General features: G+C 64.5%; 89 protein-coding genes, 2 tRNA genes and 2 pseudogenes (1 of these 93 running past the window's edge). 30 read left to right on the forward strand and 63 right to left on the reverse strand.

Annotation, left to right across the window (positions count from 1 at the left end; translation table 11 throughout):
- Positions 1-120: 120 nt before the first annotated feature.
- A complete protein-coding gene (locus LC092_RS13615; protein WP_224807217.1) occupies positions 121-1,599 on the reverse strand; it encodes an ATP-binding protein in 1,479 nt (492 codons plus the stop codon).
- A gap of 373 nt (positions 1,600-1,972) precedes the next feature.
- Here LC092_RS13615 and LC092_RS13620 point away from each other — a divergent pair, with 373 nt between their 5' ends.
- Positions 1,973-3,901 carry a methyl-accepting chemotaxis protein gene (locus LC092_RS13620; protein WP_224807230.1) on the forward strand — a complete coding sequence of 643 codons (1,929 nt, stop codon included), beginning with the start codon at positions 1,973-1,975 and terminating at the stop codon, positions 3,899-3,901.
- 175 nt (positions 3,902-4,076) lie between these two features.
- Entirely contained in the window at positions 4,077-4,643 is a 567-nt protein-coding gene (locus tag LC092_RS13625) for a rhodanese-like domain-containing protein (protein ID WP_224807232.1), read from the forward strand.
- A 69-nt stretch (positions 4,644-4,712) separates the two neighbouring features.
- Here the strand turns inward: LC092_RS13625 and LC092_RS13630 are convergent, their stop codons facing one another.
- The 6 genes from LC092_RS13630 to dctP all read right to left on the reverse strand — a co-directional run bounded on the left by LC092_RS13630 (position 4,713) and on the right by dctP (position 11,754).
- The gene (locus LC092_RS13630; RefSeq protein WP_224807234.1) at positions 4,713-5,429 is read right to left on the reverse strand and encodes a DUF4198 domain-containing protein; all 717 of its coding nucleotides are present in this window, start codon (positions 5,427-5,429) and stop codon (positions 4,713-4,715) included.
- 460 nt (positions 5,430-5,889) lie between these two features.
- Positions 5,890-7,413, reverse strand: coding sequence for a malonate--CoA ligase (locus LC092_RS13635; RefSeq protein ID WP_224807235.1), 1,524 nt, complete (start codon positions 7,411-7,413; stop codon positions 5,890-5,892).
- A complete protein-coding gene (locus LC092_RS13640) occupies positions 7,410-8,774 on the reverse strand; it encodes a malonyl-CoA decarboxylase (protein ID WP_224807236.1) in 1,365 nt (454 codons plus the stop codon). The genes LC092_RS13635 and LC092_RS13640 overlap by 4 nt, the downstream gene beginning before the upstream one ends.
- On the reverse strand, positions 8,771-10,087 hold the full coding sequence (locus tag LC092_RS13645; RefSeq protein WP_224807237.1) for a TRAP transporter large permease: 1,317 nt from the start codon (positions 10,085-10,087) through the stop codon (positions 8,771-8,773). The genes LC092_RS13640 and LC092_RS13645 overlap by 4 nt, the downstream gene beginning before the upstream one ends.
- Complete coding sequence (locus tag LC092_RS13650; protein WP_224807238.1) at positions 10,084-10,569, reverse strand: TRAP transporter small permease subunit; 486 nt, start codon at positions 10,567-10,569, stop codon at positions 10,084-10,086. Before LC092_RS13650 ends, LC092_RS13645 begins: the two co-directional genes overlap by 4 nt.
- A 180-nt stretch (positions 10,570-10,749) precedes the next feature.
- On the reverse strand, positions 10,750-11,754 hold the full coding sequence (gene dctP, locus LC092_RS13655) for a TRAP transporter substrate-binding protein DctP (RefSeq protein WP_412103581.1): 1,005 nt from the start codon (positions 11,752-11,754) through the stop codon (positions 10,750-10,752).
- 177 nt (positions 11,755-11,931) lie between these two features.
- Between dctP and LC092_RS13660 the strand changes: the two genes are divergently transcribed.
- Positions 11,932-12,633: a GntR family transcriptional regulator gene (locus tag LC092_RS13660; protein WP_224807239.1), complete on the forward strand. Its 702-nt coding sequence runs from the start codon at positions 11,932-11,934 to the stop codon at positions 12,631-12,633.
- Between the two features lie 18 nt (positions 12,634-12,651).
- Here the strand turns inward: LC092_RS13660 and LC092_RS13665 are convergent, their stop codons facing one another.
- The 5 genes from LC092_RS13665 to LC092_RS13685 all read right to left on the reverse strand — a co-directional run bounded on the left by LC092_RS13665 (position 12,652) and on the right by LC092_RS13685 (position 18,903).
- Positions 12,652-13,386 carry a L,D-transpeptidase gene (locus LC092_RS13665; RefSeq protein WP_224807240.1) on the reverse strand — a complete coding sequence of 245 codons (735 nt, stop codon included), beginning with the start codon at positions 13,384-13,386 and terminating at the stop codon, positions 12,652-12,654.
- Between the two features lie 81 nt (positions 13,387-13,467).
- Positions 13,468-15,093: an ABC transporter ATP-binding protein gene (locus LC092_RS13670; protein WP_224807241.1), complete on the reverse strand. Its 1,626-nt coding sequence runs from the start codon at positions 15,091-15,093 to the stop codon at positions 13,468-13,470.
- A 1-nt stretch (position 15,094) separates the two neighbouring features.
- The gene (locus LC092_RS13675) at positions 15,095-16,216 is read right to left on the reverse strand and encodes an ABC transporter permease subunit (protein ID WP_224807242.1); all 1,122 of its coding nucleotides are present in this window, start codon (positions 16,214-16,216) and stop codon (positions 15,095-15,097) included.
- Positions 16,217-16,219: 3 nt separating this feature from the next.
- Positions 16,220-17,143 carry an ABC transporter permease subunit gene (locus LC092_RS13680; protein WP_224807244.1) on the reverse strand — a complete coding sequence of 308 codons (924 nt, stop codon included), beginning with the start codon at positions 17,141-17,143 and terminating at the stop codon, positions 16,220-16,222.
- Positions 17,144-17,304: 161 nt separating this feature from the next.
- Positions 17,305-18,903, reverse strand: a complete 1,599-nt coding sequence (locus LC092_RS13685) for a peptide ABC transporter substrate-binding protein (RefSeq protein WP_224807246.1) — start codon at positions 18,901-18,903, stop codon at positions 17,305-17,307.
- A gap of 384 nt (positions 18,904-19,287) precedes the next feature.
- Between LC092_RS13685 and LC092_RS13690 the strand changes: the two genes are divergently transcribed.
- On the forward strand, positions 19,288-20,013 hold the full coding sequence (locus LC092_RS13690; RefSeq protein WP_224807248.1) for a FadR/GntR family transcriptional regulator: 726 nt from the start codon (positions 19,288-19,290) through the stop codon (positions 20,011-20,013).
- 76 nt (positions 20,014-20,089) lie between these two features.
- Positions 20,090-21,904 (forward strand): ABC-F family ATP-binding cassette domain-containing protein, encoded by a 1,815-nt coding sequence (locus LC092_RS13695; protein ID WP_224807255.1) that lies wholly within the window; start codon positions 20,090-20,092, stop codon positions 21,902-21,904.
- Between the two features lie 4 nt (positions 21,905-21,908).
- On the opposite strand, the gene LC092_RS21165 is transcribed toward LC092_RS13695, so the two are convergent.
- From LC092_RS21165 to LC092_RS13735, 9 genes are all read right to left on the reverse strand, one after another.
- Positions 21,909-22,034, reverse strand: a complete 126-nt coding sequence (locus tag LC092_RS21165) for a hypothetical protein (protein ID WP_263627143.1) — start codon at positions 22,032-22,034, stop codon at positions 21,909-21,911.
- Complete coding sequence (locus tag LC092_RS13700) at positions 22,031-22,261, reverse strand: hypothetical protein (RefSeq protein ID WP_224807257.1); 231 nt, start codon at positions 22,259-22,261, stop codon at positions 22,031-22,033. Before LC092_RS13700 ends, LC092_RS21165 begins: the two co-directional genes overlap by 4 nt.
- Complete coding sequence (locus tag LC092_RS13705) at positions 22,258-22,710, reverse strand: group III truncated hemoglobin (RefSeq protein WP_224807259.1); 453 nt, start codon at positions 22,708-22,710, stop codon at positions 22,258-22,260. Before LC092_RS13705 ends, LC092_RS13700 begins: the two co-directional genes overlap by 4 nt.
- Positions 22,707-23,147 (reverse strand): RrF2 family transcriptional regulator, encoded by a 441-nt coding sequence (locus LC092_RS13710; protein ID WP_224807261.1) that lies wholly within the window; start codon positions 23,145-23,147, stop codon positions 22,707-22,709. The genes LC092_RS13705 and LC092_RS13710 overlap by 4 nt, the downstream gene beginning before the upstream one ends.
- A gap of 91 nt (positions 23,148-23,238) precedes the next feature.
- The gene (locus LC092_RS13715) at positions 23,239-23,799 is read right to left on the reverse strand and encodes a GDYXXLXY domain-containing protein (RefSeq protein ID WP_224807263.1); all 561 of its coding nucleotides are present in this window, start codon (positions 23,797-23,799) and stop codon (positions 23,239-23,241) included.
- Entirely contained in the window at positions 23,796-25,139 is a 1,344-nt protein-coding gene (locus LC092_RS13720; RefSeq protein ID WP_224807265.1) for a DUF2157 domain-containing protein, read from the reverse strand. The genes LC092_RS13715 and LC092_RS13720 overlap by 4 nt, the downstream gene beginning before the upstream one ends.
- 129 nt (positions 25,140-25,268) lie before the next feature.
- Positions 25,269-26,771, reverse strand: a complete 1,503-nt coding sequence (locus tag LC092_RS13725) for an inorganic phosphate transporter (protein ID WP_224807266.1) — start codon at positions 26,769-26,771, stop codon at positions 25,269-25,271.
- Between the two features lie 87 nt (positions 26,772-26,858).
- The gene (locus tag LC092_RS13730) at positions 26,859-27,368 is read right to left on the reverse strand and encodes an NUDIX hydrolase (protein WP_224807269.1); all 510 of its coding nucleotides are present in this window, start codon (positions 27,366-27,368) and stop codon (positions 26,859-26,861) included.
- A gap of 179 nt (positions 27,369-27,547) precedes the next feature.
- Positions 27,548-29,182 (reverse strand): peptide chain release factor 3, encoded by a 1,635-nt coding sequence (locus LC092_RS13735; RefSeq protein WP_224807271.1) that lies wholly within the window; start codon positions 29,180-29,182, stop codon positions 27,548-27,550.
- A 188-nt stretch (positions 29,183-29,370) separates the two neighbouring features.
- Here LC092_RS13735 and LC092_RS13740 point away from each other — a divergent pair, with 188 nt between their 5' ends.
- Entirely contained in the window at positions 29,371-29,955 is a 585-nt protein-coding gene (locus tag LC092_RS13740) for a DUF2585 domain-containing protein (RefSeq protein WP_224807272.1), read from the forward strand.
- Positions 29,956-30,044: 89 nt separating this feature from the next.
- Positions 30,045-31,037 carry a hypothetical protein gene (locus LC092_RS13745; protein ID WP_224807275.1) on the forward strand — a complete coding sequence of 331 codons (993 nt, stop codon included), beginning with the start codon at positions 30,045-30,047 and terminating at the stop codon, positions 31,035-31,037.
- On the opposite strand, the gene LC092_RS13750 is transcribed toward LC092_RS13745, so the two are convergent.
- Both LC092_RS13750 and LC092_RS13755 read right to left on the reverse strand, forming a co-directional pair.
- A complete protein-coding gene (locus tag LC092_RS13750) occupies positions 30,964-32,790 on the reverse strand; it encodes a hypothetical protein (protein ID WP_224807277.1) in 1,827 nt (608 codons plus the stop codon). The two genes, LC092_RS13745 and LC092_RS13750, sit on opposite strands and share 74 nt — an antisense overlap.
- A 149-nt stretch (positions 32,791-32,939) precedes the next feature.
- Positions 32,940-33,740: a phytanoyl-CoA dioxygenase family protein gene (locus tag LC092_RS13755; protein ID WP_224807279.1), complete on the reverse strand. Its 801-nt coding sequence runs from the start codon at positions 33,738-33,740 to the stop codon at positions 32,940-32,942.
- A gap of 252 nt (positions 33,741-33,992) precedes the next feature.
- Here LC092_RS13755 and LC092_RS13760 point away from each other — a divergent pair, with 252 nt between their 5' ends.
- The 3 genes from LC092_RS13760 (at position 33,993) to LC092_RS13770 (ending at position 43,525) form a co-directional block, all read left to right on the forward strand.
- The gene (locus tag LC092_RS13760) at positions 33,993-34,547 is read left to right on the forward strand and encodes a hypothetical protein (RefSeq protein ID WP_224807281.1); all 555 of its coding nucleotides are present in this window, start codon (positions 33,993-33,995) and stop codon (positions 34,545-34,547) included.
- A 437-nt stretch (positions 34,548-34,984) separates the two neighbouring features.
- Positions 34,985-37,066 (forward strand): hypothetical protein, encoded by a 2,082-nt coding sequence (locus LC092_RS13765; RefSeq protein ID WP_224807283.1) that lies wholly within the window; start codon positions 34,985-34,987, stop codon positions 37,064-37,066.
- A gap of 42 nt (positions 37,067-37,108) precedes the next feature.
- Positions 37,109-43,525, forward strand: a complete 6,417-nt coding sequence (locus LC092_RS13770) for an SIR2 family protein (RefSeq protein WP_224807285.1) — start codon at positions 37,109-37,111, stop codon at positions 43,523-43,525.
- Between the two features lie 192 nt (positions 43,526-43,717).
- On the opposite strand, the gene LC092_RS13775 is transcribed toward LC092_RS13770, so the two are convergent.
- The 9 genes from LC092_RS13775 to infA all read right to left on the reverse strand — a co-directional run bounded on the left by LC092_RS13775 (position 43,718) and on the right by infA (position 51,954).
- Positions 43,718-43,793, reverse strand: a tRNA-Phe gene (locus LC092_RS13775).
- 221 nt (positions 43,794-44,014) lie between these two features.
- Positions 44,015-45,397: a tetratricopeptide repeat protein gene (locus LC092_RS13780; RefSeq protein ID WP_224807287.1), complete on the reverse strand. Its 1,383-nt coding sequence runs from the start codon at positions 45,395-45,397 to the stop codon at positions 44,015-44,017.
- 173 nt (positions 45,398-45,570) lie between these two features.
- Positions 45,571-47,184 (reverse strand): bifunctional metallophosphatase/5'-nucleotidase, encoded by a 1,614-nt coding sequence (locus LC092_RS13785; RefSeq protein WP_224807289.1) that lies wholly within the window; start codon positions 47,182-47,184, stop codon positions 45,571-45,573.
- Between the two features lie 150 nt (positions 47,185-47,334).
- Positions 47,335-48,171: a FecR domain-containing protein gene (locus LC092_RS13790; protein ID WP_224807291.1), complete on the reverse strand. Its 837-nt coding sequence runs from the start codon at positions 48,169-48,171 to the stop codon at positions 47,335-47,337.
- Between the two features lie 106 nt (positions 48,172-48,277).
- Positions 48,278-48,508 carry a DNA gyrase inhibitor YacG gene (gene yacG, locus LC092_RS13795; RefSeq protein WP_224807293.1) on the reverse strand — a complete coding sequence of 77 codons (231 nt, stop codon included), beginning with the start codon at positions 48,506-48,508 and terminating at the stop codon, positions 48,278-48,280.
- A 45-nt stretch (positions 48,509-48,553) separates the two neighbouring features.
- Positions 48,554-49,360, reverse strand: coding sequence for an SDR family NAD(P)-dependent oxidoreductase (locus LC092_RS13800; protein ID WP_224807294.1), 807 nt, complete (start codon positions 49,358-49,360; stop codon positions 48,554-48,556).
- Complete coding sequence (locus tag LC092_RS13805; protein WP_224807295.1) at positions 49,357-50,883, reverse strand: AMP-binding protein; 1,527 nt, start codon at positions 50,881-50,883, stop codon at positions 49,357-49,359. The genes LC092_RS13800 and LC092_RS13805 overlap by 4 nt, the downstream gene beginning before the upstream one ends.
- Positions 50,884-51,020: 137 nt before the next feature.
- Entirely contained in the window at positions 51,021-51,680 is a 660-nt protein-coding gene (locus LC092_RS13810) for a Maf-like protein (RefSeq protein WP_224807303.1), read from the reverse strand.
- A 55-nt stretch (positions 51,681-51,735) separates the two neighbouring features.
- Complete coding sequence (infA, locus tag LC092_RS13815) at positions 51,736-51,954, reverse strand: translation initiation factor IF-1 (protein ID WP_224807306.1); 219 nt, start codon at positions 51,952-51,954, stop codon at positions 51,736-51,738.
- Between the two features lie 238 nt (positions 51,955-52,192).
- On the opposite strand from infA, the gene LC092_RS13820 reads away from it, so the two are divergent.
- A complete protein-coding gene (locus tag LC092_RS13820; protein ID WP_224807307.1) occupies positions 52,193-52,852 on the forward strand; it encodes an imm11 family protein in 660 nt (219 codons plus the stop codon).
- Between the two features lie 39 nt (positions 52,853-52,891).
- Here the strand turns inward: LC092_RS13820 and LC092_RS13825 are convergent, their stop codons facing one another.
- From LC092_RS13825 to LC092_RS13840, 4 genes are all read right to left on the reverse strand, one after another.
- The gene (locus LC092_RS13825) at positions 52,892-53,326 is read right to left on the reverse strand and encodes a low molecular weight phosphatase family protein (protein ID WP_412103582.1); all 435 of its coding nucleotides are present in this window, start codon (positions 53,324-53,326) and stop codon (positions 52,892-52,894) included.
- A gap of 23 nt (positions 53,327-53,349) precedes the next feature.
- Positions 53,350-53,847 carry a UPF0262 family protein gene (locus LC092_RS13830; protein WP_224807311.1) on the reverse strand — a complete coding sequence of 166 codons (498 nt, stop codon included), beginning with the start codon at positions 53,845-53,847 and terminating at the stop codon, positions 53,350-53,352.
- A 106-nt stretch (positions 53,848-53,953) separates the two neighbouring features.
- Positions 53,954-55,249 (reverse strand): histidinol dehydrogenase, encoded by a 1,296-nt coding sequence (hisD, locus tag LC092_RS13835; RefSeq protein WP_224807313.1) that lies wholly within the window; start codon positions 55,247-55,249, stop codon positions 53,954-53,956.
- Between the two features lie 55 nt (positions 55,250-55,304).
- Positions 55,305-55,742: a DUF2948 family protein gene (locus tag LC092_RS13840; RefSeq protein WP_224807314.1), complete on the reverse strand. Its 438-nt coding sequence runs from the start codon at positions 55,740-55,742 to the stop codon at positions 55,305-55,307.
- A gap of 219 nt (positions 55,743-55,961) precedes the next feature.
- On the opposite strand from LC092_RS13840, the gene LC092_RS13845 reads away from it, so the two are divergent.
- The 6 genes from LC092_RS13845 to LC092_RS13870 all read left to right on the forward strand — a co-directional run bounded on the left by LC092_RS13845 (position 55,962) and on the right by LC092_RS13870 (position 65,380).
- Entirely contained in the window at positions 55,962-56,939 is a 978-nt protein-coding gene (locus tag LC092_RS13845; RefSeq protein ID WP_224807318.1) for an NAD(P)/FAD-dependent oxidoreductase, read from the forward strand.
- A 315-nt stretch (positions 56,940-57,254) separates the two neighbouring features.
- Positions 57,255-58,418 (forward strand): UDP-4-amino-4,6-dideoxy-N-acetyl-beta-L-altrosamine transaminase, encoded by a 1,164-nt coding sequence (pseC, locus tag LC092_RS13850; protein WP_224807326.1) that lies wholly within the window; start codon positions 57,255-57,257, stop codon positions 58,416-58,418.
- Positions 58,415-59,113: a pseudaminic acid cytidylyltransferase gene (gene pseF / locus LC092_RS13855; RefSeq protein WP_224807336.1), complete on the forward strand. Its 699-nt coding sequence runs from the start codon at positions 58,415-58,417 to the stop codon at positions 59,111-59,113. The genes pseC and pseF overlap by 4 nt, the downstream gene beginning before the upstream one ends.
- Positions 59,110-60,732 carry a UDP-2,4-diacetamido-2,4,6-trideoxy-beta-L-altropyranose hydrolase gene (gene pseG, locus LC092_RS13860; RefSeq protein WP_224807612.1) on the forward strand — a complete coding sequence of 541 codons (1,623 nt, stop codon included), beginning with the start codon at positions 59,110-59,112 and terminating at the stop codon, positions 60,730-60,732. Before pseF ends, pseG begins: the two co-directional genes overlap by 4 nt.
- Positions 60,733-60,734: 2 nt before the next feature.
- The gene (gene pseI / locus LC092_RS13865; RefSeq protein ID WP_224807344.1) at positions 60,735-61,790 is read left to right on the forward strand and encodes a pseudaminic acid synthase; all 1,056 of its coding nucleotides are present in this window, start codon (positions 60,735-60,737) and stop codon (positions 61,788-61,790) included.
- A gap of 47 nt (positions 61,791-61,837) precedes the next feature.
- Complete coding sequence (locus LC092_RS13870; protein WP_224807346.1) at positions 61,838-65,380, forward strand: hypothetical protein; 3,543 nt, start codon at positions 61,838-61,840, stop codon at positions 65,378-65,380.
- Between the two features lie 16 nt (positions 65,381-65,396).
- Here the strand turns inward: LC092_RS13870 and LC092_RS13875 are convergent, their stop codons facing one another.
- From LC092_RS13875 to LC092_RS13935, 13 genes are all read right to left on the reverse strand, one after another.
- Positions 65,397-66,488, reverse strand: a complete 1,092-nt coding sequence (locus tag LC092_RS13875) for a DUF2793 domain-containing protein (protein ID WP_224807348.1) — start codon at positions 66,486-66,488, stop codon at positions 65,397-65,399.
- Positions 66,489-66,608: 120 nt separating this feature from the next.
- Positions 66,609-67,604 (reverse strand): UDP-N-acetylglucosamine 4,6-dehydratase (inverting), encoded by a 996-nt coding sequence (gene pseB / locus LC092_RS13880; RefSeq protein WP_224807355.1) that lies wholly within the window; start codon positions 67,602-67,604, stop codon positions 66,609-66,611.
- Positions 67,605-67,918: 314 nt separating this feature from the next.
- Positions 67,919-68,575, reverse strand: coding sequence for an ABC transporter ATP-binding protein (locus LC092_RS13885; protein WP_224807356.1), 657 nt, complete (start codon positions 68,573-68,575; stop codon positions 67,919-67,921).
- 98 nt (positions 68,576-68,673) lie between these two features.
- A complete protein-coding gene (locus LC092_RS13890; protein ID WP_224807361.1) occupies positions 68,674-69,462 on the reverse strand; it encodes an ABC transporter permease in 789 nt (262 codons plus the stop codon).
- A gap of 125 nt (positions 69,463-69,587) precedes the next feature.
- A complete protein-coding gene (locus LC092_RS13895; RefSeq protein WP_224807363.1) occupies positions 69,588-70,901 on the reverse strand; it encodes a lipopolysaccharide biosynthesis protein in 1,314 nt (437 codons plus the stop codon).
- A gap of 200 nt (positions 70,902-71,101) precedes the next feature.
- The gene (locus tag LC092_RS13900) at positions 71,102-72,295 is read right to left on the reverse strand and encodes an AGE family epimerase/isomerase (protein ID WP_224807365.1); all 1,194 of its coding nucleotides are present in this window, start codon (positions 72,293-72,295) and stop codon (positions 71,102-71,104) included.
- Positions 72,296-72,457: 162 nt separating this feature from the next.
- On the reverse strand, positions 72,458-73,759 hold the full coding sequence (locus LC092_RS13905) for an NAD(P)/FAD-dependent oxidoreductase (RefSeq protein ID WP_224807367.1): 1,302 nt from the start codon (positions 73,757-73,759) through the stop codon (positions 72,458-72,460).
- 11 nt (positions 73,760-73,770) lie between these two features.
- Complete coding sequence (locus tag LC092_RS13910; protein WP_224807375.1) at positions 73,771-75,393, reverse strand: GMC family oxidoreductase; 1,623 nt, start codon at positions 75,391-75,393, stop codon at positions 73,771-73,773.
- Between the two features lie 7 nt (positions 75,394-75,400).
- Positions 75,401-76,258, reverse strand: a complete 858-nt coding sequence (locus LC092_RS13915) for an ABC transporter permease (RefSeq protein WP_224807377.1) — start codon at positions 76,256-76,258, stop codon at positions 75,401-75,403.
- 14 nt (positions 76,259-76,272) lie between these two features.
- Positions 76,273-77,142, reverse strand: coding sequence for an ABC transporter permease (locus LC092_RS13920; RefSeq protein WP_224807379.1), 870 nt, complete (start codon positions 77,140-77,142; stop codon positions 76,273-76,275).
- Entirely contained in the window at positions 77,142-78,257 is a 1,116-nt protein-coding gene (locus LC092_RS13925) for an ABC transporter ATP-binding protein (RefSeq protein ID WP_224807381.1), read from the reverse strand. The genes LC092_RS13920 and LC092_RS13925 overlap by 1 nt, the downstream gene beginning before the upstream one ends.
- 191 nt (positions 78,258-78,448) lie before the next feature.
- The gene (locus tag LC092_RS13930) at positions 78,449-79,525 is read right to left on the reverse strand and encodes an extracellular solute-binding protein (protein ID WP_224807383.1); all 1,077 of its coding nucleotides are present in this window, start codon (positions 79,523-79,525) and stop codon (positions 78,449-78,451) included.
- A gap of 116 nt (positions 79,526-79,641) precedes the next feature.
- Positions 79,642-81,132: a PLP-dependent aminotransferase family protein gene (locus LC092_RS13935; protein ID WP_224807385.1), complete on the reverse strand. Its 1,491-nt coding sequence runs from the start codon at positions 81,130-81,132 to the stop codon at positions 79,642-79,644.
- A gap of 131 nt (positions 81,133-81,263) precedes the next feature.
- Between LC092_RS13935 and LC092_RS13940 the strand changes: the two genes are divergently transcribed.
- The 8 genes from LC092_RS13940 (at position 81,264) to LC092_RS13975 (ending at position 93,117) form a co-directional block, all read left to right on the forward strand.
- Complete coding sequence (locus LC092_RS13940) at positions 81,264-82,370, forward strand: mandelate racemase/muconate lactonizing enzyme family protein (protein ID WP_224807386.1); 1,107 nt, start codon at positions 81,264-81,266, stop codon at positions 82,368-82,370.
- Positions 82,371-82,372: 2 nt separating this feature from the next.
- Positions 82,373-83,881, forward strand: a complete 1,509-nt coding sequence (locus LC092_RS13945) for an aldehyde dehydrogenase family protein (protein WP_224807388.1) — start codon at positions 82,373-82,375, stop codon at positions 83,879-83,881.
- Between the two features lie 310 nt (positions 83,882-84,191).
- The gene (locus LC092_RS13950; protein WP_224807389.1) at positions 84,192-85,463 is read left to right on the forward strand and encodes an ABC transporter substrate-binding protein; all 1,272 of its coding nucleotides are present in this window, start codon (positions 84,192-84,194) and stop codon (positions 85,461-85,463) included.
- Positions 85,460-87,448 (forward strand): ATP-binding protein, encoded by a 1,989-nt coding sequence (locus tag LC092_RS13955; protein ID WP_224807391.1) that lies wholly within the window; start codon positions 85,460-85,462, stop codon positions 87,446-87,448. Before LC092_RS13950 ends, LC092_RS13955 begins: the two co-directional genes overlap by 4 nt.
- Positions 87,441-88,724, forward strand: coding sequence for a sigma-54-dependent transcriptional regulator (locus LC092_RS13960; protein WP_224807393.1), 1,284 nt, complete (start codon positions 87,441-87,443; stop codon positions 88,722-88,724). Before LC092_RS13955 ends, LC092_RS13960 begins: the two co-directional genes overlap by 8 nt.
- 138 nt (positions 88,725-88,862) lie before the next feature.
- A complete protein-coding gene (locus tag LC092_RS13965) occupies positions 88,863-90,185 on the forward strand; it encodes an ABC transporter substrate-binding protein (RefSeq protein WP_224807395.1) in 1,323 nt (440 codons plus the stop codon).
- Between the two features lie 96 nt (positions 90,186-90,281).
- Positions 90,282-92,033 (forward strand): ABC transporter permease, encoded by a 1,752-nt coding sequence (locus tag LC092_RS13970; protein WP_224807397.1) that lies wholly within the window; start codon positions 90,282-90,284, stop codon positions 92,031-92,033.
- Positions 92,034-92,055: 22 nt separating this feature from the next.
- Positions 92,056-93,117, forward strand: a complete 1,062-nt coding sequence (locus LC092_RS13975; protein ID WP_224807399.1) for an ABC transporter ATP-binding protein — start codon at positions 92,056-92,058, stop codon at positions 93,115-93,117.
- 75 nt (positions 93,118-93,192) lie between these two features.
- On the opposite strand, the gene LC092_RS13980 is transcribed toward LC092_RS13975, so the two are convergent.
- The gene (locus tag LC092_RS13980; RefSeq protein ID WP_224807408.1) at positions 93,193-94,149 is read right to left on the reverse strand and encodes a Gfo/Idh/MocA family protein; all 957 of its coding nucleotides are present in this window, start codon (positions 94,147-94,149) and stop codon (positions 93,193-93,195) included.
- 222 nt (positions 94,150-94,371) lie between these two features.
- On the opposite strand from LC092_RS13980, the gene LC092_RS13985 reads away from it, so the two are divergent.
- The gene (locus tag LC092_RS13985) at positions 94,372-96,342 is read left to right on the forward strand and encodes an acetoacetate--CoA ligase (RefSeq protein WP_224807410.1); all 1,971 of its coding nucleotides are present in this window, start codon (positions 94,372-94,374) and stop codon (positions 96,340-96,342) included.
- Here the strand turns inward: LC092_RS13985 and LC092_RS13990 are convergent.
- The 6 genes from LC092_RS13990 to LC092_RS14015 form a co-directional block, all read right to left on the reverse strand.
- The gene (locus LC092_RS13990) at positions 96,339-96,797 is read right to left on the reverse strand and encodes a YaiI/YqxD family protein (protein ID WP_224807412.1); all 459 of its coding nucleotides are present in this window, start codon (positions 96,795-96,797) and stop codon (positions 96,339-96,341) included. The two genes, LC092_RS13985 and LC092_RS13990, sit on opposite strands and share 4 nt — an antisense overlap.
- Positions 96,798-96,956: 159 nt before the next feature.
- Positions 96,957-99,197 carry a TRAP transporter permease gene (locus LC092_RS13995; RefSeq protein ID WP_224807414.1) on the reverse strand — a complete coding sequence of 747 codons (2,241 nt, stop codon included), beginning with the start codon at positions 99,195-99,197 and terminating at the stop codon, positions 96,957-96,959.
- Positions 99,198-99,300: 103 nt separating this feature from the next.
- Positions 99,301-100,284 carry a TAXI family TRAP transporter solute-binding subunit gene (locus LC092_RS14000; RefSeq protein ID WP_224807425.1) on the reverse strand — a complete coding sequence of 328 codons (984 nt, stop codon included), beginning with the start codon at positions 100,282-100,284 and terminating at the stop codon, positions 99,301-99,303.
- A gap of 271 nt (positions 100,285-100,555) precedes the next feature.
- Positions 100,556-101,908: a sigma-54-dependent transcriptional regulator gene (locus tag LC092_RS14005; protein WP_224807427.1), complete on the reverse strand. Its 1,353-nt coding sequence runs from the start codon at positions 101,906-101,908 to the stop codon at positions 100,556-100,558.
- Complete coding sequence (locus LC092_RS14010) at positions 101,905-103,776, reverse strand: ATP-binding protein (RefSeq protein WP_224807429.1); 1,872 nt, start codon at positions 103,774-103,776, stop codon at positions 101,905-101,907. The genes LC092_RS14005 and LC092_RS14010 overlap by 4 nt, the downstream gene beginning before the upstream one ends.
- 203 nt (positions 103,777-103,979) lie before the next feature.
- The gene (locus LC092_RS14015) at positions 103,980-105,131 is read right to left on the reverse strand and encodes an iron-containing alcohol dehydrogenase (RefSeq protein ID WP_224807614.1); all 1,152 of its coding nucleotides are present in this window, start codon (positions 105,129-105,131) and stop codon (positions 103,980-103,982) included.
- A 293-nt stretch (positions 105,132-105,424) separates the two neighbouring features.
- On the opposite strand from LC092_RS14015, the pseudogene LC092_RS14020 reads away from it, so the two are divergent.
- A pseudogene (locus LC092_RS14020) lies at positions 105,425-106,103 on the forward strand (DDE-type integrase/transposase/recombinase); the annotation flags it as partial.
- 68 nt (positions 106,104-106,171) lie between these two features.
- Here LC092_RS14020 and LC092_RS14025 read toward each other — a convergent pair.
- Positions 106,172-106,246 (reverse strand) — tRNA-Thr (locus LC092_RS14025).
- A 458-nt stretch (positions 106,247-106,704) separates the two neighbouring features.
- Between LC092_RS14025 and LC092_RS14030 the strand changes: the two genes are divergently transcribed.
- Positions 106,705-106,953: a hypothetical protein gene (locus LC092_RS14030; RefSeq protein ID WP_224807431.1), complete on the forward strand. Its 249-nt coding sequence runs from the start codon at positions 106,705-106,707 to the stop codon at positions 106,951-106,953.
- A gap of 134 nt (positions 106,954-107,087) precedes the next feature.
- Here LC092_RS14030 and LC092_RS14035 read toward each other — a convergent pair whose 3' ends face one another.
- The gene (locus tag LC092_RS14035; protein WP_224807433.1) at positions 107,088-107,567 is read right to left on the reverse strand and encodes a protoglobin domain-containing protein; all 480 of its coding nucleotides are present in this window, start codon (positions 107,565-107,567) and stop codon (positions 107,088-107,090) included.
- A 141-nt stretch (positions 107,568-107,708) separates the two neighbouring features.
- Here LC092_RS14035 and LC092_RS14040 point away from each other — a divergent pair, with 141 nt between their 5' ends.
- The gene (locus LC092_RS14040) at positions 107,709-108,248 is read left to right on the forward strand and encodes an RrF2 family transcriptional regulator (protein WP_224807435.1); all 540 of its coding nucleotides are present in this window, start codon (positions 107,709-107,711) and stop codon (positions 108,246-108,248) included.
- A gap of 17 nt (positions 108,249-108,265) precedes the next feature.
- Here the strand turns inward: LC092_RS14040 and LC092_RS14045 are convergent, their stop codons facing one another.
- The 5 genes and pseudogenes from LC092_RS14045 to ccoG all read right to left on the reverse strand — a co-directional run bounded on the left by LC092_RS14045 (position 108,266) and on the right by ccoG (position 113,489).
- Positions 108,266-108,766 (reverse strand): response regulator, encoded by a 501-nt coding sequence (locus LC092_RS14045; protein WP_084650397.1) that lies wholly within the window; start codon positions 108,764-108,766, stop codon positions 108,266-108,268.
- Positions 108,767-108,917: 151 nt separating this feature from the next.
- Positions 108,918-109,064 (reverse strand): annotated as a pseudogene (gene ccoS, locus LC092_RS14050) (cbb3-type cytochrome oxidase assembly protein CcoS); the annotation flags it as partial.
- Positions 109,064-111,298: a heavy metal translocating P-type ATPase gene (locus LC092_RS14055; RefSeq protein ID WP_224807447.1), complete on the reverse strand. Its 2,235-nt coding sequence runs from the start codon at positions 111,296-111,298 to the stop codon at positions 109,064-109,066. The gene LC092_RS14055 and the pseudogene ccoS, both read right to left, overlap by 1 nt.
- 30 nt (positions 111,299-111,328) lie before the next feature.
- Complete coding sequence (locus LC092_RS14060; RefSeq protein WP_224807449.1) at positions 111,329-111,853, reverse strand: FixH family protein; 525 nt, start codon at positions 111,851-111,853, stop codon at positions 111,329-111,331.
- 178 nt (positions 111,854-112,031) lie between these two features.
- Positions 112,032-113,489 (reverse strand): cytochrome c oxidase accessory protein CcoG, encoded by a 1,458-nt coding sequence (ccoG, locus tag LC092_RS14065; RefSeq protein WP_224807460.1) that lies wholly within the window; start codon positions 113,487-113,489, stop codon positions 112,032-112,034.
- Positions 113,490-113,904: 415 nt separating this feature from the next.
- On the opposite strand from ccoG, the gene LC092_RS14070 reads away from it, so the two are divergent.
- On the forward strand, positions 113,905-115,343 hold the 5' portion of the coding sequence (locus LC092_RS14070) for a tyramine oxidase (RefSeq protein ID WP_224807462.1). It continues 562 nt past the right edge of the window; only the first 1,439 of its 2,001 coding nucleotides appear in the window; the start codon lies at positions 113,905-113,907; its stop codon lies off the right edge, out of view.

Consider the following 115,343-nt stretch of genomic DNA (forward strand, 5'->3'; position numbering starts at 1 on the left):
GCAAGCCCGAAACGCGGACCTCCCCAGATGGCTTGACTGGTTCAACCGGGCAAGACAACACTCCGCTCTCAACGGCCTGCCGCCCCTCCAAAGGGTGAATGACCTTCTGAGAAACCACATCTAGATCGCCGCGCGCGCCGGCTGAGCGGCCGTCTGGCAATCGAGATCCGTCAGGGTGACGATACGGTTTCCGCGCAGGTCGTTGACGCAGACGATAAAGCCCTGCTCCTCCATATGGGTGAGCAGCCAACGTGCACGCCCCTTGGAGCGGGTGCCATAGGCGGTGGCGATCTCGGCGTCGTCGGGACAGGGCCGGCCTTCCAGCGCGGATTTGGCAAGCAGCAGATAGACCCCGCGCATCTCCTCCGGCAGGCTTTGCGCGACGTTTTCGGCCGATGACCAAACTTGCGGATCGATCTCGCTGCCGTTGACCCCGGCGCGGGCCAGCGCGACCCGCTGGCGAAACGCCGCAAGATCGGGCGGACGGCCCGGAAGCCGCGCGATGCGGCAGCGCACCTGGAAATCCTGATAGAGTGCGGCAACCGGCTGGAACGCCGCCTCGCTGTCGTCGAGCAGCTCGGCGATCACCGCGTCCACGGCCTGCTCCCACGCCTCGCGGTCCATCGGTTCCGCTTCGACGGTTTCCCGCGCCGCGGCCTGCCGGTTCAACCGCTCCAGCACATCGGCTGCCGGGACCGGCTGCGCGACGACCGGCTTTTCGGCCGCGCGACGCTCCGATCCGCTGGCCGGCTGGAACAGAAGCTCCTGAAGCTCCTCCGGGCGCCCTTCGGGCAGGGGCGTCAGCTTGGGACCGCCGCCGCGCCCGACGGTTTCCACCGGACCGATGCGCACCGTCATCGGCCGGCGCGACACCGCCGGCCCCAGCGCCACGAAATGTCCGCGCTCGAGGTTGCGGAAGGCCTCTGCCTGACGCTTCTCCATGCCCAGCAGGTCGGCGGCGCGGGCCATGTCGATGTCGAGAAAGGTGCGGCCCATGAGAAAGTTGGAAGCTTCGGCTGCGACATTCTTGGCGAGTTTCGCCAGGCGCTGCGTGGCGATCACGCCGGCAAGCCCGCGCTTGCGGCCGCGACACATCAGGTTGGTCATCGCGCCGAGCGCGACGCGCCGCGCCTCTTCCCCGGTGTCGCCGGACGCGGAGGGTGCAAACAACTGCGCCTCGTCGACGACGACCAGGACCGGGTACCAGTGGTCGCGCTCCGCATCGAACAGCGCGTTCAAAAAGACGGCCGCCGCCTTCATCTGCCGGTCGGGCTCCAGTCCCTCCAGATTGAGGACGACGGAGACCCGATGCGCGCGCACCCTGGCCGCAATCACGGCAAGATCGCGCTCGCTGCCGGCAGCATCCACGACCACATGACCGAAGCGGTCGGACAGGGTCACGAAGTCGCCTTCGGGGTCGACCACCACCTGCTGCACCCAGGCAGCGCTTTGCTCCAGCAGCCGGCGCAACAGGTGCGACTTTCCAGATCCCGAGTTTCCCTGGACCAGAAGTCGGGTCGCGAGCAGCTCCTCCAGATCGAAACAGCAAGAGGTCGCGCCCCCGGCACTTACCTGGCCCATGTCAATGCTGACAGTCATGCGGATTGCTTGTCCCATTGCATAGGTAAGACCGTGCCCGGGCCATTGCGGCTGCGCAGCTGAGGCAGCACCGACGGGCGTCGCCGCGTCGGCCGGACGATCGTGTGATGGACGCAGTATCGGCGATTCGCGGGGCGGCACAAAGGAGGATCGCCGCCGTTGCGGAAGGTGGCCGCAAAAGGCCCGACAGGCAGCGCCTGGAGCGAAAGTCGACCCGTTTTCGGGCGCTTACGTATCGTCAATTAGGTGAATTTTCATGTTTTTGAAAAATGTAGTTGGGAAAACAACCCAAGGGTTTTTCATGACTGTGCAGCGCAAGACATCCCGATCCACCAGCACGAACCGCCGCTTGCCGGACGCCATTGCAGATTTCATGTGTGGCGACAGCCGCGACACCGTGGACACCCGCGCGGTCTGGGGCAATCTGAAACCGGCCATGGCGGATATCATGGACGGCTTTTACGAGAGTGTCCGCGCGACGCCGGAGATCGCGGGCAAGCTCGGCGACCCCGACAAGAGCATTCCGCATCTGAAGTCCGCCCAGATGAAACACTGGGACTATATCTTCACCCATGACCCGGACCTGGAGTTCGAAGCCAGGGCCGTGCGGATCGGCGAAGCGCATGTGCGCATCGAGCTGGAGGCACAGTGGTATCTGGCGTCTTACGGCCGCCTGCTGATCGAGGCGCTGCCCGCCCTGGTCAAGCGCTACCGGTTTGCGCCGGGCAAGCTCCCCGGCGCGCTGCAGGCCCTGGTCGGGCGCGTGTTTCTGGACATGATCATGTCCTATGACGCCTATGAGAACGGCGTCGTGCGCAAGCGGGGCGAGGAGCACCAGCGCGAGAACGAGCTCGCCAGCCTGCGCGGTCTCGCCAACACCGTCTCCGACATCAACGAGGTGGCGCTTGGCATGGCGACGCTGTCGCACAACACCCGCCGCGCCGCAAAGAACGGCCAGGCGATTTCCTCGGCGGCATCGGAGCTGGTTGCCTCGGTGGAACAGATCTCCCAGACCAGCGACGGCGCGGCGCATGAGGCGAATTCGACCAATGCGGCGGTAACGGCGGGCCTCGACGCCATGGCCGATGTGCTGCAGCGGATGGGCGATATCGCCGATGCCTCGCAGCAAAGCGCGGAAAACCTGGCCGACCTGCATCAGGCATCGGAGCAGATCGGCGAATTCCTCTCGGTGATCGAGAGCATCGCCAATCAGACCAACCTGCTCGCGCTCAATGCCACGATCGAGGCGGCGCGGGCCGGCGAGGCCGGAAAGGGATTTGCCGTCGTCGCCAACGAGGTCAAGAGCCTCGCCACCCAGGCGGCCAAGGCCACCGAGGACATTGCCCAGCGCATCGACGCGCTGAAGGCGGGCATGCTCACCACGCAGGATTCGATCTCCGTTTCGCGGAAGGCCGTCGACCGGGGTCAGGAAACCATCACCAGCGCCAACGAGCGCATGCAATCGGTCGGATCGCGGATCGCCGGCGTTTCAAGCCGCATGCAGGAAATCTCGGCCATCCTTCAGCAGCAGAAGGAAGCGAGCCAGGAAATCGCCCGCAGCATCACCGGTGTCGCCGACCTTGCGGTGGAAAACGAGACCCAGCTCAAGAACATGAGCGACGCGCTTCAGGCCAGCAACGACCGGTTCTCGAGCGACGCCAGAAACTGGTTCAACGCCGAGTCAAACCGCTCCTTGTGCGAGATGGCGAAGATCGACCACGTGATGTTCAAGAAGCGTGTCGTCGATACGATCATCGGTCATGACAAATGGTCCGCAGCCGATGTCCCCAACCATCACCAATGCCGCCTCGGCAAATGGTACGAGGCCATCGACAACGCGAATATCCGGGCGCATCCGGCCTACAAGGCGCTTGCCGCCCCGCACGCACGCGTTCACGCCGCAGCCCACGAGGCCTTGCAGGCACATGCCGATGGCGATACCGATACCGCCTCGGCGCGCCTGTCGGACCTGAACCTGGCAAGCCAGCAGGTCATCGATGCGCTGAACGATCTGTCGGACGCGCTGCAGAACGAGTTGAAGGACAGCGACAGGCGGCTGGAGTTGCGCAACAAGTCCCGTCAGGAAACCGCAAGGGTGGACATGGCCTCCGGTTCCAAATCCGTGACGATCACCGACGTGTCGCAAAGCGGGTTTGGCGTTTCCGGCCTGTCGAAAGCGGACGTCGGCAAGGCCGTCCGGTTGGTCTACAACGGCACGGAAGTCCTTGGAGAGGCCGTCTGGGCGGATGGCAACCGCGGCGGGATCCGTATCCTGCGCAAGGATCGCGGACCGCAAGGCTGACCGGCACGCAAGCGGTCATGCCCTGCGGAGCGCGCGACCGCGACGGGGCGCTTCCGGAAGCCGCAGCCGGACCTTGGCAGAAAAGCGGACTTGCCCTTTGCGCTCACATTCGAAATCATTAATATGTAATCGAATGTGAGCGCCGGTATCCGCCGGCCGGTCGGGAGGAATGAGCATGAATATCACCCCAGCGCTTGCCGGGATCGCCCTTTTGGCCCTATCCGGATTTGCCGTTCAGGCCGAAGAGGCGCTGAAGATCGGGCCGGATACGTCGTCCGTCACCATCCAGACGGAAGACGGCCCGGTGGAGATCACCCGTCACAGGAACGACACCCAGCTGATCGGTGGCGTGCTGCAGCCGATCATCCCGATGCCGGGCGTTCAGCCGGCCGGCGAGCTTGAGGTGCTGGAGGCGCTTCAGGACGACACGGCGCTGGTGGTCGACATGCGCACGATGGACTGGCGGGTGAAGTCGACGATCCCCGGCTCGATCCACATTCCCTACACCGAGGTCGCGATGCGCCTTGATGAACTGGGCTGCACCGGGGAAGCCGGCGCCTGGGACTGCAGCGATGCGCTGTCCGTCTTCGCCTTTTGCAATGGCCCGGCCTGCGGCCAAAGCCCGCTTGCCATCGCGGCCATGGTGCGCGAGGGCTTCCCGGCGGAAAAGATCCACTACTATCGTGGCGGCATGCAGGACTGGACGGTCCTCGGCCTGACCACGGTCGAGAACCTGTTCTAGGGGCGTGCGCCCAAAGCCTGAAACGGACCCTGCGGATCGCGGCCTCCCGGGCGGCGATCCGCGCTCCTCTCAGTGCGCGTGGCCGCGCCCGACCGTGAACGACAGCGTTGCAAAATGCTCGACGATGTCTGCGTCCGGGTCGTTCTCGAGCGGCACCGCATGGGACACCGCAATCACATTGAGCCCGTTGTTGCGGACAATGAGTACAGCCTCACCGGCCGCGTCGGTCGTTTCCGGTTTGTCTTCCGGCATATTGACGTAGTCGGCAATCAGCGCGACCCCGGCGAGCGGCCTACCCTTGTATAGAACGCGAAGGCGGAAAGGCGTCCCGGCGCTCAATACGCTCGGATTGCCCAAGGGCACGATCTGCAGATCCTGTTCGGGCAACTCCGGCAAATCGCCATGCAGGTGCCGGATCGCCAGAGCATGCTTGACGTAGCGGCCTGCCGTTTTCGCGCCATCCACCTCGCTCTTGGGCTTGTTCACCCATTTCCCGTCTGCGCCCTCGCTGTAAAAGCCATTGTCGAAATCGACGAGAACAATCGCGGGCTTGCCGGTCGTGGCAAGCAGCACGTGGGTTTCCCGATCCTCCACCTCGACCGACACAGGTTCGCCGTCCTCGCCGAGAGCCTGCACCTTGCTGATCTTGCCAGGGTCATAGGGGTCGTCGGACGCCCCATGACCATAGACGATCGCAAGCTCGCCCCGCCGCTCCGCAAGCCAGATGCCATGAGCCAGCGCGGCCTGAACCGACCCCAGCACCGCAAGCACGGCGATCACCGCCATAGAAACTCTCATTCGAACCTCACGTTTGTAATGTTATGACATAACATACTTAGTGCTCAGGACTGCAGGCTGTCAACGCCGCGCCGTGTCCGATCCCGCCCGACGCGTCACAGCGGCTGTGCAGACCGGCAGGAGCGGATTGCGGGTATTGGAAATCGCGACCGCGAAAGGCAAAACGCCCGCCGGGTTTGGCGGGCGAAGACGACTGACCAAGGGTGTGCATGCCGTCCCGCGTCATACCGGGCAAGCGCAAGCGCGACCCGGTATCGGAGAGCTAAAAACCTAATTTTTCAATGAGGTTCCCGCCGAGAAAACACGCCTCGCCGATCCCGGATCGCAGCTCTCGCTGCGTCCGGGACGACGTTTCTTCCGCGGCTTTGTCATAATCCCTCGCCCGCCGGATATGGCGGGCGTCGCGGTTTGCGAGACGCTCGGGGGTCGCGCCCTGAACGATCTGTCGTCAATTTGCGTCGAAGGTGTCCTTATACTGCTCGCGCAGCACGTTTTTCTGGATCTTGCCCATGGTGTTGCGCGGCAGTTCCGGCAGGACATAGACCTTCTTCGGCTGCTTGAACTTCGCCAGCGTGTCGGCGAGAGGAGCGACGATGCGCTGCGCATCGAGTGTCACGCCCGCATGGGGGGAGACGACGGCCACGACCCCTTCGCCGAAATCGGCGTGCGGCACACCGATCACCGCGCTTTCGGCGACGCCCTCGATCTCGTCGATGACCGCCTCGACCTCGGCCGGATAGACATTGAAGCCGCCGGTGATGATCAGGTCCTTGGCGCGGCCGACGATACTGACGTAGCCCCTGTCGTCGACCCGCCCCATGTCGCCGGTGATGAAAAAGCCGTCGGCGCGGAATTCCGACGCCGTCTTTTCCGGCATCTGCCAATAGCCCTTGAAGACATTCGGTCCACGCACCTCTATGACGCCGACCTCTCCTTCCGGCAGAACGCGTCCGCTTTCCGGGTCGGCAATGCGAAGCTCCACCCCCGGCAGCGGATAGCCCACCGTTCCCGGACGGCGCTCGCCGTCGTAAGGGTTGGAGGTGTTCATATTGGTCTCGGTCATGCCGTAGCGCTCGAGGATCGCGTGTCCCGTGCGGGCGCTGAAGGCCTTGTGAACCTCCGCCGACAGCGGCGCCGAGCCCGACACGAAGAGCCGCATGTGCGCGACAAGCTCGCGGGTGAAGGCGTCGGAGGACAGGAGACGCGAATAGAACGTCGGCACGCCCATCATCGTGGTCGCCTGCGGCATCAGCCGGAGCATTTCCTCAAGGTCGAATTTCGGCAGGAAGATCATCGACCCGCCGGCAAGAAGCGTGATGTTGCTCGCAACGAACAGGCCGTGCGTGTGGAAGATCGGCAAGGCGTGCAGCAGCACATCGTCGGAGGTGAAACGCCAGTAATCCACCAGAACGCGGGCGTTGGAGGCGAGATTCTCATGGCTCAGCATCGCCCCCTTGGAGCGGCCCGTGGTGCCCGATGTGTAGAGGATCGCGGCGAGGTCGTCGGCGCCGCGCGCGACATCCGTGAACTCCGCCGACGCCCCCTCCACGGCCGTCGAGAGGCTGCCCGAGCCGTCCGCCGCCAGGGTCAGCACATGGCTTTTCACCTTGTCCGCGATCTGCGCCAGCGCATTGAGCCGCCCCGGATCGCACACCAGCACCGACGGCTGGGCATCCGACACGAAATAGTCGACCTCGGCCGGCGTATAGGCCGTGTTGAGCGGCAGGAACACCGCGCCGGCCCGCACCGTGCCGAGATAGAGCATCAAGGCTTCGGCCGATTTTTCCACCTGCACCGCGACACGGTCGCCGGGTTTCACGCCCGAGGCGGACAGGACATTGGCATAAGCGGCCGAACGCGCGAGCATGTCGCCATAGGTGACGACGCGCCCGTCCGGCGTCTTGAGGAACGGCACTTCCTCGTCGCGGATCGCGGCTCGGATCTGGGAGAAAAGATGGTTTGTCTCGGTCATGCGACGGGGTCCGGTATCTGCTTTTTCTTGGTGTCGGGGACGGATTTCAAAAGACGGGACACGCTGCTCGCAGCGGCAACCGCACCGGTGGCCGCGAAGGCCTCATGGTTTTTCTCGATATCGCCGAGGCTGTAAAGGTAATTGACCATCACGCCATAGGACTGGCGTCGGCCGGAGAGCGACGGATTGGCGTTCCAGTTGATGCGCTCCAGACGGGCGCCATTGCCCAGGTGAAACCGGGCGACCGGGTCGAGCGGACGCGTGCCTTTCGCCTTCTCGCGCATCAGGTAATGGGCGCAGATCGCCTTGAGCGGCTCCTTGAGGTCTTCCGGCGGCTCCTCCTCGCCGACGCGCTCCAGCAGGTCCGCCTTGTCCGCGGAAAGAATGCCGGCGACCGGACTGTCGGTCACCCCGGCCGCCGCCTCCACATAAGCGCGCAGCCCCGGCACCGGCGACAGCGTAACGAAGGTCTTGAGATTGGGGAGGTCGCGGCGCAATTCCTCCACCACCTGCTTGATCAGGAAATTGCCGAAGGAAATGCCGCGCAGCCCCTTCTGGCAATTCGAGATGGAGTAGAACACGGCGGTGGTCGCCTCGCCCGCCGCCAGTTCCTGGCGTCCCTCCGCCAAAATCGGCGGAATGGCTTCGGGAATGTCCCGGGTCAGCGCCACCTCGACGAAAATCAGCGGATCATCCACCAGCGCCGGATGGAAGAAGGCGTAGAGACGCCGGTCCGGCAGGTCAATGCGGCGGCGCAGATCGTCCCAGTCGCTGATTTCATGCACCGCCTCATAGCGGATGATCCGCTCCAGGATCACGGCCGGCGTCGACCAGTCGATGCGCTGCATGACCAGGAAGCCGCGATTGAACCAGGACGAGAACAGATGCTGGAAATCCCGGTCGACCTCGCGCAGGTCCGGATCGTCGCGCAGGCAGGCGATCAGGTCCTTGCGCATGCTGACAAGCGCCGAGGTGCCGCCCGGCGCCAGATTCAGCCGGCGCACCAGTTCCTGCCGCCGGGGCTCGGTTGCCGCATGCAGCCCCTGCAGCAGGGGTTCGTCGTCGGGCGCCTCCAGCACCGCCTGCGCCGCCTTGGCAACGCGCTCGCGGTCGGCGCCGAAGCGGGCGTGAAGCTCGCGAAAGAAGGCAAGGCGCTCGTCCGGCGACAGCGTCGCGTAGCTCGTCAGCAGGTCGCGGGCAAGCGCCACGCCCGAGGCCTCGCCCCGGCCGGACAGAAGCGCCTCGCACAGGTCTCCCAGCGCCCGCCCGCTTGACACGCGCTCGCGGCGGCGGTCCAGCAAATGCCGTCCCTGCTCGGCAATCGATCCGAGCAAGTCGTTGAAAAAACTGCTGCTGCTCATCTACCAGGTCCCATCAACGTGTCGGGAAGCCAGAGCGCGATCTCGGGCATCAGGCAAAGCAGCACAATGCCCACGACCATGCATCCGACATAGGGCAACGACCCGCGCAAGATCTCACCGAGCGTGATGTTCGGCGCGATGCCGTTGATCACATACAAGTTGAGACCGACGGGCGGCGTTATCAACCCGATTTCCATGTTGATGGTGAGGACGACGGCGAACCAGTAGGGATCGAAGCCGGCCTGGATGATGATCGGCAGAAGGATGGGCGCGGTCATCAGGATGACGGCGACCGGCGGCAGAAAGAAGCCCGCGAACAGCAGGAACATGTTGATGATCGCCATCAGCACCCAGCGGTTCACGTCAAGCGCGGCGATCCATTCCGCGATGGTCTGGGTGATGAAGAGGGAGGACAGGGCGAAGGAAAAAAGCTCGGAGGCGCCGATGATCATCATGATCATCACGCTTTCCTTCAGCGTGTCGCGAAACAGCTGGCTGTAGAGCGCGAGTTTCCACAGCCGGTAGATCACCGCGACGAAGATCAGGCACATCACCGCGCCGACGCCGGCTGCTTCCGACGGCGTGGCGATGCCGCCGTAGAGCACGAACAGGATCCCGACGATGATGCCGAGAAACGGCAGGACCCGCGGCAGGATGGCGAAGCGCTCGCGCATCGAGAAGCGCCGGCCGAGCATGTCCAGGCCGATACCCCGCCGGCGGCAATCGTAGATCGTCCAGGCCATGAACAGCGCGGTCAGCATCGCGCCGGGTAGAAGGCCTGCCAGGAACAGGCGGCCGATCGAGGTTTCCGTGGCGATGCCGTAGACGATCATGGTGATCGACGGGGGAATGAGAATGCCGAGCGTTCCGCCGGCGGCGATGGACCCGGCCGCAATCTCGTTGGGATAGCCGCGCTTGGTCATTTCCGGGATGCCCATCTTGCCGATGGCCGCGCAGGTGGCCGGCGAGGAGCCGGAGAGGGCCGCGAAGATCGAACAGGCACCGAGGTTCGACAGCACCAGTCCGCCGGGCACGCGGTTCAGCCAGCGGTCGAGCGCCTCGTAGAGATCCTTGCCGGCCGGCGAGGAAGCAACCGCCGCCCCCATCAGGATGAACATCGGGATCGACACGAGGCCGAAGGAAGCCAGGCCGCCGAAGAAGGTTTCGCCGAGTATGCCGAGCGAGCCCCAACCGTCGGCCAGGATCAGCGCGGCGATGGAGACGAAACCGAGCGCGAAGGCGATCGGCATGCCGAGCGCCAGCAGAGCGAGAAGGACGGCGAGCACGCCCGCGCCCCAGACCATGGGCGTCATGAGGCGTCTCCATAAATCTTCATGATTTCAGCGATGTACTGCAGGACCAGCAGACCGATGCCGAGCGGAAGCGGCAACAGCGGGATCCAGAGCGGAATGCGCCAGACGGAATCCGTCGTCCAGTTGTAGGTCCAGGCTTCGTGAAAGTAGGTCCAGCCGGACCAGGCGAGCAGCGCGCAAAAGGCGATGCCGAACAGGCCGGCGACCGTCTGCATGGCACGGCGTACGGGCGGCGCGGCGCGCAGCTGCAGCAGATCGACGTTCACATGGCCCTTGTGCAGCAGGACATAGGGTGAGCCGAGGAAGGTCGCGGCCACCAGGGCATAGGTCACGAATTCCGTCTGCCAGATGGTCGAGCCATTCAGGAAATAGCGGATGAACACCATGTGGCAGACCACGACGGCGGCCGCGCCGGTGAGCACCATTGCCACGACACCGAGCACCCGCGACAGGGCGGATACCGCTGAAATATAAAGGAACATCACCTGTGCTTTCCCAGGTTTTCCGGCCAGCGGCGAAGCGTGACCGGTGGCGAACGCGCGTCAGACGCGCGGGCCGAACGTGACTGCGGGACACGCGCATCGCGGGCCAAAAGGCGCGATGCGGAAAGCGGTCCGCCCGCCGGCGTGCGCACTCGCACCGTCGGGCGGACCGTCGAAGGATCACTCGACGGCGAGTGCCTTGGCGATCAGTTCCTCGCCACCCGGGACGTTTTCGGAGAACATCTTGTAGGACGTCTCCTTGGCGATCGCGAGCCAGGCGTCATAGTTCTCGGGCGACATCTCCACGACCTCGACGCCGGCATTCTTGTAGGTCTCGATCAGCTTGGCATCGAGGCCCTTCGCCTCGCCGATGAAATAGTCCTCGGCCACCTTGCCGGCCGCCATCAGCGCATCCTGCTGTGCCTCGGAGAGCTTGTCCCAGCTGCGCTTGGACATGAGGATAGGCTCATACATGAACCACAACGCATTGGCGCCGGGCGCGGTCAGGCAGGTCGCCTGCTCGTAGATGCGATAGGAGACGAAGGATCCGGACGACGTGTTGGCCGCGTCGAGAACCCCGGTCTGCAGAGCCGTGTAGATCTCCGACGACGGCATGGAGGCGATCGAGGCCCCCGCCCCAACCAGCATCTGCTCGAAGGCCGGACCGGCGGCGCGCGTCACCTGCCCCTGCATCGTCTCCGGAGAGGTGATGCACTGTTTCTTCGACGCGAAGCCGCCGGCAAGCCAGGCGTCGGCGATCACCACCACGCCGGCGTCATTGATGATCGCCTTGATGTCCTGCATGAACGGGGAATCGTTGAGACGCGTCGCGCGGTCGTGATTGCGCACCAGACCCGGCATCAGGGTCGCGGAAAACTGCGGATGGCGCCCGGACGCGTAGTCCAGCGGGAACGCGGAGATGTCGAGCTGACCCTTGGTCATCGCGCCCCACTGCTCGCGCGCCTTGAACAGCGACTGGCCGGGATAGACCTTGATCTCGAGCCCGACGTCCGCCTTGGCGACCTCGCGGGCAAGGATCTGCACCATTTCATCGCGCACATCGCCCTTGCCGCCCGGCCACTGGTGCGACGCCTTGAGAACCACATCCGCCGCATGAGCGGCCGGCATGGCAATCGCCATCGCCGTCGTCAGGCCGAGCGCGGCCCTTGCAAGTGTCTTGAACATGTCTTCCTCCCAAACACCGCCGACACTCGGTGAGGCCGCCGGATCCCTTGTGATTGAACGCGACCGGACGCCAGCCTCCTCCGGGCCCGCCGCGCCATGGGTCAAAGCAATCACCGCGCTGCATCCAAGTCAACGCTTTTTGTATACAAGGCTGCGAGGCTTGAATATTATTGCGGCATGACCGACGTCGCGACACCGCCCCGATCCGCCCGACGAACAGCGAATGCCCTGCGCGAGGCGCTGGAAGACGACATTGCCGTCGGCCTGTATCCGCCAGGCACACGTCTGGACGAAGTTTCTCTGGCGAAACGGTTTTCCGTCTCGCGCACGCCGATCCGCGAAGCCCTGATCGAGCTCTCCGCCTCGGGTCTTGTCGAGATCCGCCCGCGCCGGGGCGCTTTCGTGCGCGAGATCGGCATTCCGCGCCTGATCGAGATGTTCGAGGTGATGGCGGAACTGGAGGCCATGTGCGCAAGGCTGGCCTCGCGGCGCATGGATGCAGCAGAGCGCGCGGCGCTCATGGAGGCGCACGAGCGCTGCAGCGACGCCGCAAAAGCCGGCGACCCGGATGCCTATTACATCGCGAACGAGGCGTTTCACGATGCGATCTATGCGGGAAGCGGCAACGGATTTCTGGCCGAGCAGGCCCGCGAGCTCAAGAACCGGCTGAAGCCCTACCGCCGGCTTCAGCTTCGCGTGCGCAACCGGGTGGGGAATTCACTGGCCGAGCATCAGGCGATCGTCGATGCGATCCAGGCCGGCAACGACGACGAGGCCGCCCGCGTGCTGCGCTCGCACATTCTTATTCAGGGCGAGCGCTTCAACGATTTCGTGGCGTCTCTTGCGGCGGCGGAAAAGACCCGCCGCGCGCAAGGGTAAGGGCGGGCGCAGAGCCCGTCAGCTGGTCTCCGGCGCCTTCGACAAGACGACGACCTTGGTGTGGGTCGGCACACGGTTGAAGAGATCCAGTATGTCCTGGTTCCACATGCGGATGCAGCCCGACGACACGCTGCGGCCGATGCTTTCCGGTTGCTTGGTCCCGTGGATGCGATAGAGCGTGTCGACGCTCCCCTGCCACAGGTCGAGCGCCCGGGCGCCGAGCGGATTGCGCGGGCCGCGCGGATAGCCGTCCTTCCAGTATTTTTCCAGCGCCGGGTTGCGCGCGATCATTTCCCGTGGAGGGCGCCAGATCGGCCAGACGCGCTTCACCCGCACCTTGGCATCGCCGCTCCAGGCAAAGCCCGCGCGGCCAACGCCGATGCCGTAACGCAGCGCCTTGCCGCCTGGCAGCGTCCAGTAGAGAAACTTGGAATAGGGATCGACGATGATCGTGCCCGGCCGCTCGCGGGTGTCGTAGTCGACCACCTGGCGCCAGTACTTCCGGTCGAAATTCTTGTAAGGAATCGCGGGGATCTTGAAGTCGTAATCGGTCGTCGCCGCATAGGCTGAGGCGTAGTCGAAATCCTCGCCCGGCAGGTCCGGCTGATTGTGCAGCCCGACCGTCGCGACCCCACCGCCGACGCCGCTCGACTGGCAGGCCGCCAGAACCAGCGGCGCACCGATCACGAACGACCGACGCGAAAGCAACGTGCCCGCATGGGGCTGCGTCTTGTCCGGTCCCTTAGACACCATGTCTTTCTCCAAACGTTCCAGGCTCCAACCGTGGATCTTGTACCCGATCGCGGGGCCGGATGCGAGCGCGCAAAATGCACCCTAGCCGGCAGCAACGGGCGCCAGCGCCGCCGCCATCAGCTCGCGCGTATAGGGATCGGCGGGCGCGGCAAAGACCGCCTCCGCCGGCCCGGCCTCAACCACGCGCCCGCCCTTCATCACGATGATCGTATCGGCCAGCGCCCGCACCACGGCGAGATCGTGGCTGATGAACAGATAGGTCAGGCCATGGTCGCGCTGGAGATCGCGCAACAGGTCGACGATCTGCTTCTGGATGGTGCGGTCCAGCGCCGACGTCGGTTCGTCGAGCACAACCAGGCGCGGTTTCAGCACCATCGTGCGCGCAATCGCGATGCGCTGGCGCTGCCCACCGGAGAACTCATGCGGGTAGCGGTTGCGCACCGACGGGTCGAGCGACACTTCCTCAAGGGCCGCACAGGCGCGAAGGTCGCGTTCGCGCCGCGACAGCGACGGCTCGTGCACGAGCAGCCCCTCGGTCACGATCTGTCCGACGGTCATGCGCGGGCTGAGCGATCCGAAAGGGTCCTGGAACACCAGTTGCATCTGCCGGCGAATGGAGCGCATCGCCGCCTTGTCGGCATTGGAGATGTCCCGTCCCTCGAACTGCACTCGCCCGGAATGGGGCAGCAGTTGCAGCAGCGCGCGTCCGAGCGTCGACTTGCCGGACCCGGATTCGCCGACAATGCCAAGCGTCTGCCCCTCGCGCACCGTCAGCGAGACATCGTCGACTGCCTTGAGGATCGTCGGCGGCTTCAGGAAGCCCTGCTGGATGCGGAAGGAGACACCGAGCTTTTGCACTCCGACGACGATCGGGCGGCTTTCGGGCACCGGGTCCTTGCGGCCCGACGGCTCCGCGTCGAGCAGCATGCGGGTGTAGGCTTCCCGCGGCGCGGCGAAGAGCGCATCGGTTGCCCCGGTTTCCACCACCTCGCCGTCCTTCATCACCACCACCCGGTCGGCGATGCGCCGAACGATGCCGAGGTCGTGGGTGATGAACACCACCGCAACGCCGGTGCGTTTCTGCAGGTCGGCGATGAGGTCGAGGATCTGCGCCTGGGTGGTGACGTCGAGCGCGGTCGTCGGTTCGTCCGCAATCAGCACGTCCGGGTCGTTGGCAAGCGCCATGGCGATCATCACGCGCTGGCGCTGGCCGCCGGACAGTTCATACGGATAGGCCCGCAGCTTGTCGGCCGGATCGGGAATGCGCACCAGCTCCAGAAGCTCCAGCGCCCGGGCCGAGGCCTGTTTCCAGGACAGGCCGCCATGTTCGACCAGCGGCTCGCTCAGTTGCCGCTCGATGGTGTAGAGCGGATCGAGCGAGGTCATCGGTTCCTGGAAGATCATGGTGATCTTCGCGCCGCGCACCGCGTTCAGCGCCTTCGGCCGCAAGGCCAGAAGGTTGCGGCCGCGATAGAGCACCTCGCCGGTGGCGCGGCCGTTGTCGGCCAGAAGCCCCATGGCCGCCATCATCGTCTGGCTCTTGCCGGAGCCGCTTTCGCCGACGACCGCAACCGTCTCGCCCTTGCGCACGGCGAGGTCGATGCCGCGAACCGCGCGCACCTCGCCGTCGTTGGTCGCGAAGCTGACCACCAGTCCGCGAATGTCCAGCACCAGTTCGCTGTCTTCTGTCGTCTTTGCCTGCGCCATCTCAGCGATCCTTCGGGTCGAGCGCATCGCGCAGGCCGTCGCCGATGAAATTCAGCGCAAACAGCGTTGTCGTCAGGAAAATCGCGGGAAACAGCAGCATCGTCGGATTGCCCTCGATGTCGCGCGCGCCTTCCGAGATCAGCACGCCCCAACTGGTCATCGGCTCCTGCACGCCAAGGCCCAGGAAGGACAGGAAGCTCTCCAACAGGATCACGCGCGGAACCAGCAGCGTCATATAGATCACCACCGGGCCGGTGAGGTTCGGAATGATGTGGCGGCGCAGGATGCCGACATTTTCCACGCCAAGCGCCTCGGCCGCCTGGATGAACTCCTGCCGCTTCAGGCTGAGCGTCTGCCCGCGCACGATCCGCGCCATGTCGAGCCATTCCACCGCGCCGACGGCGATGAACATCAGCACGAAGTTTCGCCCGAAAAAGACCACCAGCAGGATCACGAAGAAGATGAAGGGCAGCGAATACAGGATATCCACCACCCGCATCATCACCAGATCGACCCGCCCGCCGAGATAGCCGGACACCGCGCCATAGGTCACGCCGATCACGATGGCGACCACGGTCGCCAGCAAGCCGATGGTGAGCGAGATCCGCCCGGCGATCAGCGTGCGCGTCAGCAGGTCGCGACCGGTCGCATCGGTGCCGAAGAGGAAGGTGAACCGCTCGATATCGGCGACGATGACGCCGCTTTTTCCATCACCCGCCATCTCCTCCAGCCGGGCACCGGAGAAAATGTCCACCCGGTCGACGTAGCGCACGATGCGCGGATCGAGCTCGCGCGACGACGACACGGGAATGCGAACGCTTTCGCCGACGATCTCGACCGGCTCGCCGACATCGACACGCGCGCGCTTCAGCGCGTCGAGCGCGGCCGGGGCGATCGCCTCGGCCTTGGGATAGGGCGACAGGCTGGGCCCCACCTTCACATAGGAGCGATAGACCTGGTCATAGGCATGGCCGGTCAGATAGGGCCCCGCCAGACAGGCCAGCGCCATGAGGACCAGAAAGACGAGGCTCGCCATCGCCGCGCGATTGCGGCGCAGGCGGGCCAGCCCGTCCTGCCAGAGCGAGCGCCCCTCGACGGGCCTGGGCTGAACAACCGCTGTCATCGCCTACCCCAGCCGGACGCGCGGGTCGATCAGCGCATAGAGCAGATCGACCACCAGATTGAAGACAATGATGAAGATGGCGATCACGATCACCGTTCCCATCACCAGCGTGTAGTCGCGGTTGAGCGCGGCCTGGACGAAATAGCGGCCGACGCCGGGAATGCCGAAGATCGTCTCCACCACGACCGAGCCGGTCAGGAGCGCGGCCGCCGCCGGGCCGGCATAGGAGACCACCGGCAGGATCGCCGAGCGCAGCGCATGCACGACGACCACCGTCCAGGGCTTCAGCCCGTAGGCGCGCGCCGTTCGGATGTGGTGGGAGCGCATCGCCTCGATCATCGCGCCGCGCGTTAGCCGGGTGACGACGGCGATCTGCGGCAGGGCCAGCGTGACGATCGGAAGGATCTTGTAGGACCACGCCCCGTCGCCCCAGCCGCCGGCCGGGAGCCAACCGAGCCAGACGCCGAAGACCAGCGACAGCAACGGCGCGATCACGAAGGTGGGGATGGTGATGCCAAGCGTCGCCAGCCCGACGATGCCGTAGTCGGCCGGGCGGTTCTGGCGCAGCGCCGAGGCGATCCCGAGCAGCGTTCCGGCGACCAGCGCCAACACCAGCGCCCCCGCGCCGATCTGGATCGACACCGGCAGGCCGGAGGCGAAAAGCTCGGCCACCGAGAAATCCCGGTAGACGAAGCTCGGGCCGAAATCGCCGCGCGCGAGATTGCCGAGATAGTAGAGATACTGTTCCCACAAGGGCTTATCGAGGTGATAGATCCGGTTGAGGTTCTCCATCACCTTGGCTTCCAGCGGGCGTTCCAGATTGAACGGCCCGCCCGGCGCGACCCGGATCAGGAAGAAGGCACCGGTGACAATCAAAAAGAGCGTCGGGATCGCCGTCAGCAGACGGCGCGTCACATAACCGAACATGAAAAGCGGACTCCGCGTCCTTGTCGTCGAGTGATGCAAGACCGAGACAGGCTGCGCGACTTTGCGCGCTTATGCCAGCGCAAGCGCACCCTGCTCGATTGCGGCGAGCGGGAGAAATGCGGGAGGCGGACGACGGCCCGCCTCCCGCGTGAAACCTGCGCTCAGCCCTCGATCGAGATCAGACGCGTGGGATGCACGTTCTGGAGGTTGTCCTCCCAGCCCTTGAGCTTGGGCGAGACCAGCGAGTGCGAGGAGTAATAGAGGATCGGGATGAACGGCAGGTCGCGCATGAACATCGCTTCCGCCTCGCGCAGGATGTCGGCCCGCTTTTCCAGATCCGTCTCCGCCGCCGCCTTGTCCATCAGCGCGTCGTAGTCGGCATTCTTGTAGTTGGCATAATTGAAGCCGTCATTGTCGGATTCCACGAGGAACAGGAAGTTCTGCGGATCCGAATAGTCGCCGATCCAGCCGGCGCGGGCGATGTCGAAGTCGCCCTTGTCGCGCAGATGCGCATAGTGGCTGGCAAGGTCGCGGTTGATCATGGTGGTTTCCACCCCGATGGTCTTCCACATGTCGGCGATGGCGATTGCCGTGTTCTTGTGGTTCTCGGAGGTGTTGTACATGATCTCCAGCTTCAGCGGCTTGTCCGGGCCGAAGCCGGCTTCCTGCAGCAGTGCCAGCGCCTTGTCCTCGCGGTCGAGCATCGCCTCGCCCTTGTAGTCGGCATAGGCCGGCTCGCCGTAGTTGTTGATCCCCGGGGGCACCAGCGAATAGGCCGGGACCATGGTTCCGCCCCAGATTTCCTCGGCCACATACTCGCGGTCGACGGTCATCGACAGCGCCTGGCGGACGCGGACGTCATCGAACGGCGGCTTCGACATGTTCACGGCATAATAGTAGTTGCCGAGATAGGGCGGCGTGCGCACCTGGTCGCCGAACTTGGCGCGCAGATCCGCGATCTGGTCGGTCGGAAGATCGGAGCAGGAATGGATCTCGCCGGCCTCGAAGCGACGCACGCAGGAGGCCCGGTCCTCGATCGGATAGAAGATCACCTTGTCGATCGCGACGCTGTCGGCACCATGGTATTTCGCGTTCTTGACCGCCACGAGCTTGTCGTTGGGGGTGAATTCCGCGAGCGTGAAGGCGCCGTTGGAGACGAAGTTTTCCGGCTTCACGAAGTCCGAGCCATGCGCCTCGACGGTCGCCGGATGCACCGGCAAGCCGGTCTGGTGGGTCAGGAGCTCAAGGAAGAACGGGGTCGCCTGCTCCAGGGTGATCTCAAGGGTCTTGTCGTCGACCGCCTTGACGCCAAGCTCCGCCGGCGCGAGCTCGCCCTTGTTCACCTTCTCCGCGTTCTTGATCGGGTAGAGGATATTGGCGTATTTCGCGCCGGTCTCGGGCGTCATGATCCGCCGCAGCGAATAGACGAAATCGCCCGCCGTCACCGGGTCGCCGTTCGACCACATGGCGTCGCCGCGCAGGGTGAACGTATAGACGGTCCCGTCCTCGGACACCGTGTGGCTCTCGGCCACGCCCGGCACGACCTTGGCGTTGGCGTCATAGACCATCAGGCCTTCGTAGAGATCGCGCAGGATATGCGCCTCCGCCACCGTGGAGGTCTTGTGCTGGTCCAGCGTCTCGGGATTGCCGTCGTTGCCGCGGTGATACACGGTTTCGGCCATCGCCCCGAATGCCGTCCCGGCAACGAGGGCGCCCGCGAAAAGGCTCGCGCGCAGGCCCGCTCCAAAACTGATTGTCATATTTCTCTCCCAATCTTGTCACTCCGAATGCCATGCGGCACCTCTTGCTCGGGACCTGCGGGTCCGGATGCTCGGGGGCACAGGGAGTGGTTGTGGGCGAAGCTTTCCACCAATCGCCGTCAATGACAAGATACCGCAACGTCGGCTGTTCCCCATTGAAGAGAAAAAGCCGAGAACGTTCTGGCACCCCTAAGCGAATCGAAAAAATATCCCGGAAATCATTGCTTTGATGCCGTATATTTCCTTCTGCCGCACGTTGCGCCGGGTCGCGCCCGCGGCAGCGATCAGATGCCGCAGCGTGTTTTTCTTGATTTGCGCGCGGCGATGCCCGATGGCATGTGCGCAAATCATGCAGTCGCAATAGACAGGCTCGAGAAACGCCAGATGCAGGACGCAGCTTCTCCCTTGCGGGGCAACCTGAAATCCGCCGTTGCGGAGATCATCGCCCTTCGGATCCTGGACGGCTCCTATCCGCCCGGCAGCACCTTGCCGACGGAGGCCGACCTGCTGGCGGATCTTGGCGTCAGCCGGACCTGTCTGCGCGAAGCGCTGCAGACACTTGTCGGCAAGGGCCTGATTTCCTCGCGCCCGAAGCACGGCACCAGCGTGCGCCCCGAGGTCGACTGGAATTTCCTCGACGGGCAGATGCTGGCCTGGCGCGCGAAGGTCGTGCCGCAGCACCAGATTCTCGCGGAACTCGTCGGCATTCGCGACCTCGTCGAGCCGGAAGCTGCGGCGCTTGCCGCGCGCCATGCGGATGACGAGGCCATCGCCGCGATGCGCGAGGCGCTCGATGCCATGGGGGCCGCCGATGGCGAGCGCAATCCCGAAACCCTGAACGCGGACGTGCGTTTCCATCGGCTGATGCTTGCCGCCAGCCGCAACGCGCTGTTGTCCGGCCTCGGCGCCTGCATCGAGAACGCGCTCAGGGCCTCGATCTCGATCACCTCGGATCCGCGCGTCAGCGATCCGATCGCGCTCGACCAGCACCGGCTGGTGCTCGACGCCATCGTCGCCCGCGACCCGGAGGCCGCCCGCCGGGAAATGGCGAAACTCATGTCCATGACCCGCAAGATTCTGAAAACCGCCAAGGCCCTGCCGGACGCCTGAACGTGGCCTGGCGAATTGCTTGCGCGCCCTGCCGATGGCGGTTGCGGAGACACGCGTCTTTGCCTACTGAGACACGATGGCACCACCTCTCTTGCACCTTCGCGACATCGCGCTCACCTTCGGCGGCACGCCGCTGCTCACCTCGGCCGAACTCCAGGTGGGGGAAGGAGACCGCATCGGCCTCGTCGGCCGCAACGGTTCCGGCAAGTCGACGCTCCTGAAGATCGCCGCCGGCATGATCGAGCCGGACGCGGGCGAGCACTTCGTCCAGCCGGGCCGCACGATCCGCTACCTGCCGCAGGAACCCGATTTCGGTGCGGCCGCCTCCGTGCTCGACTATGTGACGAGCGGACTGGCGCCGGGCGACGATCCCTACCGCGCGCAATATCTGCTCGAGGTGCTGGGCCTCACCGGCGAGGAACATCCCGCACGGCTCTCCGGCGGCGAGAAGCGCCGCGCAGCCCTTGCGCGCACCCTTGCGCCGGAACCGGACATCCTGCTTCTCGACGAACCGACCAACCACCTCGACCTGCCGGCCATCGAATGGCTGGAGGACGAGCTTGCCTCCATGAAATCGGCCATCGTGCTGATCAGCCACGACAGGCGCTTTCTGGCCGACCTTACCCGTGCCACCGTATGGATCGACCGGGGCACCTCGCGGCGGCTCGATAAGGGATTTGCGCATTTCGAGGCGTGGCGCGACGAGGTGTTCGAGCAAGAAGAGCGCGACCAGCAGAAGCTTGCGCAGAAGATCAAGCGCGAAGAGCACTGGATGACCTATGGCGTCACCGCCAGGCGCAAGCGCAACATGCGGCGCGTGCGCGAACTCGGCGACCTCCGCGCCCAGAAGAAGGCGCACCGCGGACCGCAGGGAAGCGTCAAGCTGACGGTCGGCGACACCGAGGTGTCCGGCAAGCGGGTGATCGAGGCCAAGGGCATCTCCAAGGACTATGGCGAAGGTCCGATCGTGAAGGACTTTTCCACCCGCATCCTGCGCGGCGACCGGGTGGCGCTCGTCGGACCGAACGGCGCCGGCAAGACCACCTTGCTGAAGCTCCTGACCGGAACGCTTGCCCCCGATAGCGGCAGCGTGACGCTCGGCTCGACGCTGGACATGGTGACGATGGATCAGGCGCGCGAATCCTTGCGCGACGACGACACGGTCACGGAGGTTCTCACCGGCGGCGGCGGCGACCAGGTGGTGCTGTCGTCAGGCGCGCGGCATGTCGTATCCTACATGAAGGACTTCCTGTTCGCGCCCGAGCAGGCGCGCACTCCCGTGGTCGCCCTGTCGGGTGGCGAGCGCGGACGGCTTATGCTGGCCCGCGCGCTGGCCCGCCCGTCGAACCTTCTGGTGCTCGACGAGCCGACCAATGATCTCGATCTGGAAACGCTGGATCTTCTGCAGGAAATGCTTGCCGACTATCCGGGGACGGTAGTGCTCGTCAGCCACGACCGTGACTTTCTCGACCGGGTCGCGACCTCCATCGTCTTCGCGGAAGGCGATGGCGTCTGGCGCGAATATGCCGGCGGATATTCCGACATGATCGCCCAGCGCGGCGCCGGCGTCTCGGCGCGCGCTCCGCGTGGCGGCGGCGAGACGACCAAGACGAAGGCCAAAACGGCGCCCGCTGAGGAAAAACCGAAGAAGAAATCCCGTCTGAGCTTCACCCAGCAGCATCAGTTGAAGACGCTGCCGAAGGAAATCGAAAAGCTCGGCCGGGAGATCGCGGACATGCAGCGCGAGCTGGCCGACCCCGACCTTTTCGCGAAGAACCCGAAGCGCTTCGACACGCTGATGGCGAACATGGCCAAGGCGCAGGAAAAACTCGCCAGCGCCGAGGAAACCTGGCTGGAACTGGAAATCCTGGCGGAGGAAGATGCCGGGTGACCGGCTACACCAGCATCCCCACCACGAGCCAGATGTAGAGCGGCATGGGGGCCGCGCCCCACAGCAGCAGCCAGGGCCAGATCCCGCTCCAGCGGGTGTTTCCGGTCGTCGGTGTGATGTTCGGGCTCATGCGATGGTCCCCGCAATGTTCAGGACAGTCAGGACGACGAGCGCCAGGATGCCGGCGGCAAAGCCGTATTTGGCCGCCGAAAAGAGCGCCCGGCCGGTGGCGTCGAGCACCGGCACGCGAACCTCTTCGCGATCCTCCCGCAGTCCGATGGTGAGCGCGCCCAGATAGAGCGCGAAGAACAGCGCGGTTCCGACCTCCGCGACGATGACAAGGGCAGCAATGCTCATGATTTCGCTCCGGCGTTGAGAGGAGGCAGCCCGGAGATCGCGTACTCAAGGCTTCGGGCGATGCGTTGCGCCCGCTCCATGAAATAGGGAACCGCGTCCGGATGCGGCGCGGTGTCCTCAAGCGTCCGTTCGAACAGGTCGAGCCAGACCTTGAAATGCCAGGGTTGAAGATCGGCGAGCTTTGTATGCGCCGGCACCGGCTTGCCGGAATAGCGCCCGGCAATCATGGCGACCGAGGCCCAGAAGTCCTTCATCCTGGCGAGATGCGGCGCCCAGTCGTCGCCGATTTCCGCAGCAAAGATCGGACCCAGGACGTCATGCGCGCGTATGCGGGCGTAAAAGGTCTCGACCAGCGTCGAGATATAGCCGTCGTCGATGCCGAGCGCTGCCGCCGCATCCTGAATTTCCTGCCGACGCTCGGCAGCGCTTCTTACCCGGAAGGTCGTCATGCCGCGTCTCCGACAAGGATCTCTCTCAGGCCGGAATTGCCCGCCACCAGATCGTTGATCGAATAGCCGTCGAGGACGCAGAAGAAGGCCTCGCGCGCCTCGTGCAGGGCATGTTTGAGCTGGCAGGACGGCGTGATGCGGCAGGTGCCATTTCCGCCCGGAAAGCACTCCACCAGCGCGCTGCCTTCCTCCAGCCTGCGAATGACGTCGCCGACGCTGATGCGCTCGGCGGGACGTGCGAGGCGCACTCCGCCACCGCGTCCGCGCACGGCCGCCACAGCGCCCGCGCGGACCAGCGCCTGGGCGACCTTCATCAGGTGGTTCTTGGAGATCCGGTAGCTGTCCGCGACATCGCTGATCGTGGCGCGGTCGCCATCCTGCACCGCAAGATGCATCAGCATGCGCAAGGCGTAGTCGGTCTGGAGCGTCAGTCTCATGTCGATCTTCCCTAAATAGGAATATTTGATACCTCTTTAGGGGAGTCGATGCAAGGAAAACATGCATCAAATATGCTTGTTTTTATACTCCCTAGAACGCACTGTCCTCGAGCAGAACCTTGCCGTTTGCCAGCAGCCGCAGCGGCGCGCTGCGACCGCTCCCGGTGACCGCCACCACCAGGCGGACCTGCTCGCGCGGCAGCGTCTCGATTTCCTTGCCCTTGCCCTGAGGGACGAAGAAGGCGCTCAGTCCGTAGTCGACGCGCAGCTCCTCGCCGTTCGCAGGCGATCCGGCGCGCCCCTTCAGGGCGACACGTCCGTCCTGCGGCGGCGCAGGCAGCACATCCACCGCCCTGAAGATGCCCTCCACATCGCGCTCCACCACGGTCCAGACCGTGTCGCCGAGGCCGAAGGCCGCGAGATTCGTTCCGCGCCCGACCTGATCGCGGGAGATCCGCCCGATCTCGGGATTGAGGATCACATAGTCACCGCGCAGGAGATCGCGCGGGTCGATCGGCCGCAGCGCCAGCGTCACCTCCTGGCCCGTCGCATGCACCGACCAGCGTTCCGCAAGCGGCAGCAGGATCAGCACCAACTGCAGGAGCGCAACCGCTCCCCAGCGCACCCAGGGCGAGAGTGTTTCCAGCCTCATGACGCCGCCTCCGTCTTGCCCGGGCGCTTGCGCAGGATGTAGCCGCTGACAAGGGCGACCACGATCAGCGCGAGCCCCGCCAGCAGGAAGAAGACCGATTGGCCGATCAGCGAACCGACGGTGTGTTCAAGCAACATCAGCAGGACAGCCGCAATCGCCAGATTTCCAAAAACGCTCCATGAGGTGCGATGGGCCGCCGACCCCGCCACGCTGATCGCAACGGCGCCGGCAAGCGCGATCACCGCGATCCAGACCACCTGGCCGGGAAACCACACCACCATCAGCGGCAGCGCGAACGACAAAGCCGACGCGACCAGAACCGCGGTGAAAGCCCCGTCCCAGACCCCCCGCGTGATCGCGAGGGCCGCGCCGGCTGCCGCCAGAAGTGTGACGATAGTCACCGGCCAGAGCAGCAACACCCTTGCATCCACGCGATTGCCAAGGAAATCGTAGCTGTCGAGGCCAAGAAAGAGCCCGATCACGCAGCCAAGCGCCAGCAAGAGAGGGGCGGTGCGCAAGCCTGTGTCCGCCAGAGCCGCCACGCCGTCCGCGCCGCCCCGCAGCAGCCGGTCGGCAAGAAGGCCCCAGACAGCGAAGGCGCCGGCCAGTGCCGCCAGTCCAAGCAGCACTGCCGAGACGACCTCGGCGTCGCAGGACATATCCATGCGGTCCATCTCGCCAATGACGAAAGCGGCATAGGTCGCAAGCGCCTGCGCAAGCACCGCGAGGCGTCCGGCAAGCGAGCTGTGGCGCAGGACGTGCCCGGCCGTCGCCGCCAGGAGAATGAGCGCGAGCAGGCCGTCAGGCGTTGCGAGATGCAACGTGTCGTCGCGCCAGAACAGCCAGATCATCGCGGCAATCGTTGCCACCAGCGCCGCCCCCCTTGAGGCGCAGAGCCAGGCCGCAGCCAGCGCCCCGACCACCACGATCAGGCTGCCGGCCTGCCAGTCCACCGGCAAATGGTACATCTGCCCGACCAGCGACAGGCCGGCGACGAAGACGAGCACCGCGAACAGCGTCGCGATGTCGGCAACCGCGCGCCAGCCCCGCGCGGCGAACAGGGCTGCGGCGCCATGCGCCGCGACAAGCAGCGCCGCAATGCCGGCAAGCTTGACCGGGCGCGGGATCGCCTCCCAGTTGGCCGCAACGAAGGCGACAAGTGCCAGGGCGATGCAGATCGCACCGATGCCAGCAAGCAGCAGGGGCAGGCGAAACCGCCCCTCGCCGTCGGCACCGAGGTCGCGCCGGATCTGCGTGGCCCCTTCCGGCGCGATCCAGCCGGCCTCGACCCAGCGCGGGAGATCGGCCTCAAGCTGGCGTCGGTACAGGGATCTCAACATGCAGCGGACTTTCCTTTGAAACACGGCCACTACGATTACACGATGATGCCGGAAATGGGGACGCCGCGACGCATCGCGTCATCTTTTGCCGGCAGCCATGGCGGGAAACCTGAAATCCGGAAGCGGATCCTATTGCACCCAGTCGAAGACAGCGAAGACGACCGCAGCCAGCATCGCCGCGGCCGGCACGGTCACGCCCCAGGCGGAGACGATGGTCAGCACATGGGCCCGCCGCACGAGCTTGCGGCGGCGCAGGTCTGCCGGCTCGCGGCGCGGACGGACGCTCAACCCTCCGGCAAGCGGCAGGATCTCGCCGACCCTCAGGGTCCGGGCGCGGTTCATGAACCACTCGCGGTAGAAGCCGACCCCGAACACCGCGCCGACGGCAATATGCGTGGAGGACACCGGCAAGCCGAGGCCGCTCGCCAGCAGCACCGTTGCACCGGTTGCAAGCGCCACGCAAAAGGCCCGGATCGGGTTGAGCCGCGTGATCCGTTCGCCGACCATGCGCACCAGCCTCGGGCCGAACAGCAACAGGCCGAGCGAGATGCCCAACGCGCCGATCAGCAGAACCGGAAACAGATAACCTCCCGCCGACATCACGGCCTCGGCATCGCTGAAGGACGAAAAGATCGCGGCGACGGGGCCGACGGCATTGGCAACGTCGTTGGCGCCGTGGGCGAAGGACAGGACGCCGGCCGCCACGATCAGCGGAATGCGGAACAGCCGCCGCAGCGACTGGTTCCGGTTTTCAAGGCCCGTCGCCGCCCGCGCGATCAGGGGCACCGACAGCAGATAGACGCAAAGGGCAGCGGCGAGCGAGATCGCAAGCGCCACGCCCGGCGCGACGGGCAGAGACCGCGACAGCCCGACAATCACCAGATACAGCGCGAAGGTGCCCGCCATCAGGGAGAACATGACCGGGAGCCAGCGCCTTGCCGCGGCGATCTTGTCGTCCCGGTAGATGATCAGGGTCTTGACCAATGCCAGCAGCGCCGCCGCAACAAGCCCGCCAAGCAAGGGCGAGACGACCCAGCTTGCGGCAATCGCGCCGACCGTTCCCCAGGAAACGACACTGCTGCCGGCCGACATCATCGCAGCCCCCACGACGCCGCCGACCACCGCATGGGTGGTGGAAACCGGCGCGCCCAGCACCGTCGCAAGATTGATCCACAGGGCGGCCGCCACAAGGGCGGCCAGCATAGCGAGCGGGAAATCCGCCTGTTCGGAAAAGCCGCCCACGTCGACGATCCGGGTGGAGATGGTCGTCACCACCTCGCCGCCGGCGAGCAATGCTCCGGCACTCTCGCAAAGCGCGGCAAGCAGCAGCGCGCTCGTCATCGTCAGCACGCGGGCACCCACCGCCGGCCCGACATTGTTGGCGACATCATTGGCGCCGATGTTGAGCGCCATGTATCCGCCAAGCGCCAGCGCTGCCGTGAGCAGGAGCCAATGCGGATTGTCGGACAGAAGCAGCGCCGCGATGCAGGCGGTCATCACCAGGAAGAGAACCGCGAAACCAAGCGCGATCATCGAGCGCGACAGATGACCCGCCGCCTCTTCGACAAAGCCGAGCTTGTCGAGGTCCTTGTCGATGGTGGTGACGGCGGTCCTGACGCCACGCTCGCTCACGCCTGCGGTCCGCGGGCAAACGGGCGCCGGCCTGCCGCTCGCCGCTGCAGTCTCGGTTCGGGCGTCATCGAGAAAAACATCGGCGGATCATACCAGCCGCTTCATGACATCCGCATTGCGCAGCAGCTCGGCCAGCTCCGGCTCGTGTACATGGCGAGCCGCCTCTTCCGGCGAAAACCAGCGCAACTCGCGCTGGCCGTATTCCGGCCAGGTTTCGGCCTGTCCGCAGACCGCGAGCGGAAACACGGACACGCGGACACGTCGGTGCAACCCGCTGTTCAGCCGTTTGCGATAAAAGAAACTGCCAACCGCATTGGGCGAGATCCGCCCCAGAAGGCCAGCCTCTTCCCAAGCTTCACAGGCAGCCGTCTCGCTGAGGCTGCGCTTCTTCTGCGGCCAGCCCTTCGGCAGCACCCAACGCCCGGTGTCCCGGCTTGTCGCCATGAGGACCTCGACACGACCGCCAGACACCCGCCGCCACGGCAATGCCGCGACCTGTACGGCCGGCGGCTTGCCCCCAAGCCACAGGCGCGCGGCCTCAAGCGTATAAGAAATACGCAAGGACAGCTTCGGGGCGTAGGGTACGAGCAGGGCCACGATGGTGAGGCCTCCAGGGACTATGGTTTCTGGTTGGTGATTCAAGTTGAAATTGCAGCAGCTTAGCTGTCATACAAATAGCGCATCGCACGTGCGGGCTCAACAAAAAAGCGCACACACTGCGCTTTTTTGTTTTCCCAGCCGAGGAAATCGCTTGGCGGCAATCCGATGAAAACGACTCAAGTTATTGATGTATGAACGATTTCGCGGGTTTCCCGGAAGCGGATATCCGGGTTTTTCTCCGAAACGTAAGACACTTCCCAGGCATTTTTGAACAGAAAAACCGGTCGGTCATCGCGATCCATGGCGATACTTGACGGGTTTGTTTCGATAAACTTGCGCAAAATCGAATCATCATCGCACTCAACCCATCGCGCGGTGTTGTATTGAACCGCGTCGAAACCGATCTCGGTCGCATATTCGGTGCGCAGCCGTTCCACCACGACATCGAGCTGCAGCACGCCGACCACGCCGACGATCCAGTTGGAGCCGATCTGCGGCTTGAAGATCTGCACCAGCCCCTCTTCGGCGAGGTCCTGAAGGCCCTGGCGCATCTGCTTGACGCGCATGGTGTCGGACAGGCGCACGCGGCGCAGCACTTCCGGTGCGAAAGCCGGCAGGCCGGTGACGTGGATCTCCTCGCCCTCGCTCAGCGTGTCGCCGACGCGCAACTGACCGTGGTTCGGCACGCCGATCACATCCCCGGGATAGGCCGTTTCGGCAAGCTCGCGCTCCTCAGCGAAGAAGAAGATCGGCGCGGAGACGGCGATGGTCTTGCCGGCGCGCACATGCTTGAGCTTCATGCCACGCTTGAAGGTGCCGGAACACAGGCGCACGAAAGCAATCCGGTCGCGGTGCTTGGGGTCCATGTTGGCCTGCACCTTGAAGACAAAGCCCGTGACCTTGTCTTCCTCGGGACGGATGATCCGGGTGGTTGCCGGCTGGGCATGCGGCGCGGGACCGAACTCGGCAATGAAGCGGATGATCTCCTCGACGCCATAGTCGCGCAGCGCCGAGCCGAAGAAGACCGGCGTCATATGCCCTTCCAGGAACGCCTTGCGGTCGAACGCGGGATAGGCTTCCGCGCCCAGCTCGACGTTTTCCTCAAGTTCGGTCAGCACCTTCTCGAAGACGGTATCGACCAGCTTGGGATCCGTCGGTCCTTCGACCTCGACCACGGTGTCGCAGCGCTGGCCGCGGCCCTCGCCCGACGTCATGAACCGCTTGGCCTTCCAGTCATAGATGCCGAAGAAATCCGACCCCATGCCCACCGGCCAGGTCATTGGCGTCACGTCGAGGGCAAGCGCCTCCTGGATCTCGTCGAGCGCCTCCAGCGGATGGCGGCCTTCGCGGTCGACCTTGTTGATGAAGGTGATGATCGGAATGTCGCGCAGTCGGCAGACCTCGAAGAGCTTGCGCGTCTGGGTCTCGATGCCCTTGGCCGCGTCGATCACCATGACCGCCGCATCGACGGCGGTCAGCGTGCGGTAGGTGTCTTCGGAAAAGTCTTCGTGGCCCGGCGTGTCGAGCAGGTTGAAGGTGATGCCGTCGCGCTCGAAGGTCATCACGGATGACGAGACCGAAATCCCGCGCTCCTGCTCGATCTTCATCCAGTCGGAGCGCGCCCGCCGCCGCTCGCCGCGCGCACGCACCTGCCCGGCCGCCCGGATCGCGCCGCCCGACAGGAGCAGCTTTTCCGTCAGCGTGGTCTTGCCGGCATCCGGATGCGAAATGATCGCAAACGTGCGGCGGGTCTTGAAGGACGCCTGCGCGCCGGCATGCGTCGCGGTGGGCTGACTTTCGGTGAGGCTCATGCCGTCTCCTTGAAACCTGGGGCATGGCGGCGCGTGTCGCGCGCGCCCATCCTTTGCCCGCAGGTCTATTCATTTGCCGCGCCAAATACCAGTGTCGCATTGCGCGAACGTACGCTTTGGGCATTGCCCAGCCTGCGCGACCGGCTAGGGTTGCGATCCTGCCGTCTGGATTCGGAACCTTTGCCCGCATGTCGCCCCCTGCCCCGTCCTCGCCGTATCGTCACTGGCCCGCCACGATCACGCTTGTGGTGCTTGTCATCGCCACCGCCGTCATCCTGCTGGCGATGGGGCGCGTGCCGATCTGCACCTGCGGCGAGATCAAGCTGTGGACCGGCGACGTGATTTCGTCGGACAATTCCCAGCATCTCTCGGACTGGTACACGCCCTCGCACATCATCCACGGCTTCCTCTTCTACTGGCTGTTTCATATCGCGACACCCGGGCTGAGCACCGGCTGGCGCGCCGTCGGCGCAACGGTTCTGGAGGCCGCCTGGGAGATCCTGGAAAACAGCCCGATCATCATCGACCGCTACCGGGAAGCGACGATTGCGGTGGGATACACCGGCGACAGCGTCATCAATTCGGTCGCCGACATCGGCTGGATGCTCGTCGGCTTCTGGCTCGCGCTGCGCCTTCCGGTTGCGGTGACCGTCGTGCTGGCGCTTGCGATGGAGATCATCGCCGCCATTGTCATTCGCGACAATCTCACGCTCAACGTGCTGATGCTGCTGTGGCCGCTGGAGACGGTGCGCGACTGGCAACAGGCGCTTTAGCCCCGGCCCGGCCTCGGCCCGACCTTGACACGGCGGCGGGCCAGGGCAAGTGTCCGCCCACGCAACCCGTCCGGACATCTCGCCCGCCCATGTCGCTGCTCGTTCCGCTCTCGCTTTCCGCCCTTGGCGCCACGGCAGCCGCCGGCGTTTTCGTCCACGACTTCTTCGAGGGCGAAACCCTGCTGCCGGATCTGGCGCGGGCCTGGCGGCTGTCGCGACTGGACCTTGCCGATCTGGATGCGACGGTTGCCGAAACGGAGCGTCGCAGCGACATCGTGGTGACGCTCTCCACCATCCCGAGCCGCATCGCAAATCTGGGCATGACGCTGAAAAGCCTGCTGGACCAGACCTTGCCGCCGGCCGAGATCCGCCTCAACATTCCGCATCATTCCCGACGCGAAAACTGCGCCTACGAGATCCCGGACTGGCTCGAAGGGCTCAAGATGGTCCAGATCGTGCGCTGCGACGACGCCGGCCCCGCGACCAAGCTGTTCCCGACGCTGGCCGGCGTCGACGCCGATACGCCGATTGTCGTGGTCGACGACGACCGCATCTATCCCCGCAGCTTCCTCGCGGATCTCTCACATCACGCGCAGGCTACGCCTGACGCCGCCTTTGGCCTGACGGGCTGGGTGGTTCCGGCGGATTTCGTCGACCGGCCGACGACGATCTGGTCCAATCTCCAGATGACGCCACCTGTGCCGATCCGGGCCCGGCGCCTTCGCGCTCCCCGCCCCATCGACATCCTGCAAGGCTATTCCGGCTATCTGGTCCGGCCGCGCTTCTTTCCCGACATGGACGCGATGCTGACCCACCGGGACGCGCCGGAGGCTGCCTTCTTTGTCGACGATGTCTGGATTTCCGGGTTTTGCACGGCGCCGAAATTCGTCATCCCGGCGCGTCGGGCCGGCTTTCAGCAATGGAGCCGGAAGTCGCTCTACCGGACATCGAGCCTCGGGCGGATTAACTCCGGCGATGGCACGCCCGAAAGCCGGAACAATACGATTGTCATTCGCCACCTGGCCGATCGCTGGACGGTGGGCGGCCATCGGCTGGCCGGACCAGTGCCACAAGACGGTTGACGGTCTGCGCAACAGCCGTCTCGATCCCGGCCCCGCCCGCCAGAAACCGCTTGGCAGCCGGCGCAATCGCGTTGAGCCTTCGCCCGATCCATGGAAGGCCGGAAACAAAGCCCAACCGGTCGCGCAGGTCGAAGGCGACCGCATCGCCGTGCAGGCTGATGTGATGGGGCGAGACATGGGCGGCAAGCGCGGCCAGGGGATGGCGCGGATCGACGCCCTCGTCCCGGTAGTCGGCCTCACTCAACGCCACGATGCGGCGCACCTCCACGGCCTGCCCGTAGAAGTCGTCGTTCTTCTGCAGGACGCGAAGCGGCCCGTCCCGGTCCAGGAACAGACTGCCCGCGCCCCGGCCATATCCGTGATCGCGGTCCGCGAAAACCCCTTGCGCGTTGACGGGATGCGGCTCCAGCGCGCCACTTTCCGGATCGCGCATGCGGTAGAGCGCCAGCGACCGTCCGCCCTCCGCGCCAAGCGGCTTCGCGTTGGTCAGAAGCCACCACCAGCCGCCCTGCTCAAACAGCACGCTGTCGACCGCATCGACGTCCTCCAGAAGCCTGCGCACCCGCCGCCAGCGATCGGGAAACCGCTCGCAGACATAGAGATCGAGCGCGCCCAGCGCGCAGGCTTCCGGCAGCATGCAGAGCCGGCCATCATGCTCGAAGAGATAGGGATAGGAGGCATGCTCGCGAAGCGGCAGCACCGGCCGCACCGGGCCGGGCCGCAGATCGTCGTCCAGTTCCATCGCCACCAGCCGCCCGAGCTGTTCGGGATACTCGAACTCCTCGACGAAGAGCCACAGCCGCCCCTCATGGCACCACAGGAACGGATCCGCGTAGTAGCTGAGCGCGGGCGCCGGGATCGGCGTGGGCGCGGCATCGCCCGCGCGCATCACGAAGGTCTGGAAGTGCTCCTTCGGCCAGCGATGCAGCCCGAGCACGCGCCGGCGGTAGAAATCCTGCCAGCGCAAGGTGAGCCGGTCGAGGGTCTTGTAGGCGAGGTACCCGGCGCGCACCAGCGGATCCATCCAGAGCGGCCGGTGCGCGGCGACCTTGTTGCGCGAGCTCATCCAGCGCACGGGCCGCGCGGACGAGATGTCGATGTCACCGGCATTCAGCCGCAATCGCCCTTCGCGCTCGAAACGAAAGAGCAGGATGGTCAGCACCGCCTGATCGGCGTTGTGATCGGGCGCTGCCGGACGAAAGGCGTCAGGGTCGAGCGCAAGCCTCGCCCACTCTGCCAGAAGATCGCGCGCGGCCGGCGCGTCGAGATCAAACCCCAGCACGCCACCGATGCGGATCTTGCGGTGCAGGTCGTCCGGATCCGCCTTCAGGTAATCGCGCACCTCGCTCCGGCAGCGCTGCGCCAGATTGGATTGTCCTTCAAGCGTATAGACCCCGGTCTCTTCCAGGACACTGAGCGGTTCGGAAAGGTCGCCATGAAACAGGGTAGCGCTGTCGAACCAGAAAAGCCGGCCGCCGAAGCGGGCGGCCGCATCGGCGATCACCAGGGGCTTCCACGCGAATGCGCCAGCCCCGATCGCCACATGCGCCGGCTTGTCGGCGAAGGAAAACGGCAGGATCTCAGCGAAGGGGAACCGCGCGGCAATCTTCGCCCGCCACGCCTCACCCAGTCCGAGATCATAGACCGCGATGCGCGCGCCGTGATGCAGGCGACGGCGACGAACGCTCATCAGGAACTGCGCCAACGTCCGGGCGAAAGACGCATCCGCGCCGGTGACGATGGTCAGGGTCATGTCGGGATCACGCAAGCGCCGTCAGCCAGTCAGGACAGTTGAAAGGCCGCATCGGCCACCGCCCGTTGTGTCCCAGACGCGGGACCAAGGCAAGGCGGGATCCCGCCTTGCCCGGCTTCCGCAAGCTTGCGGCCCGGACGCCCGGCGGCCTATTCCGCCGCCTCGCTTCGCCCGCGCGCATGACGCAGCAGGGCATCGTCGTCACAGGCCTCGATGGGCGTGAAATCGCGATGCGCGATCCACTCCTTGCGCGTCGGTTTGCGGATGTGGTTGGAGACCGCATTGAGGGTCAGATAGACGATCTTGCGCGGAAACGGCGTGATGTTTCCGGCCGAGCCATGCACCAGATTGCCGTGGAACATCAATACGCCCCCGGGTTTGCCTGTCGGGGCGACGAGACCGCCCTCCTCCACCAGCTTCTCCACCGCGTCATTGTCGAGCGTCCACAGCGGATAGCTCGTCGTAGACGTGTCGTGGCTTGCGTCCAGAACCCCGTGCCGGTGGCTTCGCGGGATCAGCATCAACGGACCATTGAAGGGATAGACCTCGTCGAGAAACACGGAGATGTTCATCGCGCGCGGTTCGGGCATGCCGTCATCGCGATGCCAGGTGCCATAGTCCTGATGCCACTGCCAGACATCGCCGGTGAACTTCGCCTTCGCGTTCACCTTGAACTGATGCATATAGACCTTTTCGCCGAACACCTGCTCAAGCGGCTCGATCAGGCGCGGATGTCGCCCGAGAATGGCGAAGGCCTTATTGTAGAGATGGGCTGCAAAGGCCGTTCGCGGCGCGCCCGACGCCTCCCGCCAGACTTCCTCGCGGTCCTGCGCATAGATCCGCTCGCCCTCGTCCCGCAGAACCGCGACTTCCTCCGGTGAAAAGCACTCGGGAATGAAGATCCAGCCTTCCGTTTCGAACTGCTCCAGCTGCGCATCGGTCAGTCGCATGTCGTCCTCCTCTGAAATCCGGCAGGGAGAGCGTGGGCGCCCTTTCTCGTTGGCGTTGCACCGTCATGATTGCCGCCCGCGCCCCCACAATCAACAACAGCTTTGCGCGCGGTCGACCGAAACCGCCGCCGCAGGGCCGTTCCCGCAGCCGACCGTGCGGCAGGTTGCGCGCGACGCCCCGTCGAAACTGTGATCTTATTCCGCGATCTAAAAAAGACGAATCAATCGCGACTTCAAGGGGATAAACCTTCAATGCTTCGTTTGCCATGTGTTGCCGTTGCGCTCGCCGCCGGCCTTTTCAGCCTGCCGGCGACTGCGTCCAGCGAGTATTTCACCTACAAGGACTGGACGGTCCTGATCGAAAAACTGGACACGGGCGAGGACCTGCGCACCACCTGCCAGATGTGGACCGGAGGAGACGGCGACCCGACCGTCCAGATCGAAGTGTCCGACGGCGATGTCCTGCCCCCCGATGTCTATCCGGGCGTTTCCGTGATGGAGCGGGCCTTTCGCGGCCAGGCGACGGTTCTCGATGACGGGGACATGCTGAATTTTGTCTTCGACGATGGCGACAGCGCGCAGGCGAGCGTGACAGCCGGTTTCGACGCGGATGGCTACGCCTACGCGCAGAGCCAATTTGCCGAGGCGGACAAGCAGCGGGTGCTGCAAGCGATGCGGGCCAATGGCATCATCGAGATCATCGGCCCCGGCGGCCCTTTCTACACCGCCTCGCTCAGCGGCTTCACTGCGGCCTACCTCAAGCTCGCCGAGCAATGCGGGTTCTCGCCGCAAGGCGTGATCGACTGAGCAAGGCGCCCGGCCGGCCGCGCTGAACCACGGCGCGCGCCGGCGCAGGGAAACGTCCAGCGCCCTTGCCCCGCCCCCTTGCAGCCGCTGGTCGCTTTGCCGATCCCGACACGGATCGTGTCGCCCCAAACAAGCACCGCCGCGAGCGGGGCCCGTTGCTCGCCTCGGCCTCAGCGCAGTCGGGCCGGCACGCCTCTCTCTTGCGACAGCCAATTTGCCATTACGGCAGATGTGTGAGGCATGCTGCCTGCACACACCCCTGCGTATTGCATCTGCCGGCTTTACAACTCCCGCTCTCCGGTGTCACTCTGCCTCGACATTACGTAGCGTCGCATTTGATTGCAGGTGCCCCGATACTCGTCGGCAAACCGATTTCAGACTTTCACCAACCGAGCGGCAAGCCGCTGAACGAACAAGAATTATCCGGAGTGCCCCTCTTGCCGACGTCCGGTTCCCCCCACCATAGCGTGCTTCTGCTCGGCGACCCTGCGGTCGACCACTTCATCGTCGCCCTTCCCCCGGTCGGAGGCCAGACCAGTCCGGACTGGGCCCATTACGGAACCTGGAAGATGTGGACCTTGCACGGTGGGGTCCACATGACCCGCGAGATGCTCATCAGCCATGGCCTCGATGTGACCATGGCCGGGCCGGAGCATACCCAGATCGACGCCCGCGAGGGCGGAGAGGACCCGGCCTCCGGCAGCAAGACCCACGTGGAATCGCTTGCCAATGTCCGCTATGTCGATGCTGACGGCCAGTTCCTGGAACACCGCCCGGACGCGCCGCTCGAGCTGCGGGTATCCAGCTTCGGCGGCTATCGCACCAGCACGCGGCCGGCGCTGCCATCGCACATATCGGAAACCTGCCCGGACGGCTCGTGGCCGCTCGTTATCCTGAACGACGCGAGCGGGGGACTGCGCGAGCGCGAGGACATCTGGGGCCCGCCGCTTTTCGACAGGCAGGTCGCGGACCGGACCATTCTCCACAAAATGCACCTGCCGCTTGGCGAGGGCCGGCTGTGGGAGCGGATCGCGACCCTGAACGGGGCCAGGCGGATCCTGATCGTCAATGCGAACAACCTGCGCGCAAGCGGCGTGCGCCTGGTCCGCGGGCTGTCGTGGGAACTCGTCGTCGAGGATCTGTTGCGACAGGCGCGGGAAACGACGGGCCTTCTCCCGAAACTCTTGTCCGGCTGCGACCATCTTCTGGTGCTCTTCGATGTCGAGGGTGCCGCGATCCTGAGCCGGAACAAGGCCTCAGCCCTCACCCTCGATCTGCTGTTCGACCCCGCACTTGCGGAGGGCGATGTCGAGAAGGAACAGGCGGGCGACCTGTTCGGCAAGATGAACAGCTTCACGACCGCACTCGCGCGGGGCATCGCCGAAGCGGGAAACCTTTCCGGTCCGGGCGATCTTTGCGACCCCGTCCTGCGTGCGCTCGCCTGGCAGCGCGCCTTCGCGCAATCCCGGCTGACGGAACGCGGAGACACGCTCGAGTTCCCGATGCCGGAACCGTCGGAGGCACAGCTAAAGTGCTACCGCTGCGAAAAGAATCTCGCGTTTCACGGCCCGAAGCCGCGGGTCGTTGTTCCGCGGTCGACATCGAACCGGGAGCTTGCCCGCGGCATCGTGCAGAAAGGTCTGGGTGTCCTGTCGAACGTACCATCGGCCCGCTTCGGAAAACTCTTCACGGTCGACCGGACCGAGATCGAGGGATACCGCGCCATCAACCGGCTAATCCGCAGCTATCTGAAGGACAGCGGGACGACAAAACCATTGTCGATCGCGGTATTCGGACCGCCGGGTGCCGGAAAATCGTTCGGCATCAACCAGATGGTGGCGCCGCTCGAGCTGCCGGGGAAGGTCTTCAACCTGTCCGAAGCGACGGCCGAGGACCTTCCGGGGTTCTTCCACGAGATCCGGGACGAGAACCTCAAGGGCAGAACGCCACTTTGCTTCTTCGACGAGTTTGATTCACACGGGCTTTCTCTGGTGCCGCATTTCCTTGCCCCGATGCAGGACGGCACCTTCCGCGAAGGCGCGCGGCTTCACCCCATCGGCCGCGGCCTGTTCGTCTTCGCCGGCGGAACCAGCCACACCTTTCGCGATCTGGCGTCCAAGGCGCCAGACAAGCCGGAACTGAAGCTGACGGACTTCGTCTCCCGTCTCAGCGGCCATATCGACGTGCGCGGCCCCGATCCCCGTGATCGCGGAGACGATGAACGCGACGACGATCACGTCCTGCGCCGCGCGATCCTGTTGCGCAGCCTGCTCGAGGAACACGCCTCCTCCATCATCAAGACGACAACCGGCGAGGCCTCGGTCGACGACGGCGTTCTCAACGCGTTTCTGGAGGTCGCGAAGTTCCGGCATGGCGCGCGGTCGATGGAAAAGATCATCCAGATGAGCACTCTGGGACCGCATGCCTCGCGCTACGCCGTATCGGACCTGCCGGAGACCGATCAACTCGACATGCATGTCGACGCCGGCGCGTTCGAAACACGGGCTCTTGGAGGCTGATCCGGAGCGAGACGATAAAAGCAGCGCCTCGGGGGGGGACGGATGGAAGAGACTTCGACGGAGGATGACGAGAAGGGGTCGCCATCGGTGACGCCCGCCGAGGAGAAGGCAAACTTCTTCGAGGAGCTGCGCGAACAGCTTCGCTACTGGCCCTATACGATCCACCAGATCGACGACACGCTCGACATGAGCCTGATCGAGGGCAAGGGCAAGCAACTCCTGTTTCAGGCAATCAACAGCCGGAACCTGACGGCCTTCATCGGCTCGGGTTTTTCCGCCGGCTTCGGCCGCCTCAGCTGGCGGGAATGGAAGACCCTGCAAACCGACGTGGTTTCGCAAATGGCGAACAGCTTCGTCGTTCTAATTGAGCAGGCTGAAATCGCACTGGCGACAAGTCTCTATATTATCGATCCCGATCTCAAACGGGAGGAAATCGCCGCTGGTCCGGTGCATCCGAACAAAAACGCCACTGTCGACCAAAAAGCGAAAACCCTGCGCTCAAGAGTTTTTGAAAAGGGCATTGTCGACACGCAAGATCCAACAACGCCCAAGGATGGACTAACAGTCGGCGATGCGCGAAACATCGCGCGCTGGATCGCGAGCCGCCAGCGCCAGATCGGCTACGCCCGCGCGGATGTCACCAGGCTGAGGCGTACCTTCGACCAGGCGCGCGGTGACAGCGGCGAGTTTCCCGGCGGTGAAAGCCTCCCGGTCCTGTTCGAGATCGCCCAGCAACTGCATGACCTGCTCCAGCGTCAATCCAGCCTCTTCCTGCACAAACGCGACATCACGCCCGACGACAAGGACGAAATCCTGAAGCGCAACGCGCTCGGGTGCCTGCACCACACCGACAATGCAGCGCCGCTTGTAAGCATCGACAAGCTGACGACGTTTCTGAACAAAAGCGGGCGCGTTGTGCGAAGCGCGCGTAAAATTGCCTATAGCGCTTTCACGGACAGCCTGGTCGAATTCTACCGCCAGGCGCGCAAGGCCGAAACGCAGATGCCCTTCTCCGACCTGGTTAAGGCGCTTCTGATCGACGAAACCGCGCATGCCGAACAGATCCTGCTGTCCGGACTGTCCTATGACCGGGACGCCGGACGCGAGGACCCGACCAGGGACCGGGAAAAACGCACCGACCAGATGCGGCGAACCCTCAATGTGCTCGACACGGAAAAACTCGGTCGCCGGATCCCGGGCATCCGGCAGAAACCGGACCGCTACACCGTCCTGACGCCGTTTCGGTGCGGGAACATTCGGCAGATCATCGATGCCGGGGCGGCCACGGCGCGCGGATGGGAAGAGATCGCGGCGTTCGTGACAGAAAGCCTCCACGATCAGGCGGGCGAGGACGACAAGGGATCGGAACACGACCGGACCTTCCTGACGCCGTCATCGCGCTTTCTTGCCGGCATGCTGCTCGCCCTGATCGAGGACCCGATGACGGAACTGGAGCGGGAGGACGGCGAAGTGCCGGCGCCCGGACTTCCCAACCTCTCGATTTTCGACGGGGTCAAGCCCGACGACTTTCGTTCGCGCCGCTCGATCCTGTCGGAGCGTCTCGATCCGCTGGTCAAGACGGCGCGCAAGCTCAAGATCAGCCGTTTTCTGACCACCAATTACGACTTCGAGATCGAGCGCTATTTCCAGGACGCCGGCTACAGGCGGTTCGAGCATGACAATCATGGCGGCCCCGCCGACGGCAGTCCGTTTCCGCGCGGATACATGGATCTGCGCAGCCACCGCTCCGACAGCCTCGGTGGCGTGTTTCGCGATCTGACCTTTCGCCGCGAAACGGCCTCGGATCTGGTCAGTTTCTCGTTGAGCGACGAAGGGGTCGACGCCTCCGTCTTCCACCTGCACGGGCGGGCGAGCAAGACGGAAGACATTGTGGTGACGGAGGCCGATTACATGGACCTCTATCTGCGCCGCGATGCCATGCGGGAGATGGTCGACGAAGGCATTTCCATTGCCTTTTCCGGCGCCCCCACCCTGTTTCTCGGCCTCGGCATGACAGAGGCGGACCTGTTGCGGCCGCTGCGCCAATTCATCAGCGACCGCGACCGCGAGGTCGGCTACACCTCCATCGTGCTGCTGCCGGCCGAAAAAGACGAAGCGGCCCGCGCCAAGACCAGCACCGCCCTTTATCTGCGCTACGGCGTGCACACGATCTTCTACGGCGGCGGGCAGGTCACGGTCGGCGACACCCCTCAGGACATCGACTGGCTGCACAAGATCCTGTCCCTCGTCAGCGAACTGACGCGTATCGTGAACGACCGGCGGACAGCCCTCAAGAACCTCGGCGACGGAGAAACGCAACCCGCTCTGAGCGAAAGATACGACCCGTCCACGCTGAAAACGGAAAACGGCCAGTCGCCGTACAATACGGCAGACCTCCTTCAGCGCCTGAAAGAAAGCCTCGGGACAATCGAGCGGAACGGCCAGGAACACGGCGCGCTCGCCGCGCTTTTCGGGAAAGAGGAACTGACGGCAGAAATTCTTCTGGCCCCACTCACTGAGAGCGAGCCTTTATGTCGTCTCGTCTGCCCGACGTTCACCCCGATCCGCTACAAGACATCGCGCGCCGCCAGCAATGCCAAGAACCGCCATGGCTCCGAAACGGTCGATGGCACCGATTATCTCGACTTCTATCTGCTGCTGCTCACCCATATCGCCCGGACAATTCTGACGTCCCCCGGCGCCGGACAGACATGCAGTCTCGGCGCGCTGCTGCGCGACCTGAAGGCGCAGGAGATCGCGCTTGACGGGATTTACGGGGCACTGCTGACCGGCTCGCTCAATGCCTCGCTGGACGGCCTGGAGAAGGAGTGGCGCTCCTGGTGGGAGCGTTGGCAGCAAAGTCCGCCCCACCGGCTTGCCCGGTTCGAGCGGATCGACGCGGATGCCGAAACCCGGGACGCCTTTGCGGAAGAGCGCATTATCCTGCCGAGACGCTTCATCCGTTATCGCATCGACAGTGTGATCTCCGACCTGAGCAAGGCGGAGACAAGCGTGGCAAAGGCCTGGCCGACATCCGCATCCGCCCTCGACGACAGCCGGATCGCAAGTGAGACGAAATACCTGAACAAAACGGGTGTGCGGGCCGCCGACACATTCCTTCGAGCCGTATACCTCCAGCGCTGCAGGGACGAAGAGAACGGCCGGCTCAACGCCGGGCGTCGATACTACACGATTGCCGCCCACCGCGGACTGGGCAAGGGCTGCCTGCTGTCGATGATGAACACGGGGCTCGGCCTTTCCGCCTATATGCGCGCCGCATGGCCGGAGGATGGGCTGCCGATTTCGCCGTCAGAGGCGCCGATGAGGCCGGTCTATTTCGGCGCCGTCTTCATCAACCTCAGCTTTTCGACGGAGATTGCCTCCGTCTACGACATGCTCATCGACGCTCTCGACGAACTGGCACTCGATGTTCAGCGAACAAGCGAAAAGCTCGCGGGTTTCTCGCCGGATCGGACGACGTTCTTCAGGCAACTCAACGCGGAACTGCATGACACGGACGCGCGGAAATCGTTTGAAGCGAAACAGCGACACCCAGACGAACGGGAACGATGGAAGACGGCGAAAGACCTCAAGGAATTGCCGCGCACGCTGCGCCTGCGCCACGCGTTGGAAACATTCGGCACCCAAAGCCGCATCTTCGCCAATGCCGGCCCGAGTGCCGGCCCCCTGCAGCCAAGGGTCCTCATCTATATCAACGGGGTGGAGCTTCTGATCGAGCGAAACCGGCGGGCGAAGAACGCGGAGATCCACGATGTTCTCGCCTATCTCATGTCGGAGGAGGCAAGCTCCTTGCCGATCGACATTATCGCCACCGGATCTGAAACGGGCCTCGGCGATCTCTGGCGCACGCCCCCCCCGGATCCCAAAGGCAGGATGAGGAAAAGCTTCGACAAACCGCCGCTTCCCGCCCTGCACCCCCTTCGCATCGACCGGCCGGGGATTGGCGCACGCGGTCTTGAAAGCACGCTGCACCGCAGTGTGGCCTCCGGCATTCCCTTTTCGTCAAGCGACCCGAACGCAACGAACGAGCAGACCAACCTCATCCACTTCGCCCGGCCGATGAAGACGACGGAATTCCTCATCGACAATTTCTTCCTTTTGGCGACCGCCTTGTTCGTCATGTATCGACACCGGTCATCGAAGTTCGCCAACTCTCGTGGCACTCTGGAAGAGCTTACCGCTGGAACCGTCTTTCGAGAGGCCAAGGAACTGCGTAGCGAATTATGGGCGACCGACAAGCCGGCCGGCCTTGCGGAACGCCTTGTGGCCAACTGGGAAACAGTGGAAATCGACGTTGCCACAAAGGTCATTGCCGCACTCAAGGATAGAGCCAAAGTAAAACAAGCTCGAGACAAGCGTGTCCCACTGATGCGGCGCGTCATGCTTCTGCGCTACCGGACAGAAAAAGGCGACTCGGAGAGCGAATGGCGCGAGATCCGCCGACATCTTGGAAACAACCGCTTTTGCATGACCTTGCTGCTCGCCGCGGCCCAACGCGTGGTGTTGCGCGAGAAAACCCTGCTCGAAGGCGCCCGCAAAGCCGAGGCCCTGATCTTCAATACGGTCAACGAGATCCGCAACGTCAGCGTCGAGCAGCGCGAGCAGACCGCGTTGCGGGCGGCGCTCGACAGCTACGCCCGCTTCCACGTCATCGGCGATCCGGAAAACGACATCGAACTCCACCAGAAACTGCTGCGCAGCCTGGCCGTCATAGGTTCGCCCGTCAGCGCCAATGTTCTGGTCCGCCTGCCCGACATTCGCGCCTATTTCCGCGATGCGAAAACGGAATTCGATGTAAGCCGAAGACGCACGATCTCGCGGGCGCTCCACACATTGGCTCATCGGGGGCTGTGCTTCCGACTGCATCCTCATCCGCAGGTCAAGCAACTTGGCGAAGCCGCGTCCGACGCCGACAACCGGCGTTGGCCCGCTCAGATGGAGTACCGCTTCGCGCTTCACCGGATCGTCCAGCGCTACGGGATTTCCAAACTGGGCAGCGGCACGGCCGATCCGGTCGCGATCAACAGCTTCTCGCCCTCGCTCTACGCCTCGATGCCCTCGGGCCTTCCGCGGCTCAGCCACGAAGCCTATGAATACCTGCGCGGGCTGCTTGTCGGCCTGTCGCAGTATCCCGACATCCCGCATTCGGAACAGCGGTTCGAACCCTGGCTTTTTTCGACCGACGACAAGACGACCCGCGTGGAGGCCTTGCGTGCCGCACTGACGATGGTGCGTTCGACGTTCTCCGTCGCCGTCGTCTCGCGGTTCGAGGACTACAAGAGCCACCCGGCGAGCCGGGCGGAACGCAAGCGCGGGTACTTCGAAACCTACAAGGTTCGCCTGCGCTGGATCATCCGCATGGCCTGGGAACTGCTGGATGTCGAGGACCTTAGGGCCGCGATCGGTTCCGAAACCGGCAAGACAGACGCCGAAGTCGATCTGGAACGCGATTTTCGAGCCTACCGGCCGGACCTTGCCTTCAAGCAGATGAATGCGCTCCACCGGGACGAGATCGTCTGGCTCTACAATGAGGCCGGCCTCACCTGTCTGGTGCAGGGCAACCTCACGGATGCGGTGGCCCTGCTGCGACAGGCGATCGAGTTCAACCGCGGGATAGAGGGGCAGGAAGACGTTGGCCGCCAGCACAATCGCATCTCCCTCAATCTGGCGATGGTGCAGATCGAACGCGGCCGGCTTTCCGCCGCGCGCAGCCGGTTGCGCCGCATCCGCGACGACGAGAAGATCCGCGGTGACCGGGTCTACAAGCTCGCCGTTGGCTACCTGGGGCTGATCGACCACCTGATGGGCAACATCGGCAAGGCCGAGCGTCAATATGACGAAGCCATCGACTGGGGTAGGCAAGACGACGATGTGCGGGCCGCGGCGGTCTTCCTCAATCACCGCGCCCGCCTGGAGGCGGCGAAAGATCCCGAAAAGGCTCTTTTGTTGCTTCGCGAGGCGCGGCAGTTCGCCGACACGGGAGGACATGAGGACGTCCGCCGCCATATTGTGCTGTCGGAGATCCGCACGCGCATGCTGACTGCGACAGAGACGCCGCTGTCAGCGGAAGATGCCATGCAGAGGCTTCGCGAGGTGGAAGACTACGCCGAAATGATGGGGGCTCCGTCGCTCGCCTGCGAGGCGTTGCATCTGCGTGCGAGGGTTCTCTTGAACAATGGCGAGGCCTCGACCGCCGGCAAGCTGCTGATCCGCTCGATGGCGATCGCCCGGCGCAATGCCATGTCGCTTCGGCTCAACAGTGCCATGACGACCTATGCCCTGTCGCTCCTGCACCGCGGGCGCGCGCTCCCGGCGGAGCGCCTGCTCTATGCCAGCCTCGAGATGGCAAAGCATTCCGGCTACAACAGCGAGATCGCGCGGGTGCAACGGGAACTGGAAAGGCACGAATTTCTCGACGGCAAGACCTCGCAGGCCTGACGCGGCGCAGCGACCGCCCACGCCGTTGCCACGGCGCGCAGTCCACACCGCCCGTCGGGACCGCAGGACCTGCGCCCGTTGTCACAGGCTGAGACCACCCGCTGGCCGGTCCGGCAAATTCCGACCGGACGCGCGTCGACCGTGCCGTGACATTGCAGCACCGGTGGATACGACATGAAAATGTGGGGTAAGTGGTGCCCAGGGCCGGAATCGAACCAGCGACACGCGGATTTTCAATCCGCTGCTCTACCAACTGAGCTACCTGGGCCAAGCGGAACGCCCATGGGCGAACGCCTTGAAGTGCCGGTCTTATAGAGGCTGAAAACGGGCGTGTCCAGTTGCCAGCACGAAGTTTTGCACAAGCAGATCTTGCGGCGGTTTCGCCGCCCGCAAAAGCCGCGGTCCCGGTGATCGGCCGGCGCCGTCAGCCTCTCTCGCGCATCTATGGCGCCGCTGAAAATTCCTGCGCCGCGCCGCCGCACTGCCCCCTCAAAAGACCTTGGAAACGCTCAACATCCCCGTCGTATTGGAATAATCGCGGGTCTGGTAGTTGGACTGGACCCGGCGGTATTCGGCGGAGACGGACAAGAGGATATCGGGGCGCAGCGGCACGCCCAGCGCTCCGCGCACCCAGCCCTCATTGTCTCTTTGCGCCAGCGTCGGGCTGACCGAGGGATCCGGTGCGTCATAGGCGCGGTGCAGATAGCCTACATCCAGATCGATCATCCAGGGCGCTTCCAGGCGCTCGACGGGCGATGCGAACCGATAGGTCACGCCAAGGCCGCCCCCGGCATGCCAGTTGGTTTCGAAGGACGCCTTGGCATTTTCGAAACCACCCAGAAATGCGGCCCGCAGCGACCATGTGTCATCAAGCGCAAACACCTGCGACAGGCGGCCGGAGATCTCGTAGCCGTTGCGGTTGCTGACGGTCTGATAGGTGGCGCTGTCGCGAAACCAGTTGTGCCGGTATTCGATCTTGGCATTGACCGTGGAACGCGATGACGGCTGGATCGCCAGGCGTACGCCCGCGCCAAGCGTTCCCGAGTAGTTGCCGCCGTTCAGGCGCACCCCGCCGACGATGCCGTAGACACCGAAACGGGCGTCATCGATGTCGAAACGCGCCAGGTTGAACGAGGGGCCGAAGGTGATCTCGGCCATCTCGCTGTTCAGCCGCTCGGTGTCGAGGTAGCGATCGCCGTAAAACAGGATGTCGGCCTCCAAGAGGTCGCCCTGGTTGCCGAGATCGTAGCTTACATGCACATTTCCGGCGACAAAGGCATTCCAGTCCGGCTGGCCGATCACGGTGTCGGACAGAAGAACCAGGCTTCCACCGAGCCGGACGATGCGTTCGCCGGGGCCGGCGGTCGCATTGCTCTGATAGCGCACGCCCGTGGTGACGATGCCCGACACCTTGAGGGGATCTTCGGCCGTCACGATGGCGGCCTGGAACTGGCGTGCCGCCTCCACCACATCGGACGAGGCGCCCGGCGTGGTTTCCGCGCGCTGAAGGTAGATACGGGCAGTCTCGAAGGATCCGAGCCGGTAATAGAGAACGCCGAGTTCCAGGAGCACGGCGGGGCTCTGCGGCGCCATGACCAGAATGCGCTCCAGCGTTCCGACCGCGGCCTCATAGTCGTTGAGGCGCACCGAGACGGCCGCATGCTCGAAGGCCGTGTCCAGATTCTGCGGATCGGCGAGCATCGCCGACAGCAAGGCCTCCTGACGGGCTTCCAAAGCCGCCTGTTCGTCCATCCCCTGGGCGGAGGCAGCCTGTGCGAGGGTGATCGCGGCAGCGACCAGCACCACCGCCCGCAAAGCGTTGCAGGCGGGCGCCAGACCCGGCACGACAGACAAAAGATGGCGCCTCAGCACAACACGCCCCTCCTTTTTCGGGTCTGGCCTGCCTGCATGACGGGCCAGACCCGCTCGACTGCCAAACCTAAGGGAGACGCAGCGTCACGTCCTGCACCTCGACGTGCAGGATCCGCGTTTTCCGGCCTCTGTTGCAGCAACACCACAAGCGGGACCCGCTTGCGTTCGCGACCCTATTCGACCTCACGGATGCGCCCGTCGGTGAAGGGGGCATAGCCGCCCTGGATGTCGCTGATGTAGTCGGCGACAACCTCCTCGAGGCCCGGACCGTAGTCATAGGCATTCATGCCCGCATCGGCGAACACCCGGTAGCCGTCCCCGCCACCGCGCATGTAATTGTTGGAGACGACGCCATAGGCCTTTTCCGGATCGAGCGGCACCCAGGCTCCGTCCTGGAACACCTCGGCCTTGATGATGCGGCCGTCGCCGGCCGGCCGGGCGCGGGTCCAGCTGAAGCGCAGTCCGGCCACCTGCGGAAAGCGGCCGGCGCCGTCTTCCACCTGGGACACGCCGTTTTCAAGCGCGGCGATCACGTCGCGACCCTTCAGCTGGAAGGTTGCGAGCGTGTTCTGGAAGGGCAGCACCGTGAGCACCTCGCCCATCGTCACCTCGCCCGCCTCGATGGAGGCCCGCAAACCGCCGCCGTTCTGGATTGCGATGTCGATGCCTTGCGCCCGGACGCGCTCCAGCATGGCGTCCGCGACCAGATTGCCCATCGCGCATTCGCCGGAGCGGCAGCTGTCGCGGGATCCGTCGATCGCCGCGGTGGTGTCGCCGATGACCTTGGCCTTCAGCTCCTCGAGCGGCTTGCCGAGTTCGGCTACCCGTGCGGCAACTGCCTTGTCGGCGGCCACGGACGCATCGAGAAGCACAGGGTTGCCGTTTGCGGAGACCACATTGCCGCCGTCATCGAACACGACCTCGATCTCGCCGAGGAACTTGCCGTAGGCATAGGCCTGAACGATGGGCACCTGCCGGCCGACCGGGTTCTGCACGAGCACCGGGTAGGGTCCGGCGGCCTTGTCGTTGGTGTTCGACAGCAGGGTATGGGAGTGACCGCCGACGATCACGTCGATGCCGGGCACCCGCGAGGCGATCTGCATGTCACGCGGCAATCCCATATGCGTCACCGCAATGATCTTGTTCACGCCTGCGGCCTGAAGTCCTTCCACCGCGCCCTTGAGGTAGCTTTCCGCCGAAAAGAACCCGACGTTGGGGCCGGGAGACGAGGTGTCGACCGTGTCTTCCGCCAGCGTCGACACCAGTCCGATCCGCTGGTCGCCCACGGTCAGGACCAGCGTTCCGAAGACCTTGCCCTTCAGCGCCGGCTCGTTCTCGACATCGATGTTGCCGGAGAGCACGGGCACATCCACCTTGTCGAGAAAGGCTGACAAGCCGTCGGGACCATCGTCGAACTCATGGTTGCCGACGGCCATGGCGTCAAAGCCGATCGCGTTCATGAACTCCGCGGCGGCCGCGCCCTTGTAGGTGGTGTAGAACAGCGATCCCTGGAACTGGTCGCCGGCGTCGAGCGTGATCACATTGCGCCCGGCTTCCGAGAGCGCCGCGCGGCGCTCGTCGATCTTGGCCTTGATGCGGGCGACGCCGCCAAAGCACTCGCCCTTGGCGTCGTCCTCCGGCGAACAGGTGGAATCGTATTTGTTGATCGGCTCCAGACGCGAATGCAGATCGTTGATATGCAAGATCGTCAGCGAATACTCCGCCTGCGCCGGCACGATCGCCAAACCGAGCGCAAGAACGCCCCACCCCAAAACACGTCCCGTCATCGCCGTCCACTCCCGGTCGCCGCATCGCGCGCAGCCATCACACTTCCATACGCTTTGCATGGAACCATGACACTGCCACCTCGCCCTGACCTTGGCAACAAAGCCGGGGCGAAGATCCCGTGACGTTTGCACGATTGCCGCAAAGGCAAATCAGCAGGCGTAGTAGCAGATCGTATTGCTGGACTTGAGCAACACCGAGTTCGCAAATCCGGTGTCGAGCAGGCGGCCGGGAACCTCGCCGGCGCCCGACACGATCACCGGCCCGGGAATCGGCTGACCCGGCACCGGCGGCAAGCCGGAGTTGAGACCCGTCAGCCGGTTGCGCTGCGCCTGTGTCAGCCGGCTGCCACCGCGGGCCTCGCCGGTCAGAAGCCGGTTGATGGCCGCGACGATCGTTTGCGGCATCCTTCCCGTGCGTGCACCGGATCCGGTCGGGAAGATCGCGAACCCGGGTCTGTAGACCCTGAAAGTGTTGCCGCCGGACGACCAGAACGTCAGGCCCTTGCCGAAGAGGAAGGAATAGACCGTCGTTCCGTCGCGGTCGAAGAGATCCGCCATGCCGCCGCGAATGCCGATGGTGCCCTGTCGGGTGTTGATGGTCACACCGCCGCGCGCCTTGGATACCTTGCCACCGACAAAACGCGCAACGCCGCGCCCGAAGGTGGCGATCAGCTCGCCCTGCCCGTCCTGCGGCCGATAGACGAAGCTGTCGATGGTCAGGCTCGAGTTCGGACCGACCATGAAGTTGGATCCGTCCGCCAGGAGAACCTGCACCCGTCCCTCGCCGCCGGTGCGAATGCGCTCGTTGTGGAAGACGTCCTTGCCGATGCGGACCGTCTTCAGCGGACCGCCACCGATCTGACTCTGCGCGCTCTGGTTCACCGCACTTGCCACACCGACGCGCTCCTGTGCCCTGGCATTCGGAACCGTTCCGATCGCCAGGCCGATGCCGGCGAGAAGACAAAACCAATGACTGAGACTGGGCATGACCGGGCGCTCCTGACGCTCGCAATTGGCCTTTGGTGTGAAGGAACCTTCGCCGATTACGTTGGGGTAGTCTAGGTCCCGCTCGCGCCAGCGGGGGTGACGGAGATCACATGCGGTCGGAATCCTCCGCGTTCTGGCGCGCCTCGAGCTCGGCGAGATCCTCCGGCTCCAGCTCGACGACCGGCACGCTGTAGCTGCCCGACAGCCAGCGGTTCAGGTCGACGTCCGAGCAGCGCTTGGAACAGAACGGATAAAACGGCTCCACCGACAGCTTGCTGCATTCCGGGCAGGGCCGTGCCCGACGCGGCGTGTCGGAAGAAGGTCGCTTGTCGGTCATGCGTCTTGAAACTCCGGCTATCGTCCGGCGCGGAGCGTCCGCGCCTCAGCTGTACTTCAGGGTAATGCCCCCGTCGACGACGAGAGCATGTCCGGTGATATAGCGCGCCTCGTCGCTGACCAGGAAGAGTGCCGCATGCGCCACGTCCCATGCGTCGCCCATATGGCCCATCGGCACCTGGGAATCGCGCTTCTTCCACATCGCCTCGACGTCGCCGTCGGAATAGACATCCGCCAGCCTCGTCGCATGTTCCACCATCGGCGTCTTCATCAGGCCGGGCAGGACCGCGTTCACGCGGATGCCCCGCGCGGCGTACTCCACCGCCGTGGTGCTGGTCAAATGATTCACCGCCGCCTTGGTCGCATAATAGGTGGAATAGGCAACGCCGGTGTAGCGGATCGAGGCAATGGAGGAAATGTTGACGATCGTGCCGCCGCCGCTTGCCTCCATCGCCGGGATGGCGTGTTTCATCGCCAGGAACACGCTCTTGAGATTGACCGCGTTGACCCGATCCCATTCCTCCTCGGCCAGTTCCACGACGCCGCCGACCTCGGCGATGCCGACGTTGTTGTCGAGGACATTGAGCCCGCCATAGGTGTCGCGTGCCATGGCAACGGTCCTGGCAACATCGGCGGAGACGGTGGCGTCGCAGCCGGTCGCAACCGCCTCGCCGCCTTCCGACAGGATGATGTCGCGGGTTTCCTGTGCCGCCTTTTCGCTGATGTCGGCGCAGACGACCTTCGCGCCCTCGCGGGCGAAGAGAACGGCGGCCGCCTTGCCGTTGCCCCAGCCGGGCCCGCTCGAACCGGCACCGATCACCAGCGCGACCTTGTTCTCCAGACGTTTCGTCATTGCTGCGTCTCCTCCCCGCTATCGGCATGCGCCCGACGGTCCATCTCCCGCAGGTCCGTCTTCAGGATCTTGCCGTAGTTGTTCTTCGGCAACGCTTCCACCCGCACATAGGCCTTGGGCCGCTTGAAGCGGGCGATCCGCTCCAGGCACAGGGCATCCAGCGCCGACGGCTCCGCGTCGCCCGCGTAATAGGCGACGATGCTCTCGCCCCATTCCGGATCCGGCCGGCCGATCACCGAGACCTCATGGACCTGGGGATGGGCGAGGAGCACCTCCTCCACCTCGCGCGGATAGACATTGGTGCCGCCGGAGATGATCACGTCCTTGGAGCGATCCATCAGCGTCAGATAGCCGTCCGCGTCGAAGGCCCCGACATCGCCCGTGTGCAGCCACCCCTCGCGGATCGTCTCGGCGGTTGCTTGCGGGTTTCCCCAATAGCCACGCATCACCGTATCGCCGCGCACCAGGATCTCGCCGCTGACGCCCGGCGCACCGCCGACCCCGTCGATGCGCACCTCCACGGCGCTGTTGGCGATCCCCGCCGACCCGAGCCTTTCGCGCCAGCGCGGGTTGTCACGGTCGGCGATATCGGCTTTGGACAGCACCGTGGTGGTCATCGGGGTTTCGCCCTGGCCGTAGATCTGGGCAAAGCGCGGGCCGAAGCGGTCGATGGCGCGGATTGCGTCCGCCACATGCATCGGCGCACCGCCCCAGATGATCGTGCGGATGTTGCCGACCGGCGTCTCGCCCGGATGGTCGGTCAGCCGCTTGATCATCGTCGGTGCGGCGAACATCGAGAGCCCCGGCGTGCGGGCGATCTCGTCAAAAACCTCGGCCGGCTCGAAGCCGCCCGACGCGGTGACCGCGTTGACGCCGAAGCGGGCGACATGCGCCATGGCATAGAGGCCCGATCCGTGGCTCATCGGCGCGGCATGGAGCAGCGTGTCGCCCGGCGACGTCGGATCGACATCGCTCAGATAGGCGAGGCTCATGGCCATCAGGTTGCGGTGACTGAGCATCGCGCCCTTCGGACGGCCCGTCGTGCCGGAGGTGTAGAACAGCCAGGCCAGATCGTCAGGCGCGCATGTCGCCGGCGGAACGGGCTCCGCCTCCAGCATCCTGCGATACAGCGGACCGTCGATCGTCACGATCTCGCGCAGGGTGTCGGGCGCATAGGCGCCGATTTCCGCGTCCTGCCCGCTGCCGGCAAAGGCAAGCCGTGCGCCGCAGTTTTCAAGGATCCAGCCGATCTCGGCCGCATGCAGCTTGGCGTTCACCGGAACGGCGGCAAGCCCCGCCCACCAGATCGCGTAAAGCACGTCCAGATAGTGGGGCGAGTTCTTGGCGACAATCGCCACGCGGTCGCCGGGCGCAAGGCCAAGCGGGCCGCGCAGGGCGCTTGCAAGGCGCGCGGCGTTTTCGGCAAAGCGGGAATAGGTCGCAACAACCGTTCCCTCGCGCACCAACGCCGGAAGGTCGGCCCTCGCCCGCCCGGCCCGCGCAAGCCACGCTGCCATGTTCATGCCTGCCCCCCCTGAACAGTCCCGCAAGCGCACGCGAGTTTCCCGCATGCGACATGCATGTCTTTTCAGGATTTATGGCAGGGTTTGCCGTGCGAGGCCAAGCCGGAATCCGGGCCTTGAACGCCCAGGCTCACGGATCAGGGGCGAATGCGGGCGGGGTCGCGCCAGGTCTCGTGGACCGGATATTTCAATCCGCTCAACAGGTTCGCGGTCTCGTGCAGGGGAAGGCCGACCACATTGGAGTACGAGCCGGTAAGCTTGACGACAAAGGCGCCGGCAAGCCCCTGGATCGCGTAGCCGCCGGCCTTGCCGCGCCATTCGCCGCTTGCGAGATAGGCCGCGATCTCGGCGCGCGACAGGCGCTTGAACCGCACGCGGGTTTCCACCAGGCGCTGGCGGATGACATCCTTCGGCGCGCTCACGCAGATCGCCGTATAGACGCGGTGCCCGCGCCCCGACAGGAGCTGAAGACAGGCTTCGGCCTGGTCCTGCGTTTCCGCCTTGGGCAGGACGCGCCGCCCGACCGCGACCACCGTATCCGCCGCCAGCACGAGACCGTCGACATTGGCCTCCACCCGGTCAGCCGCCCGGCGCGCCACCTCGGCCTTGGTGCGCGCAAGCCGCTGGGCGAGCGCGCGCGGGGTCTCGGCGCGGCGCGGCGTCTCGTCGATATCGGCGGGAAGCAGCGTATCCGGGTCGATGCCGATCTGCTGGAGCAGCGCCAGCCGGCGCGGCGATCCGGACGCCAGCACCAGCGTCTGGCGATCTGTGACGATGGAGGTGTCGGAGGCGGTCATCGGCTCGCGGTCTCTCGATCCGGGCGGCCGGCACGCCCGGCCGCAACGAATGCGATCACTTGAAACGGTAGGTAATGCGACCCTTGGTGAGGTCGTAAGGGGTCATCTCCACGAGAACGCGGTCGCCGGCGAGGACGCGAATGCGGTTCTTGCGCATGCGGCCAGCGGTGTGGGCAATGATCTCGTGCTCGTTCTCGAGCTTGACGCGAAAGGTCGCATTGGGGAGCAGTTCCGTAACCACCCCCGGAAATTCGAGGACTTCTTCCTTGGCCATATGGGTTCCTGATTATTCTGCCAGATGTGGCGGCGAACCTAGCGGATCGCACCCAGAAAGGAAACAGGCAGTTTCACGCGACAAAAAGGGGCCGCGCGCGGCCCCGCGCGGCGGTTCGCATCGCTCTCGCAAAGGGCATCTCTCATGGTCGTGCGAACGGTTGCGCGAACGCGCGATCCATGAAACCAGAGGGTGCAAACGCCGCACGCCACGCGATGCGCGCCTTGGGGAGAGTGACATGCCGGGCGAAATCTGGGTCAGCACCGTTGGCAGCAATTCCCGGCTTTTCGACAAGCCGGGGATTCGGGAGAAGCACTACGGCCAGGACTGGGCGCCGCCGAAATTCGAGATGGGTACGCCCACAGAAGAACAAGCCAAGCGCTTCAATCGTCATGCGCGGGGTGAAAAACTTCGCCGGGATGAATTCGTTGAGGCGGCCTATGTGTTCGATCCGAAACGCTGGTCCCGGGTGAAGGACCTTTTCGCCGTCGACGGTTTTTTCTGCGTCAAGGGGAAGCTTGCCGAGTTGCTCAAGGAGTTCGATCTCGGCGAGGGCGAGCTCGTGGAGTTCCCGATCTACGAAATGGACAAGACCACGCGGCTGCATGGTCCATCCTATTTTCTCAATTTCGGTTCGCAGAAGGACTGCCTATTGCCGGAAGAGAGCAAAAAGCTCAGCCCGGGGCCGAAGAATCCGACCACCGGCTTTCGACGCTGGTGGGCAATAGAACCGGAAGACGGGGACATTGCCGTATCGGCATCGGCATTGGACGGCGCCGATCTTTGGGTCGACCCCAAATTGAATTCGGTGATCTTCATGAGTGGCCAACTGCATGACGCGATCGAGGCGGCCAGGCTCGGGATCGATTTCCGATTTTCCAGGGCACGGATTGTCTGACCGACATCCGGCGCGGTTCACAGATGCGCTCGCGCAGCTTCACCCGCCCGGCGTCGGCGCCCAGCCGAAACGCTTCTTGATGCGCAGCATCAGCATGTCGCGAACGCTGCGGTAGCTGTCGAGGATCTGCTCGCGCGATCCCGTTGCCAGCGTCGGGTCCGGGGTCGGCCAGTATTCCACGTCGACCGCTTCCGTGCGTGTCATCTCCAGCGCCTTGTGATGGGCTTCCGGCGCGAGCGTCACGACCAGATCGAAGCCCGATTCATCCAGCATCTCGAAGGTTTTCGGCCGGTGACTGGCAAGGTCGCAGCCGATTTCGGCCATCACCGCCTCCACAAAGGGGTCGGGCTCGCCCTCGCGCACGCCGCAGGAGCGCACGTAGATGCGCCGCGGAAACAGCTTTTCCGTGATGGCCGCCGCCATGGGGGAGCGTACGGAATTCATGCCGCAGGCAAAGAGCACTGCACCGGGTATTGCCCCGGAGCTCGTCACCGCCGCTACCCTTTCCAGTGCAGGGCGCAGACGAGGGTGAAGAGCCTTCGGGCCGTCTGCATGTCCACACGTATCTTGCCGTCGAGCCGGTCCATCAGGATCTGGGACCCCTCGTTGTGAACGCCGCGACGGCCCATGTCGATGGCCTCGATCTGGCTGGGCGTCGCCGTCTTGATCGCCTCGAAGTAGCTCTCGCAGATCATGAAGTAGTCCTTCACGACCTTGCGCAGCGGCGTCAGCGACAGCATGTGCGTGACCACCGGCGTGCCGTCCTCGCGCGACACCGCGAAGATCAGGCGTTTCTCGACCAGGGACAGCTTGAGGCGGTAGGGACCGGCTTCGTCCGCGACGGGCTCGAACTCGTTGTCCTCGATGAGGTCGTAGATGGCGACGGCCCGCTCGTGCTCGATGTCCGGGGTCGACCGCGAGATCGAGCCCTCATCGAGTTCGACCTCGACAAGACGCGCGGTTGACCCCCCTGTCGCGTTCTGCGGTGCTGTCATCCCGTTATCCTGTCAGCTGCGACACCCGAAGCGGCGCGCGATATTGCCTCAACACCTAACGCGCTCCGGGCCTTTTCGACAAGTGCCGAAGCCCCGCACGATCCGGCTAGAGATTGAGCCGGATGCCGACGGAGCGGCCGTGCGCCGACAGGCCCTCGGCTTCGGCCAGCGCCATCGCCGCCGGACCGAGCTGCCGCAGGTTGTCCGCGTTGCAGCGCAGGATCGACGTGCGCTTGACGAAATCGAGCACCGAAAGTCCCGACGAAAAGCGCGCAGAGCGGGCCGTCGGCAGGACGTGGTTGGACCCGCCGACGTAATCGCCGATGGCCTCCGGCGTGTAGCGGCCGAGAAACACCGCGCCGGCATTGCGGATGCGGTCGAACAGCGCATCGGGATCGGCGACGGCAAGTTCCAGATGCTCCGCCGCGATAGCGTCGATGATCGGCGGCGCCTCGTCGAGCGACGACACGCAGATGACCGCGCCGAAATCGCGCCAGCTCGGCTCCGCGACATCCTTGCGCGGCAGGACGGCCAGCTGGCGCTCCACCGCCTGTTCGACGGCGCTCGCGAAGTCGGCGTCGTCGGTGATCAGGATCGACTGCGCGCTGACGTCATGTTCCGCCTGGCTCAAGAGGTCGGCGGCGATCCAGTCCGGATCGTTCTCGCCGTCCGCCACCACGAGGATCTCGGACGGGCCGGCGATCATGTCGATGCCGACGGTGCCGAACACCCGCCGCTTGGCCGCCGCCACATAGGCATTGCCGGGACCGACGATCTTGGAAACGGGCGCAATCGTTTCCGTGCCATGCGCAAGTGCCGCAATCGCCTGCGCGCCGCCGATCCGGTAAATCTCGCTGACACCGGCGAGATGCGCCGCCGCCAGCACCAGCGGATTGAGCACGCCATCGGGACTCGGCACGCACATGACGACCCGCTCCACGCCAGCGACCTTTGCCGGCACCGCGTTCATCAGAACGGAGGACGGATAGCTCGCCGTGCCGCCCGGAACATAGAGACCCACCGCCTGGATCGCCGTCCAGCGCGAGCCAAGCTCTACGCCGATCGCGTCGGTGTAGCGGTCGTCCTTCGGCATCTGGCGTTGGTGATGCGAGGCGATCCGGTCGCGCGCCAGCGTCAGCGCCTCCAGCGTTTCCGGCGCGATCTTCGCAAGCGCTGCGGCGATCTCCTCCGCCGTCACCGTCAGCTCCGCGACCGAGGCGGCCGGCAGACGGTCGAAGCGTTCCGTATAGGCGAGAAGGGCTGCATCGCCTTTGGCGCGCACGTCCTCAATAATGTCGCGCACGACCGCATCGACATCGGCGGAGGCCTCCCGCTTGCTGGCGAGAAGGGCCTGGAAACGATCCTGAAAACCAGGATCGGTGGTGGCGAGGCGAAGGGCCAAGGGTATCTCCCGAACTCACTGTCGAAGGGGGCGTTGCGTCTTGGGTCAGTTGGGGTCAGTCGAGCGCGTGATGCGGCTTGTTGTCGGTCGCCCAGGCCGCACCCAGATCGGCAAGCTGCGCCTCAATGCATTCCACCTCGAAGGACAGGGTGCCACCGCCGGCAAAAAGCAGGTTGATCCGGCCCGCCGGAGCCTCCCCTTCCTCGAACTCCACCGCCAGCAGGGACAGCACGGCGTCCTTGGCATCCTGGCGGATGTTGCGCGACTTCAGATCGCTGACGCGCGCGAAGGACAGCGCCGCGCGCCGGCGCTCATGCTTTCGCCCGCGCTTGCCGTCTTCCACATCCCAGGCGAAGCGGTTCATGGTCACGACGAGGTGCCGGTCGGAGGGAAAGAAACGAATATCCCCGACCTTCAGCACCGCATCCTGCACCTGCGCGGAAATCACCGCCAGATCGTCCGGGTCGAGCGCGGCGAGTTTCAACTGCTCCATTGATGGATCGTCTCCAGCCAAAGTGTCTTGGTCTCGGGTCAAGCGCGGCACTTGCCGCGAAGTCCGGCATAGACGTAATGGTTTCCCGCCGCAAGGCAACCTCCCGCCGTACCCGGTTCGGCCAGCCGTCGCGATCCGATAGACCGCCCATGCCGTAAGCCCCGTTGACCCTCGCCTGCCGCAACGCCCCACCATACCTACTTGCAAGGACTTCGTTCCATGGTTTCAACTCCCGCGCCAACTGTCGCCGTGATCGGTGCCGGCATCGCCGGGCTTGCCTGCGCCTCCAGACTGGCGGCGGCAGGCATGACCCCGGTCGTTTTCGACAAGTCGCGGGGGCTCGGCGGGCGGATCGCGACCCGGCGCGGGCCCGACGGACTGACGTTCGACCACGGCGCGCAATTCGCGACCGCGCGCGGCCCTGCCTTCTCGGCCTATATGCGCGGCGCCGTCGCGGGCGGTGCCGCCGCAGGCTGGGACCTCCCCGACGGAGCCAGTGGCGACCGGCGCTATGTCGGGACGCCCGGCATGTCGTCGCTGGTGCGTCCGCTCGCCGAAGGGCTGGAGATCCGCGGGCAGCACACGCTGACAAAGATCGAGCGCACGCAGGACGGCTGGCAACTCGCATTCGCCGAAACCGGACAAACGATGGTCGCCGACCGTGTCGCACTGTGTGTGCCCGCCCCCCAGGCCAGCGCCCTGCTCTCTGCGTTTCCGCAGGCAGTTAGCGCGCTGTCCAGGGTTGACGTCGCTCCCTGCTGGGCGGTGATGATCGCCCTTGATGACGTGCCGGCGCCGGGCGCGCTCCCGGATACCGGACAGATTGCTGACAGCCCGATCGCGTGGATCGCCCCGGAAGCCTCCAAACCGTACCGCGTTGCCGAACCGGCGCGCCTCGTGCTCCATGCCAGCCCCGAGTGGAGCCGGGACAATCTGGAACGTCCCGCCGAAGAGGTCGCCCGGCTGCTTCTCGACGCTCTGAACAGCCTGTCGAAAGGTTCCCTCCCCGCGACGACGCACGTTGCCGCCCATCGCTGGCGTTATGCCAAGACGCAGGTGCCGCTCGGCCGGCCGTTTCTGGACATCGCCGACGGCACGCTGCTGGCGGGCGGCGACTGGTGTCTGGGCGCGCGCGTCGAATGCGGGTTCGACAGCGGCGTTTCACTGGCGGACCGGATCCTGCACGACATCGGCTGATCCTGAAGAGCGGCAACGCACCGTTCCTGCGGACAGGCAACGACGACGCACAGGGTCGGAAGCTCTCGGCTGCGCAACACACACTTGCACGACGGCCGCATTTTCGCGCAATTTCCCGGAGATGATTCTTCGCTGGCATTCTGCGGACCGGATCGACCCCACCGGGTTCCGGGCCAACGGATCGCATATCGAAAACAGCCGGGTTTTGGGCATCGTTCGCGACTGTGTCATGCTCACCGGATAGGTTCCGCCCGCCGCTGCTGACGCCGGCGTGGTCCTGCGGGACGCCCGCCAAGACGATGAGGTCCGCACTTAATGGAATTCGTTCCCTACGGCCGCCAGTCAATCGATCAGGCAGACATCGACGCCGTCGTCGAGGTCCTGCGCTCCGACTTCCTGACGCAGGGGCCTGCGGTCCCCCGCTTCGAACAGACGCTCGCCAATGCGGTCGGTGCCGATCATTGCATCGCGGTCAGTTCGGCAACCGCTGCGCTCCACATCGCCTGCCTTGCGCTCGACGTCGGCCCCGGCGACCTCGTCTGGACGTCGCCGATCTCCTTCGTGGCCTCGTCGAACGCCGCACTCTATTGCGGTGCGGATGTGGATTTCGTCGACATCTGCCCGGAGACCTACAACATGAGCGCATCGGCGCTCGAGGCGAAGCTCGAAGAGGCGAAGGCCGAGGGCCGTTTGCCCAAGGTCGTCATCCCGGTGCATCTGTGCGGCCTGCCCTGCGACATGGCGGCAATCGGCGCGCTGGCCAGAACCTACGGCTTCAAGGTGATCGAGGATGCAAGCCATGCCGTCGGCGGGCATGACGGCAATGCTCCGGTGGGCGCCTGCGCCCATTCCGACATCACGGTGTTCTCGTTCCATCCGGTGAAGATCATCACGACAGGCGAAGGCGGCGCCGCCACGACGCAGGACGCCGAACTCGCGCAACGCTTGATGCTGCTGCGCTCACACGGCATCACGCGGGACGAGGCCCTGATGACCAAGGCGCCGGACGGTCCCTGGTACTACCAGCAGGTCGACCTCGGCTTCAATTACCGCATCACCGACATGCAGGCGGCCCTCGGCCTCTCCCAGCTCACCCGGCTCGAGGACTTCGTCAGCCGGCGTCACGAGCTTGCCGACCGCTACGACGAAAAGCTGTCCGCCCTGCCGCTCATTTTGCCGAAGCGGTCGGCGCGGACCCGTTCGGCGCTGCATCTCTATGTCGTTCAGCTGAGGGACGACCGGCACGTGGCCAAGCACCGGCAGATCTTCGAGGCGCTGCGTGCCAGCGGGATCGGCGTCAACCTGCACTATATCCCGATCTATCTGCAGCCCTATTACAAGAAACTCGGCTTTCGGCCCGGACACTGCCCGCAGGCCGAGGATTATTACGCACGCTCGATCTCGATCCCGATGTTCCACGGCATGACCCTTGACCAGCAGGACCGGGTTATCGCAGCGCTTGCGGATGCGCTTGCATGAATGTCTGCGTAATTCCCGCAAGGGGCGGCTCCAAGCGGATCCCGCGCAAGAACATCCGTGCGTTTCACGGCGTGCCGATGATCGCGCGTTCCATCGCCACAGCACTGGCGAGCAGCAACGTCGATCGCGTCATCGTCTCGACCGACGACGCGGAGATCGCCGATGTCGCACGCGCAGCCGGTGCCGAGGTGCCGTTCATGCGCCCGGCCGACCTCTCCGACGACATGACCGGAACGCTTCCCGTTCTCGTCGACGCGCTCGAGCGGATCGAGGCGGAAAGCGCAGAGCGGGTGGACGCGCTGCTGTGCCTCTATGCGACCGCGCCCTTTGTCCGCCCGGTGGATCTGGACAGGGCCTGGGATCAGCTTGTCGACAGCAAAGCGGATTATGTCTTCGCCGGCGTGGAATTTGCCTACCCGATCCAGCGGGCGCTCAGGAAGACCGGCGACCGGGTCGCGCTCTTCCATCCCGAACACACCGCGACCCGCTCGCAGGACCTGGAACCCGCCTATCACGATTCCGGCCAGTTCTACTGGTGCCGGCCAGAGGCGCTGCGGGCCGGACGGCCGCTGCTGGGGCCGACGGCTGCAATCTACCCGGTCGACCGCGCAAGGGCGCAGGACATCGATACGCCCGACGACTGGGCCTTCGCAGAAAAGCTCTTCCGGCTGCTCCAGCAGGACGAGGGGTCGTGAGGTTACCAACGGCCCTTTTCCGCGTCGACGGTTCGGCCCGCATGGGCACCGGCCACGTCATGCGCTGCCTGACCCTGGCGGATGCCCTGGCGCGCCGGGGCTTCCGCGCGACCTTCGTCAGCCGCACCTTGCATCCGGGTCTTGCCGATCTCCTTCGTCGGGCCGGACACGACGTGCACCTGTTGCCCGCAGACGGTTCAGCACCCCTGCCCGAGCAGGGCGACTACGGTCTCTGGCTCGGCACCACGCAGGCGCATGATGCGGAAGCGACATGCGCATGGGCGCGGGCAACGGATCTTGGCGCCCCCGCCTTGCTCGTCGTCGACCATTATGGCCTCGATCGGGAATGGGAAGAGATCGTGCGGGCAGAATTTCCGGGCGTTGCGATGCTGTGCATCGACGACCTCGACCGTCCCCACGTCGGCGATGTGGTGGTCGATTCGACGCTTTCAAAGAGCGCCGACGCCTATCGCGGGCGGGTGCCCGATGGCTGTACGTGCCTTGTTGGGGCGGAGTTCGCGCTGCTGCGACCGGATTTTGCCGAACTGCGCCCGCAAACCCTTGCCGCTCGTGACGCCGCCTATGCGCAAGGCCGGCCCGCGCGCCACGTGCTGATCAACATGGGCGGGGCGGACCAGCCGGACGCGACCGGCTGGGTGATCGACGGCCTGGCCCCGCTTGCGCAAGCGCACGGGTTGACGCTGCATGTCCTCGTCGGCGCCGCCTATCCGCATGGGGCCCGGCTGGAGGAACGCCGTGCAGCCTTTGGCCCCCGGCTTGAAATCCATCGCGACATCCGCGACATGGCAGGCTTCCTGTCGCGAATGAACCTTGCCGTCGGCGCGGCCGGCTCATCGGCCTGGGAGCGCTGCTGCCTCGGCCTGCCGAGCGTCATGCTCGTGATCGCGGACAATCAAAGAGGCGTGGCGCGCGCGCTCGCCGACACGGGAGCCGCGATCGACGGCGGCATTTTCGACCCGCAGGTCGATCCGGCAAGCTGGGGACGAGAGATCGTTGAACCGCTTCTGCCATCCGATCAACTCGCTTCCTTGAGCATGACGGCACGCAAGCTGGTCGACGGACAGGGCGTGATCCGAGCGATCTCGGCCGGACTTGCTCCGCGCATACGCTCCGGCCATCTTGCCCTCAGGCCGGCGCGGATGGAGGACGCCCGCTTGATGCATGAGTGGCAGAGCGACCCTGCGACCCGCCGTTTTGCCGTGAACCCAGCCGTGCCCGCGTGGAAAGATCATCTGAATTGGCTCGAGCAGAAGCTTTCCGATGACGACTGCAGCTTCTACATCGCCGAAGCAGATGGCATTGCGGCCGGCATCGTGCGTCTCGACAAGAGCGATTGCCCCGCCCCGGCCGGAACGCCGTCCCATCGCTGTCGAGAGGTCTCAATCGTGACCGCACCGGAGTTTTACGGGTGCGGCGTGGCACTGCGCGCGTTGCAAGAACTGCAACGCCGACATCCCCAGGAAATCCAGATAGCCCGTATCTTGCCAGGAAATACGGCATCGCATAGCCTCTTCGCAAAGGCAGGCTATCGTCCCTTTGCGCCAGATCTGTTCTTCTGGTCCCCGGTTGAAATATCCCAACGCAGTGAGCGAGAGTAGAAATGGCCCAGCCGATCAGGATCGGAACCCGTGTCATCGGACAGGATGCCGAGCCTTTCGTCATCGCCGAGATGTCGGGCAATCACAACGGCTCCAAGGAGCGCGCGCTCGAGATCGTCCGGCAGGCGGCGCAATGCGGCGTCGACTGCCTGAAGTTCCAGACCTACACGGCGGATACGATCACGCTGGACAGCCGGCGGCCCGATTTCATGATCGACGATCCGCAGAGCCTGTGGAACGGACGGCAACTCCACGACCTTTACAAGGAAGCGCATACGCCCTGGGAATGGCATGCGGACCTCTTTGCGGCGGCGGCCGAGTTCGGCGTTCTCGCCTTTTCCACGCCGTTCGATGAAAGCGCGGTCGACTTCCTCGACAGCCTAGGCGTGCCGATGTTCAAGATCGCGTCCTTCGAGATGACGCATCTGCCGCTGATCGCAAAGGCGGCCCGCACCGGCAAGCCGATGATCATGTCCACCGGCATGGCGAGCGAAGAGGAAATCGGCGAGGCCGTGGCGACTGCGCGCGACGCCGGTGCACGCGACATCGTGCTCCTCAAGTGCACCAGCCAGTATCCGGCCAACGCATCGGACGCCAATCTGCTGACCATCCCCGACATGGCGCGGCGTTTCGGCGTGCAGGTGGGCCTGTCGGACCATACGCCGGGCACCGGCGTCGCGGTCGCCTCGGTGGTGCACGGCGCCACGGTGATCGAAAAGCACTTCACCCTGGACAGGAAAGACGGCGGCGTGGACTCCTCCTTCTCTCTGGAGCCCTGGGAGATGCGCCTGCTCAAGGAAGAGACGACCCGCGCCTGGCACGCGACCGGAGAGGTCCGCTATGGCGGCACGAAGAACGAGGATGGATCACGCCCCTTCCGCCAGTCGATCTATCCGAGCCGGGACATCGCGAAAGGCACGCTCTTCAGCCGCGACAATCTGAAGATCTGCCGGCCCGGCTACAGCCTGGCGCCACGCCACTTCGAGGCGCTTCTTGGCCGCACGGCCCACCGTGATATCAAGGCGGGTGAGCGCCTGAGCGAAGCGGACCTTGGCTGAGGCGAGCCCTCCTTTATTTGCGACAACACAACGAAAAGAGATCATTTATGCGCGTCCGGGTCCTGCCGTATCTCGGGAAGCTTCTTCGCAAGTCGACACAACTTGGAGGGAGAACGCTTGACCGGATTACCCAGAAGCCGACACCCCGCTCGATTCTCAGCGGACTGAACGACAGTGCGCTCGCCTTCTTCGACCGCAAGATCCCGACCGGCGACAAGTATCCTTATGAGGTCCATTATGCCCCGGCCTTGCGGAACGCGCCGACAGGTGTCGAGGCGTTTCACCTGGTTGGCCGCGCCTGGCGCAAGACACCCGATGCGCCGATCGCTATCGCCTTCGGCTTCAACGCCTGGAAGTACGGCTTCATGGCCGACTACTGCCCGGACGTACGCATTGCCTTCGCGCCCCGCAAGTTTCTCGGATGGGACGCATGGCGCGCGGCCAGGACCATGCAGCCGGCGCCAAGTCGCATCTACGTCTGGGGCTACACCGACCCGGGCTGGCTCGCCCGCTTTGCCCGCAAGAAAGGAATCCCGCTCATTCGTGTGGAGGACGGGTTCCTGCGCTCGGCCGAGCTCGGCGCCAGCCACGCGACACCCTACTCACTGGTTTTCGACAGCAAGGGGCTCTACTACAACGCAAGCGAGCCCAACGACCTTGCGGACATTCTTGCAAGCTACGATTTCGCCGGCGATGCGGCCCTTATGCAGAATGCCCGCTCCGCGCTTAACCTTCTGATCGAAAAGCGGCTTTCGAAATACAACATGCCGGATGTCGGCGACCCGGCCCGCCATTTCTCGATCAAGACGCGTCGCCGTGTTCTGGTGCTCGGCCAGGTCGACAATGACGCGGCCGTCCGCATGGGGAATCCTGCCGGCTGGCGCATGAGCGACATCGTGCGTCTTGCCAAGCTGGAAAACCCGGACGCGGAAATCCTCTATCGGCCTCACCCTGATATCTATCACGGCTACCAGCGCAGCAGGTTTAAGGCCGAGCGGATCGAAAAATTCGCACGGATCCTGTCTCCAGACGGGCCGCTGATCGACCTGCTCGAAACAGTCGACCACGTCTACACGCTCTCGTCTCTCTCAGGTCTCGAGGCCTTGTTGCGCGGAGTTGAGGTGACGACCCTTGGAACCCCGTTCTATGCCGGATGGGGACTGACCGATGATCGGACACAGGAACACCGCGGCCGCGATCTCACGGTGCTGGAGCTCTTTGCGGGCGTCTATCTGAAGTATCCGCGTTATCTGGCCGATACTGAAAGCTCATTCGACGGCTTGACCATTGCCGCATTACGAATATTGGGCGAAAGACAGTTACTATCCACGACCCTTGAACCAGAAGACAGACTTGCGGAGAGAGGCTCTCGCGCAAATAATCCCGCACTGTTTTCCGTTCCCGCCTCACTCGCTTTATTGGCGCAATCCAATAATTCTGCCCCAGACTCGGCGACTGAGCGTCATTTCCGCACCCTGCCGCTCAACAAGATAGCAACGTTTTCGGACGGAGCGCATTACCAAAGGTGCGCTGCATCGATCATCATCGGCTATGCCCGCTCCAATTCAAACTTGGAAGATACGATCAACCGCCTGACTAGTACCCTAGAGGAGGGCGCAGTTCTGCATGCGCTCTCCATTCTTCATCCAACAGCGACCAGTTCGGAAAAGATTGTTATCGAAACTACAATCTCAGATGCGCTTATAAAGCTCGGAAATTATAGCGACAGCGCATCGACGCTCAAGCAGATCAAAAAACAAACTCGCAGAGAACAGGAAAATTCGCTCGAACCACGCCTTGACGAAACAAAAGCGGACAATATCGAATCTCCATTATTTGAAATTCTTTTTCACGAGTTGTCGCAGCACATGCTTGTTGGCAACTACAGTGCGGCCGAACGCATTGCCATGACTCTGATTCTTTCTAATTATAAAACGATAGAGGTCATTGAAAAGTATTATCAAATTTCATTCGGAAATTTCGACATAGCAAGCGCCCACGCAATCGCGCAAGTATCAATTGCTTGCGGCACATCAGCAGGCGCAACACGCGCCTTGGCGATGATATGTCAAACAATCCCCTTTAATAACTTGGATGCATTTACGGTGTGGCAATCTGCTAATATTGTCAAGTCGCCATCAAAAGTTTCGAATTTACTTGTTCCACAGAAACAATATGAAAGCGAACAGGAAGTCGGCGCCATTTCCAAGATCTTAATAAGGACGATTGATGTCGATGGCAGAAACTCAATTCAAAAGGTTCAGGCGCAAATAAGCCTCGGGCGTTCCGATGCCGCCCTAGAGACGGCGGAGAATATGCTTCGCCAAAGCAACCCATCGCCACAAATGACTGTCGCTTACTCCCAAGCGCTTGCTTCAACAATGCGTTACAAAGATGCTCTTGAAAACGTCGAGCGCGCCTTGTCAGTTTGGCCAAGTAGCCTTGTTTACAGGGAAGCACTGCGCCTATGCATCCTTCTTGGAGACTACAAGAAGGGCGAAATCATCTACCGAGCTGCAACCAAGAAGCGGATCGAACTCGGCGATATGATTCCTAGAAAAATCTTATTTGGGATTGGAGAAGTTGAGGACGCATTTAGAACATTTCGCGATCTTCATATCCGGGAAACGATCGCTCATCACTTCCATGATCAATACTACAAGGGAAAATTAGATGAAGTAAAAGATGGGTCTGTTTTTCTAACAGCAATATTTGGCCCTGGCGATGAGATCAGATTCGCTAGTATCTATGCTGATATGCGAAAGGCACTTAAAGGTGATGTTCAGCTTCGAATTGGATGTGATCCGAGACTCTTGGATCTCCTTTCCAGGTCATTCAAAGGAATAGATTTTGTTCCGGTAAAGCGACTGAGAGGAACCGACGCTTTCAAAATTGAGGACTTTGATAAAGTCAGGCACCCTGGAAATCGCTTGGCCCTTGATAATAATTCCGTGAACTATATTATGTCTTGCGATAAATTTGCTCTGGCAACCGACTTTCTGCACGAGTTCAGAAAAAATAAAGAAGACTTTTCCAGAGGCCCATACCTGGTTTCAGACAAGACGAGCCAACGGGTTATCTCCGAAAGCCTACCGAAACTGACGCCTCTTGTTGGAGTAAGTTGGCGAAGTAGTCTCAATACCTCGTCCAGAAACGAACATTATCTCTCTATCGATGAGCTCGCTCCGCTCTTTGAAATTGACGGGATCCAGTTCGTCAATCTCCAATACGACGATTGTGAAGATGAGATAGCCTGGGTTGAAAATAAATTCCCTGGAAAGTTGGTCGATCTCAAATTCATTGATCAATATAACGATCTCGATTCCGTTGCATCGCTTATGTCATGTTTGGATTTGGTAATCTCGCCAGCTACCACCGTTGTGGAATTGGCTGGCGCTCTGGGACGCCCGACCTGGCTTCTGTCGAATTCATCCGAACTACACTGGCGGAAAAGATCCGGACAAATCGATGTTTGGCATTCTTCAGTGTCTCATATTGAAGGCAATCAGTTGGGAGACAAGGAGAGCCTCGTCACCAACCTTGTCGCTGCGTTGATAGAGTGGCGGGACGCGAGACACGCTCAGGCTTGAGACGTGGCCAATACAGCTATGCTGTCACATATGTGCTAGCTGCATATATCTCACCTGTTTCCGTCAAATGCGCATCAGTGAGGAACAAGTTCGTGCCCTCATAGGCCTGATAAGCCCCCCAAAGGCGGATGTGGCTCGCGCCGGGCTCCACGAAGCCGCCGAGCATCGTCGTATCCGCCCCCATCGACACGCTGTTGTACCAGGCGCTGGTCATTGGCGCGCGATTGACGATGCCGCTGCGGCAGGGATATGGCAGGCCTGCGATGACGGCGGTGCCGCTCAAACCGCCGAGGCTCGACCAGGCGAGCCGGGCCGTGACGAACACCAGCGCGCCGATGCGCACGAAAGAGCCGGCATTCGCGCTATAGGTCGGGGTTCCGGCGACGCTCGCGCCCACAAGCTCAGGCGTCCAGACGCCCTCCTCGTAGTGCTGAAGAAGACTGTCTCCTGCCCCGAGCCGCACCCCTTCCGGCAGCCGGGCAGCGCCATCGTCGCGCGACAGCACCAGCGCCTCGTGCCAGGTCGCACCGTCCGCGCTTGTTTTCACATGGAGGTCGTCGTCGCCGGACAGACCGATTTCCGCGCGACCGGAATAGCCGGTCTGGAACAGAACGCTTGCGGTGTCGGCCTCTGCCGCCTTGTTGATAGTGGCCTGATGCCCGGCGCCGGCATGCGTAAACAGGCTCCCCGCCGCGGCCACCGTCAACCGGTTGGTCGTGTCGGCGGTGGCGTTGATCCCGAGGCGTTCCAGATCGTCCAGGCGCGTCCCGTGGGCCGGCACGAAGGCACCCCCGTCGTGGACGACGAGGCGTTCCTCGTCGCGGACCCACACCATCCAGCCCGCCACCGGTTGGACGAACTGCCAGGCGCCATCCAGAAAGCTGGCGACAGCGCCGTCCTCCCCCGCCCATGCACCGGTCGCCGCGGCCGGCACGATATGGCGGTCGCCCTCCTGCGGTGCCGGCGGCGGCGCGGCCGGGCCGCTGCGGCTTTCCACCGCAAGCTGCACGCTGGCATCGATCAGCCGCAGGGCCTCGTTGTGGGTGACGTGCTTCTGGGCCTGAGCGGCCTGCAGGTAGGGCAGGCCGAGAAAATGAGTCCGGTCCATGTCTGGCGCTCCTGAAAATTGTCAGGAAAGCCTATCACCGGCACGAGCGGACGAGGACAAGTCGACCCGCGCGCCCATCGCCCCTTCGCGCATCGCAATCCTCAGACGCGTTCCTCGTCGTCAGGCGCGTTTGTCCATCTCGCGAATGTCCGCGACGCTGAGGAAATGGGGATTGTTTCCCGAGTGATATTCAAAACCGGTCTCCACCGGGGCGCCCACCTCGCCGATCGCGTTGGTGGTGAAGTCATTGTTCAGATCGTGGAACTGGATCGTCGGCCGCAACACGAAATGATCGGCGAACTCAAGCGTCAGGTGGCTGTCGTCCGCAGGACACATGATCTCATGCAGCTTTTCGCCCGGCCGGATTCCGATGACATCCGCTTCGCGCGTGCCGCTATAGGCCTCGACGAGATCCATGATCCGCACGGAGGGGATCTTTGGCACGAAGATCTCGCCGCCGTACATGCGGGTGAAGTTCTTCAGCACGAAGTCGACCCCCTCCTGAAGGGTAATCCAGAACCGCGTCATGTCCTCGTGGGTCACCGGGAGCGGTGTCTTGCCCTCTTGCACCAGCCGCTTGAACAGGGGGACAACCGACCCGCGCGACCCGACCACATTGCCGTATCGCACGACGCCGAAGACCGGCCCCTTGCCGCCTGTCATGTTGTTGGCGGCAACGAAGAGCTTGTCGGAGGCCAGCTTGGTCGCGCCGTACAGATTGACCGGATTGGCAGCCTTGTCCGTCGACAAGGCGATGACCTTGGACACCCCTTCGGCGATGGCGGCCTCGATGACGTTTTGCGCACCATGGATGTTCGTCTTGATACACTCCATGGGGTTGTATTCGGCCACGGGAACATGTTTCAGCGCGGCTGCGTGGATGACATAGTCAATGCCCTGCATTGCCTGGCGGAGCCGCCCGAGATCGCGCACATCCCCGATGAAATAGCGCATCGCGGGATCATCGTGGCTCTGCGCCATCTCATATTGCTTCAGCTCGTCGCGGGAATAGATCACGATCCGGCGGGGTTTGTAGCGGGACAGAATCGTCTCGGTGTATTTCTTTCCGAAAGATCCGGTGCCGCCTGTAATCAATATCGACTTGTCGTCAAACATTGTCTTCCCCGTCAAAGATTTCGCGCTTCAAGCACCCGAACGCCCACGGCCCCGTCACTCGGACCAACCGCTTACCCCATCAGGCCGGAGCGAGCAAACCCCATAGACACCTTTGCTGGAAAGAGAGGGACAGACACAGTCTGCGCGGATCCGATACTGCAATTTTCCGGAACTCAATCTTGCGTTCCAGCTCTTCTTTATTGATAGAAATGACAATATCTATAAGCCGATTGGTTTTTGGTGACGGCGCCTCCCGGAAGGGAGGTGTGGGTGGCATTCATCAAAGACTGTCAAGAATCACCAAACGCCGGGAATCACTCGTTCTGAACCCGCTGATGGGCAGCGATCGCATCTTCGATATCCTCGAAATAGTGCAGGTGACCGCCTTCCATGAAACAAGCGCTCTGGCAGAACCGGCGGATCGTGCCCAGACTGTGCGAAATCATGATGATCCGGGCCTTCTCGATCTTTTCCTCGAAGACCGCCGCGCATTTGCGCTTGAAGCGCTCGTCGCCGACCGCGGTCACCTCGTCGATCAGATAATAGGAAAAATCGATCGCCATACTGACCCCGAAAGCCATCCTGGCCTTCATGCCGCTCGAATAGGTTCGGATCGGCAGCCGGATCGATTCCCCCAGCTCGGCGAATTCCTCCACATAGGCAACGACGCGCTCAGTGTCCTCGCCGTACATCCGGGCAACAAAGCGGGCGTTTTCGATCCCGGTCATGTCGCCGTTGAAGCCTCCGCCGAAACCCAGCGGCCATGAGACCTTGCCCCGGCGGATGATCCGCCCCTCATCTGGCAATTCCGCCCCGGCGATAAGGCGCATCAGCGTCGACTTGCCTGCGCCATTGCGGCCGATGATCGCCACATTGCGATCGGACGGCAGGTCGAGCGTCAGATCATCGATGACCACCTTCCGGTGACCGTTGACACGGTAGGTCTTGCGGACCCCATTGAAACTGATCATTGCGGTTGCCGGATAGCCGCCTCATCAAGCGACATTGGTCCGTCTCCTTGCTCACAGGTCATCCGGATGGCTGCTGTTTATGATCTGCAACCCGCGCGCTAGACCCTGTGCTTGCGGTACAGTCGTTCCATGCACAATGCGATCGCCAGGAACAGGGCGACACAGAACCACAGGAAGCCAAGGTCCAGAACAAGGCTATTGTAGTTCGGATAATATCCAACCCGTAGCCAGTCAATCGCATGCAACAACGGGTTCCAGGACAGATAGTAGCGCACCTCCGGCGGAAACTGGCTCGGCAGGAAAAACACACCCGAAATAAAGAACAGCGGGCGACTGATGATCCCCTCGATCCGCTTCCAGGTCGGCCAGAGCACCATAATCATGGCATTGGTCAAGCCAACACCCAGACCAAGCAACCCCGTCGCCCCGATCGCCATTAACACGATATCCAGCCGTCGCGGAAAATGCGCGAGCCCAAGCAAGATCAAGGCGGCAAAGAAAATCGTGAATATCATGATGTAGGTCAGAAATATAAGGAAAAACCGTCCAAAGACGACATCCAGTTCCGTCACCAACGGATAACCGAGAAGACCGCGATTTGCCGCAAAAACAGACATGAGCGATCCGGACATCTTGCGATAGAGCTGATAAGTGAAAATTCCTGTCGCATAGAACAGCGCGAAGCTCGTTCCGATGGGCGGATGGCGCACGATGAACGAAAAGATCATGGTCAAGATCGCGGTGCCAATGACCGGCTCCGCGACGGCCCAGAAATAGCCAAGCTTGACCGACCCGAACGTGACACGCGCCTCGCGCAGCACGAGTGCGGATATCACACGGGCCTTCACCAGCAGCGGGTTTTCGATCCGGTCCATGGCTGTCGACATTCAACGGTCCCTGCCCTTCGGGCGCTACCACGCTCCCGCGCCATCGCCTGCGCTTCACGCACCCTCGTCTTCCGCTTGGCATGTCCTTCAGGCTGAACGCCCCAAAACAGCCTGTGAGGACAGCGCTAGCGCATGCTGTCCCTGACGGAATAGGCGATAAGCACACCGATGGACCACAGGATCAGCGCGATGACGAACGTCAGCGTGGCACCGATGAATCGATAGGGATAGATCGCCGTCTGCGGGATACCGGGCGAAACGAATACCGCCAAAAAGCGCTGCTGACGGTCCGCTTCGGCGCGGGCCCGCTCCAGAGAGGACAGCGCAGCGGCATAGCTCTTCTGTCCGAACTCCATGTCGACTTGCAGCTTTTCATAGTCGGAGAGCAAGCTGGACAAGCCCCGGCCGATCCGGCTGGCGTCTTGCCCCTCGCCATTCACTTCCGTCTGCCTCTCGATCATCTGCTTCTCGAGGGAGGCAATCTGCTTGCGGATCTGCACAACCGGCAACGCGTCCTCGTCGAGCGACGCCAGAAGCGTTCCGAGCCGCGCCCTGAGTTCGATCAATTGTGATTCTATTCCGGTCACAAGTTGAAGCTGGGCCGCCGCGGAGGCCGCCGGATCAACCGCACGCGAGGACGAGCGGAATTTGCGCATCTCTTCCCGGATGACCTTCAGCCTGACTTCGGCTGTCGCCACTTCCTTTTGCGCGAACCGAACGGCATCCTGTCTTGCGCTTTCCGACAGCTTGTTGATCAGTTCCTGGGAATATTTGACGATCAGGCTCGCGATCGCTTCTGCATCTTCTGCGGTGAACGCCTGTACCTCAAAGGTCAGGATCGACGAGGTGTTTTCGTAGGACGCCGTGATCATCGACCCCCAATAGCTCACCACATCCTCGATGGGAGCATCCGCATCCAGCCGGTAGAGAAAGTCGATATTGCTATTGCTGAAGGCCGATCGCAGATCAAATTCGCTTTGAACCTTCTCGATTAGTTCGCGGCTTTTCAGGTACTCGAGAAGGATAAAGGAATCCGTCGTCGTGGTTCCGACGCTCGACAGACCCGCGATGGCGCCAAGAAAGTCGCCTCCGGCCGGCGTCGCATCCATGCTGCGAACAGAAAAACTCGCGCTGGCCGCATAACGATCCGACGCAATCACGAAGAAATACAAAGCGCCCAAAAGTCCGGGCAGAAGCACACACAGAGCGAAAGACAGCTTCAGAAGCAACCGCCGCCACTGACGCGGCCGCATGTTCAGATCGGTCTTGCGCACGATCGCTGCCGCGGCGCGATCAATGCGCAGCGGAATAACCCGAGGCTCTTTCTGCTCCTTGACCTGTTTGGCCGTCTCGGAAGCAGCGTCCTCAGTCTTTGGTTGTGAATTGACAGCCTTGCTCTTTTCGGGCGCAGCAAGCTTCACGTCGGATTTTTCAGACATTGGCTCCGTCACCGTCAGAGAGTCGACAAGATGCGTCTCGAGGGTTCATTCAACAACTTTTTGTTTAAAAAATGGAAAATTCATTAACCACATCTGTTCCGGCACCCAATGAACGACCCGTCATCCACCGCTGCTATATAGCAAACGAGGCCATCCGAACAGACACATGACTGACGGGCGACCAGAGAGCCGCAGGAATTCTATTTGTTCTTGGCAGCCTGGTAGGACCCGCTGGCCTTGGCCAACTCCGATACCGCACAAACAATGTGGTAGAATGAGCTTGCCGGTGCGGGCTCCGCGACGAACCGACCGTCGTCGCCCAGCTTGTCACGCCACAGCCCGGCCGGGTCGTCCACCAGAAACATCTCCAGCGCCGAAACGGCCTGCCGGGCGGAGGCGAAATAGTGCAGCCGCTCCGGCCCGGCGGACGCATGGGCGAGCGCCAGCGCCGCCTTGATCCATTCGGCCTGCACCCAAAGCCTGGCGACGGGCGCGCGCGCCGAAAAATCGTCATTCAGCTCCAGAACCGCAACCTTTCGCCGGGGGCAAATGCCCCATGTCTCGCCAATGGCGAACAGGCGACGGGCGGCGATCGCGGCATCCGCACGCCCGCGCCTCCGCGACCACAAAAGCGCGAGCCAGGCCCATTCGAACTGATGTCCCGGCTCGACCTGGCGTCCGCTGTCGCCAGGCATGGGGTGCCAGTCACTTGCGAAAAACTCCCTCAACGCCCCGGTCTGCGGATCGATGAAGCGGGCAAGCGCAAGCTCCATGATCTCGTCGGCGATCCTGCTCCACGCGGTGTCCTCGGAGATCTCCTCCCAGGCGAGTGCGGCTTCAAGCAGATGCATATGCGGATTGGCGCGCAACGGCAGGCTTGGCGGCCGGCTCTCCTCAAACCCCGCGTCCGGATGCCGGTAGTGCGTCTCGAGCCTGTCGAGAAGCGTGAGCGCGACCGCCTCAAGCTCCGCGCGCCGTCCAGGCAGCGCTGCGGCTGCATGCGCCAGCCCGAAAAGCGCGAAGGCCTGATTGTAGAGGTCGAAACGCCCCTCAAGAAGCGTTCCGTCGGGAGCAACCAGGTCGGCGAATGTCCCGTCGGGCAACCGGAAGCAGTCGAGATACCAGTCCAGGGCCCGGCCCGCGATTGCCGGCCAGTCTCCCGGCCAGCCAAGCCTGCCGGCTTCAATCACCGAATAGATCTGCCGCGGCTGGACACGACTGCGCCGGGGAACCGTCAGACCCGGTGCACCGCCAAAGTCAATCTCTTCCACAAAGCCGCCGTTGGCGGGATCGACGCCAAGCCCGCTCCACAGCGGCATCGCCGAGCCCAGCAGCCAGTTGGTCCAGCGGTCGGACGCGTCGCAAAGCCAGGCGACGTGCGCGTCGTCATTCATTGCATACAGTCTCCCACCAGGGCTTGCGGCACGTATCGCCGGGAGTGCGAGTCGGTCGCGCCCGTTTGCCCCCCGCTCCTGTGTACAACCCTCGCCTGACCGCCGCACCCCCTGACGATCACTACCCGGCAAACAGATGCACGGGCGCGCGCCCGGCACTCCTCAGATGCCGATCCGGTCGCGCAGCCGATAGACAAGCACCGACGGCGCCAGGAACCAGGGATTTCCGGCATAAAGCGGTCGCGTGGGAAAGGAGATCCGCGAAAAGGCGGAGCGCTCCCGGTCAAGACCGGCGGCCGCCCGGCCTGTCCGCATGCCAAGATAGCTCGCCATGCCGACGCCCGACCCGCAAAAGCCCATGGCATGAAACAGGCCGCGATCCTCGCCGCAATGGGCCATCGTGTCGAACGTATAGCCGACGAACCCCATCCAGGACTGGCTGACACGGGTCGCTTTCAGTTCCGGGAACAGCTGTACGAGGTCGCGGTGCAGCTTCACCGCGCTCTTGCGCGGATCGGTCTCGCTCAGCGACACCCGTCCGCCGAAGAGCACCCGTTTGCGGTCCGGCGAGGGACGGTAGTAATAGACGAGCTTGCGGGTGTCGGAGAGCACCCTGTCCGTCGGCATGATCGTATCCATCACCGCGCGCGGGATCTCCTCCGTCGCGATGACATAGGAGCCGATGGGGATGATACGACGGCGGTGCCAGGGCGAGAGCGGTCCCGAATAGCCGTTCGTCGCCAGGATCACCTTGCCGGCCCGCACCGGTCCTTGCGCGGTTGCAACTTCAAAGCCAGCGCCAACGCGCGACAGCGCGGTCACCGCGCAATGCCCCTTCACCAGCGCGCCGGCCTCGCACACGCGCCGAAGCACGGCGGGATGATACTTGCCGACATCAATCGAGGCATGATGCGGATAGACCACCCCGCCATGATAGGCGTCGGTGCCGAGCTCGCTTGCCATCTCCGCCTTGGGAACCGCATAGGCGCCCGTGTCCCAGACCGGGTGGCCGGAAGCGCATTCGCGCACAAGCGCGTCGTAGAGATGCGGCTTGTGCGCCCCGTGGAACCGGCCGACCGTCCTGAGATCGCAGTCGAGCTTTTCCTCAGAGACAAGCGCATGCATGTAGTCGAGCGAGGCCTGTCCCTCTTCCAGCAACTCGCGGGCAAGTGCCTCGCCATAGCGGCGCGTCAGGGCGGCGAAGGACGGCTTGATGGAGGTGGAAACCTGTCCGCCGTTGCGGGTGCTGCATCCCCAGCCTGGCTGCTGTGCATCGAGCACAAGCGTCGACAGGCCCGCGCGCGCCGTCTGCAGCGCGGCACTGAGGCCGGTGTAGCCTGCGCCGACGATGACCACATCGGCCTCCCCCGGAAGGTCCACCGGCGGAACAACCGGCTGTGGCGTGGCGCCTTGCCAGTAGGGCATTGCGGAAAAATCCTCGGTGAACAGGTCGGTGGCACGCATGACGGCCTTTCTCAGGCGTTCGAATGATCGGCGAGGATCAGGTCCGCGCCCTTTTCGCCGACCATGATCGCCGGGGCATTGGTGTTTCCGGAGGTCACGGTCGGAAAGATCGAGGCATCGACGACGCGCAAGGCGTCCACCCCGTAGACCCGAAGCCTTGCATCGACGACATCGATCTCCGGATCCGGCCCCATGCGGCAGGTGCTCACCGGATGAAACACGGTGGAGCAGCGGTTGCGCACATCCTCCAGCATCTCCTCGTCGTCCTGCACCAGCGGACCGGGCACGATCTCCGCGTCGATCACGGCCTGCATGGCGGGCGTCGCCGCGATCTTTCGCAGCAGCTTGCACCCCTCGACCATCTCGGTCAGGTCCTGACTGGTGCTGAGCGAATTGGGATGGATTTGCGGTGCGGCAAACGGGTCGGCGCTGCGCAAGCAGATATGACCCCGGCTCGTCGGGCGGGTCGGCTGCATGCCGAGCAGGAAACCGGGAAACGGATCCGGGTTCATCAGCGGGCGCTTGCCCTTGGGCGCTTTCGTGTAGCTCACCGGCGAAAAATAGAGCTGCATGTTCGGACGCGGCGCATCCGGATTACTTCTCACGAAACCGCCGGCCTGGTTGACGCCGAGCGACAGCGGCCCGCGCCTTGTCGCGACATAGCGCATGCCCTGCAGGAGCTTGGCCCACCAGGGATAGAGCTGGTTGTTGAGGGTCGGCACCTTCGAGCGATAGAGATAGTCGAGCCCCAGGTGGTCCTGCAGGTTCTGGCCAACGCCCGGCCGGTCCTCCAGAACCTCGATCCCCTTGGCCCGCAAATGCGCCGCCGGTCCGATACCGGACAGCATCAGGATCTGCGGAGAATTCACCGCACCGGCACTCAGGATCACCTCGCGGCGGGCGCGCACGATCTTTTCCGCGCCGCCTTGCCGGTAAGCGATGCCAACCGCGCGCTTTCCTTCCATCAGGATGCGGGTGGTGTGAGCGCGGGTGACGATCTTCAGGTTCGCCCGCCGGCGGGCCGGCGCCAGATAGGCGCGCGCCGTCGACATGCGAAAACCGCCCTTGGCGGTGTTCTGATAGACGCCCACCCCCTCCTGGTCGGCACCGTTGAAGTCAACATTGCGCGCAAAGCCCGCCTGTTCTCCGGCTTCCAGGAACACATCGCACAAGGGATGGAGATCCCGGCGCATGGTCGCCACATGCAAGGGACCGTCGCCACCCCTGAAGTCGTCGCCGCCGGCGTCGTTGGTTTCGGCGCGCTTGAAGAAGGGCAGTACGTCGTCCCAGCCCCAGCCGGGATTGCCCATTGCCTTCCAGTCGTCGAAATCCGCGTGCTGGCCACGGATATAGACCATGGCATTGATCGAGCTGGAGCCGCCCAGCACCTTGCCGCGCGGCCAGTAGCCGGAGCGGTTGGCGAGGCCGGGGTCCGGCTCGGTCCTGTACATCCAGTTGATGGAGGCGTTGTAGAACGCCTTGCCATAGCCGATCGGCATCCAGATCCAGAAATTCAGGTCCGATCCGCCCGCCTCCAGCAGGCAGACGGAATATCGTCCGCTCTCGCTGAGGCGCGCGGCAAGGGTCGCGCCGGCAGACCCCGCGCCAACGACCACGAAATCAAAGTCCGACATGGGAACCCTACCGAACGCTCTTGTCGCGCTGGACAGCGATCGAGACCAGCGCCAGGAGCCCCGAGCCGACCATCAGGACGAAGGACACGGCATTGAGCACCGGCGTGGACCCGACCTTGGCCATGCGGTCATACATGGTGATTGTCAACGGCGCCTCGGAACCGACGAGAAACAGCGTGGTGTTGAAATTCTCGAAGGAGACGAGGAAGGCGACGATTCCGGCGGCGATCATCGCCGGACGCAGGAACGGCAGCGTGATGGTGCGCAGCACCCGTGCGCGGCCCGCCCCCAGGTTCAGCGCAGCCTCCTCCATCGTCGCGTCGAACTTCTTCAGCCGCGCGGTAATCACCAGCGAGGTGATCGTGGTGATGAAGGAGAACTGGCCAAGCACCACGAGAAAGATGCCCGGTCGCAGGAAATCGAGATCGATCCCCAGACTGCGGTCGAAGTAGTTGGCCATGTTGCTGGCGATCACCAGGATGGAGATGCCGAGGATCACGCCGGGAATGACCAGCGGGATCACCATCACGATGTAGAGCGCGTTCTTGAAGGGAAACTGCCCGCGCACGAAGAGGAAGGCGTTCGTCGTGCCGACGAAGACCGACAACACCGAGACCATGAGCGCGATTACGAAGGAGTAATACAGCCCGCGCAGCAGCCGCCGGTCGTGGAACATCCCGAGCTTGGGTTCTGTATCGTTGAAGAACCAGTCGAGCGTGAAGCCCTGCCAAGGGAGTGCAGGAAACAGGCTGTCGTTGAATGCAAAGGTGCCGGCTGCCACCAGCGGGGCGGCGAGGAATAGGAAAAACGCCAGGACGTAGGCGCGGTAGCCCCAGACGAAGGGCGCGGGTGCGGATCTGGCCATCGTGCTCCTCCTCCTCAGCTCTTGGCGACGGTGTTGGCGAGGGTCTGGCCGCTGAGCTTCAGCCCGAGCCAGATCACCGTGGAGGTGAAGGCAAGCAGCAGGAAGCCGAAGGCAGCGCCCGATTCCCAATTGAAGCGGGTGATGAACTGGTCGTAGATCTGCTCCGTGAACCAACTGGAGTTCTTGCCGCCGAGCAGGATCGGCGTCAGATAGGACCCGGCCGTCAGCATGAAGACGACGATGCAGCCCGAGACGATGCCCGGCATCGCATAGGGCACGATGATGCGCCTGAGCACGGTGAAGCCGCTGCCGCCGAGGTTGTAGCCGGCCTCCACCAGGCTGTCGTCCATGCCGTCGAGCGTCGAGACCAGCGGCACGATCATGAAAAGGATCACCGTGTAGACGAGACCGATGATCACGGTCACGTCGTTGTAGAGGAATTCGATCGGCCCCGAGACCAGCCCCGACCACTGCAGGAAGGTTGAAATCACGCCGGTCTCGCGCAGAAGCAGGATCCAGCCGAAGGCGCGGATCAGGTCGCTCACCCACAGCGGGATCAGGCACAACAGGAACAGCGCGCCGCGCGTGCGGTTTCCGGCGATCTTGGCGATGTAATAGGCGATCGGAAAGCCGATCAGCAGCGCCAGCGCCGTCACCAGCAGCGACATCGATCCGGTGCGCAGCAGCGTGTTCCAGTAGATCGGCTCGTTTATGAAATCGATATAGTTGCCGAGACCGAACTCATAGACGCGCGGCGCCACCTTCTCGCGCAGCGACAGCGCGACCATGCCGATATGCGGCACGATGATCAGCAGCGCGATCCACATCGCGAAGGGCGCGAAGAGCAGGATCAGCGTCAGCCGGCGGACATCCTTCTGCACCATCACGCATCCCCGCTTCGCGGAAAGCACATGGCGTGCTGCGCCGACCAGGACAGACGCACCGCCTCGCCCGGCGCCAGGTCGCCGTCGCCGGTCAGCGTCACGTCGGCCTCGATCAGTTCGCCCGTCTGGCTGCGCACCAGCACGCGGCTGTTGGCGCCGTTGAACAACAGGCTGTCGACAACGCCGTCCATGTGGTTGTCGCCCGGCGCGGCGGCCGCATCGGCTGCCCGCACCGTGTTGATGAACTCCGGCCGCACGAAGATCTCGACAGCCTCGCCCTTGCCGATGCGCAAGCCGCCGCCGGCGGTGAACTGCATGGTCAGGCCTTGCGCCGTCTCCACCGTGCCGCCCGTGCCGTCGCTCGCCGTCACCTTGCCGGACCAGCGGTTGCTGTCGCCGACGAAGCCCGCGACGAAGGCCGTGTTCGGCCGGTGATAAAGCGCCTGCGGCGTGCCGATCTGCTCGAAGTTGCCGTCGTTCATGATCGCGACGTGATCGGACATCACCAGCGCTTCCGACTGGTCGTGGGTGATGTAGATGAAGGTGGTGTTGAACTGGTGCTGCAGCAGCTTCAGCTCGATCTTCATCGCCTCGCGCAGCTTCAGGTCGAGCGCGCCGAGCGGTTCGTCGAGCAGGAGCACGTCGGGGTCGAGCACCATGCAGCGGGCAATCGCGATGCGCTGCTTCTGTCCGCCCGAAAGCTGGTGAATTTCGCGGCCGCCGACGTCGGGCAGCGCGATGCGCTCCAGCACATCCTGCACGCGGCGCTTGATCTCGTCGTTGCTCGCCCCGCGGCAGCGCAGGCCGTAGGCGATGTTCTCGTAGACATTCATCATCGGGAACAGCGCCAGATGCTGGAACACCATCTTGACGTTGCGCCGGTTGGGCGGCGTGCCGAGCACCGACTTGCCCTTGATGCGGATGTCCCCGCCGCTCGGTTCCTCGAAACCGGCGATCATGCGCATCAAGGTGGTCTTGCCACAGCCGGACGGCCCGAGAATGGAGAAGAACGAGCCGCTTGGAATGTTGAAGGACACGTCCTTCACCGCGCGAACGGATCCGAAGGACTTGGAAATGCCGTGGCACTCAAGATCGTAGGCCGGGGTTTCGGTCATGAAGTACGCCAACTGAAAAACATGCGGACAAGCGGCGGCGGGCAAGAGCACGCCGGCACCATCGAGGAGCCCCGATGTCCCGAGCCGGGTCGAGGCGTCACCCTGTGAAGGTCACAAGCCTGGGCGGGGCCGCGCACGCGTCTCGAGCGCGCGCGCGGCCCCGCAAGGTTCAGGGTCGGCTTGCGCGGCAATCAGCCGCCGGTCGCCGCCTTGATCTTCTCAAGCGTCTTGCCTTCCATGTCCTCCACGCCGGGAGGGATGTTGGCGAAGAACTTCAGGTTGTCGATGTCCGCGTCGGTGAAGGCGGCGTTGACGGCAGCCTTCTTGTCTTCCGGCAGCAGCTCCTTGGCGCCCTTGATCGAGGCAATGGCACCGGTGCTCGCGGACATGATCGTCACGTTTTCCGGCCGCAGCACGAAGTTGATCCACTTGTAGGCGGCATCGTCGGCCTCGCCCTTGCGCGGGATCGCGAAGGTGTCGATCCAGGCAAGCGCCCCCGTCTCCGGCGGAATGAAGACGATGTTCTTGTTCTGGTCGAAGAGCTTGTAGGCGGTGGAATCCCACGTCTCCGATGCCACGATCTCACCCGAGAGCATCATCGCCGAAAGGTCGTCGCCGCCCTTCCAGTAGGCCTTGATGTTGTCCTTGCACTCGATGAGCTTGTCGGCAACCTTGTCGAGGAGTTGCTGGTACTTGTCGAGGTCGGCATAGGCCGCAAAGGGGTCCTCGCCCATGGAGAAGGCCGTGCCGAGCAGGATCGTGCGGCGCAGCCGCATCGAGGTCTTGCCCTTGTAGGCCGGATTGCAGAGATCGTCCCACCCCTTTACGTCGGGCGCCTTGGTCACGTCGGCCATCAGGCCGGAGGTGCCCCACTGATGCGGCACGGCATAGACTTCGCCGTCGATCGTCGTGTTGGCCTTCACGCCATCCAGAAGCGACGGCTGCATCGCATCGGTGTCGATCTTCGACAGGTCGAGCGGCTTGTAGATGTCGTATTCAAGCTGGGCGGCATAGATGCGGTCGTGGCTCGGCTGGGCGAGGTCGAAGCCCGCCCCGCCGGTGGCGCGCAGCTTGGCGATCATTTCCTCGTTGTTGGAGAAGGTCACCTCGACGTCGATGTCGGGATACTCTTCCTCGAATTTCTGCACCAGTTCCTCGGGCGCATAGGAGCCCCAGGTCAGGAGCCGCAAGGTTTCCGCCTGCGCGGTGCCGGCGCCGACCAGCATGGTCGCGGCCAGCAGGCTGGCGATAGTTGTCTTGGTGCGCATCAGTTCCTCCCTTTAACGCAATCGACACGATCGAAATGACATGACCGTCATGACAGCATCGTGAAAAAGTCTATGGCTCGATTGGACTGCAAAATATATCCATTGCCGTTATTTTATCAGTCCAATCGCACTTTCGGTGAAACAATCTTGCGAATAACCGCAATTCCCTTTCGGATATCCTCCACGCCGGCGCTGCCGAACCCGAGAACGACTCCCTTTTGCGCGAGTGACGAAAGAGCGTAGCGGCCAAGCGGCGAGATGACGACACCGTCCGCCCTTACTCTCGATACCACCTCGTCTTCCGTCAAGTCATCTGCCAAAAGTCCGACAGCGTGAAACCCGCTTGCCGTTGGCTGCACGTCGATGCGTCCGCTGAGCGATGCGGCGGCCTCTATCAGGGCGTCGTGCCGCTCCCGGTAAAGCTGCCGCATGGTGCGGATATGCGTGGCAAACAGCCCCTCGTCCATGAAATCAGCGACGACCGCCTGGGTGACCGTCGGTGCGCCGCTGAGCCAGGCTTCCCAGATGCGCTCGCAGGCGGAGACCAGACCGCGCGGCGCAAGCACGAAGCCCAGCCGCAGGCTTGGAAACAGCGATTTGGAAAACGTGCCGACGTAGATCACCCGCTCGCGGGTATCAATGCTCTTCAGCGTCGGCGGGGGCTGGTCGCCATAGTAGAATTCCCCGTCGTAATCGTCCTCGACGATCATCGCGTCGGCGTCATGCGCGGCCTGCAGCAGTGCCAGCCGGCGCTCCAGGCTCATGACGTGGCCAAGCGGCTGCTGATGCGAGGGCGTGACGAAGGCCAGCCGGAAGTCGGGCGCCTTGGCAAGCCCCTCGTCCACGCACAGCCCTTCCGCATCGACGCTGATCGGCGCGAGCCGCGCGCCATTCGCGACGAAGGCATTGCGCGCGCCGATCGCGCCGGGATTCTCGAACCACACCGTTTCGCCCGGATCGACCAGCATCGCGCTGATCAGCGAGAACCCCTGCTGTGCGCCGTTGACGATGAAGATCTGGTCGGCCTCGCAGACGATGCCGCGCGAGGCGTTGAGCTGGCGGGCGATCGCCGCGCGCAGGCGGGGATACCCGAACGGCTCGCCGTAGCCGGTGACATGATCGCGCCCGCCCCGCCAGTGCCGGGCCGACAGGCGCGCCCATTGCGCCATGGGAAAAGCATCGAGCGCGGGCAGCGCCGTGGTGAAGGCCATCGACTTGTGCGGCAGGCGGCTGCGCGGCGCGAACTGCGGCGCCGCGGTGCGGGCGGCCTGCGACAGGCGCGGGTCGGCCGCGCCGCGCGCCGCCATTGGCGCATCGCCCGGCGTCTCGCCCCGTCCCTTCAGCGCATCGCTGACGAAGGTGCCGGCCCCGACGCGCGCCTCCAGAAGTCCCTCCGAGACCAGCCGGTCGACCGCATCGATCACGGTGGTGCGGGAGACGCCAATCTCCTGCGCCAGCGTGCGCGTTGCCGGCAGCCGGTCCCCGGGCGCGAGCCCGCCCGACAGGAGCAGCTCGCGCAAGGCCATGTAGAGCTGCACGGAAATGCGCCGGTCCGACGTTTTGTCGATCCGGATCGAGGACAGCATCATTCCGGCGTGGCGCTTCATGGTCCCTCGCGCAAGATTGGTATGGAAACTTCCGCAAAACGGACCTTAATTCAAGACCAATTCTGAGTAGGTTGGCGCGAATGGTTGGACCTGCGGCCGAGAGACGTGGCCGCGCAGCGGGATTTTCGCCAATGAGAATCAGGGCAATCGAGACCTTCGCCACGCAGTTCGTCTGCTTTGTGCGGGTCACGGCGGAAAACGGCACGCAGGGCTGGGGGCAGGTCGCCCCCTATTGCGCCGATATCACGGCGGAGGTGCTGCATCGCCAGGTCGCTCCTCATGCCCTTGGCCAGGATGCCTTCGACATCGCGCATCTGATGGAGATCATCCCCGAGCGGGAGCACAAGTTTCCGGGCGCCTATGTCAGCCGCGCCATGGGCGGCCTCGACACCGCATTGTTCGACCTGCGCGGACGGATCGAGGGCAAGCCGGTGTGCGAACTCCTTGGCGGCACGCCGGGCCGTGTGCGTGCCTATGGCTCGTCGATGAAACGAGACATCACGCCGAAGGACGAGGCGGAGCGGCTGAAACGCCTGCAGGACGCCCACGGCTTTACCGCCTTCAAGTTCCGCATCGGCGCCGAATGCGGCCGCGACCAGGACGAATGGCCGGGGCGCACCGAGGAAATCGTGCCGACGATGCGCGCGGCCTTTCCCGACGACACCGCACTTCTGGTCGACGCCAACTCCTGCTACTCGCCGCAGAAGGCAATCGAAGTCGGCCGGTTCCTTCAGGACAACGGCATCTCGCACTATGAGGAGCCCTGCCCCTATTGGCACTACGACCAGACCAAACAGGTGACGGACGCGCTCGACATCGACGTCACCGGCGGCGAGCAGGATTGCTCGCTCGTCGACTGGGCGCGGATGATCGACCAGCGCGTGGTCGACGTGATCCAGCCGGATATCTGCTATCTCGGCGGCATGGTCCGCACCCTGCAGGTGGCACGGATGGCGGAGGCGGCGGGCCTGCCCTGCACGCCGCATGCGGCCAATCTGTCGATGATCACGCTTTTCACCATGCACCTGCTGCGCGCAATTCCCAACGCCGGCAAATACCTCGAGTTTTCCATCGAGGGCCGGGACTACTACCCCTGGCAGGAGGACCTGTTCGTCTCCTCGCCCTACGCCATTGACGACGGGCATGCCACGGTGACCGACGCCCCCGGCTGGGGTGTGGAGGTCAATCCCGAATGGCTTGCCCGGTCGACCTACAAGATCAGCACCCAGGATTTGTGACCATGACCACTTCCACCGAAACTTCCGGGACGGATCTCGTGACCGAGGCGCTGCGCACGGGCACGCTTGCCGGATTGCCGGAGGGCCATTTCATCAACGGCGGATTTGTCCGCCCCGCGCACAACCGGCGCATGGAAAGCTTCGATCCGGGTCGGGGCGAGGCCTTTGCCGAATTTGCCGCCGGCACGGCGGAGGATGTCGACGACGCGGTGGCAAGCGCCCGCCATGCCTTCGAAACCGTCTGGCGCGACACGCTCCCCGTCGAGCGCGGCCGCATCCTGATGCGCGCCTCGCGGCTGATCCAGGACAATCTCGAAAGGCTCGCCGTTGCCGAAACGCTCGACAGCGGCAAGCCGATCGCGGAAGCGCGCGGCGACGTGCGCGGCGCGGCCCGCACCTTCGAGTATTACGCCGGCGCCTGCGACAAGCTGGAGGGCGAGAGCTTCCCGCTCGGCCCCGATTATCTCGCCTATTCCATCCATGAGCCGGTCGGCGTTACCGCCCATATCATCCCCTGGAACTTCCCGATCTCCACGGCGGCGCGTGGTTTCGCCCCTGCCCTTGCCGCCGGCTGCGCGATCGTCGCCAAGCCGGCGGAACAGACGCCCTTCACCGCCCTGATGCTCGCCGAGATCCTGTCGCAGGCAGGTCTTCCGGACGGCGTGTGCAATGTCGTTACCGGAACCGGCGCCGAGGCCGGCGCCCCGCTGACGCGCCATCCGGGCATCGACCACATCACCTTCACCGGCTCCGTCGCCACGGGCCGCCAGGTGATGAAGGCCGCGGCCGACGACATCACCCGCGTGGTGCTGGAACTCGGCGGCAAGTCTCCGGTGGTGGTTTTGAAGGATTGCGACCTTGACCAGGCAATCGCCGGCGTTCTCGGCGCGATCTACGAGAACGCCGGGCAGATCTGCTCGGCCGGATCGCGGCTGATCATCGAGCGGCCGATCCAGGACGAATTCCTCGCCGCCCTCGCCGCGCGCGCCAAGGCGCTGTCGCTCGGCCATGGGTTGCGGGGACCCGATGTCGGGCCGGTGAACTCCGCGGCACAGCTCGACAAGATCGCCGGGTTCGTCGCCCGGGCCCGCCAGCAGGGCGCGGAGATCCTGGCCGGCGGCAAGGCAACGACCGATCCGGAAACCGGCAAGGGCTGGTTCTACGAGCCGACCATCGTCGCCAGGCTCAGCCCGCGCGACGAGATTGTGCAGGAGGAAGTGTTCGGGCCCGTGCTTGCAGTGCAAAGCGCGGAGGATGCCGATCACGCCCTGGCGCTGGCCAACGACAGCCAGTACGGCCTGGTCGCCGGCGTCTATACCAGCGACCTTGGCACCGCCCATCGGCTCGCCCGCCGCATCGACGCAGGACAGGTGTTCATCAACGAGTATTTCGCCGGCGGCATCGAGGTGCCCTTCGGCGGCAACAAGAAATCCGGCTTCGGTCGCGAAAAGGGCCTGGAGGGCCTGAAGAGCTACTGCAAGACCAAGAGCGTCGCCGCGCGCATCACCTGACCGCGCCCCTCGCGGAAAGGCCTGAGGGGCGACGGCCTGCCCGTCGTCCCGCAAACGGAAGCCTGTCCGATTGGGTCACTTTTGACACATCGCGCGGGCGCGCGCGGTCTTTGCCATTGAACACGACCGGCGCATCGACCAAAACTCGGGGAACGCCGCATCCCGCGGCAGGAAACGGATCGGGCTTGCGCCCGAAAGCGCAAGCCGCGATGCCGACGGGAAACCCGAGATCGACATGCCGCGTTCCATTGCCCCTCTTCACGCAGACCCAAAAGCGCCCCCGACGGCGGGGCGGGCAGACGGGACGCGCATGAGCGCGTTGCAGCGGCTCCTTGTCGCCGTTCTCGGCCTGGCGCTTGCCCTGCTGCCGGTCCTGCCGGCCCACGCGGCGAACGAGCTGCGCATTCTCACCTCGATGCCACCGGCGCTGTTCCAGCCGTACAAGGAGGCGTTCGAGGCCGCCAACCCGGGCACCTATGTGCTGGTTCTGAACAAGCACACGGGCGCTGCGCTGGAAGAGGTGGTGCGCGGCAATCCCCGGCATTTCGACATCTTCTGGGCGAGCGCGCCGGAGGCCTTCTCGATCCTGGCGAGCCACGACGCCTTCGCCTCGGCACGGACGCAGGAAACCGTCTGTCCGGCCACCGGCGGCCGCGGCTACCGGCCCTTCGCCCTGTCCTCGATCGGCTGGACCCGGCGCGCGGACAGCACGCTGTTCATGCCGGGCGACTGGAACGACCTGCTGCTTCCCGCCTATCGCGAGCGCATCGGCATGGCGCGGCCCTCGCGCTCGGGCACCATGCACATGCTGGTCGAGCGTTTCCTGCAGGTGCGCGGCTGGAACGAAGGCTGGAGCTATTTCCTCGCCCTGTCGGAGAACCTCTCGACGCTGACGTCGCGCAGTTTCGGCGTGATCGACGGGGTGCGCAGCAACCGCTTCGACATCGGCATCACCATCGACTTTCTCGCGGTGAGCGCGCAGCCCGACCTGATTTTCCGCTATGGCAAGCCGGTGATGATCTTCCCGGCGCAGATCGGAATTCTCGCAAGCGGCCAGGCCGGCGATCTCGCCTGTGCCTTTGTCGCACACCTGTTGTCGGACGAGGGCCAGCGCGTGCTGCTCCATCCCGCGATCGGACGCGTCCCGATCGCGCGCACGATCCACGAGGCGGACCCCGACAATGTGCCCCGGGAAATCCGCGAGGCGATGCGCCTGCCCTGGCTCGCCTATGACGCGGAACTGGCCCGCGACCGCTACTGGGCGGTCAACGGCTTGTTCGACATCTTCATCTCCGACGTTCTGCCCGAGCGCCGGGCGCTGTGGGACCGGTATCGCAGGCTGGAAGCGCAGGGCGCGTCGATCGGACTCGCCCTCATTCACGACATGCTCACCACCCTGCCGGTGCCCGAAACCCTCGCCACTTCCAGCGAATTGAACGACCTGCCGCTGCGCATCACCAATCTGACAGCGCAGACGGAGCGCCAGAAAGCGGCGCTGGATGCCTGGCGCGAGGCGGCGCTCAACCAGCTCGCCGCGATCGACGCGGCGCTCGTTGCCCTCGAGGACGGGGCAAGCCCATGACGACGACCCGGCGCGGCTATTGGGCGGGCGGCATCTGGCGGCGCCTGTTCGTCGTCATCGGAGCGACCGTCATGGTCCTGTGGTTCATGCTGGCGCTGTCGATCCTGCTGTTCGCGCGCGTGCAGGAGGACTATTCGGACCTCGCCGCCTCGCATGTGCCACGCCTGGCGCTGTCGAGCGAGCTTGCGGAATATTCCGCCCGTCTGGCCGGCCTCGCCACGGCGATCCTGGGGCGACAGACCGAGGATCAGGACCTTCTCGCCGAGATCAAGCGGGTCTCCGTGCAACTCTCCTCGGCGCTGCAGGACCCGGCCTGGACCGATCCCCTGCCCGCCAATGCGCCGGACGTACGCCGGATCGCCGAGACCCCCGGCGATGTCGAGGGCGAACTTCTGACGCTGCTGGCGCTTTTCGAGAACCGCCGTGCGCTTTCCGATGCGCTGGCCGACCGGATCGAGCGGCTGCGCTGGCTGAATGTCGACATTCAGGACGAGGTCGACCCGATCCTCAATGACTATACGTTCAACATCGAGGCGATGATGCGGGCCATCGGCGCCGCCGATGAGCGCTCCGTCCGTGAGGATCTGGTGCGCCGCATCGGCGACGAACGCACCCTGCGCAACACCATCGCCCAGATCGGCGGCGATGCGGCGACCGCCGTGACCTTGATCATTCAAGGCAGCGTGGCGGCCGACCCGCTGCAACTTGAGCGCTTTTCCGATCTGACCAACGACATGCTTGTGCGCGTCGCGGAGACGGTCGACACCATTCCGTCGAAGCCGGAGTTCCTCACCCTGCGCCAGTCGGTTGCCGGCCTGCGTGAGGTCGCGCAAGGCGAAAAGGGCGTCTTCGCCCTGCGCAAGGACTGGCTGACGCAGGAACTGCGGGTCTATGCGCGCATCCAGTCGCTTCAGGACGGGATCACCGCGCTGCAGGCCAACTTGACAGAGGTCGCGGAAAGCGAGAAGCGCAGCGTTCTGGCCTCCGTCGACGGCGCGGCACAGCGCCTGCGCACGACGATGGCCTGGCTGATCGGCGCCACCATCCTCGTCGGGATAGCCGGTGTCGCCGCGCTGTTCGGCATCGTGCAGAAGGGCATCATCGCCCCCTTGCAGCAACTGACCGATGCGATGATGGGGATCGCCGAGGGCGAACGCACCGGCGCCCTGCCGCCGGTCACCGGCGACGAGATCGGCCGCATGGCGCAGGCCGTCGGCGCCTTCCAGTCCTCGATCCGCGCGCGTGACGAGGCCATCGACGACCTGCACCGCACCCAGGCGGAGCTGGTGCAGGCCGGCAAGATGGCAGCGCTTGGCAATCTCTCCGCCGGCATCAGCCACGAGCTGAACCAGCCGCTTGCCGCGATGAAATACCGCCTGCATCTGCTGCGCAGCGCAAGGGACACGCATGACGCCTCCCAGGTGGACCGCCAGATCGGGCGGATCTCCGCGCTGGCGGAGCGGATGGAGGCGATCATCGCCCATTTGCGCCGTTTCGCTCGGCGCGCCGATCAGGAGCGGGTGCCGCTGTCGCTCGGCGAGGCCATCGACAACGCGATCGCATTGATGCGCGGCAAGATCGACGCGCCGGGCATCGCGCTCAAGGTGCAGGACGCCAGCCGCGCCGCGTCCGTGATCGGCGACCCGATCCTGGTCGAACAGGTGCTGGTCAACCTGCTGTCGAATGCGGTCGATGCCATCGAGGATGCCGGGGGAACCGGCGAGATCGAGATCGCCGGCGCCCGGGCCGGCCCGGACTTCGTGCTGACCATTTCCGACACCGGCATCGGTCTCGGCGATCTCGCGCCGGAAGTGGCGATCGATCCTTTCGTGTCCACCAAGTCGGCCGGCCGGGGCATGGGGCTCGGGCTGTCGATTTCCTACAATATCGCACGCGATCTCAATGGCGACTTCCGCCTGGAACCGGGCGACAAGGGCGGCGCGCGCGCCGTCCTGCAACTTCCCAGCGGGGACAGCGATGACTGAGAAAACCCGGGTCTATGTCGTCGACGACGATGGCGATCTGCGCGAGGCGCTCCTGGAGGTGCTGGCGAGCGAAGGCATTCCGGCGGACGGCTTCGCCACCGGCCGCGACATGTTGCGCCAGCTCGACCCGGAATGGGAGGGCGTCATCCTGTCCGACATCCGCATGCCGGGGCTCTCCGGCCTGGAGGTGATGCAGGAAGCCCGGCAACTGGCGCCCGACGTGCCCTTCATCCTGATCACCGCCCATGGCGATATCCAGATGGCGGTAAAGGCGGTGCGGGACGGCGCCTTCGATTTCATCGAGAAGCCGGCGCCGCCGGAACATCTGCTCGCGGTCGTGGCCCGCGCGCTGACCACCCGCAAGCTGCAGCTCGAGAACGCCCGGCTGCGGCGGCGCGTGGCGCGCGGGGCGAACCTCGGCGCGCGGTTTCTCGGCCGCTCCGCGGTGATCCGCACCTGCCGGCGCGAGATCATTTCCGTCGCGCCGCTTGACGTCGACGTGCTGCTGCACGGCGAGACCGGCACCGGCAAGGAACTGGCCGCGCGCTGCATCCACGACCTGTCCGGGGCGGAAGGCGACTTCGTTTCGCTCAATTGCGGGAGCCTGAGCGAAGCCACCTTCGACGACGTGATGTTCGCGGAATCGGAGACCCGCCCCGGCGCCATCCCGCGCGCACGCGGTGGCACCCTGTTTCTCGACAATGTCGCGTCGCTGTCGGAAACCGTGCAGTTGCGGCTGCTCGATGTCATGGACCGACGCAGTGGCGAAATCCCGTTTCGCGTGATCGGCGCCAACCCGCGCTCCCTGTCGGACGCGCATGGCGCGGGCGAACTGCGCGACGACCTCTACTATCGCCTCAACCTTGCCGAGATCGAGCTGCCACCGCTCAGGGAGCGGGAAAACGACGTCTTCCTGCTGCTCGACCATTTCATCAACGAATCCGTCGCCCGCCACGAACGGCGCTATCCGACGATGACCGCCGACGACTTGCGCCCGTTCAAGGCCTACCACTGGCCCGGGAACTTGCGCGAGTTGCGCAATGTGGCGGAAAAGCTCGTGATCGGGCTGAAGGTCCGCTTTCAAAAACCCAGCGAACAGGTGCCGGACGGTCTCGACTACGACAGCGCCATGCAGGACTTCGAGGCGTCGCTGCTGCGCGCGGCCCTGCTCAAGGCCGGCGGGCGCAAGGGCGAGGCCGCGGAGCTGCTGAAGATCCCGCGCAAGCGCCTCTATCTGCGGCTGAAGGCCACCGGCCTGCTCCAGGATGGGTCATAACTGCCCCAAAAACGCGTGTCGATAGTGACCCAACATCGAAAAATTTCTCTTTATACTTCAATGATTTGACTAGATTTCCGAGACATGGATAGCCTTTCACTGCGCGACATCAGACCGCGCAAGTTTGGGAGGACTACCATGAAGACGTTTTTGCGCGGCAGCGTTGCCGCAACGGTTCTGCTCGCCAGTTCCGCCTTCGCGGCGGAGCCGGTGGTTATCGTCACGTCGTTTCCCGACACAATGACGACGGTCATCGAGAAGGCCTTCGAGGAAGCGCACCCGGAATACGATCTGGAAGTGCTCAACAAGAGCACCTCCTCCGGCGTCAAATACATTCAGGAAATTGCCGGTTCCAACACCGCCGACCTGTTCTGGGCATCGGCACCCGACGCCTTCGAGGTCCTGAAGTCGGGCGATCACCTCGCCAAGGTCGGGATCAAGGTCGACGGCATTCCCGACATGATCGGCTCCTATCCGATGAACGATCCGGACGGGGCCTATTACGGCTTTGCCGCCTCGGGTTACGGCATCATGTGGAACGAGCGCTATCTCGCCGCCAACGAGCTTGAGCCGGCGCGCGACTGGTCGGACCTGAAGAAGCCGGAATACCACGGCCATGTCGGCATGTCCGCGCCGTCGCGCTCGGGCACCACGCATCTGACCGTGGAAACCCTGATCCAGGGCGAAGGCTGGGAGAAGGCCTGGGCCGACTGGAAATGGATTGCGGGCAACTTCGCCTCCGTGACCGAGCGCAGCTTCGGCGTTCCGGACGGCGTCAACACCGGCAACTTCGGCCTCGGCATCGTGATCGACTTCTTCGGCTTCTCGTCGAAGGCCTCCGGCTTCCCGGTCGACTTCGCCTATCCGTCGGTCACCGCGCTGGTTCCGGCCAACATCGGCGTCGTCAGCAATGCGCCGAACGAGGAAGGCGCCAAGACCTTCATCAAGTACCTGCTGTCGCCGGCCGGCCAGAAGACCCTGTTCAACCCGGCGATCATGCGTCTTCCGGTCAATCCGGCGAGCTATGCCGATGCCCCCGAGGGCCTGCCCAATCCGTTCGGGGAGGGGGCGATCGCCGCGTCGGTCAAGTTCGACGTCGACACGTCCGGCAAGCGCTACTACGTGGTCAGCTCGCTGTTCGACGTGATGATCACCTACCGTCTCGACGACCTGCGCGCTGCCGTGCGGGCCGTGCAGATGGCGGAGGCCAAGCATGCGGACGGGTCGAACGCGGAAGCCAAGGAGCTGATCGCCGAAGCCCGCAAGCTGATCGAGAAGACCCCGATCACCGAAGCGCAGAGCCTTGACCCCAGCCTGAACGGCGCCTTCACCAAGCGCCGCAAGAAAGCCACCGACACCGTCGACCGGCGCCAGGCCGAGATCGAACAGGAGTGGGACGCACAGGTGACCGCGAACTACGCGCTCGCCAAGCAGCTGGCGGACAAAGCCGCCGCAATGTAACGGCGGGCCCGCGCCCCCGGCGCGCGCCCCCCAGGCCCCGGACCCGCTCCCTTGCGGCTCCGGGGCCGCCCATCCCCGAAAACGCCGGAAATCGAAATGACATCCTCATCCCGCCCTGCGGCAGGAGGGCGGTCGCTTGCCGACCGCTTGCCAGATGCCCTCTTTCCCAAACTCAGTGGCCCGGCCATCGTTGGCCTGTTCATCGCCATCTTCCTTGGCGGCTTCCTGATCTTTCCCGTCCTGCAAGTGATCTATGTCGCGTTCCAGGATCCGGGCAGCGGTGCGCTGACACTGCGCAATTTCGGCGATTTCTTTGCGACAAGCCTGTTTCGCGAGAGCTTCGTCAACTCCTTCTACGTTTCGGCGATGTCGGTGGTCTTCGCGACCCTGATCGCCCTGCCGCTGGCCTATATCACCACCCGCTTCAACTTCGGCGGCGCGATGATCGTCCAGAGCCTCGGATTCATTCCGCTGATCATGCCGCCCTTCGTCGGCGCGGTGGCGATGCAGCTGATCTTCGGCCGCAACGGCACGGTCAACCTGCTGCTGCGCGAGCACTTCGGCTTCACCATCCCGTTCATGGACGGGCTGAACGGCGTGATCCTGGTGCAGAGCATCCACTATTTCCCCTTCATCCTGATCAACCTGTCGACCTCGCTGCGCAACATTGACCGCTCGATGGAAGAAGCCGCCCAGAACCTCGGCTCGCACGGCATGCGGCTGTTCCGCAAGATCGTGTTCCCGCTGGCGATGCCCGGCTATATCGCCGGCGCGGTGCTGGTCTTCATCAAGGTCTTCGATGATCTCGGGACCCCGCTTCTGCTCAACGTCAACAACATGCTGGCGCCGCAGGCCTATCTGCGCATCACCTCCGTCGGCATCAGCGATCCGATGGGCTATGTGATCTCGGTCATCCTGGTCGCCTTCTCGGTGCTGTCGCTGTGGGCCTCCTTCCTGGTGATGCGGGGCAAGGACTACGCCACCGTGCAAAAGGGCGGCGGCGGACTTGCCCGGCGCGATCTCAAGACGCGCGAGAAGGTGCTGGCCTATGGCGCCGTCGCGCTGATCCTGCTGCTGGTGCTGTCGCCGCACATCGGGCTCCTGCTCCTGTCGCTCGGCACCGTGTGGTCCTATGCGCCGCTTCCCGACGGCTACACGCTCCAGAACTACGTCACCATGTGGGAGAACTCGCAGCAGTATATTGCCAACACGCTGCTGTACGCCGGTCTTGCCGCCCTCGGCGACGTGATCATCGGCACGGCCATCGCCTATATCGTGCTGCGCACCGGCATCTGGGGCCGCAAGGGGCTCGACTATCTGGCAACGGCAGCACTGGCCGTTCCCGGCGTCGTCCTCGGCATCGGCTACCTGCGCTCGTTCCAGGGCATCGACGTGCCCTTCGTCGGCGAGCCGCTGGCAAGCTGGTGGGTGATCATCGCCATCGCCCTGATGATCCGTCGCCTGCCCTACGCGCTTCGGGCCTGCATGGCCGCACTGCAACAGGTCAGCCATGCCCTGGAAGAAGCAGCGGAAAACCTCGGCGCCTCGAAGACGCGCACCATCCGGCGGATCGTCATCCCGCTGATGATGGGCGGCATCCTCGCCGGCTTCGTCACCAGCTTCGCGACCGCGGCCGTCGAGCTGTCGGCGACGATCATGCTGGTGTCCTCGGATGCGGACTCCCCGCTTGCCTACGGCATCTACCTGTTCATGCAGACGCCGTCCGGTCGCGGCGCGGGTGCGGCCCTTGGCATCGTCGCGGTGGTGATTGTCGGCCTTGGAACCCTGCTTTCGCAGATCATCATCGATCGCGACAAGAAACTCAAAACCCAAAGTGGCGACCACTGACGGGCGCCGGGAGGACATGACTATGACAACGGAAATGGTTGGAATCGAGATCGAGGACCTTCACCTCGCCTTCGGGAAGACAAAGGTGCTGACGGGCGTGAACCTCACGATCGAGCCCGGCGAGTTCTTCGCCTTCCTCGGCCCGTCGGGGTCGGGCAAGTCGACGCTGCTGCGCTCAATCGCGGGCTTCGGTCCGCAACCGGAGGGGCATATCCGCATCGGCGGCAAGGATGTGGTCGACCTTCCGCCCTGGAAGCGCAATGTCGGCATGGTGTTCCAGTCCTATGCGCTCTGGCCGCATCTGTCGGTGCGCGAGAACGTCGCCTTCGGCCTGAAGGAGCGCAAGATGCCCTCCTCCGAGATCGGCCCGCGCGTTGCGGCCGCACTCGATCTGGTCGGCCTGAAGCATCTGGCGGAGCGCATGCCCAACCAGCTTTCGGGCGGCCAGCAGCAGCGCATCGCGCTGGCCCGCACCGTGGTGGTGGAACCCAAGGTTCTGCTTCTGGACGAGCCGCTGTCCAACCTCGACGCCTCGCTGCGCGTGCAGATGCGCCGCGAGCTGCTCGCGCTGCAGCGCAAGTTGGGTCTGACGACGATCTTCGTCACCCATGACCAGGAGGAGGCCAACACCACCTCCGACCGTATGGCGGTGCTCGACGGCGGCGTCATCCAGCAGATCGGGACGCCCCAGACGCTCTACGACACGCCGGAAAACCTCTTCGTCGCGAGCTTCCTCGGCACCGCCAACATTCTGGAAGGCAAGGTCGAGCGCGACGGCGGCGATATCCGTTTCGTGGCCGGGACCGGCGACAAGCTGCTCCTGTCGAGCGAGGCGGACGGGACCGGCGCCATCGTGCTCCGGCCGCAGAACATCGCGATCAGCGAAAAGCCTGACGCGGACACGCTGTCGGGACGGATCCTGCACCGCGAATTCCTCGGCAGCCAGATCCGCTACATCGTCCAGGCGGCGGGCACGGAAATGGTCGTCGATCAGGGTCACAAGGCCGGCGAGGCAGGCTACCTGCCCGAAACCGACGTGCACCTGAAGGTCAACACCCAAAGCGCCGTCTGGATCCCGCAGTAGGCGGCGCAAACGGCAGGGCTGCGCGGCGGACCGAGATCCCCCGCTGCGCAGCCCTGATCGGGCAGCCCGACACCACTAGGACGCCAGCATCGTCTCCACCAGCTTCTGCACGGCAAGTGCTTCGGCGGGCGTGGCGAGGCGGTTGGGCTTGCCGTCGATCAGCAGCAGGAGATCGTCGAGCTGGGCCTTGAGGCTGACGGCGCGCGGATCGGCGGGGCGCTTGCGCAACTCCACGAAGTCTCCGCCATCGGAGCGGGCATCGACGTAGAAATCCGTGATCCGCCGGCTGGTCTTCGTGCCCTTGACGGTGAACTCCTGACGGTCGGGCTGCGCGCCGCCGACACTTGCCAGAATGGAAACCGGCAGGCCGTCCGCGTTTTCCAGGCGGGCGAGAAGCTGGGTCTCGCAAAGCGCCGGGTCCTTGGGATAGCTCGGCTTGGCCCAGACGACCTCGAGCGGCCCCAGAACACGGCTCGTGAAAAACAGGAAATGCGAGAGCACCTCGCGCGTCATCCCGCCCTCGGCGCGGAACCGCAGCCAGTCCGCCGCCACCTGCCAGGCGCGCGGCCAGGCGGGATAGGTCAGCACGACATCGACACCGACGAGATCGCCCATCTCGCCTGCCTTCGCCGCATGGGACACATCGGTCAGCGCCGCACCGGCGGCCTGGGTGAAATTGACGGCGGCCGGAACGCCGGCAGCCTCGAGGCGGGCAACCAGATCCTCGCTCTCCGCGACATCGACGCCGAGCGGCTTTTCCAGGAACACCGCCTTGCCGGCACTGGCTGCGGCCAGTGCGTAGGTCTTGCGCGGCTCCGGCGGGCAGGCGAGATAGACGAGATCCGCCGCCGCGATGGCCGCATCCGGGCCGTCGGTCACTTTTGCCGAGGGCGCCAGCTTCGCCGCTGCCGCGCAGGCCTCGGCGCTCGGATCCCAGAGCGCAACGACATCGTAGCCTTCGTGGCGACCCATGTGCTCCAGCATGCGCTGCCCCATGATGCCAAGGCCGATGACTGCTGTTTTCACGCCCATGCGTTTGTCCTCTTTCGGGTTTTTGCTTTTGGTATGATGATTTCCGGCCCCTGTTCTGCCCCGCCACGACGCCGACGTCCAGTGCATCCGGTTGAAAACGCCTCGCGCACCGCAGCGGCACGGGCAAGGCGGCACTTGCGCTTTACTGTGACGGTCGGCGCGCTACTCTGAGGTCGGCCCGACAGCGAACGGGCGCTCCCGCCAGCAAGACATCAGGACCACATGAGCGAGACCCGCCCCTCCCCCGACTGGACGCCGACGCCTGCGTTCATCGAACAAAGCAACATGACCGCCTTTCAAAGGTTTCTTGCTCGCACCCACGGCCTGCAGCTTGAGGACTATCACGCGCTCTGGGCATGGTCGGTCCGCGAACCGGGCGCTTTCTGGGAAGCGATCATGGCGTTTTCGCAGGTCGAGAGCCCGACGCCCTGGCGCGCAGCGCTGGAGGACGCGCGCATGCCGGGCGCGGTGTGGTTTCCAGGTGCCACGCTGAACTACACGGCGCATGCGATGCGCCATGTCCGGCCCGGTCGCACGGCCATCCGCCACGAGGCGGAGGACGGCACGCAGACGGAGCTCGACTGGGAAACGCTCCGGGACCGGACGGCGGCGGTCGCAGCAGGGCTTGCAGCCCTTGGCGTGGCGCGCGGCGACCGGGTCGTCGGCTATCTGCCCAACACGCCGGAGACGATCGTCGCCTTTCTGGCAACGGCCAGCCTTGGCGCCGTCTGGTCGCTGTGCGCGCCCGACATGGGTGCTGCCACCGTGCTGGAGCGCTTCCGCCAGATCGAGCCGAAAGCGATTGTCACCGCGTCCGGCTACGCTTTCGGCGGCAAATGGCGCGACCGCAGCGCCGAAGTCTCGGAGCTTCTCGCGGGACTTCCGACACTTGCCGCCTGGATCTCGATGGATACGGCCGAAAATGTCGACGGCGGGTCGCTCGCGCGCACCGATTGGGCCGCGCTTTGTGCATCCGGGACCCGCCTCGCGCTCGAGATGCTGCCCTTCGACCATCCCTTGTGGATCGTCTATTCCTCCGGCACCACCGGCACGCCCAAGGCCATCGTGCATAGCCACGGCGGGGTGATGCTGGAGCATCTGAAGCTCCTCGGCCTTCACTGCGACATCGGCGCGGACGACGTCTTCGCCTGGTACAGTTCGACCGGCTGGATCATGTGGAACGTGCAGGTCGGCGGCCTGCTGACCGGCGCGACCGTCGCCATTGCGGAAGGCAGCCCCGGCCATCCCGACAACGGCCGGCTCTGGCGCTTCATCGAGCGCGCGGGCGTCACGGTCTTCGGCGCGGGCGCGGCCTGGTACATCGCCTGCATGAAGGCCGGCATCGTGCCGCGCGCGGAAGCCGATCTTTCGGGCTTGAAGATGCTGGGCTCGACCGGCTCGCCGCTGCCGCCGGAGGCCTACCGGTGGATCCAGGACACCGTCCGGCGCGACATCTGGATCGCGCCGATTGCCGGCGGAACGGACCTTGCCGGCGTCTTTCTCGCCGGCGCGCCGACGCTGCCGATGCGGGTCGGCGAAATGCAGTGCCGTGCGCTTGGCGCCGGCGTCTACGCCTTCGACGAGGCCGGAAATCCTGTGGAGGACGAGGTCGGCGAGCTGGTCTGCACCACGCCGATGCCCTCCATGCCGCTGTTCTTCTGGGGCGACACGGACGGGCAGCGCCTGCGGGAGAGCTATTTCGACACCTATCCCGGCGTCTGGCGGCACGGCGACTGGGTGCGCATCACGCCCGACGGCGGCGGCATCATCTATGGCCGCTCGGATGCGACGATCAACCGGCACGGCATCCGCATGGGCACCGCCGACATCTACCGCGTGGTCGAGGACATGGCGGAGATCGCCGACAGTCTGGTGGTCGATCTGGAGTATCTCGGCAAGCCCTCCTGCATGATCCTCTTCGTCAAGCTTGCGCCCGGCGCGTCGCTGGATGCGGAGCTGGAACATGCCATTGTCGCGGCCCTGAAACGCCGGGTGTCGCCGCATCACGTGCCGAATGAAATCGTCGCGGCGCCGGACATTCCCTATACGCTGACGGGGAAGAAGCTGGAGGTGCCGGTCAAGAAGCGTCTGCTCGGCCATCCGATGGAGGCTGTTGTGACGCGCGACGCCATGGCCAATCCCGAGTGCCTCGCCTGGTACGACCGCTTCGCGGACGATTTCGGCACCGGTTAGGTCTCGTTCAACGCCCGCCGCGCCATCCGGTCGAGGGCCTGCAGGAAGCGCGAGCGGTCGGCCTTGGAGAAAGACTTGCCGCCGCCGCTTTGATGGAAGGGGTTCGCCGCGCGAATGTCCTGCATCAGATCGCGCGTTGCCAGCCGGGCGCCGATATTCGCCGGCGTCAGCATTTCGCCGTCGTGCTGCAGCACATGAGCGCCGGCCTTCAGGCAGCGGTCGGCAAGGGGAATGTCGCCGGTGATCACCACATCGCCGGCGCCGCAATGGGCGGCGATCCACTGGTCGGCCACATCCGGCCCCTCCGGCACGATGCGCAGGCTCACCAGCGGATTGCGCGGCGGGCGAATGCCGCCGTTGCACACCAGCACCACCGGAATGTCCAGCCGGGTCGCCACGCGCTCGACCTCGTCCTTCACCGGACAGGCATCGGCATCGACATAAATCGTGGTCACGGCTGAAAGTCCATCACGGGCGGAGCGGGCGGGCCTCCCCCGCCCTGCCCCGCACGGGCGAGAGAGACGGATCTTCTACAAAATCGCTCCGGTGAAGACCACCCCGACGGCAAACCGGCCGCCCGTGACAGGCGGCCGGCCAATTTGCCTTCGTGGCGATCAGTCGAGCCCGCGGACCGGGATGCTGGCGCCCGGTTTGGGGTGGAAGATCCGCTGGATGGCAAACACCACGGCGGCGACCGCGATACCGCTCAGATCGGTCCAGATCCCGCCCTCGATCATCAGCAGTGCTGCGAGGATCAGCCCGATGCGCAGGAACCAGGCGGCGAAACCGCCGAGGAACCAGCCCTGAACGCCCGAACTGAGCAGGAACACGCCGACGATGGCGGTCACCGCCGCGCGGGCGATCTCCAGCGTCGTGCCTTCCATCAGGAGCGCGGAGTTGTAGAAGAACATGAAGGGCACGATGAAGGCGGCGATGCCGAACTTGAAGGAGGTCACCGAGGTTTCCATCGGATTCGCCCCGGAGATACCGGCGGCCGCGTAACTTGCCAGCGCGACCGGTGGCGTGATCGCCGAAAGAACCGCGTAGTAGAACACGAAGAAATGCGCGGTGAGCAGCGGAATACCGAGTTCGACGAGGCCCGGCGCGACCACGGAGGCCGCCACCGCATAGGCGGCCGTCGTCGGCATGCCCATGCCGAGCAGGATCGCGATGCACATGGCAAAGAACAGCGCCAGCAGTTGGCTCGCCTCGGCAAGACCCAGAAGCAGCGAGGAGAAGCGCGCGCCGACGCCGGTCAGCGAGATCACGCCGACGATGATGCCGGCGCAGGCGCAGACCGCGATGATCTGCACCGACATGGTTCCGGCGAGTTCGAACGCCTTGGCGATCGAGCGGATCCCCATGCGATAGGGCGTCAGCCAGGAGACGACGGCAGCGGCCATGGTGGCGAGCGTGCCGGCGCGGATCACCGAGTAGCCCATGAACAGCGCGTAGATCAAGATGATGATCGGCAGGAACAGATAGACCTGACGCGCCAGTCGGGCGAACTTCGGCAACTCGTCGGCGCGCATGCCGCGCATGCCGAGCTTGGCCGCTTCCATGTCGACCATGAAGTAGACCGACACGAAGTAGAGGATCGCCGGGATCAGCGCGGCAAGCGTGATGTCGGTGTAGGGAATGCCGGTGATCTCGGCCATGATAAAGGCGCCGGCGCCCATGATCGGCGGCATGATCTGGCCGCCGGTGGAGGCGGCCGCCTCGACCGCGCCGGCGGTCTTGCGGTGGTAGCCGACCTGCTTCATCAGCGGGATGGTGAGCGAGCCGGTGGAGACCACATTGCCGGCGGACGTGCCGTTGATCATGCCCATCAGGCCGGAGGCGAAGATCGCCACCTTGGCCGGACCGCCGCGGGCGCGACCGGCGGCTGCGAATGCGAAGTTCACGAAGTACTCGCCGACCTTGGAGGCCTGCAGGAAGGCCGCGAAGATGATGAACAGGATGATGTAGGTCGACGACACGGCGGTGGTCGGGCCCAAGATGCCGGCGTCGGTATAGACCTGGCTGAAGAAGCGCTGCCAGGTGATCGCCGGCGAATTCAGGAAGCCGGGCAACAGGTCGCCGACGAAAACATAGATCAGGAAGATCGCGGAAATCACGATCAATGCCATGCCGGCAACGCGGCGGGTCAGCTCCATGATCAGCGCCGTGCCGGCGACGGCGGCGATCGAGATGCCGATCGGCGCGAAGGGCGTGCCGGTCGAATTGCGCATCAAGGTGCCGTAGATGATGATCAGATAGGTCGCGACCGAAACGCCGCAGACGGCCAGCACGATGTCGGGCGCGGCGAAGCCGGAGCGCTCGCGCTTGTGGAACCACGACAGGACGATGCCGCCCATGGTGGCGATGATCAGCGGCAGGCCGAAGAGATAGGTCTCGTTGAACTTGATCCGCGGATCCATGCCGTTCCAGCTTACGCCGTTGCTGATCTCGACGCCGAAGGACATGGCGGTGCCGAGCGAAAACAGCGCGGGAACCATCAGGGCATAGGCCACATAACCCAGGGTCCTGGTTTCCTCGTCCTTGCCCGGAAAGTCGAGCCGGCCGGCGTAGAGGATAAAGCCGAGAGCCAGGGCTCCGGCGACGTGGGCGATGCGGAAGTTCCAGGTTTCCATCGGAAAGGACGGAAGCAGGGGCACCCGAATGCCGGTCCACTCGGAAATCGACACGCCGTTGAGGGCGGCCATGTGGAACAGCGCATAGAGCGCGGCAAAGGCACTCACGAAGATGAGGGCCTTGCCCTCGTACAGTCGACGGTTGATCTCGACCGGTTCGTCGTCGACGCCCTTGGCGATCATGTGGTCTTCGGATTCCGTGACAGCGCTCTTGTCCGTCATGCCTGCTCCCCCCGGGGTGCGTTATCTTGTTGCGATAACAGTTCTTCTTGTTCAGGCAGGGCCCCTATGGCGGGGCCCTGCCAGGTGTCGGCGATGGTAAGGCTTACTTGCCGTGGATCATGTCGTCCGGAATGCTCGCGCCGGCGTTCTCGATGAACCATTCGGCGGCACCCGGGTGCCACTTCAGGACCTTGTTCTTGTCCCAGTTCTCGGGAAGCGTCGAACGGGCGGCCTTATGGATGCCGACCATGCGCTCGTTGTCGGACATCACGACATCGACCGCCGCCTTCACGAAGGAGGCCGGCAGGTCGCAGTTGGCGACGGCGAAGTTCCACATGGAGACCGAGCGAGCCGGCGCCTTCAGCGTGGAATAGGTGCTTTCCGCGATCTGGAACTCGGAGACCGGGAAGGCCTCCATGATCTTGGCCTGCTCTTCTTCCGTGAACTCGATGATGTTGATGTCGGTCTGGACTTCCAGCTGGCTGACAGCGGGAACCGGGACGCCGGCGGCAAAGGCGATCACGTCGAGCAGACCGTCCTGAAGCTGACCGCCGAGATCCGACCAGCCGCCGTTGCGGCGCTCGAAGTTGACGCCCAGCGCTTCCATCATGCGCGGGAAGTAAGTGTCGGAGGTCGACCCGGCCGGGCCGAAACCGATCTTGGCGCCGTCCGGAATGTCGGCGATCGACTTGATGCCGGACGAGGCCAGCGCGGTCACCGAGAACGGCGTCTGATACATCGGGAACATCGCGCAGGCGTTGTCCATCTTGAGACCCGGCGCGATCGGGTTGGTGCCGGCCAGCGATTCAGCCGCCGGACCCATCGTGGTCATGCCGAACTGCGCGTCGCCGGTGTGCACCAGCGCCATGTTCTGCATCGGGCCGCCGGTGACTTCGCCACCGCCGGAAATGCCGAGCTGATCGGCGACAAGGTTCGCCCAGCCGGAGCCATAGGCGAAATAGGTGCCGCCCTGCGATGCGGTGCCGACCGTGAAGCTTTCCGGCCAGCCGGTGCGGTCCTGAGCGACGGCGACCGAGGTGGACATCGCGACGGCAACCAGCGTGCCTGTAAGGGCTTTGAGTTTCATGGGTTCCTCCAGATTTCCGCCGGACAGCCAGGAAACAAGGTCCCCGCTCCCTCCCGTCCGGCATTCTTTCGGGTGGACAGAGATCCACCCTACAGGCCTCTCGGGGCCCGCACCGGTCAAAAAAGGAGCGACCTCGCATAAAAACAAGAGCGCTTGCGCAGTTCATCTCCGGTGATTTTGCAATTCCGGTAAAAATGGGTCGATCAGGTAACATGACAGGCCAAACGGTGGGTCACCTTCTACCCACCGCAACGTTCAAGCGTCGCCGCCCTCAGTCATCGTCCAGAAAGTCGTCCCGCGACAGGCCGTATTTCTGCATCTTCTCGTAGAGGGCCTTGCGCGAGATTCTGAGGCTTTCGTAGGTGTCCTTCAGCCGGCCGCCGTTCGCGGCAAGACTAGCGGCCACGAGAGCTTTTTCGTGATCGGCCAATTGTTCCGCAAGGCCGGGCCGGTCGGGCGACAAGTGTTCGTCGAAGCTGCGCCCGAGAGCGAGGTCGAAGCCGAGAACATATCGGTCCGCGGCATTGCGCAACTCGCGCACGTTCCCCGGCCACTCCTGGGCGGCGATCGAGGACAGCACCGCGCCCGAGACCTCCGCGACCTCGCGCTTGTAGCGGGCCGCGGCTTCGGCGACGAGCTGCAGGAACAGGTTCGGCACGTCCTCGCGGCGCTCGCGCAGCGGCGGTATCTGCAGCGTGACGACGTTGAGGCGGTACAGCAGGTCGGCGCGGAACCGACCGGCCTCCGCCTCTTTCACCAGATCCAGCTTGCTGGTGGCGACAAAGCGGACGTCCAGTTCCAGCCGTTCGTTGGAGCCGAGCCGGGCGATCACCCGGTTCTGGATGGCGTGCAGCAGCTTGGCCTGCATCGCCTGGGACAGGCAGTCGATCTCGTCGAGCAGTACCGTGCCGCCGCGCGCCGCCTCGAAGCGCCCGACGCGGGTGCGCATGGCGCCGGCGAAGGCCCCCGCCTCGTGGCCGAAGAGCTCGCGCTCGATCATGTCGGCGGGAAGGGCGGCGCAATTGATCTGGATGAAGGGCATGTTCGCACGGCTGGATGCCTGATGCAGCGCCCGCGCCGCGACTTCCTTGCCAACCCCGGTTTCGCCCAGGATCAGCACATCCACCTCCGCCGCCGCCACGCGCCTCACCTGCTGGCGCAGCGCCGCCATGACCGCACTCTGGCCATGGATCTGCACGTCGATCGCCTCGCGGGCATCGACCTGCCGGCGCAACACGCGGTTTTCCAGCGTCAGCCGACGCTTTTCCAGCGCGCGCCGCACGGTTTCCGTCAGGCGGCTGGGCGCGAAGGGCTTTTCGAGGAAATCATAGGCGCCGTCGCGCATCGAGTTGACCGCCAGTTCGACGTCGCCCTGCCCGGTCACCAGGATCACCGGAAAGGCCGGGTCGATCTCCAGTGCGCGTCGCATCAGCGTCAGCCCGTCCATCCCCGGCAGGCGGATGTCGGTGACGAGCACGCCGGGAAAGTCGCGCTTCAACTGGCCAAGGGCCGCCTCCGCGTCGCCGAAACACTGGGCGGACAATCCGTCGAGCTGCAGGCTCTGCTCGGCGGCAAACCGCAGATGTTCCTCGTCATCCACAAAAAGGACCGTATCGATCTTCATTCGGCCGCCGTCTCCCGCGCGTCCAGGGCCACCGTGTCGGCCTGTGCCGCCTGCAGCTCCAGACTGAAGACGGCACCGTTCTGCGCGTGGTTCTGCGCAAGCAGGCGGCCGCCGAAGTCCCGGATGATGTTGTAGGAGATCGAGAGCCCGAGGCCGAGGCCGCGACCCGGCGTCTTGGTGGTGAAGAAGGGATCGAAGATCTTGCCGATGGTCTCCTCGTCGATGCCGGGTCCGTGGTCGCGGATCTTCAGGCTCCAGCGGTCGCCAACCCGCGACAGGCCGACCTCGATCACCGGCCTCTCCTCATCCTCCATCGCGTCGAGCGCGTTGTTGAGCAAATTGACGATCACCTGCTGCAGCCGCACGTGGCCGCCGATCACCCAGGCGGGCTCGTCGGGCAGGTCGAGCCGCACGTCAACCCGCCCCGCCTCCAGCCGCCCCTGGAGAATGGCAAGCGCATCCTGCATCACCGGCACCAGCTCGACCGGACGGACCTTCTCCTGCGGCCGGCGGGCAAAATTCCGCAGATGCTTGGAAATCGACGCCATGCGGTCGGTCATGGCGGAGATGCGGCGGATGTTCTCGCGCGTTTCCTCCTCCCGTCCGCGTGCCAGGAACTGGATGGCGTTGTCGGCATAGGATTTGACCGCCGCAAGCGGCTGGTTGAACTCATGGCTGAGTGCTGCGGACATCTGCCCGAGCGCGGCGAGCTTGCCGGCCTGGATCAATTCGGTCTGGGTCTGGCGCAGGCGGTTTTCCGCGTCGCGGCGTTCGCGCACCTCCTCGACCAGCTTGTCGTTGGCCTGCTTGAGATCCAGCGTGCGTTCCGCGATCCGCGCCTCCAGCGTTTCCGTCGCCGCCCGCTGGACGGCAATCCGCTCCAGAAGCTGAGCCCGGCGCTGGAGATAGAAGGCGACGCCGAACCCGAGCAGCATGATCAAGAGCGCCAGGATCGACACGGCGCCAAGCGCCTGGGCATTCGCCCGCTCGGTCGGGGTCAGGATCGTGACGGCCCAGCCGGCGTCGTGGATCGGCAATGTGTTGGCGATGAACTCCCTGCCCTGCCCGTCGACCTCGATGGACAGCAGCGCCATGTCGCCGCGCAGCGGCGAGGCCGTGTTGGGCAGCAGCTCCATCCTGTCGACCGGATACTGGCGGATCGCCTCGATGCGCTCCCGCTCCCCGTCCGAGAGCGGCCGCACGGTGCGAAAGTGCCAGCGCGGATTGCTGGACATGAAAACGACACCGTTGAGATCCCTGACGATCACCCAGTGATCGCCGCCGCGCCAGGCCTCCTCGAAGGGCGCGACCAGGAATTTCACCGCGACGACCCCGATGATGCGCTGCCCGACCTCCACCGGAAACGCGTAGAAATAGCCGCGCTCGCCGGAGGTGGTGCCGAGCGCGAAAAAACGGCCGAGACCGCCCTCGACCGCCTGGGTGAAATAGGGCCGATAGCCGAAATTCCGTCCGACAAAGGAGAGTTCCTTGCGGTAGCTGCTGGCGGCGATGGTGAGGCCGGTCGTGTCCATCAGATAAACGTCTGAGGCTTTCAGGCGTTCCGCGGTCAGGCGCAATTCCTCGTTCACGCGCTGCAGCAGTTCGGTATCGTCCGGCGCCTGCAACGCCTGCGCCAGAACCGGGCGCTCGGCGATCAGGCCGGGCAGCGGCTCGTAGCGACGCAGCGCCCCGTTCAGCCCTTCCACCGTCAGGCGCAGCGTTTCCTTGCCCCTCAGCCCCGCCTGGATCTGGAAGAAGGCCTCCAGACGCGGAAAGGTGACGAGCGTGGCGACAACCGCCAGCGCCGCGAATGCCATCAGCGCCTTGCCGCCGGTAAAGCGGGTGGGTGTCGAGGTCCGGGTCTTCATGCGATGCAGTATGCCGGGCCGCGTCGACAACGTCGACGTCGCTTTGCCGCTGCGCAAACTCGCACACAACAAACCGTGTTCTCGTTCGACCTGTGCTTGAGATCTGCGCAGGGAGCACGAGCCGGCTGCGACGGATCGTGTCGGAGGTCTGCAGCGATCCCCGATAAGGGGATTGCCGCGAAACCGCGGCAACCGGACCGGCCCTACCAGGCCGCCTCATAGATCCGGAGCGCGTCGGCCCGGGTCACCTCCCGGGGATTGTTGACCAGAAGACGGGTCTGGTTCATTGCGTCCGACGCCATGTCGGCCAGCGCCTCGCGGCCAATGCCGACATCCCGCAGGCGCGCCGGCAAGCCGCAGCGTCCGGCAAGCGCGGCGAGGCTGTCGCAGAAGGCGGCCGCGCAATTCCCGACGCCGCCCAGGTCGGGAAACAGGATCGGCGCGATCTCCTCATACCCTCCGGGCGCGGTTTCAATATTGAAGCGCAGGACATGCGGCAGCACCAGCGCGTTCGACAGCCCGTGCGGCACCTTGAAGCGTCCGCCGATGGGATAGGCCAGCGCATGGACGGCGGCGACCGGCGAATTGGCGAAGGCCTGCCCGGCCAGAAGCGAGCCCAGCAGCATGTCGGAGCGTGCGGACATGTCGTCAGGCGTCGTCACCGCCCGCTCCAGCGCGCCTCCCATCAACCGCAGCGCCTCGCAGGCAAGCGCCCGCGACACCGGATTGTTGTTGGCGCTTTTCGAGCAATAGGCCTCGATGGCATGCACCATCGCGTCGACGCCGGTTGCGGCCGTGACATGGGCGGGAAGGCCGCGCGTGGTCTCCGGATCGAGGATCGCCAGATCGGGCAGGAGGACCGGGCTGACGACGCCCGACTTCTCGTTTTCGCCGGTGGTGACGATGGCAATCGGCGTCACCTCGGAGCCGGTTCCGGCCGTGGTGGGAACAACGACGAGTGGAAGGCGGCCGGCCGGCAACTGGCCGATGCCGTAGCTCTTGCGCAGATCGGCCCCGCTTTGCGCCAGGGCGGCGGCGAGCTTGGCGACATCCAGAGACGACCCTCCGCCAAGGCCAAGAACACCCGTTGCCGAGACCTCCAGCATCCGGTCGCGCGCGGCCAGGACCACGCTCTCGGACGGATCGGCGGTCACCTCGTGAAACAGATGCACCTCGGCGCCGGCCTTTCGCAGGGCGCGCTCCGCCCTCCCCGGCATGTCGGTCGCAAGCATTCCAGGGTCCGTGACAATGACGATGCGCGCGCCAAGCAAGGGCGCAGCAAAAGCGTCCAGCCTGTCGAGCAGGCCGGAACCGAAGCGGATCGAACGGGTGGTGTCGAAGCTAAAGGGCATCATCTGGTCGGCCTCCGGGGTCTCTTGCAGCGTCTGCGGATCGTGGAGCCGCGGCAACCGCGCCGTGACACCGGCATCGCGCTCCTCGACATCGATCCGCAGGTCTCGGGCGAAGATATCGCGGACTTGCGCATATCCGTAAAGCACCACGGCACAGCTGGCGCCAAGCGCCGGAAAATCATCGGCGTCCGGCGTCACACCGGACGCACGGTCGCGCGCGAACCGCATCGGCTCGCCCGGCGCCCGGTTCATGCCCGCGGCTTTGCCACGTCGTTGAGGTTGATGCCGTTCATCCCGCCCGGCTCATGAGGGTGACGGGGTTTCATGGCTCCTTCCCGGCAAACCGGTCAAAACGACGCTCCCTGGCGCGTCAGCCCCCAGTCCACTCGACCAAGAGAACGGCCGGTTCAAGGCACCGGCGCCGGACGGGCTCCGGGTTTCGGACGTCACATCTGTGGCCACTTGGCAGGGCTTCATCTCTGTCGCCGCGCGCCATCGGCCACGAACCAGTGGCGCCTGCCACGGCTGGCTCATCGACGCGCTTGCCCGGCGTATCATCGGCTGGCGTGTCAGCCGGACAGCGCCTGCGACCTTTGTCCTCGATGCCCTGGAGCAAGCGCTTCATGATCGGCGTCCCGCTCATGATTGCGGGCCCCGGCACCATTCTGACAGGGGCGTCCAATGGGTGTCGGTCAGGTACTCGGAGCGGCTGGCCGAGGCCGCAGGCAAGCCTTGCGCCGCAAGTGTCGGCGACAACTACGACAATGCTCTCGCCGAAACGATCAACCGGCTATACAAGGCCGAAATCATTCATCGGCCCGGACCTTGGCGAAGCTTTGAAACCGGTGAATTCGCCACACTCGACGGGGCGACCGGCTCAATCGCAGGCGCTTGCTGGGGCTTGTGGGAAACTTCCCTCCGGCTGAAGCGGAGGAACAATATACCACCCCGTGTCAAACGAACGCGCCCACATAACTCAACCCAAACAGCCGCCGCCAAACCTGGCACGGTTCAAAAATTAATGGGGCGATCTGGCGAAGAACTGGTGCTGCCGGAGAGATTTGAACTCTCGACCTCTCCCTTACCAAGGGAGTGCTCTACCCCTGAGCTACGGCAGCGATGGACGCGGGTGTAAGTGCAAAGAACCTAGCAGTCAAGCCGGTTTGACGCGGCTTCTGTGGGAAATCGGGATTTTCGCGGCGCGCGCATTCGCATCGGTTTGCGCAGGCGCCTGGGCCGCGGCTCGCACAGCTCCAGCCCGGGTTTTGTCGCAGGCTGCGCAGCCGAAAATGCGGCCTCGCCGCGCGACCGGACGCATGGACGCCGAAGCGTGGCCATTGGCCGGAGCCCGGGCGCAGTTTCATGCCACCCGGAGACGGCACAGCCCCAGTAAAGATCCCCGCAAGACGGTTTTGCCGCTGCGCCGGCGGACTTGCGCCAGGACGCTGTTTCCGGCACATGCTGTTCATGTCGTGACCACGGGCGGGCGGTGCTTTTTCATGGGCGCAAAACCGCCTGCGGCCGGCCTCGCCGGATCCGCGCACCGCAACGTTCAGGCGCCAGGAGTACCTCAGACATGAGCACATCCAACGAAAGACCGGAGCGTCCGACGGGCGCGGATCACTCGGCCTTCGAGGCAGCGCCCGCCGGCACCGACCGCAGCGCGGCACCGGACGACGCATCGCACCCGGCGGATCCCTCCGCGCGGGAGAGCGCGCCCGCCGCACCGGCGAAGACCCGCGACACCCGCGAGGAGCGGCTTGTCGCCGCGCTTCGCGCCAATCTGCGCAAGCGCAAGGCCGCCGCGCGGCCACGCTCGCAATAGGCTTCCGGGCCGGCGCGCGCGACCAGCACCGTCCGGGCGCCCCCGGCGCCGAAAGGGCACGGGATCCGGTCGGCGAGGCCCGCCCGCGACGCAAGCGCCGCCCCATGGCGGGCCTGCACAAGGCGGCATCGGTTTCAGTCGACATAGACGATATAGTAGGTCGAGGCCGCAATCGTCATGTCGAGAAACACCATCCGCCGGATCGATGCCATCATCGACGCGCGTTCGGCCGCCGGCAGGACCGCGGACTGCAGCCTCTTCTCGAAGGCATTGAGAAACCATCCGTAGGAGGCGATGTAGTCGGTCATCGTCACCCCGTAGCGGTGATGCTTCACCGCGATCGATCGCGCATGCGAGCGGTAGACGTCATCCAGCACGCCTGAAAACAGCAGCGCCCAATAGCTCTCCTGCTTGCCCTTGAGGCCCTCGACATCGATCTCCTTCAGCCGCCACTTCTCGTCGGACATGATGCGATTGTCATAGAATTCGTTGAGGATTGAAGGAATTAGCGGCGACAAGATCCGCCATGCATGCCTGATATTGTCCAGGTCGGCACTCGAGAGTTCGATGAATTCAGCCAGGTCATGGATCTTCGCCCAGTTTTCAGCCTGCATGCTGCACCCCCGACCCAAAATTCACTTTTCTCTATCTAATAATCGTCCTAAATCACATTTCTTTGCTGTTCAAGTATTTTTGAAATACTCAATTTGCTTTTACGCAAATGCAAAATGCACTTCCTAGATATATGATTTTTCATGGAAATTGATTTCTTGTTTGTATTACCTTACGATTCAAAAAAAAGCGAAAATTCCAAAAAGGGAATAGACATGCGCCTTACGAACCGGACCGATATCGCGGTTCGAACGCTTATGTACTTGGCTATTCATGGCGACAGAATTGTGCCGATCGATGAAATCGTCGAGAAAAGCGCAAGTCATCGCTCCCAGGTCGTCGCGGCTGTGCAGAAGCTGCGCAAGACCGGCTACATAAGATCGACGGTGGGACGCAGTGGCGGGGTCGCGCTGGATCGGGATCCGGCCGAAATTCGCATTTCTTCCATTGTCAAACTTATTGAGCCGGACTTTTTCCTTACGGAATGCCACGAGAAGGACTGTGCCGCGCGCTGCACCTTCTACACAGCCTGCCAGTTGCGCAGCGCGCTGGACGGTGCCCTGGAGGCGTTTTTCGCGGCGCTGTCGCGGGTCACCCTTGCCGATCTCGTCGACAACAAGACCGACTTGCTGTCCGCAATCGCCGAGAGCCGCGCCCGAAATTCCCCAGAGTTGACACGGTAGTTCAGGACGCAGGCCCGTCAGGCTGCCTGCCCGCCTTCCCCGTTTTCCATGCTTTGCCAGATTTTCTGGCGGTTGCGGATCTCGCGCGGAGCGGGACCGAAATAGCTCGGCGTCTTGACGAAGTCGCGCGGCTGCATGATCACCGAATTGACCCGCTGGTAGAGCGCCTTGGCGGAAATCGGCTTGGACAAAAGCTCGTGCACGCCGAGCCGGCGCGCCTCGATGATACGGCTGCGCTCGGTGTGGCCGGTAACCATGATGATCGGGATATAGGCGAAGGGATTGTGCGGATTGCGGATCATGCGGACCATGTCGGCGCCGTCGAGGATCGGCATGACCCAGTCGAGGATCAGGATATCCGGGTTCGCGCGTTCCATCGCCTCAAGCCCGGACGCGCCGTCCTCCGCCTCGACGATGCGACGCGCGCCGAACCCTTGCAGCATGGTGCGCAGGATCGTGCGCATATACGCACTGTCTTCGACGAGAAGAAACGTCAGGGATGCAAGATCTAGCGACACGCGGAAACCTCCAGTCCGCCCCCTTATGACATGCGAAATCTGAAATAACGGTTATCCCCGCGCCACAACCGGAAAAACGAAGTCAGCGCCCGGCGGGACGCTTTTCGCGCGTCTCGGGACCAGCCGCGCGCGTCACCGGCGGGTCGGTCTGGTCGGGCAGATCGTCGTCCTGCAGGATGCGATACTTGGCGCCTTCCAGATCGTCGTATTGCCCGGCCTTGAGCGACCACAGGAAACCGGCAAGGCCGAGCAACCCGAGCACCAGGGCGACCGGAATGAGATAGATCAGGACGTCCATCAGCTCTCTTCCTGGCGAGGGGAAACGGCGGCGCCACCGGCGTTCTGCGCGCAAAGACGCAGGCGAAGCGCATTGAGCGTGACCACAAGCGACGACAGCGACATGGCGAGTGCCGCAATCAGCGGGGTCACGAAACCGGCGACCGCGAAGGGCACGGCGACGAAGTTGTAGAGCGTGGAGAACCACAGGTTCTGCATCATCGCCGCATGCGCCCGGCGCGACAGCGCCAGCGCGTCGCAGACCGGCGACAGACGGTCGCCGAGGAACACCGCGTCGGCCGCCGCCTGGGCGACATGCACCGCCGTGACCGGCGACAGCGAGACATGGGCGGCAGCCAGCGCCGGCGCGTCGTTCAGCCCGTCGCCGACCATCAGCACCTTGCGCCCCTCGGCGGCGAGCACCTCCAGGCGGGCGATCTTGTCTTTCGGCGTCAGGCCGGCGCGCCAGTCGGCAATCCCGAGTGTCCTCGCGATGTCGGCGACGGGCGCCTCGCGGTCGCCCGAGAGAATTGCCAGCCGGTAACCGGCCTGCCGCAGCCGCACCACCGCCTCTGCCGCGTCGGGCCGAAGGCGCTGCGCGATGAGGAAGGGCACCGGCGCGGCCTCGCCGTCGCGAAAGACCAGCAGCGAGGCACCGGGGTGACCGGCGGCGGCGCGTTCGGCATCGGCGGGAGACAATTCGCAGAAGCTGGCACTGCCAAGCCTCAGGCTGCGACCCTCGAAGATCGCCTCGACGCCTTCGCCCGGGACTTCGCTCACCTGATCCAGCGGCACGCGCGCGTCGCTTGCCCTTGCCAGCGCGGCGGACAGCGGATGCCGGCTCGACAGCGCCAGCCGGCCGGCGAGCGCCTGCACGTCGGGGTCGACACCGTCGGCGGCGACAAGCTCGGGCACGGCGAGCGTCAGCGTGCCGGTCTTGTCGAAGACGATGGTATCAGCCTCCGCCAGCCGCTCGACCGCATCGCCGGCGTGCAGCAGGACGCCGGCGCGAAAGAGCAGCCCGGAGGTGACGACCTGAACGGCCGGGATCGCGAGACCCAGCGCACAGGGACAGGTGATGATGAGCACGGAGATGGCGGTCACGAGCGCAGGCTGCCAGCCCTGCCCGGTCGCCCACCAGCCGAGGAAGGTCAGAAGTGCGGCGAGATGAACCAGCGGCGAATAATAGGCGGCCGCCCGGTCGGCAAGGCGCACGTGACGCGACTTCGCCTGGCCGGCGGCCTCCAGCAGGCGGGTGACCTCGTCGAGCAGCGTCGCCCCCGAGGCGGTCGTCACCTGCACGGTGAGATTGGCGGAGGCGTTGAGCGTGCCGGCATAGACCGCATCGCCCGGCTCGACCCGCGCAAGGGCCGTTTCGCCGGTGACGAGGCTCTGGTCGATCTCGGAGGTTCCCGTCTCGATCCGCCCGTCGAGCGGCACCCGCTCGCCGGCGCGCACATAGATACGCTGGCCCGGCTCGACCTTGGAGAGCGGCACCTCGCGCAAGGAGCCGTCGGCGCGCTGCACGACGGCGGTCTCCGCCTTCAGCGCGGCGATGTTTTCGGCGAACGCCCGGGTGCGCCGGCGCATCATGTGGTCGAGATAGCGGCCGATCAGCAGGAAGAACAGGAGCATCACCGCCGATTCGAAATAGGCGTGATGCGCCGACTGAACGGTCTGCATGACCGACAGGAACAGCGCCAGCGACACGCCGATGACGATCGGCACATCCATGTTGAGCCGGCGGGCGGCGATGGCGGAAAAGGCGGAGCGCAGGAACGGCCGGCCGGCGTAGACCGCCGCCGGCAGCGCGATCAGCGCGGAAAGCCAATGGAAGAAGTCGCGGGTTTCGGGCGTGATGCCGGTGGCGTTGCCGGACCAGACGGAGACCGACAGCAGCATGATGTTCATCATGGCGAAGCCGGAGACGGCAAGCGCGCGCAAAAGCTCGCGCCCCGTCGCGTCGGCGCGCTCGCGCACCTGTGCCGGGTCGAAGGGATGGGCGCGGTAGCCCAGCCTGGACAGCGTCTCGACGATCCGTTCGGCTGTCGTGCGCTCGGGCGCCCAGTCGACCGCAAGCCGATGGCTCGTCAGGTTGAGCCGCGCGGTCTCCACGCCCTCCTGCGCGCCGAGGCCGCGCTCGATCTCCACCATGCAGGCGGCACAGGTCACGCCCTCCACGGCGAGATCCATATGCGCGCGCCCTTCCGGCGTCAGCGTGATGAAGGCGTCCCAGTCCCGCTCATGCGCGGTCATGATCGCACCGCCCGCATGGACCCGCTCCACTCACTGCGATAGGAAGACGCGGTTGCGCGACTTGAAGGCATCGCCCTCACGCCCGCCCAGCGCCTCGAGATCGAGGATCCAGTTGCCCGCCGCCAGGTCGTTGACCATCGCCTGATAGCGCCCGGTTTCGCCTTCCTGAAGAACGACGACCACAGGGGCTTCGGGGCTTGCCGGCCGCCGCAGCGTCGCGGTGACCGTCAAGCCGGACAAGGGGGCGCCGTCGGCATCTTTCGCCAGAACCGCGACGCGCGCAGCCTCCGCGCCGGCCCGCTCGATCTCGCCCGACACCGACCAGTCGCGCGCCGCCTGTTCGCGCGACGCGGCGATGGCGTCATTATAGGCCAGTCCGTCCTCATAGGCCGTCTCGGTGACAACGCCGGGGAAGGACTTCCATGCCAGATGGAGGAAGATCGCATTGGCGATGAAGATGACAGTGAAAAAGCCGATCATCCAGAACAGCACCGTCCGTCCAGTGATTTTCCGCTCTGTGCGCGCCTGGGTCATTGTATCCGCCGTTGATGTCATTTTTGAAAAAACCGTCCTATCGCATGGCACCGCACGGCGCCGGCCGCAAGCTTTCTCCATGCATAGCCCGCGTCGCTCCCCGGTTCCTTGACAAGGATCATGGGAGACAAGGATCATGGGACAACGGAGACGGCCGGGACACCTGCGCGTCCCGGCCGCGATCCGACGGCGCCCGCCCTCAGGGCGCCTTGAAGAAGTCCGTGCCGGTCGCCACCTCGCCCATCACCGTCTCGGTGATGCGGAAGGTGATCGGCGTCGTCTTCGCCATCTCGGCGTCGGCGGGCGAGAAGACAAGCACGCGCACCTCGCGGGTGGTGTCCGGCCCGACGCCGATCACCGGCCTGCCGTTCACGGTCTGGTCGATGCCGACGGCCTCGATCCGGCTGCCCTCTGGCATGCCCTCGACCGACAGGATGAAGTCGCGCTGGACCTGCCGCTTGTTGAGCAGGCGGATGGTGTAGCCGTTCCTGACCGCGCCGTCGGACAGCTCGACGTAGATCGGGTTGCGGTCGTGGAGCACATTGACGCCCTCCAGTTCCCGCGTCGCCAGCGCATAGGTCATGATCCCGGCGATCAGCAGAATCACCGCGACATAGATCACCGTGCGCGGGCGCACGATGCGCACGAAGGTTTCCTTGCCTTCCATGCGCCGCTTGATGTTCTCGTCGGTGTCATAGGCGATCAGGCCGCGCGGCTTGCCGACCTTGTCCATGACATCGTCGCAGGCATCGATGCACAACCCGCACTGGATGCAGCCGAGCTGCGTTCCGTTGCGGATGTCGACACCCGTAGGGCAGGCGTGGAAGCACTGGTGGCAATCGACGCAGTCGCCGGCCGGCAGCCCTTCCGCCTCGCGCTTCAGGTTCTGCTTCAGCGAGCCGCGCGGCTCGCCGCGGTCGTAGCGATAGGTGACATTCAGCGCTTCCTCGTCGGTCAACGCCGCCTGAATGCGCGGCCAGGGGCAGAGGAAGATACAGACCTGCTCGCGCATGTGGCCGGCGAGCGCATAGGTGGTGAAGGTGAGAATGCCGATCCACAGATAGGCGGCGAAGGCCGCCTGTCCGGTTGCGAGATCCATCACCAGCGTCGGCGCATCGGCGAAATAGAGCACCCAGGCACCGCCCGTCCACCAGGCGATCATCAGCCACAAGGTGTGTTTGGAGACCTTCTGGGTGATCTTCTTCAAGGTCCAGGGCTGCTTGTCGAGCCGGATCCGGTCGCGCCGGTCACCCTCGGTGTGACGCTCGACCCAGAGGAACAGGTCGGTCCAGACGGTCTGCGGGCAGAGGTAGCCGCACCACACGCGGCCGGCAACGGCGTTCATCAGGAAGAGCGCCATGGCCGCCAGGATCAAGAGGCCGGTGAGGTAATAGACCTCCTGCGGCCAGATCTCGATGAAGAAGAAATAGGCACGGCGGCCCTCCATGTCGATCAGCACCGCCTGGTCCGGTGCATTTGGGCCTCGGTCCCAGCGCACGAACGGCAGGAAATAGTAGATGCCAAGGGTCGCGAACAGGACCGCCCACTTTATCTTGCGGAAGGTTCCATGGACCGCCATCGGGTAAATCTTCTTCGCCGAGGCGAACCACTCGTCAGGGTGGGCGCCAGAGCCCGATGGATCCGTTTCAGCACGCATCGTTCCGTCCATTTCTTCGATCTCTCATGTCCCGCCCCACGGGACAAACGGGGAGCACGGGTCTGCAAGGGCGCGACAACCGTTCGCTCATCTGCCGGCACATTATCGACAGCGGCCCGATCCCGCGTTGCGACACGTCAACACCGCGACAATCGGTCACTTTGGCAATGCGTGAACCCTGGTTTGCCAGCCTAACACGGATAGCGCGGAAGCGATGCCCGCGCCTTGACCGGGATCAAGGAAACCGCGCCTCCCGCGCCCGACGGCGTGCAGTCAAAGGGTGCGACAATTTGGCCGGATCTGCACAATCACGTCGCGTCGACCGCGCTAGGTTTGGTCTGGCGCGAAGACCGCGAGCAACGCGGCGCGCGCCTGCGATCAACCAGACCGGATCAAGCTTCAGGGGAACACCATCATGCGATTGTCGCAAATCGGAACGCTGCTGACCGGAGGCGCGCTGACGCTCGCCGCCGCCCTGTCCAGCGCCACCGCCCATCCGCTCGACGGCCTCAGCGAGGCGGAGATCGGCGAGGCCGTCGCGCTGCTGCAGGCCGCCGGCCACACCAATGCCGAGACGCTCTATCCCTATATCTCGCTGCTGGAACCGGAGAAATCCCTCGTTCTCAACTGGCGCGAGGGCCAGCCGGAACCGCGCGCGGCCGAGGTTCACTTCAAGACCCCGGAGGGTGCCTTCATCGCCGAGGTCAACCTCGCCGGCGATGCCGTCGTCTCCGTCGAGCCGGCGGCCGGCGAGACCATGATCCTGCTCACCGAGTTCCTGACGGCGATGGAGCTTGCCACCTCCGATCCCGCTTTCGTCGCCGGTCTTGAAAAACGTGGGCTGACGGCGGCCGATGTCTTCTGCCTGCCGCTGACCGCCGGACGGTTCGGCCTCGCGGAGGAAGACGGACGGCGGCTGATGAAGGTGCCCTGCTACGTCCTGCCGGAGGGATCCAACTTCTACGCCAAACCGATCGAGGGGCTCTACGCGGTCGTCGACCTCAACGCCGACGAGGTCGTGGAAGTGTTCGACAGCGGCGTGTTGCCGCTTCCCGAAGACCCCTGGGGCTACACGGAGGCCGAAGTGGAGGAGCGCCTCGGCGCGCTTCGCCCGCGCGCCAACCCCGCGCGGCTCAGCCAGCCGGGCGGCTCGAACATCACCATCGAGAACGGGCTGATCTCCTGGGACATCTGGCGGTTTCGCGCCCGCGTCGACAAGCGCCCGGGGCTGGTTCTCTCCAACATCGACGTGAAGGACGGCGAGCGCTGGCGCTCCGTGCTCTATCAGGCGCATCTGTCGGAAGTCTTCGTTCCCTACATGGATCCGGACGCCGGCTGGTACTGGCGCACCTATATGGACAGCGGCGAATACGGCTTCGGCATCTTCCTGTCGCCGCTGCGCCCCGGCGTCGATTGCCCGGCCTATGCGCAATATCTGCCGGCACTCGTCCATCAGGACGACGGCTCCCCGCTCGCGATCCCCGGTGCGATCTGTGTCTTCGAGCGCAACATCGGCGATCCGGCCTGGCGGCATTTCGAGATCTTCGCGCAATCCGAAACCGAGATGGTCCCGGCCGAAGGGCGTCCGGCAACGCAGCTTGTCGTGCGTACGGCGTCTGAAGTCGGCAACTACGATTATCTCGTCGACTACGTCTTTCATCAGGACGGGCGCATCGACGTGATGGTCGGCTCCACCGGACTGGATGCGGTCAAGGGGGCCGCGATCAGGTCGATGACCGACGAGGGGGCCGCGGAGGAAACCCGCTACGGTACGCTGATCGCGCCGAACCTGATCGCCCCCAATCACGACCACTTCTTCAACTTCAAGCTCGACTTCGATGTCGACGGGACGTC

The organism is Stappia stellulata (assembly GCF_020176715.1).
In the GTDB taxonomy this organism is placed as follows: domain Bacteria; phylum Pseudomonadota; class Alphaproteobacteria; order Rhizobiales; family Stappiaceae; genus Stappia.

Bases quoted from the DNA above. Each gene is read 5' to 3' on its own strand.
- LC092_RS13615 (WP_224807217.1), bottom strand. From the start codon at position 1,599: ATGACTGTCAGCATTGACATGGGCCAGGTAAGTGCCGGGGGCGCGACC.
- LC092_RS13620 (WP_224807230.1), top strand. From the start codon at position 1,973: ATGTGTGGCGACAGCCGCGACACCGTGGACACCCGCGCGGTCTGGGGC.
- LC092_RS13625 (WP_224807232.1), top strand. From the start codon at position 4,077: ATGAATATCACCCCAGCGCTTGCCGGGATCGCCCTTTTGGCCCTATCC.
- LC092_RS13630 (WP_224807234.1), bottom strand. From the start codon at position 5,429: ATGGCGGTGATCGCCGTGCTTGCGGTGCTGGGGTCGGTTCAGGCCGCG.
- LC092_RS13635 (WP_224807235.1), bottom strand. From the start codon at position 7,413: ATGACCGAGACAAACCATCTTTTCTCCCAGATCCGAGCCGCGATCCGC.
- LC092_RS13640 (WP_224807236.1), bottom strand. From the start codon at position 8,774: ATGAGCAGCAGCAGTTTTTTCAACGACTTGCTCGGATCGATTGCCGAG.
- LC092_RS13645 (WP_224807237.1), bottom strand. From the start codon at position 10,087: ATGACGCCCATGGTCTGGGGCGCGGGCGTGCTCGCCGTCCTTCTCGCT.
- LC092_RS13650 (WP_224807238.1), bottom strand. From the start codon at position 10,569: ATGTTCCTTTATATTTCAGCGGTATCCGCCCTGTCGCGGGTGCTCGGT.
- dctP (WP_412103581.1), bottom strand. From the start codon at position 11,754: ATGTTCAAGACACTTGCAAGGGCCGCGCTCGGCCTGACGACGGCGATG.
- LC092_RS13660 (WP_224807239.1), top strand. From the start codon at position 11,932: ATGACCGACGTCGCGACACCGCCCCGATCCGCCCGACGAACAGCGAAT.
- LC092_RS13665 (WP_224807240.1), bottom strand. From the start codon at position 13,386: ATGGTGTCTAAGGGACCGGACAAGACGCAGCCCCATGCGGGCACGTTG.
- LC092_RS13670 (WP_224807241.1), bottom strand. From the start codon at position 15,093: ATGGCGCAGGCAAAGACGACAGAAGACAGCGAACTGGTGCTGGACATT.
- LC092_RS13675 (WP_224807242.1), bottom strand. From the start codon at position 16,216: ATGACAGCGGTTGTTCAGCCCAGGCCCGTCGAGGGGCGCTCGCTCTGG.
- LC092_RS13680 (WP_224807244.1), bottom strand. From the start codon at position 17,143: ATGTTCGGTTATGTGACGCGCCGTCTGCTGACGGCGATCCCGACGCTC.
- LC092_RS13685 (WP_224807246.1), bottom strand. From the start codon at position 18,903: ATGACAATCAGTTTTGGAGCGGGCCTGCGCGCGAGCCTTTTCGCGGGC.
- LC092_RS13690 (WP_224807248.1), top strand. From the start codon at position 19,288: ATGCAGGACGCAGCTTCTCCCTTGCGGGGCAACCTGAAATCCGCCGTT.
- LC092_RS13695 (WP_224807255.1), top strand. From the start codon at position 20,090: ATGGCACCACCTCTCTTGCACCTTCGCGACATCGCGCTCACCTTCGGC.
- LC092_RS21165 (WP_263627143.1), bottom strand. From the start codon at position 22,034: ATGAGCCCGAACATCACACCGACGACCGGAAACACCCGCTGGAGCGGG.
- LC092_RS13700 (WP_224807257.1), bottom strand. From the start codon at position 22,261: ATGAGCATTGCTGCCCTTGTCATCGTCGCGGAGGTCGGAACCGCGCTG.
- LC092_RS13705 (WP_224807259.1), bottom strand. From the start codon at position 22,710: ATGACGACCTTCCGGGTAAGAAGCGCTGCCGAGCGTCGGCAGGAAATT.
- LC092_RS13710 (WP_224807261.1), bottom strand. From the start codon at position 23,147: ATGAGACTGACGCTCCAGACCGACTACGCCTTGCGCATGCTGATGCAT.
- LC092_RS13715 (WP_224807263.1), bottom strand. From the start codon at position 23,799: ATGAGGCTGGAAACACTCTCGCCCTGGGTGCGCTGGGGAGCGGTTGCG.
- LC092_RS13720 (WP_224807265.1), bottom strand. From the start codon at position 25,139: ATGTTGAGATCCCTGTACCGACGCCAGCTTGAGGCCGATCTCCCGCGC.
- LC092_RS13735 (WP_224807271.1), bottom strand. From the start codon at position 29,182: ATGAGCCTCACCGAAAGTCAGCCCACCGCGACGCATGCCGGCGCGCAG.
- LC092_RS13740 (WP_224807272.1), top strand. From the start codon at position 29,371: ATGTCGCCCCCTGCCCCGTCCTCGCCGTATCGTCACTGGCCCGCCACG.
- LC092_RS13745 (WP_224807275.1), top strand. From the start codon at position 30,045: ATGTCGCTGCTCGTTCCGCTCTCGCTTTCCGCCCTTGGCGCCACGGCA.
- LC092_RS13750 (WP_224807277.1), bottom strand. From the start codon at position 32,790: ATGACCCTGACCATCGTCACCGGCGCGGATGCGTCTTTCGCCCGGACG.
- LC092_RS13755 (WP_224807279.1), bottom strand. From the start codon at position 33,740: ATGCGACTGACCGATGCGCAGCTGGAGCAGTTCGAAACGGAAGGCTGG.
- LC092_RS13760 (WP_224807281.1), top strand. From the start codon at position 33,993: ATGCTTCGTTTGCCATGTGTTGCCGTTGCGCTCGCCGCCGGCCTTTTC.
- LC092_RS13770 (WP_224807285.1), top strand. From the start codon at position 37,109: ATGGAAGAGACTTCGACGGAGGATGACGAGAAGGGGTCGCCATCGGTG.
- LC092_RS13785 (WP_224807289.1), bottom strand. From the start codon at position 47,184: ATGACGGGACGTGTTTTGGGGTGGGGCGTTCTTGCGCTCGGTTTGGCG.
- LC092_RS13790 (WP_224807291.1), bottom strand. From the start codon at position 48,171: ATGCCCAGTCTCAGTCATTGGTTTTGTCTTCTCGCCGGCATCGGCCTG.
- yacG (WP_224807293.1), bottom strand. From the start codon at position 48,508: ATGACCGACAAGCGACCTTCTTCCGACACGCCGCGTCGGGCACGGCCC.
- LC092_RS13800 (WP_224807294.1), bottom strand. From the start codon at position 49,360: ATGACGAAACGTCTGGAGAACAAGGTCGCGCTGGTGATCGGTGCCGGT.
- LC092_RS13805 (WP_224807295.1), bottom strand. From the start codon at position 50,883: ATGAACATGGCAGCGTGGCTTGCGCGGGCCGGGCGGGCGAGGGCCGAC.
- LC092_RS13810 (WP_224807303.1), bottom strand. From the start codon at position 51,680: ATGACCGCCTCCGACACCTCCATCGTCACAGATCGCCAGACGCTGGTG.
- infA (WP_224807306.1), bottom strand. From the start codon at position 51,954: ATGGCCAAGGAAGAAGTCCTCGAATTTCCGGGGGTGGTTACGGAACTG.
- LC092_RS13820 (WP_224807307.1), top strand. From the start codon at position 52,193: ATGCCGGGCGAAATCTGGGTCAGCACCGTTGGCAGCAATTCCCGGCTT.
- LC092_RS13830 (WP_224807311.1), bottom strand. From the start codon at position 53,847: ATGACAGCACCGCAGAACGCGACAGGGGGGTCAACCGCGCGTCTTGTC.
- LC092_RS13840 (WP_224807314.1), bottom strand. From the start codon at position 55,742: ATGGAGCAGTTGAAACTCGCCGCGCTCGACCCGGACGATCTGGCGGTG.
- LC092_RS13845 (WP_224807318.1), top strand. From the start codon at position 55,962: ATGGTTTCAACTCCCGCGCCAACTGTCGCCGTGATCGGTGCCGGCATC.
- pseC (WP_224807326.1), top strand. From the start codon at position 57,255: ATGGAATTCGTTCCCTACGGCCGCCAGTCAATCGATCAGGCAGACATC.
- pseF (WP_224807336.1), top strand. From the start codon at position 58,415: ATGAATGTCTGCGTAATTCCCGCAAGGGGCGGCTCCAAGCGGATCCCG.
- pseI (WP_224807344.1), top strand. From the start codon at position 60,735: ATGGCCCAGCCGATCAGGATCGGAACCCGTGTCATCGGACAGGATGCC.
- LC092_RS13870 (WP_224807346.1), top strand. From the start codon at position 61,838: ATGCGCGTCCGGGTCCTGCCGTATCTCGGGAAGCTTCTTCGCAAGTCG.
- LC092_RS13875 (WP_224807348.1), bottom strand. From the start codon at position 66,488: ATGGACCGGACTCATTTTCTCGGCCTGCCCTACCTGCAGGCCGCTCAG.
- pseB (WP_224807355.1), bottom strand. From the start codon at position 67,604: ATGTTTGACGACAAGTCGATATTGATTACAGGCGGCACCGGATCTTTC.
- LC092_RS13885 (WP_224807356.1), bottom strand. From the start codon at position 68,575: ATGATCAGTTTCAATGGGGTCCGCAAGACCTACCGTGTCAACGGTCAC.
- LC092_RS13890 (WP_224807361.1), bottom strand. From the start codon at position 69,462: ATGTCGACAGCCATGGACCGGATCGAAAACCCGCTGCTGGTGAAGGCC.
- LC092_RS13895 (WP_224807363.1), bottom strand. From the start codon at position 70,901: ATGTCTGAAAAATCCGACGTGAAGCTTGCTGCGCCCGAAAAGAGCAAG.
- LC092_RS13900 (WP_224807365.1), bottom strand. From the start codon at position 72,295: ATGAATGACGACGCGCACGTCGCCTGGCTTTGCGACGCGTCCGACCGC.
- LC092_RS13905 (WP_224807367.1), bottom strand. From the start codon at position 73,759: ATGCGTGCCACCGACCTGTTCACCGAGGATTTTTCCGCAATGCCCTAC.
- LC092_RS13910 (WP_224807375.1), bottom strand. From the start codon at position 75,393: ATGTCGGACTTTGATTTCGTGGTCGTTGGCGCGGGGTCTGCCGGCGCG.
- LC092_RS13915 (WP_224807377.1), bottom strand. From the start codon at position 76,258: ATGGCCAGATCCGCACCCGCGCCCTTCGTCTGGGGCTACCGCGCCTAC.
- LC092_RS13920 (WP_224807379.1), bottom strand. From the start codon at position 77,142: ATGGTGCAGAAGGATGTCCGCCGGCTGACGCTGATCCTGCTCTTCGCG.
- LC092_RS13925 (WP_224807381.1), bottom strand. From the start codon at position 78,257: ATGACCGAAACCCCGGCCTACGATCTTGAGTGCCACGGCATTTCCAAG.
- LC092_RS13930 (WP_224807383.1), bottom strand. From the start codon at position 79,525: ATGCGCACCAAGACAACTATCGCCAGCCTGCTGGCCGCGACCATGCTG.
- LC092_RS13935 (WP_224807385.1), bottom strand. From the start codon at position 81,132: ATGAAGCGCCACGCCGGAATGATGCTGTCCTCGATCCGGATCGACAAA.
- LC092_RS13940 (WP_224807386.1), top strand. From the start codon at position 81,264: ATGAGAATCAGGGCAATCGAGACCTTCGCCACGCAGTTCGTCTGCTTT.
- LC092_RS13945 (WP_224807388.1), top strand. From the start codon at position 82,373: ATGACCACTTCCACCGAAACTTCCGGGACGGATCTCGTGACCGAGGCG.
- LC092_RS13950 (WP_224807389.1), top strand. From the start codon at position 84,192: ATGAGCGCGTTGCAGCGGCTCCTTGTCGCCGTTCTCGGCCTGGCGCTT.
- LC092_RS13955 (WP_224807391.1), top strand. From the start codon at position 85,460: ATGACGACGACCCGGCGCGGCTATTGGGCGGGCGGCATCTGGCGGCGC.
- LC092_RS13960 (WP_224807393.1), top strand. From the start codon at position 87,441: ATGACTGAGAAAACCCGGGTCTATGTCGTCGACGACGATGGCGATCTG.
- LC092_RS13965 (WP_224807395.1), top strand. From the start codon at position 88,863: ATGAAGACGTTTTTGCGCGGCAGCGTTGCCGCAACGGTTCTGCTCGCC.
- LC092_RS13970 (WP_224807397.1), top strand. From the start codon at position 90,282: ATGACATCCTCATCCCGCCCTGCGGCAGGAGGGCGGTCGCTTGCCGAC.
- LC092_RS13975 (WP_224807399.1), top strand. From the start codon at position 92,056: ATGACAACGGAAATGGTTGGAATCGAGATCGAGGACCTTCACCTCGCC.
- LC092_RS13980 (WP_224807408.1), bottom strand. From the start codon at position 94,149: ATGGGCGTGAAAACAGCAGTCATCGGCCTTGGCATCATGGGGCAGCGC.
- LC092_RS13985 (WP_224807410.1), top strand. From the start codon at position 94,372: ATGAGCGAGACCCGCCCCTCCCCCGACTGGACGCCGACGCCTGCGTTC.
- LC092_RS13995 (WP_224807414.1), bottom strand. From the start codon at position 99,197: ATGACGGACAAGAGCGCTGTCACGGAATCCGAAGACCACATGATCGCC.
- LC092_RS14000 (WP_224807425.1), bottom strand. From the start codon at position 100,284: ATGAAACTCAAAGCCCTTACAGGCACGCTGGTTGCCGTCGCGATGTCC.
- LC092_RS14005 (WP_224807427.1), bottom strand. From the start codon at position 101,908: ATGAAGATCGATACGGTCCTTTTTGTGGATGACGAGGAACATCTGCGG.
- LC092_RS14010 (WP_224807429.1), bottom strand. From the start codon at position 103,776: ATGAAGACCCGGACCTCGACACCCACCCGCTTTACCGGCGGCAAGGCG.
- LC092_RS14015 (WP_224807614.1), bottom strand. From the start codon at position 105,131: ATGATGCCCTTTAGCTTCGACACCACCCGTTCGATCCGCTTCGGTTCC.
- LC092_RS14030 (WP_224807431.1), top strand. From the start codon at position 106,705: ATGAGCACATCCAACGAAAGACCGGAGCGTCCGACGGGCGCGGATCAC.
- LC092_RS14035 (WP_224807433.1), bottom strand. From the start codon at position 107,567: ATGCAGGCTGAAAACTGGGCGAAGATCCATGACCTGGCTGAATTCATC.
- LC092_RS14040 (WP_224807435.1), top strand. From the start codon at position 107,709: ATGGAAATTGATTTCTTGTTTGTATTACCTTACGATTCAAAAAAAAGC.
- LC092_RS14055 (WP_224807447.1), bottom strand. From the start codon at position 111,298: ATGACCGCGCATGAGCGGGACTGGGACGCCTTCATCACGCTGACGCCG.
- LC092_RS14060 (WP_224807449.1), bottom strand. From the start codon at position 111,853: ATGACATCAACGGCGGATACAATGACCCAGGCGCGCACAGAGCGGAAA.
- ccoG (WP_224807460.1), bottom strand. From the start codon at position 113,489: ATGCGTGCTGAAACGGATCCATCGGGCTCTGGCGCCCACCCTGACGAG.